Origin of the sequence: Kitasatospora sp. NPDC051170 (assembly GCF_044455705.1) — a bacterium.
In the GTDB taxonomy this organism is placed as follows: Bacteria; Actinomycetota; Actinomycetes; order Streptomycetales; family Streptomycetaceae; genus Kitasatospora.
Map to the genome: position 1 here is coordinate 1 of NZ_JBITFA010000014.1, position 112162 is coordinate 112162.

100 protein-coding genes, 1 rRNA gene and 1 pseudogene (1 of these 102 cut by a window edge) are annotated in these 112162 nt (G+C 74.6%); 57 read left to right on the forward strand and 45 right to left on the reverse strand.

Features of this window, described 5'->3' with window-relative positions:
• The 4 genes and pseudogenes from rrf to ACIBCA_RS26700 all read left to right on the forward strand — a co-directional run.
• Positions 1–92 (forward strand): 5S ribosomal RNA (rrf, locus tag ACIBCA_RS26685); the annotation flags it as partial.
• A gap of 303 nt (positions 93–395) precedes the next feature.
• Positions 396–1535, forward strand: coding sequence for a hypothetical protein (locus ACIBCA_RS26690; protein WP_396285535.1), 1140 nt, complete (start codon positions 396–398; stop codon positions 1533–1535).
• A 231-nt stretch (positions 1536–1766) separates the two neighbouring features.
• Positions 1767–2573 (forward strand): class I SAM-dependent methyltransferase, encoded by an 807-nt coding sequence (locus tag ACIBCA_RS26695; RefSeq protein WP_396285726.1) that lies wholly within the window; start codon positions 1767–1769, stop codon positions 2571–2573.
• 179 nt (positions 2574–2752) lie between these two features.
• Positions 2753–2857: pseudogene (locus ACIBCA_RS26700) on the forward strand (oxidoreductase); the annotation flags it as partial.
• A 114-nt stretch (positions 2858–2971) separates the two neighbouring features.
• Here the strand turns inward: ACIBCA_RS26700 and ACIBCA_RS26705 are convergent.
• On the reverse strand, positions 2972–4099 hold the full coding sequence (locus tag ACIBCA_RS26705) for an NADH:flavin oxidoreductase (RefSeq protein ID WP_396285536.1): 1128 nt from the start codon (positions 4097–4099) through the stop codon (positions 2972–2974).
• 211 nt (positions 4100–4310) lie between these two features.
• Here ACIBCA_RS26705 and ACIBCA_RS26710 point away from each other — a divergent pair, with 211 nt between their 5' ends.
• The gene (locus ACIBCA_RS26710) at positions 4311–5210 is read left to right on the forward strand and encodes an oxygenase MpaB family protein (RefSeq protein WP_396285537.1); all 900 of its coding nucleotides are present in this window, start codon (positions 4311–4313) and stop codon (positions 5208–5210) included.
• A 7-nt stretch (positions 5211–5217) separates the two neighbouring features.
• On the opposite strand, the gene ACIBCA_RS26715 is transcribed toward ACIBCA_RS26710, so the two are convergent.
• Both ACIBCA_RS26715 and ACIBCA_RS26720 read right to left on the reverse strand, forming a co-directional pair.
• On the reverse strand, positions 5218–7521 hold the full coding sequence (locus ACIBCA_RS26715; RefSeq protein ID WP_396285538.1) for an FG-GAP-like repeat-containing protein: 2304 nt from the start codon (positions 7519–7521) through the stop codon (positions 5218–5220).
• A 179-nt stretch (positions 7522–7700) separates the two neighbouring features.
• Complete coding sequence (locus tag ACIBCA_RS26720; protein ID WP_396285539.1) at positions 7701–8522, reverse strand: serine aminopeptidase domain-containing protein; 822 nt, start codon at positions 8520–8522, stop codon at positions 7701–7703.
• A 173-nt stretch (positions 8523–8695) separates the two neighbouring features.
• Between ACIBCA_RS26720 and ACIBCA_RS26725 the strand changes: the two genes are divergently transcribed.
• A complete protein-coding gene (locus ACIBCA_RS26725; RefSeq protein WP_396285540.1) occupies positions 8696–9493 on the forward strand; it encodes a hypothetical protein in 798 nt (265 codons plus the stop codon).
• Between the two features lie 6 nt (positions 9494–9499).
• On the opposite strand, the gene ACIBCA_RS26730 is transcribed toward ACIBCA_RS26725, so the two are convergent.
• The gene (locus ACIBCA_RS26730; RefSeq protein ID WP_396285541.1) at positions 9500–9850 is read right to left on the reverse strand and encodes a DUF6401 family natural product biosynthesis protein; all 351 of its coding nucleotides are present in this window, start codon (positions 9848–9850) and stop codon (positions 9500–9502) included.
• 141 nt (positions 9851–9991) lie between these two features.
• Here ACIBCA_RS26730 and ACIBCA_RS26735 point away from each other — a divergent pair, with 141 nt between their 5' ends.
• The 5 genes from ACIBCA_RS26735 (at position 9992) to ACIBCA_RS26755 (ending at position 14304) form a co-directional block, all read left to right on the forward strand.
• On the forward strand, positions 9992–10918 hold the full coding sequence (locus ACIBCA_RS26735) for an LLM class F420-dependent oxidoreductase (protein WP_396285542.1): 927 nt from the start codon (positions 9992–9994) through the stop codon (positions 10916–10918).
• A gap of 97 nt (positions 10919–11015) precedes the next feature.
• Positions 11016–11693 carry an AAA family ATPase gene (locus tag ACIBCA_RS26740; protein WP_396285543.1) on the forward strand — a complete coding sequence of 226 codons (678 nt, stop codon included), beginning with the start codon at positions 11016–11018 and terminating at the stop codon, positions 11691–11693.
• 155 nt (positions 11694–11848) lie between these two features.
• A complete protein-coding gene (locus tag ACIBCA_RS26745) occupies positions 11849–12835 on the forward strand; it encodes a zinc metalloprotease (RefSeq protein WP_396285544.1) in 987 nt (328 codons plus the stop codon).
• Positions 12836–12951: 116 nt separating this feature from the next.
• Positions 12952–13401: a universal stress protein gene (locus ACIBCA_RS26750; protein ID WP_396285545.1), complete on the forward strand. Its 450-nt coding sequence runs from the start codon at positions 12952–12954 to the stop codon at positions 13399–13401.
• Between the two features lie 54 nt (positions 13402–13455).
• On the forward strand, positions 13456–14304 hold the full coding sequence (locus tag ACIBCA_RS26755) for a DNA-formamidopyrimidine glycosylase family protein (protein WP_396285546.1): 849 nt from the start codon (positions 13456–13458) through the stop codon (positions 14302–14304).
• Here the strand turns inward: ACIBCA_RS26755 and ACIBCA_RS26760 are convergent.
• Together ACIBCA_RS26760 and ACIBCA_RS26765 are read right to left on the reverse strand one after the other, a co-directional pair.
• On the reverse strand, positions 14252–14887 hold the full coding sequence (locus tag ACIBCA_RS26760; RefSeq protein WP_396285547.1) for a uridine kinase: 636 nt from the start codon (positions 14885–14887) through the stop codon (positions 14252–14254). The genes ACIBCA_RS26755 and ACIBCA_RS26760 overlap by 53 nt on opposite strands.
• A 106-nt stretch (positions 14888–14993) precedes the next feature.
• On the reverse strand, positions 14994–16319 hold the full coding sequence (locus ACIBCA_RS26765) for a PQQ-binding-like beta-propeller repeat protein (protein ID WP_396285548.1): 1326 nt from the start codon (positions 16317–16319) through the stop codon (positions 14994–14996).
• Positions 16320–16473: 154 nt separating this feature from the next.
• On the opposite strand from ACIBCA_RS26765, the gene ACIBCA_RS26770 reads away from it, so the two are divergent.
• The 5 genes from ACIBCA_RS26770 (at position 16474) to ACIBCA_RS26790 (ending at position 23626) form a co-directional block, all read left to right on the forward strand.
• Positions 16474–18909 (forward strand): SpoIIE family protein phosphatase, encoded by a 2436-nt coding sequence (locus ACIBCA_RS26770; protein ID WP_396285549.1) that lies wholly within the window; start codon positions 16474–16476, stop codon positions 18907–18909.
• Between the two features lie 102 nt (positions 18910–19011).
• Positions 19012–20667 (forward strand): sensor histidine kinase, encoded by a 1656-nt coding sequence (locus ACIBCA_RS26775; protein ID WP_396285550.1) that lies wholly within the window; start codon positions 19012–19014, stop codon positions 20665–20667.
• Between the two features lie 77 nt (positions 20668–20744).
• The gene (locus tag ACIBCA_RS26780; RefSeq protein ID WP_396285551.1) at positions 20745–21410 is read left to right on the forward strand and encodes a response regulator; all 666 of its coding nucleotides are present in this window, start codon (positions 20745–20747) and stop codon (positions 21408–21410) included.
• 576 nt (positions 21411–21986) lie between these two features.
• Positions 21987–22754: a transglycosylase family protein gene (locus tag ACIBCA_RS26785; protein WP_396285552.1), complete on the forward strand. Its 768-nt coding sequence runs from the start codon at positions 21987–21989 to the stop codon at positions 22752–22754.
• Between the two features lie 299 nt (positions 22755–23053).
• A complete protein-coding gene (locus ACIBCA_RS26790; protein WP_396285553.1) occupies positions 23054–23626 on the forward strand; it encodes a TIGR03086 family metal-binding protein in 573 nt (190 codons plus the stop codon).
• Between the two features lie 117 nt (positions 23627–23743).
• Here ACIBCA_RS26790 and ACIBCA_RS26795 read toward each other — a convergent pair whose 3' ends face one another.
• Both ACIBCA_RS26795 and ACIBCA_RS26800 read right to left on the reverse strand, forming a co-directional pair.
• Positions 23744–24214, reverse strand: a complete 471-nt coding sequence (locus tag ACIBCA_RS26795) for a (2Fe-2S)-binding protein (protein ID WP_396285554.1) — start codon at positions 24212–24214, stop codon at positions 23744–23746.
• Positions 24215–24226: 12 nt separating this feature from the next.
• Positions 24227–26239 carry a molybdopterin cofactor-binding domain-containing protein gene (locus tag ACIBCA_RS26800; RefSeq protein ID WP_396285555.1) on the reverse strand — a complete coding sequence of 671 codons (2013 nt, stop codon included), beginning with the start codon at positions 26237–26239 and terminating at the stop codon, positions 24227–24229.
• Positions 26240–27060: 821 nt separating this feature from the next.
• On the opposite strand from ACIBCA_RS26800, the gene ACIBCA_RS26805 reads away from it, so the two are divergent.
• Positions 27061–28332, forward strand: a complete 1272-nt coding sequence (locus tag ACIBCA_RS26805; RefSeq protein WP_396285556.1) for an MFS transporter — start codon at positions 27061–27063, stop codon at positions 28330–28332.
• A 15-nt stretch (positions 28333–28347) separates the two neighbouring features.
• Here the strand turns inward: ACIBCA_RS26805 and ACIBCA_RS26810 are convergent, their stop codons facing one another.
• From ACIBCA_RS26810 to ACIBCA_RS26820, 3 genes are all read right to left on the reverse strand, one after another.
• Entirely contained in the window at positions 28348–28644 is a 297-nt protein-coding gene (locus ACIBCA_RS26810) for a hypothetical protein (protein WP_396285557.1), read from the reverse strand.
• Between the two features lie 138 nt (positions 28645–28782).
• Complete coding sequence (locus ACIBCA_RS26815) at positions 28783–29034, reverse strand: hypothetical protein (protein WP_396285558.1); 252 nt, start codon at positions 29032–29034, stop codon at positions 28783–28785.
• Between the two features lie 66 nt (positions 29035–29100).
• Positions 29101–29922: an MBL fold metallo-hydrolase gene (locus ACIBCA_RS26820; RefSeq protein ID WP_396285559.1), complete on the reverse strand. Its 822-nt coding sequence runs from the start codon at positions 29920–29922 to the stop codon at positions 29101–29103.
• A gap of 102 nt (positions 29923–30024) precedes the next feature.
• Between ACIBCA_RS26820 and ACIBCA_RS26825 the strand changes: the two genes are divergently transcribed.
• Complete coding sequence (locus ACIBCA_RS26825; RefSeq protein WP_396285560.1) at positions 30025–30621, forward strand: helix-turn-helix domain-containing protein; 597 nt, start codon at positions 30025–30027, stop codon at positions 30619–30621.
• 41 nt (positions 30622–30662) lie between these two features.
• Here ACIBCA_RS26825 and ACIBCA_RS26830 read toward each other — a convergent pair whose 3' ends face one another.
• From ACIBCA_RS26830 to ACIBCA_RS26840, 3 genes are all read right to left on the reverse strand, one after another.
• Entirely contained in the window at positions 30663–31487 is an 825-nt protein-coding gene (locus ACIBCA_RS26830) for an oxidoreductase (protein WP_396285561.1), read from the reverse strand.
• 163 nt (positions 31488–31650) lie between these two features.
• Positions 31651–32346, reverse strand: coding sequence for a response regulator (locus tag ACIBCA_RS26835; RefSeq protein ID WP_396285727.1), 696 nt, complete (start codon positions 32344–32346; stop codon positions 31651–31653).
• A 95-nt stretch (positions 32347–32441) separates the two neighbouring features.
• Positions 32442–33596, reverse strand: a complete 1155-nt coding sequence (locus ACIBCA_RS26840; RefSeq protein ID WP_396285562.1) for a sensor histidine kinase — start codon at positions 33594–33596, stop codon at positions 32442–32444.
• A gap of 293 nt (positions 33597–33889) precedes the next feature.
• Between ACIBCA_RS26840 and ACIBCA_RS26845 the strand changes: the two genes are divergently transcribed.
• Entirely contained in the window at positions 33890–36094 is a 2205-nt protein-coding gene (locus ACIBCA_RS26845; protein ID WP_396285563.1) for an MMPL family transporter, read from the forward strand.
• Between the two features lie 1084 nt (positions 36095–37178).
• On the opposite strand, the gene ACIBCA_RS26850 is transcribed toward ACIBCA_RS26845, so the two are convergent.
• Positions 37179–37985, reverse strand: coding sequence for an NmrA family NAD(P)-binding protein (locus ACIBCA_RS26850; RefSeq protein WP_396285564.1), 807 nt, complete (start codon positions 37983–37985; stop codon positions 37179–37181).
• Positions 37986–38072: 87 nt separating this feature from the next.
• On the opposite strand from ACIBCA_RS26850, the gene ACIBCA_RS26855 reads away from it, so the two are divergent.
• From ACIBCA_RS26855 to ACIBCA_RS26890, 8 genes are all read left to right on the forward strand, one after another.
• Positions 38073–38492: a winged helix-turn-helix transcriptional regulator gene (locus tag ACIBCA_RS26855; protein ID WP_396285565.1), complete on the forward strand. Its 420-nt coding sequence runs from the start codon at positions 38073–38075 to the stop codon at positions 38490–38492.
• A 19-nt stretch (positions 38493–38511) separates the two neighbouring features.
• Positions 38512–39192: a GNAT family N-acetyltransferase gene (locus tag ACIBCA_RS26860; RefSeq protein ID WP_396285566.1), complete on the forward strand. Its 681-nt coding sequence runs from the start codon at positions 38512–38514 to the stop codon at positions 39190–39192.
• Between the two features lie 80 nt (positions 39193–39272).
• The gene (locus ACIBCA_RS26865; protein ID WP_396285567.1) at positions 39273–39917 is read left to right on the forward strand and encodes a TetR family transcriptional regulator; all 645 of its coding nucleotides are present in this window, start codon (positions 39273–39275) and stop codon (positions 39915–39917) included.
• Positions 39918–40080: 163 nt separating this feature from the next.
• Positions 40081–41679, forward strand: coding sequence for an FAD-dependent monooxygenase (locus ACIBCA_RS26870; RefSeq protein WP_396285568.1), 1599 nt, complete (start codon positions 40081–40083; stop codon positions 41677–41679).
• 265 nt (positions 41680–41944) lie between these two features.
• Entirely contained in the window at positions 41945–42703 is a 759-nt protein-coding gene (locus ACIBCA_RS26875; protein ID WP_396285569.1) for a class I SAM-dependent methyltransferase, read from the forward strand.
• A gap of 204 nt (positions 42704–42907) precedes the next feature.
• Positions 42908–44518 carry a Y4yA family PLP-dependent enzyme gene (locus tag ACIBCA_RS26880; protein ID WP_396285570.1) on the forward strand — a complete coding sequence of 537 codons (1611 nt, stop codon included), beginning with the start codon at positions 42908–42910 and terminating at the stop codon, positions 44516–44518.
• Positions 44515–45864 carry a pyridoxal-phosphate dependent enzyme gene (locus tag ACIBCA_RS26885; RefSeq protein WP_396285571.1) on the forward strand — a complete coding sequence of 450 codons (1350 nt, stop codon included), beginning with the start codon at positions 44515–44517 and terminating at the stop codon, positions 45862–45864. The genes ACIBCA_RS26880 and ACIBCA_RS26885 overlap by 4 nt, the downstream gene beginning before the upstream one ends.
• Before the next feature lie 12 nt (positions 45865–45876).
• A complete protein-coding gene (locus tag ACIBCA_RS26890; RefSeq protein ID WP_396285572.1) occupies positions 45877–47103 on the forward strand; it encodes an aminotransferase class V-fold PLP-dependent enzyme in 1227 nt (408 codons plus the stop codon).
• Between the two features lie 48 nt (positions 47104–47151).
• Here ACIBCA_RS26890 and ACIBCA_RS26895 read toward each other — a convergent pair whose 3' ends face one another.
• Entirely contained in the window at positions 47152–47673 is a 522-nt protein-coding gene (locus ACIBCA_RS26895; RefSeq protein ID WP_396285573.1) for an RICIN domain-containing protein, read from the reverse strand.
• Positions 47674–47886: 213 nt separating this feature from the next.
• On the opposite strand from ACIBCA_RS26895, the gene ACIBCA_RS26900 reads away from it, so the two are divergent.
• From ACIBCA_RS26900 to ACIBCA_RS26910, 3 genes are all read left to right on the forward strand, one after another.
• Positions 47887–48624, forward strand: coding sequence for a Mut7-C RNAse domain-containing protein (locus tag ACIBCA_RS26900; RefSeq protein ID WP_396285574.1), 738 nt, complete (start codon positions 47887–47889; stop codon positions 48622–48624).
• Positions 48625–48824: 200 nt separating this feature from the next.
• Positions 48825–50666 (forward strand): CocE/NonD family hydrolase, encoded by a 1842-nt coding sequence (locus tag ACIBCA_RS26905; RefSeq protein ID WP_396285575.1) that lies wholly within the window; start codon positions 48825–48827, stop codon positions 50664–50666.
• 126 nt (positions 50667–50792) lie between these two features.
• A complete protein-coding gene (locus ACIBCA_RS26910; RefSeq protein WP_396285576.1) occupies positions 50793–51293 on the forward strand; it encodes an inorganic diphosphatase in 501 nt (166 codons plus the stop codon).
• On the opposite strand, the gene ACIBCA_RS26915 is transcribed toward ACIBCA_RS26910, so the two are convergent.
• Positions 51290–52573, reverse strand: a complete 1284-nt coding sequence (locus ACIBCA_RS26915; RefSeq protein ID WP_396285577.1) for a pyroglutamyl peptidase — start codon at positions 52571–52573, stop codon at positions 51290–51292. The genes ACIBCA_RS26910 and ACIBCA_RS26915 overlap by 4 nt on opposite strands.
• 170 nt (positions 52574–52743) lie before the next feature.
• Between ACIBCA_RS26915 and ACIBCA_RS26920 the strand changes: the two genes are divergently transcribed.
• Together ACIBCA_RS26920 and ACIBCA_RS26925 are read left to right on the forward strand one after the other, a co-directional pair.
• Entirely contained in the window at positions 52744–53754 is a 1011-nt protein-coding gene (locus tag ACIBCA_RS26920) for a TerD family protein (RefSeq protein WP_396285578.1), read from the forward strand.
• 183 nt (positions 53755–53937) lie between these two features.
• Entirely contained in the window at positions 53938–54507 is a 570-nt protein-coding gene (locus ACIBCA_RS26925) for a Uma2 family endonuclease (RefSeq protein ID WP_396285579.1), read from the forward strand.
• Between the two features lie 73 nt (positions 54508–54580).
• Here ACIBCA_RS26925 and ACIBCA_RS26930 read toward each other — a convergent pair whose 3' ends face one another.
• Entirely contained in the window at positions 54581–56647 is a 2067-nt protein-coding gene (locus tag ACIBCA_RS26930) for an MDR family MFS transporter (protein ID WP_396285580.1), read from the reverse strand.
• On the opposite strand from ACIBCA_RS26930, the gene ACIBCA_RS26935 reads away from it, so the two are divergent.
• Both ACIBCA_RS26935 and ACIBCA_RS26940 read left to right on the forward strand, forming a co-directional pair.
• Positions 56646–56816, forward strand: coding sequence for a hypothetical protein (locus tag ACIBCA_RS26935; RefSeq protein ID WP_396285581.1), 171 nt, complete (start codon positions 56646–56648; stop codon positions 56814–56816). The genes ACIBCA_RS26930 and ACIBCA_RS26935 overlap by 2 nt on opposite strands.
• Positions 56813–58279: a DHA2 family efflux MFS transporter permease subunit gene (locus tag ACIBCA_RS26940; protein WP_396285582.1), complete on the forward strand. Its 1467-nt coding sequence runs from the start codon at positions 56813–56815 to the stop codon at positions 58277–58279. The genes ACIBCA_RS26935 and ACIBCA_RS26940 overlap by 4 nt, the downstream gene beginning before the upstream one ends.
• Here ACIBCA_RS26940 and ACIBCA_RS26945 read toward each other — a convergent pair.
• The 4 genes from ACIBCA_RS26945 to ACIBCA_RS26960 all read right to left on the reverse strand — a co-directional run bounded on the left by ACIBCA_RS26945 (position 58273) and on the right by ACIBCA_RS26960 (position 61777).
• Entirely contained in the window at positions 58273–59049 is a 777-nt protein-coding gene (locus ACIBCA_RS26945) for a hypothetical protein (RefSeq protein ID WP_396285583.1), read from the reverse strand. The genes ACIBCA_RS26940 and ACIBCA_RS26945 overlap by 7 nt on opposite strands.
• Positions 59050–59168: 119 nt before the next feature.
• A complete protein-coding gene (locus ACIBCA_RS26950; protein WP_396285584.1) occupies positions 59169–60164 on the reverse strand; it encodes a DUF1648 domain-containing protein in 996 nt (331 codons plus the stop codon).
• The gene (locus ACIBCA_RS26955) at positions 60161–60508 is read right to left on the reverse strand and encodes a GntR family transcriptional regulator (protein WP_396285585.1); all 348 of its coding nucleotides are present in this window, start codon (positions 60506–60508) and stop codon (positions 60161–60163) included. Before ACIBCA_RS26955 ends, ACIBCA_RS26950 begins: the two co-directional genes overlap by 4 nt.
• A 78-nt stretch (positions 60509–60586) precedes the next feature.
• The gene (locus ACIBCA_RS26960) at positions 60587–61777 is read right to left on the reverse strand and encodes an MFS transporter (RefSeq protein ID WP_396285586.1); all 1191 of its coding nucleotides are present in this window, start codon (positions 61775–61777) and stop codon (positions 60587–60589) included.
• A gap of 155 nt (positions 61778–61932) precedes the next feature.
• Here ACIBCA_RS26960 and ACIBCA_RS26965 point away from each other — a divergent pair, with 155 nt between their 5' ends.
• The 4 genes from ACIBCA_RS26965 (at position 61933) to ACIBCA_RS26980 (ending at position 64325) form a co-directional block, all read left to right on the forward strand.
• The gene (locus ACIBCA_RS26965) at positions 61933–62418 is read left to right on the forward strand and encodes a MarR family winged helix-turn-helix transcriptional regulator (protein ID WP_396285587.1); all 486 of its coding nucleotides are present in this window, start codon (positions 61933–61935) and stop codon (positions 62416–62418) included.
• A gap of 156 nt (positions 62419–62574) precedes the next feature.
• Positions 62575–63132 carry a universal stress protein gene (locus ACIBCA_RS26970; protein WP_396285588.1) on the forward strand — a complete coding sequence of 186 codons (558 nt, stop codon included), beginning with the start codon at positions 62575–62577 and terminating at the stop codon, positions 63130–63132.
• A gap of 131 nt (positions 63133–63263) precedes the next feature.
• Positions 63264–63644: a Clp protease N-terminal domain-containing protein gene (locus tag ACIBCA_RS26975; RefSeq protein WP_396285589.1), complete on the forward strand. Its 381-nt coding sequence runs from the start codon at positions 63264–63266 to the stop codon at positions 63642–63644.
• The gene (locus ACIBCA_RS26980) at positions 63645–64325 is read left to right on the forward strand and encodes a GPP34 family phosphoprotein (protein ID WP_396285590.1); all 681 of its coding nucleotides are present in this window, start codon (positions 63645–63647) and stop codon (positions 64323–64325) included.
• A gap of 3 nt (positions 64326–64328) precedes the next feature.
• Here the strand turns inward: ACIBCA_RS26980 and ACIBCA_RS26985 are convergent, their stop codons facing one another.
• Positions 64329–65087, reverse strand: a complete 759-nt coding sequence (locus tag ACIBCA_RS26985; protein ID WP_396285591.1) for an SDR family oxidoreductase — start codon at positions 65085–65087, stop codon at positions 64329–64331.
• Between the two features lie 161 nt (positions 65088–65248).
• Here ACIBCA_RS26985 and ACIBCA_RS26990 point away from each other — a divergent pair, with 161 nt between their 5' ends.
• Positions 65249–66154, forward strand: a complete 906-nt coding sequence (locus ACIBCA_RS26990) for a helix-turn-helix domain-containing protein (protein WP_396285592.1) — start codon at positions 65249–65251, stop codon at positions 66152–66154.
• Between the two features lie 93 nt (positions 66155–66247).
• Positions 66248–67270: a hypothetical protein gene (locus ACIBCA_RS26995; protein WP_396285593.1), complete on the forward strand. Its 1023-nt coding sequence runs from the start codon at positions 66248–66250 to the stop codon at positions 67268–67270.
• Positions 67271–67344: 74 nt separating this feature from the next.
• On the opposite strand, the gene ACIBCA_RS27000 is transcribed toward ACIBCA_RS26995, so the two are convergent.
• The 4 genes from ACIBCA_RS27000 to ACIBCA_RS27015 all read right to left on the reverse strand — a co-directional run bounded on the left by ACIBCA_RS27000 (position 67345) and on the right by ACIBCA_RS27015 (position 71465).
• Positions 67345–68595, reverse strand: coding sequence for an NAD(P)/FAD-dependent oxidoreductase (locus ACIBCA_RS27000; protein WP_396285594.1), 1251 nt, complete (start codon positions 68593–68595; stop codon positions 67345–67347).
• A 247-nt stretch (positions 68596–68842) separates the two neighbouring features.
• Complete coding sequence (locus tag ACIBCA_RS27005) at positions 68843–69274, reverse strand: nuclear transport factor 2 family protein (RefSeq protein ID WP_396285595.1); 432 nt, start codon at positions 69272–69274, stop codon at positions 68843–68845.
• A gap of 7 nt (positions 69275–69281) precedes the next feature.
• Entirely contained in the window at positions 69282–70085 is an 804-nt protein-coding gene (locus ACIBCA_RS27010) for an MBL fold metallo-hydrolase (protein ID WP_396285596.1), read from the reverse strand.
• Positions 70086–70208: 123 nt separating this feature from the next.
• Positions 70209–71465 (reverse strand): MFS transporter, encoded by a 1257-nt coding sequence (locus ACIBCA_RS27015; RefSeq protein ID WP_396285597.1) that lies wholly within the window; start codon positions 71463–71465, stop codon positions 70209–70211.
• A 101-nt stretch (positions 71466–71566) separates the two neighbouring features.
• On the opposite strand from ACIBCA_RS27015, the gene ACIBCA_RS27020 reads away from it, so the two are divergent.
• The 4 genes from ACIBCA_RS27020 (at position 71567) to ACIBCA_RS27035 (ending at position 75852) form a co-directional block, all read left to right on the forward strand.
• Positions 71567–72664 carry a DUF5937 family protein gene (locus ACIBCA_RS27020; RefSeq protein WP_396285598.1) on the forward strand — a complete coding sequence of 366 codons (1098 nt, stop codon included), beginning with the start codon at positions 71567–71569 and terminating at the stop codon, positions 72662–72664.
• 83 nt (positions 72665–72747) lie between these two features.
• On the forward strand, positions 72748–73608 hold the full coding sequence (locus ACIBCA_RS27025; RefSeq protein WP_396285599.1) for a PhzF family phenazine biosynthesis protein: 861 nt from the start codon (positions 72748–72750) through the stop codon (positions 73606–73608).
• A gap of 87 nt (positions 73609–73695) precedes the next feature.
• On the forward strand, positions 73696–74949 hold the full coding sequence (locus ACIBCA_RS27030; RefSeq protein WP_396285600.1) for a phosphotransferase family protein: 1254 nt from the start codon (positions 73696–73698) through the stop codon (positions 74947–74949).
• A 9-nt stretch (positions 74950–74958) separates the two neighbouring features.
• Complete coding sequence (locus tag ACIBCA_RS27035; protein ID WP_396285601.1) at positions 74959–75852, forward strand: LysR family transcriptional regulator; 894 nt, start codon at positions 74959–74961, stop codon at positions 75850–75852.
• Here the strand turns inward: ACIBCA_RS27035 and ACIBCA_RS27040 are convergent.
• The 3 genes from ACIBCA_RS27040 to ACIBCA_RS27050 form a co-directional block, all read right to left on the reverse strand.
• Positions 75849–77066: an MFS transporter gene (locus ACIBCA_RS27040; RefSeq protein WP_396285602.1), complete on the reverse strand. Its 1218-nt coding sequence runs from the start codon at positions 77064–77066 to the stop codon at positions 75849–75851. The two genes, ACIBCA_RS27035 and ACIBCA_RS27040, sit on opposite strands and share 4 nt — an antisense overlap.
• Before the next feature lie 115 nt (positions 77067–77181).
• Entirely contained in the window at positions 77182–77433 is a 252-nt protein-coding gene (locus ACIBCA_RS27045) for a ferredoxin (RefSeq protein WP_396285603.1), read from the reverse strand.
• A complete protein-coding gene (locus ACIBCA_RS27050; protein ID WP_396285604.1) occupies positions 77430–78647 on the reverse strand; it encodes a cytochrome P450 in 1218 nt (405 codons plus the stop codon). Before ACIBCA_RS27050 ends, ACIBCA_RS27045 begins: the two co-directional genes overlap by 4 nt.
• A 596-nt stretch (positions 78648–79243) precedes the next feature.
• Here ACIBCA_RS27050 and ACIBCA_RS27055 point away from each other — a divergent pair.
• Positions 79244–80329, forward strand: a complete 1086-nt coding sequence (locus ACIBCA_RS27055; RefSeq protein ID WP_396285605.1) for an S-(hydroxymethyl)mycothiol dehydrogenase — start codon at positions 79244–79246, stop codon at positions 80327–80329.
• Positions 80329–80967 (forward strand): MBL fold metallo-hydrolase, encoded by a 639-nt coding sequence (locus tag ACIBCA_RS27060; protein ID WP_396285606.1) that lies wholly within the window; start codon positions 80329–80331, stop codon positions 80965–80967. The genes ACIBCA_RS27055 and ACIBCA_RS27060 overlap by 1 nt, the downstream gene beginning before the upstream one ends.
• 51 nt (positions 80968–81018) lie before the next feature.
• On the opposite strand, the gene ACIBCA_RS27065 is transcribed toward ACIBCA_RS27060, so the two are convergent.
• The gene (locus tag ACIBCA_RS27065) at positions 81019–82092 is read right to left on the reverse strand and encodes a hypothetical protein (RefSeq protein WP_396285607.1); all 1074 of its coding nucleotides are present in this window, start codon (positions 82090–82092) and stop codon (positions 81019–81021) included.
• Positions 82093–82363: 271 nt separating this feature from the next.
• Between ACIBCA_RS27065 and ACIBCA_RS27070 the strand changes: the two genes are divergently transcribed.
• The 7 genes from ACIBCA_RS27070 to ACIBCA_RS27100 all read left to right on the forward strand — a co-directional run bounded on the left by ACIBCA_RS27070 (position 82364) and on the right by ACIBCA_RS27100 (position 92254).
• Complete coding sequence (locus ACIBCA_RS27070; RefSeq protein ID WP_396285608.1) at positions 82364–83932, forward strand: DUF3604 domain-containing protein; 1569 nt, start codon at positions 82364–82366, stop codon at positions 83930–83932.
• A 68-nt stretch (positions 83933–84000) separates the two neighbouring features.
• Complete coding sequence (locus tag ACIBCA_RS27075; RefSeq protein ID WP_396285609.1) at positions 84001–84780, forward strand: polysaccharide lyase; 780 nt, start codon at positions 84001–84003, stop codon at positions 84778–84780.
• Positions 84781–84837: 57 nt separating this feature from the next.
• A complete protein-coding gene (locus ACIBCA_RS27080; protein ID WP_396285610.1) occupies positions 84838–86409 on the forward strand; it encodes an ABC transporter substrate-binding protein in 1572 nt (523 codons plus the stop codon).
• A 126-nt stretch (positions 86410–86535) separates the two neighbouring features.
• Positions 86536–87495: an ABC transporter permease gene (locus ACIBCA_RS27085; RefSeq protein WP_396285611.1), complete on the forward strand. Its 960-nt coding sequence runs from the start codon at positions 86536–86538 to the stop codon at positions 87493–87495.
• Entirely contained in the window at positions 87492–88337 is an 846-nt protein-coding gene (locus ACIBCA_RS27090) for an ABC transporter permease (protein ID WP_396285612.1), read from the forward strand. Before ACIBCA_RS27085 ends, ACIBCA_RS27090 begins: the two co-directional genes overlap by 4 nt.
• Positions 88334–90202 carry a dipeptide ABC transporter ATP-binding protein gene (locus tag ACIBCA_RS27095; protein ID WP_396285613.1) on the forward strand — a complete coding sequence of 623 codons (1869 nt, stop codon included), beginning with the start codon at positions 88334–88336 and terminating at the stop codon, positions 90200–90202. Before ACIBCA_RS27090 ends, ACIBCA_RS27095 begins: the two co-directional genes overlap by 4 nt.
• 39 nt (positions 90203–90241) lie before the next feature.
• The gene (locus tag ACIBCA_RS27100) at positions 90242–92254 is read left to right on the forward strand and encodes a hypothetical protein (protein WP_396285614.1); all 2013 of its coding nucleotides are present in this window, start codon (positions 90242–90244) and stop codon (positions 92252–92254) included.
• Positions 92255–92306: 52 nt separating this feature from the next.
• Here the strand turns inward: ACIBCA_RS27100 and ACIBCA_RS27105 are convergent, their stop codons facing one another.
• The 3 genes from ACIBCA_RS27105 to ACIBCA_RS27115 all read right to left on the reverse strand — a co-directional run bounded on the left by ACIBCA_RS27105 (position 92307) and on the right by ACIBCA_RS27115 (position 95983).
• Positions 92307–93605 (reverse strand): sulfatase, encoded by a 1299-nt coding sequence (locus ACIBCA_RS27105; RefSeq protein ID WP_396285615.1) that lies wholly within the window; start codon positions 93603–93605, stop codon positions 92307–92309.
• 4 nt (positions 93606–93609) lie between these two features.
• Positions 93610–94611 (reverse strand): hydroxyacid dehydrogenase, encoded by a 1002-nt coding sequence (locus tag ACIBCA_RS27110; protein WP_396285616.1) that lies wholly within the window; start codon positions 94609–94611, stop codon positions 93610–93612.
• Between the two features lie 118 nt (positions 94612–94729).
• Positions 94730–95983 carry an ROK family protein gene (locus ACIBCA_RS27115; RefSeq protein WP_396285617.1) on the reverse strand — a complete coding sequence of 418 codons (1254 nt, stop codon included), beginning with the start codon at positions 95981–95983 and terminating at the stop codon, positions 94730–94732.
• 109 nt (positions 95984–96092) lie between these two features.
• Between ACIBCA_RS27115 and ACIBCA_RS27120 the strand changes: the two genes are divergently transcribed.
• The 3 genes from ACIBCA_RS27120 to ACIBCA_RS27130 all read left to right on the forward strand — a co-directional run bounded on the left by ACIBCA_RS27120 (position 96093) and on the right by ACIBCA_RS27130 (position 98825).
• On the forward strand, positions 96093–96866 hold the full coding sequence (locus tag ACIBCA_RS27120; protein WP_396285618.1) for a sugar phosphate isomerase/epimerase family protein: 774 nt from the start codon (positions 96093–96095) through the stop codon (positions 96864–96866).
• Between the two features lie 33 nt (positions 96867–96899).
• Complete coding sequence (locus ACIBCA_RS27125; RefSeq protein ID WP_396285619.1) at positions 96900–97301, forward strand: pyridoxamine 5'-phosphate oxidase family protein; 402 nt, start codon at positions 96900–96902, stop codon at positions 97299–97301.
• Between the two features lie 177 nt (positions 97302–97478).
• Positions 97479–98825, forward strand: a complete 1347-nt coding sequence (locus ACIBCA_RS27130) for a Tim44-like domain-containing protein (protein WP_396285620.1) — start codon at positions 97479–97481, stop codon at positions 98823–98825.
• A gap of 212 nt (positions 98826–99037) precedes the next feature.
• Here the strand turns inward: ACIBCA_RS27130 and ACIBCA_RS27135 are convergent, their stop codons facing one another.
• The gene (locus tag ACIBCA_RS27135) at positions 99038–102013 is read right to left on the reverse strand and encodes an ATP-binding protein (protein ID WP_396285621.1); all 2976 of its coding nucleotides are present in this window, start codon (positions 102011–102013) and stop codon (positions 99038–99040) included.
• Between the two features lie 118 nt (positions 102014–102131).
• A complete protein-coding gene (locus tag ACIBCA_RS27140) occupies positions 102132–102599 on the reverse strand; it encodes a hypothetical protein (protein WP_396285622.1) in 468 nt (155 codons plus the stop codon).
• A gap of 117 nt (positions 102600–102716) precedes the next feature.
• Here ACIBCA_RS27140 and ACIBCA_RS27145 point away from each other — a divergent pair, with 117 nt between their 5' ends.
• Positions 102717–103313: a phosphatase PAP2 family protein gene (locus ACIBCA_RS27145; protein WP_396285623.1), complete on the forward strand. Its 597-nt coding sequence runs from the start codon at positions 102717–102719 to the stop codon at positions 103311–103313.
• On the opposite strand, the gene ACIBCA_RS27150 is transcribed toward ACIBCA_RS27145, so the two are convergent.
• The 9 genes from ACIBCA_RS27150 to ACIBCA_RS27190 all read right to left on the reverse strand — a co-directional run.
• Positions 103285–104610 carry a glutamate-1-semialdehyde 2,1-aminomutase gene (locus tag ACIBCA_RS27150; protein WP_396285624.1) on the reverse strand — a complete coding sequence of 442 codons (1326 nt, stop codon included), beginning with the start codon at positions 104608–104610 and terminating at the stop codon, positions 103285–103287. The two genes, ACIBCA_RS27145 and ACIBCA_RS27150, sit on opposite strands and share 29 nt — an antisense overlap.
• On the reverse strand, positions 104600–105175 hold the full coding sequence (gene rfbC / locus ACIBCA_RS27155) for a dTDP-4-dehydrorhamnose 3,5-epimerase (protein ID WP_396285625.1): 576 nt from the start codon (positions 105173–105175) through the stop codon (positions 104600–104602). Before rfbC ends, ACIBCA_RS27150 begins: the two co-directional genes overlap by 11 nt.
• A complete protein-coding gene (locus tag ACIBCA_RS27160; protein ID WP_396285728.1) occupies positions 105172–106344 on the reverse strand; it encodes a polysaccharide pyruvyl transferase family protein in 1173 nt (390 codons plus the stop codon). The genes rfbC and ACIBCA_RS27160 overlap by 4 nt, the downstream gene beginning before the upstream one ends.
• Positions 106345–106409: 65 nt before the next feature.
• The gene (locus ACIBCA_RS27165) at positions 106410–107357 is read right to left on the reverse strand and encodes a glycosyltransferase family 2 protein (protein WP_396285626.1); all 948 of its coding nucleotides are present in this window, start codon (positions 107355–107357) and stop codon (positions 106410–106412) included.
• Positions 107358–107364: 7 nt separating this feature from the next.
• Complete coding sequence (locus tag ACIBCA_RS27170) at positions 107365–108714, reverse strand: hypothetical protein (RefSeq protein ID WP_396285627.1); 1350 nt, start codon at positions 108712–108714, stop codon at positions 107365–107367.
• 5 nt (positions 108715–108719) lie between these two features.
• Entirely contained in the window at positions 108720–109985 is a 1266-nt protein-coding gene (locus ACIBCA_RS27175) for a DUF4910 domain-containing protein (protein ID WP_396285729.1), read from the reverse strand.
• Positions 109986–110002: 17 nt separating this feature from the next.
• A complete protein-coding gene (locus tag ACIBCA_RS27180) occupies positions 110003–111028 on the reverse strand; it encodes an NAD-dependent epimerase/dehydratase family protein (protein ID WP_396285628.1) in 1026 nt (341 codons plus the stop codon).
• Between the two features lie 3 nt (positions 111029–111031).
• On the reverse strand, positions 111032–111703 hold the full coding sequence (locus ACIBCA_RS27185; protein WP_396285629.1) for a PIG-L deacetylase family protein: 672 nt from the start codon (positions 111701–111703) through the stop codon (positions 111032–111034).
• Positions 111700–112162, reverse strand: partial view of a glucose-1-phosphate cytidylyltransferase gene (locus ACIBCA_RS27190; RefSeq protein WP_396285630.1) — the 3' portion only. Its footprint extends 341 nt past the window's final position; 463 of the gene's 804 nt are visible here — the last part of the coding sequence; its start codon lies beyond the right edge, outside the window — the gene reads right to left on this strand; it ends in the stop codon at positions 111700–111702. Before ACIBCA_RS27190 ends, ACIBCA_RS27185 begins: the two co-directional genes overlap by 4 nt.

Sequence of the window (112162 nt, forward strand, 5' to 3'; positions counted from 1 at the left end):
CGCCCGGTTACATTCCGAACCCGGAAGCTAAGCCTCATAGCGCCGATGGTACTGCAGGGGGGACCCTGTGGGAGAGTAGGACGCCGCCGAACAATCATTGTGAAGAACCCCCACCCGGGATCCCGGATGGGGGTTCTTTGCGTTTCCGGAAAGCCCGGGGCGGATCCGGAGCGGAAAACGGCGAGACGGGCCCCGGGCGCCCGGGCTACAGTCCTCGTGTGGCCGTCGTAGCGATCATTCGCCGATTTACCGGCCCCCTGGCCCCCGAAGGGCGCCGCAGGGGTCGGACTTCGCCACGTCTCGGGAGCTGAGTCGGGCGGGCCCCGTCGAGCGGTCGGACCCAGGGGCTGGGGGGTGTGAATCCCCGTCACCGCTCTTGGCCAGGAGGCCGACCCATGCCTGCTCATCTCTCCGCCGAACACCTCGCCCGTGACCTCTCCGTTCGGGACCTCAGCGACCCCGCCGCCGGGCCGCACGCCCTCCAACTCGTCCTCGCCCGGGCCGTCGACGCGCTGGCGGAGGAGTGGGGCTGCCAGGTCCGCTGGTGGCGCGGCGAGCGCACCGTCACGGTCGAGGACAACTACGACAACCTCGGCTACCGCCGTGACGACATCACCCGAGACACCCGCTACACCCGTTACGTCGACGACCGGCTCATGCTCCGCAGCCACTCCAGCGCGCTCATCCCGGCCGCGCTGCGGGCGCTGGCGGGCGAGCAGGCCCGGCACTCCTCCGACGATGACGTGCTCCTGGTCTGCCCGGGGCTGGTCTACCGCCGCGACAGCATCGACCGGCTGCACACCGGCACACCCCACCAGCTCGACCTGTGGCGGCTCACCCGCCGCCCGTCCGCCCTCACCACCGCGGACCTGGACGGGATGGTGACGACCCTCGTCGAGGCGCTCCTGCCGGGGGCGAAGCACCGGCACGAGGACCGCGTCCACCCGTACACCCTGTCGGGCCGGCAGGTGGACGTGGAGCGCGAGGGGGAGTGGATCGAGGTCGCGGAGTGCGGCCTGGCGCACCCCCGGGTGCTGGAGCGGGCCGGGCTGGGGGCCGAGTGGAGTGGTCTGGCGCTCGGGATGGGGCTGGACCGGATGCTGATGCTGCTCAAGGGTGTCCCGGACATCCGCATCCTGCGGTCGGCGAAGCCGTCCGTCGCCGCCCAGATGACCGATCTGACCCCGTACCGGCCGGTGTCGGCGATGCCGGCGGTCCGCCGGGACCTGTCGGTGGCCGTGGACCGCGACGACCTGGCGGAGGATCTCGGGGACCGGGTCCGCGACGCCCTCGGGCCGGACGCCGACTGCGTGGAGACGGTGGAGATCCTCGCCGAGACGCCGTGCGCCGATCTGCCGCCGCAGGCCCTGGCGCGGCTCGGCGCCCGCCGGGAGCAGAAGAACCTCCTGCTGAAGGTGGTCCTGCGGCACCTCGACCGCACGCTCACCGACCATGACGCCAACCTGCTGCGCGACCGCGTCTATGCGGCCGTCCACCAGGGCGGCGCCCACCAGTGGGCGGCGGGCGAGCGCTGATGGCCCGGGCCGGCGCCGGCCCGGCGTCGGGGTGGCGCCGGTCGCGGTACGCGAAGTAGTCGGCGGGCTCTTCGTCAGCATCGCTGGTCATCGGGCGGGGGGCTTCGGAGGGGCGTGGGCCCGTGTCAACGCGCCTTGACGACGGTCGGTGTCGAGCTGATTCCACAGGGTAGTGTCCGGCGCGGTTCGAATGATCCCCACGTCCGGAACGAGGAGCACCCTTTGCTGACCATGGAAACCACCGCCGGCCCGTCCCCGCTGCCCCTCGACTACCGGGGCGCCCACGGGCTGAGCGAGGAGGGCTGGCTCGCCATGGAGGCCCGCTGCGAGCGGCACGACATCGCCCTGGTCGTCGAGGCCCTCGCGGGCAACCACCGTGTCCTGGAGGTCGGCGGCGGCACGGGGGCGCTCGCGCGGGCCGTCGCCGGCCGTCTCGGTGCGGTCACCGCCGTGGAGCCGCACCCCGCCCGCGCGGCCGCCATGCGGCCGCTGGCCGAGCACGGCGTCACCGTCCTGCCCGGCTGGGCCGAGGAACTGCCGCTGGGCGACGGCGAGTTCGACGCCGCCGTCGGCGCCTGGCTGCTGCACTACACCGACGACCCGGACATGGCGGTGACCGAGATGGCCCGCACGGTCGACGCCTCGCACCCCGAGGCCAAGGTCGTCCTCGTCCAGGGCGCGCCGGACAACGAGCTGATCGCGTTGTGGAACCGCGCCTGCGCCCCTCTGCTCGGCGAGCCCGAGGACCACCAGGGCTACCTGCTCGGCCGCGCGGTGCACCTCCTCGCCGAACACGGCTTCGCGGAGGTCTCGTCGACCCGGGCCCGCGTGGACGTCGTCTTCCCCGAGGAGGGCGCCGAGGCCAAGGCCCGGGCCGCCGCCGAGGCCCTGGCCGGGTACTGGAACCCCGGCCACCCCAGGCTCGCCGCCCTGCGCGAAGCCCTGCTGCCGCCGCTGCGCGAGCACTTCGCCACCGGCACCGACCGGATCGGCGACGACGCCGTCGTGCTGGTGGCCCGCCCGCGCCGCACCGCCTGAGCGCCGTACCACCTGAACCACCTGCGGGAGTGCTCCTACAGTGGCCCTGGGCGCTCTTCGACGAGAGGCGGTTCAGGTGGGGGTCGATCAGGGCACCGCGCGGGCCGAGTTGGGTGTGATCGGCGGGTCGGGGCTGTACGCGCTGCTGGACGAGGTGCGCGAGGTGCGGGTCGACACGCACCGTCACCGACGCGGTCCAGCCCGGGTACTGGGAGCAGGGCGGCTACGACGTCGACGCCTGGGTCGGCCGGTCGAACGGGAGGTCCGATGCGCCGACGAGCTGACCTGGTCCGCCGCTTCACCGGCGCCGAGCGCGAACACCCCGACCGGCAGGCCGAACAGGCGTTGGCCCGTCGTGTCGCGACACGACGGGCCGACGGTCCCTCGGCTGGGAATGCTCAGCTCAGGGTGCGCAGCGCCGCCGCGCTGTACGCCTGCAGGTCGTCGAGGCGCCCCGAGAGGACCTTGGCCGCCCACTGCGGGTCCTGGAGCAGGGCGCGGCCGACGGCGACGAGGTCGAACTCGTCGCGCTCCAGCCGGTCGAGGAGCCTGTCGATGCCCTCGACGCCCGCGCCCTCGCCCGCGAAGGCGCGCACCACGTCGCCGTCGAGGCCGACCGAGCCGACGGTGATGGCCGGGCGGCCGGTGAGCTTCCTGGTCCAGCCGGCCAGGTTGAGGTCCGAGCCCTCGAACTCCGGGATCCAGTAGCGGCGGGTGGAGGCGTGGAAGGCGTCGACCCCGGCCTCGGCCAGCGGCGTGAGGATCGCCTCCAGCTCCTGCGGGTTCTCGGCGAGGCGGGCGTCGTAGCTGCCGGCCTTCCACTGCGAGTAGCGGAAGATCACCGGGAACTCCGGGGAGACGGCCGCGCGCACGGCCGCGATGACCTCGGCCGCGAACTTCGTCCGGGCGACCGGGTCGCCGCCGTAGGCGTCGGTGCGGCGGTTGGTGCGCTCCCACAGGAACTGGTCGATCAGGTACCCGTGGGCGCCGTGCAGCTCGACGCCGTCGAAGCCGATCCGCTCGGCGGATGCGGCGGCCTGGGCGAACGCGCCGATCACGGCGTCCAGGTCGGCGCGGGTCATGGCCCGGCCCTCGCCCTCGGTGCCGTCCAGGGTGATGCCGGACGGGCCGATGGCGGGGGCGTCGTTGAACGGCGGCTTGCCCTGATTGCGGACCATCCCGATGTGCCAGAGCTGCGGCACGATGGTGCCGCCCGCCGCGTGGACCTCCTCGGCGACGCGGGCCCATCCGGCGAGCTGCTCCTCGCCGTCGAAGCGCGGGATCTGGGCGCTCTCCCCGGCGGACTCGTGGCCGACGTACGTCCCCTCGGTGACGATCAGGCCCACGCCCGCGGCGGCGCGGCGGGCGTAGTAGGAGCTCACGTTCTCGCCGGGCACGCCCTTGGGGGAGAAGCTGCGCGTCATCGGCGCCATGACGATGCGGTTGGGGACGGTCAGGCCGTTGATGGTGACGGGCCGGGAGAGGATCTCGGCCGCGCGGGAGGCCGGGTTCGCGGAGACGGTCATGAGGATTCCTCGGAGATGGCGGTGGTGTGCGGCGGGACGCTGGTGACTGCCGTGCCAACCACCGTGGCGGCCGCCGCATTTCACGGGCCGTCCGGATTCCGGTGTGATCCGCGCCACTGCACCCGCCGGGGCCGGGCGCGTCACGGTCGATACGATCGGCAGGAGCGTGGCCGGACCGCGAGCGTGGCCGGACGGGGGAGGGGCGGGCGTGATGGACGGGTGGCGTACGCCGGTGGCGGCGGTGCGGGCGCGGCTGCTGGCCGAGATCAACGCGACCGTGCACGGGGACGACCTGCACCTGGAGCGCTACGACCGCCCGGCCGGCGATCCCGGGCTGTTCGGGCCCTCCAGCATGGTGTGGCGGGTGCACGGGCACCCGGCCGGGATGCTGGTGGGCGGGTTCGCGGCCCTGCTGCTGCAGTCGCTGCACCCGCTGGCGATGGCCGCCGTCGACGCCCACTCGGACTTCCGGCAGGACCCGACAGGCCGGCTGCACCGCACGGCCCGGTTCGTCTCCACCACCACGCTGGGCTCCACGGAGGCGGCCGAGCGGGCGATCGCCGCAGTGCGTCGCATTCACCCCCGGATCAGCGGCACCGCGCCGGACGGCCGCCCCTACCGCGCGGACGATCCGCACCTGCTCACCTGGGTGCACACCGCCGAGGTGGTCTGCTTCCTGGCCGGCTACCAGGCCTTCGCCCGGACCCCCCTGACCGCCGCCGAGTGCGACCGCTACTACGCCGAGGCGGCCCTCGTCGCCGAGCGCCTCGGCGCCCGCGAGGTGCCCCGATCGCGGGCCGAGGTACGGGCCTGTCTGGCGCGCCTGCGCCCGGAGTTGGCGGTCACCCGGCCCGCGCTGGAGGTGCTGCGCCTGCTGCGCGGGTTCGGGCGCAGCAGGCGCGAGCGGGCCGCCGTACGGATCCTGACGAACGCCTCCATCGGCCTCCTGCCGCCCTGGGCGCGGGCCGAACTCGCCGTCCGGCGCCCCCGGTTGGTGCGCGCGGCCTGGGACCGCCCGCTGGCCGGGGCCGGCGGGCGGCTCCTGGTGTGGGCCTGCGGCCCCTCCGAGATCCGCGCCGCCGCCCTCGCCCGCGCCACGGCGGTGGCCTGACGGTCCGTCAGAGACCCACGCACTGCCCGGTGCGCGGACCGCCGACGGCGTTCGGCCGTCCGTCGTCGCCCGGCGGCGGGGTGTTGCCGGAGCAGGCCAGCGAGCCGCCGACGGTGTTCGCCGTGATCAGCGCCCGGTCGTCGCGCGGGAACGGGCCCGCGCCGGTGGTGCCGTCGACGACGGTGCTGCCGCCGATCCGGTCGTCGTCGAGGACCAGCCCGCCGGTGTTGTCCTTGAGGACGACCGAGCCGTCGATCCGGTTGCCGGCGCAGCCCTCGTCCACCGGGTCGCCGATCACCACGAACCCCGTGGAGTCACCGACCTGCACGGATCCGGTGACGGTGCTCGCGCAGACGCCGAGGAAGGAGGCGCCGCGCGAGGTGATGGTGCCGACCGTCGAGCGGGAGACGAACAGCGCCGCCCCCGGCCGCACCACCACCGCGTCGGCGGTGGCGTCCACCAGGCAGGTGCTCGTGCCGGTGGCGAGGACGGACCCGGCCGGGCCGGTGATCGTGCGCTCGCAGCCGACCTGCTGGGTGATGCTCTCCGGTGCGCCCGGGAGGTAGTCGTCATCACCCGGGTACTGGGCCGTGACGGTGTGGGATCCGGGCAGCAGGTGGGACCAACTGATCTTCGTGGTCGCGCAGTTGGGGCCGCCTCCGGGGGCGAGGGTGCCCGTTCCGATGGTCGTGGAGCCGTCGGAGAAGGTGACCGTGCCGGTCGGCGGGGAGGCGGGGCCGGTGCTGGTCGGCGCCGGGCAGACGGTGTCGGTGAAGGTGACCGGGCTGCCGAAGGACGCCGGGTCGGGCGAGGAGGAGAGCGTGGTGACGACGGCCGCCCGGGTGACCTGCTGGGTGAGCACCGCGGAGGTGGCGCCGAGGAAGGTGGCGTCGCCGCCGTACTCGGCGGTGAGGCCGTGCGGCCCGACCCCCAGGGTGGAGGTGGCGAGCGTCGCGGTGCCGCAGCCGCCGCTCGCCCGCACGGGAGCGGTGCCCAGCACCGTCGTCCCGTCGCGGAAGGTCACCGTGCCGGTCGGGGTCCCGGTGGTGGCCGGGGCGGGGCAGACGGTGGCGGTGAGGGTGACCGGTCGGCCGTAGGCGGAGGGATCGGGGTCGGAGGTGAGGGTGGTGGTGACGTGGCGTCTGGCGATGTTCAGCAGGACGTCGACGGAGCTGTCGTCGCCGGCGACGACGTCCGGTCTGCCGTCGCCGTTGAGGTCACCGATGGCCACGCGCGTCCCGAACGCCGAGATCCGGTAGTCCTGCCGCGGCTGGAAGGTGCCGTCGCCGTTGCCGAGCAGCACCGACACGTTGGCGTTGTTGACTCCGCCGACCAGGTCGCGGTGGCCGTCGCCGTCGAGGTCGGCGATCGCCACCTCGGAGGGGAACGCCTGCTTCTCCAGCGGAATCAGGGTCGGCGCGCCGAAGGTGCCGTCCCCGTCGCCCGGCAGGACGGCGAAGGCGTCCGCCCCTGCCACCGCCACGGCCAGGTCGGGGTGCCCGACGCCGCGCAGGTCGCCGACGGCCACGGCCAGGGGGAACCGGCCGACGGGGTAGCTGCGCTGGGGCTGGAAGGTGCCGTCGCCGTTGCCCCGCAGCACCGAGACCGTGCCGTCCTGGGCGTTGGCGGCCACCAGGTCGATGCGGCCGTCGCCGTCGAGGTCGGCGAGGGCCAGGCCCTCCGGGTCGTTGCCCACCGGGTAGCTGTGCTGGGGCTGGAAGGTGCCGTCGCCGTTGCCCAGCAGCACCGACGCCGTGTTGTCGTTCCTGTTGACGGTCACCAGGTCGAGCCGCCCGAGGCCCCGCAGGTCCGCCGAGGCGAGCCCCTTCGGGGACGCCCCCACGGGGTAGCTGCGCACGGGCTGGAACGTCCCGTCGCCGTTGCCCAGGCGCACCTCGACGGAGCCGACGTTGCTCACCGGGTGCGTGCCGACGGCCACCGCGAGGTCCGTCCGCCCGCTGTCGGTGAACCGCCCGGTCAGCAGGTTGCCGGGCATCTCGCCGACCGGGATCGTGGCCGGCGCCGCGAACGTCCCGTCGCCGTTGCCGGGGAAGAGCGAGACGGTGTTGTCGTAGTTGTTGCTCGCCACGATGTCGAGGCGGCCGCTCCCGTGGAAGTCCCCGAGGGCCACCTCGAACGGGTAGTCACCCGCCTTGTACGCCACCTTCGGTGCGAACAGCGGCTCGCTCGCCACCGTCGGCCCCGCGTCGAGGGCGCGCGCCGCACCGGGCCCGGCCACCCCCGCTCCCAGCAGCGACGCCGCCACGAGCACCACCCGCAGCGAACCCCCGACCCACCGCATCCTGCTCATCCACCGCTCCTTCCGGCCCTCGACCCGAGCGGGTCGCCGACGAACCATTCCCGATGGTCGGTCATGCGTCCCGCTCGCCCGCGCGAGCGACACCGGGCGTTCGGGCGATGCCGGGGCCGGCCGTCAGGGGCCGGCCGTCAGAGGTCGGCCGTCAGGAGTTGGGCGTCAGGGGCCGGCCGTCAGGGGTTGGCCGGGGCCCTGCGCGGCTGGCGGGGCAGGGGCAGGGTGAGGGCCTCGCCGGAGGCGGGCGGCAGGGCGAGGGCGGAGGCCGTCTCGGCGGGCAGCGGTCGCAGGCCGAGGAGGGCGCCGGTGAGGCGGACGGTGGCGCGGTGCCAGTCGGGCAGGCGCTGGAGCATGGCGTGCCCGCTGCCGCCGACGGTGTAGCCGCAGACCCGGGCGCCGGCGGCGCGGCTGCGGGCGGCGAAGGCCAGGGTGTCGGCGGGTGGGGTCACCTTGTCCCGGTCGCCGTGCAGCATCAGCACGCGCCGCCCGGCGAGCTGCTCGCACGGGTCCTGCGGCGGGCACCAGGGCGCGAGGGCGACGAGGCCGGTCACCGCCGGGTGTCCGCCGGCCTGGAGCGCGGCCCGCCCGCCCATGGAGTGGCCGATCAGGACGGTCGGTACGGGCCCGAGCTGTTCGGCGAGCTCGTCCAGTGCGGCCAGCGCGTCCCGGGCCGCGTCGGCGCGCGAGCCGTTCCAGCCCCGGTGCCGGTAGCGGACGGTGCCCACCGCGATCCGGGCCTGCGCGGCCTGGCGGGCCAGCGGCCGCAGGAAGCCGTGCATCCGCAGCAGCGGCAGGTTGACGGCGCCCGGCCGGGCGAGGTTGTGCTCCTCACCGCCGTGCAGCACCAGCACCGCGGCCCGGGGCCGCTCGGGCAGGGCCCGCCAGGACAGCGCCGTGTGGCCCGCGACCGCATCGCCCGTCGCCGCGCGGCTCTGCGCCGTACCGCTCTGCGCCGTACCGCTCGCTGCCGTACCGCTCTCCGCCTCGCCGATGCTCACCCTCGGACCCTTTCGCCGCTGCCACTGTACGTGGGCGCCCGCCGGGCGTGTTCACCCGAGGGGACCATCCCGGGCGGTGGGCGCGCGCGGCCCCGGCGGGCGGCTGCTATCCACGAAGGGTGGGGGCCGCCCGGCGCCGTCGGTCGCGCCGTGCTCACCGAGTGGAGGACCCCGTGGCTCAGCAGCTCGCACTCTCCGTCGACTTCGGATCGGGCTTCACCGAAGCCTGGAACAAGATCGCCAAGTTCATCCCGCAGTTCATCGCCTTCCTGGCGATCCTGGTCATCGGCTGGTTCGTCGCGAAGGCGATCGCCAAGGTGCTGGACCGCGTGCTGCGCAGGATCGGCTCCGAGAGGGTCGCCGAGAGGGCCGGGATGGACCGCTACCTGAGCGGGTCCAAGTACGACCTGACCGGCATCGTCTGCAAGATCGTCTACTACGCGGTGCTGCTGATGACGCTGCAGCTGGCGTTCGGCGTCTTCGGGCCGAACCCGATCAGCGTGATGATCCACAGCATCGTCGCCTGGCTGCCCAGGGGCATCGTCGCCGTCGTCATCCTGGTGGTCGCCATGGCCATCGCCAACGGCGTGCGCGACATCGTCCGCAACTCGCTCGCCGCCGCCTCGTACGGCCGCACCGTCTCCACCCTGGTCTGGGGCTTCATCGTGGCGCTCGGCGTGATCGCGGCGCTCGGCCAGGCCGGGATCGCCACCGCGATCACGGGCCCGGTGCTGATCGCGGCGCTCGCCACCATCACCGGCGTGGTGGTGGTCGGTGTCGGCGGCGGCCTGATCATGCCGATGCGCCAGCGCTGGGAGCGCTGGCTGGACGGCGCCGAGCGGGAGACCGCCCGGCTGCGCGGCAGCGCCTACCAGGCCGGCCGCTCCGACGCCCTGGCCAACCAGCCGGTGAACCCGACGGCCCAGACCGGGCCGGGAAGCTCCCCGGCCCCGGGCATCGAAGAGCGGTAGAACGCTTCAGACGAGCAGCCCCTGCTCGCGCACCAGCCAGCAGATCGCGGTCAGCCGGAGCACGGCGTAGTCGTGGCCGACCGGCTCCCGCCAGCCGATCTCGGCGAGCGCGTCCAGGAAACCCAGCGCGTAGTCCGACAGTTCCTCACGGTCCAGGGGCCGGGGCGAAAGCTCCGGCCCCTGCGCGTAGAGCAGTTCGCGCAGCATCGAGGCGTGCTGGTCGACGGCCGCGACGAAGCCGGGCTCGAAGGCGAACTCGGCCAGCCGGGGCGTGAAGGCGGCCACGATGCCGGGCAGCGGGCAGCCGGCCGGCTCGTCGGGGGAGCGCCGGAAGGAGTCGTCGGAGGTCGCGAACATCCGTCCACGGTAGGCGAGCGCCCCGGCCCGACCGGCCGCCCGTGACGGTTCCGTGCTGAGACCTTGGCCACCCCGGCCCTCTTCCGACCTTGGCCGGTTCCGTGCCGCGCCCCGGGGGCGATCCGTACCAGAATGGCCCGTATGGATCTTCGAGTCTTCACCGAACCCCAGCAGGGCGCGAGCTACGACACCCTCCTCGCGGTGGCGCGCGCCGCCGAGGAACTCGGCGTGTTCAGCGCCTTCTTCCGCTCCGACCACTACCTCAAGATGGGCGACGTCGACGGCCTGCCCGGCCCCACCGACGCCTGGATCACCCTGGCCGGCCTCGCCCGCGACACCAGCACCATCCGCCTGGGCACCCTGATGACCGCCGCCACCTTCCGCCTGCCCGGCGTCACCGCCATCCAGGTCGCCCAGGTGGACGCGATGAGCGGCGGCCGCGTCGAGTTCGGCCTCGGCGCCGGCTGGTACGGGGCCGAGCACGCCGCGTACGGCATCCCGTTCCCCAAGGAGAAGTTCGGGCGGCTGGAGGAGCAGCTGGCCGTCATCACCGGTCTGTGGAACACCAAGCTCGGCGACACCTTCGACTTCGCCGGCGAGTACTACACCCTCACCGACTCGCCCGCGCTGCCCAAGCCCGCCCAGGACCGCATCCCGGTGCTGGTCGGCGGCACCGGCGCCAAGCGCACCCCGGCGCTGGCCGCCCGCTTCGCCGACGAGTTCAACCTGCCGTTCGTCTCCGCCGAGGACACCGCCGGCCACTTCGCCCGGGTGCGCGCCGCCGTGGAGCAGGCCGGGCGCTCCGGCGACGACCTGGTGTACTCCAACGCCCTGGTCGCCTGCGTCGGCCGCGACGACGCCGAGGTGGCCCGCCGGGCCGCCGCCATCGGCCGCGACGTGGACGAGCTCAAGGCCAACGGCCTGGCGGGCACCCCGGCCGAGGTCGCGGAGAAGATCGGCCGGTACGCGGAGGCCGGCAGCCGGCGGATCTACCTGCAGATCCTCGACCTTCAGGACCTCGACCACCTGGAGGTCATCGCCTCCGAGGTCGCCCCGCAGCTCTCCTGAAGCACGTCCGGCACCCTCCGGGCTCTGACCACGGGTCTTTACTCTTTCTTGGGAATGCGCGATGCTCCCAGGAGGGTGAACCACCGGGGGAGAGCCGATGGCCGGGACGGGAGCGAGACGGGCGGCGGCGCCCCGCGTGCCGCCGCCCCGCCCGGGCGAGGCAGGCGCCGTCCACGCCGGCCACACCGTCCACGCCGCCCACGCCGTCCACGCCGTCCGGAAGGGGTGGCACGAGCTGCGCGGCCCCGGGCCGGCCGCCCTGCACTACCCCGCCGGTGACCTCCTGGTCGTCTCCGGCCTGCCCGGCAGCGGGAAGAGCACCCTGATGCACCGCTGCGTGCGCGCCCCGCTGGTCGACTCCCAGCCGGTGCGCGCCGAGTACGCGGCCCGCCTGCCCGCCCGCCTCCCGTACGCCCTCTACCGCCCTCTCGTCCGGCTCGACCACTACCGGCGGCTGCGCCGCGCCGTGCTGGCCGGCGGGGCGCTCGCGGTGCACGACTGCGGCACCCTGCCGTGGGTACGGGCGTGGCTGTGCCGCGCCGCCGCCCGGCAGGGGAGGCGGGTGCACCTGCTGGTGCTGGACGCCGACCCGGACGAGGCCCGCGACGGGCAGCTCCGACGCGGGCAGGGCGTCTCGCGCTACGCCTTCACCCGGCACCGGGGCGCCGTCGCCAGGCTGCTCGCGGCGGGAGTGCCGGCCGGCTGCGCGTCGGCGGTGGTACTCGACCGGGCCGCCGCGCGCGCCCTGCGGGAGATCGACTTCACCGCGTCGTAGTCTCGGCGGGTCCGCGGCTCCCGCGCGCCCGTCCCGTACGCGTTCGCACGCCGTTCCGCACGCCGTCGCGCAGGCCGCTCCGCACCTGGTCGCGCGCCGCCGGGCGGGCCCGGGGCGCGGTCGACCCTCCGTCAACTCCCTTGTCAGGAGCGCCGATGCGCCTTTCTCCCCGGGTGCGCCCGCGGACCCTTCGCCTGTTCCCCTGCGCCGCCGCGCTGGTCGCCGCGGCCGGTCTGAGCCAGTTCGCGGCGCCCGTCGCGCACCACGCCGCCGCCGTGGCCGGGCCGGCCCTGCCGGCCCTGCCGGCCGTCTGCGACGGCCGGGACGCCGCCGCCCGCAAGCCGGCCGGCGGCCCGTCCGGCAAGGACCCGAACGCCGTCAGCCCCGCCGAGGCGAAGGCCATGCAGGCCGACCTGGACGACCGGCTGGCCCGGCTCGCCTCCACCCACGTGCCGCTCGCCGCCGTGCCGACCACCGTGCCGGTGTACGTCCACGTGATCCACGACGGCGCCGCGGGCCTGCTCGACCAGAGCGCCGTCGACGCCCAGATCGACCACCTCAACGCCACCTACGGCGGCCAGGGCGCGGGCAACACCGACACCCGGTTCCACTTCGAGCCGGCCGGCACCGACTGGACCGACAACGCCGGCTGGTACAACGGCATGACCCCCGGCTCGGCGGCCGAGAAGGACATGAAGTCGGCCCTGCGCAAGGGCGACCAGGGCACCCTCAACCTCTACACCGCCCACCTCGGCCAGTCCCTGCTCGGCTGGGCGACCTTCCCCAGCGCCTACCGCTCCGACCCGTCCGACGACGGCGTGGTCGTCCTGGACGACTCCCTGCCCGGCGGCCCCGCCACCCACTACAACCAGGGCAACACCGCCACCCACGAGACCGGCCACTGGCTCGGCCTCTTCCACACCTTCCAGGGCGGCTGCCTGCTCCCCGGCGACTACGTGGACGACACCCCGCCCGAGCGCAGCGCCGCCTACGGCTGCCCCGAGGGCCGCGACACCTGCCCCGCGAAAGGGCTCGACCCGATCCACAACTTCATGGACTACAGCTACGACGAGTGCATGACCCAGTTCACCCCCGGCCAGGCGCAGCGGATGGCGAAGTCCTGGGCGGCCTACCGCAGCTGACGCCGGTGTCGTCACTTCGAAGGTGAAACGGCCTCAGTGGCGTGGCAAACGCCGGGAACAGGGCCGATCTGATCTATGTTCGAAGGAATGAGCGGATCGACCGAAGGAGCAACACCATGAGTGCCAACCCCCGGATCGTCGTCGGCGTGGACGGCTCGCCCGCCTCCGAGCAGGCGCTGAAGTGGGCGCTCGACTACGCCCGGGCCGTCGGCGGCACGATCCACGCCGTCGCCGCCTGGGAGTACCCGGCCTTCTACGGCTGGGGCGGCCAGGGCGTCCCCACCGCCGAGACCTTCAACCCCGAGGAGATCGCCGCCGGGACCCTCGCCGAGGCGATCGAGAAGGTCGCCGGCGCGGCGCCGGATGTCACGATCACCCGCGAGGTGGTGCCCGGCGGCGCCCCGCAGGCCCTGCTCGCGGCCGCCAAGGGCGCCGCGCTGCTCGTCGTCGGCAGCCGGGGCCTCGGCGGGTTCTCCGGCGTGCTGCTCGGCTCCGTCAGCCGCCACGTCACCGAGCACGCGCCCTGCCCGGTGACCGTCGTCCGCGAGGGCGCCGTCGCCGAATAGCCCCAGGCGGGGGCCGGTGCGCCGCCGGGCCGCCCCGCGGTGGAGGATGGAGACATGCCCGAAGGTGACTCCGTCTACCGCGAGGCGGCCCGGCTGCACGAGACCCTCGCCGGACAGCCCCTGACCCACGCCGAACTGCGCGTCCCCGCGCACGCCACCGCCGACCTCGCCGGGCGCCGGGTGCTCGAGGTCCGCCCCCGCGGCAAGCACATGCTCACCCGCCTCGAAGGCGGCCTCACCCTCCACACCCACCTGAGGATGGAGGGCCGCTGGGAGGTCTACCGCCCCGGCGAACGCTGGAGCGGCGGGCCCGCCCACCAGATCCGCGCCGTCCTCGGCACCGAACGCGGCACCGCCGTCGGCTACCGGCTGCCCGTCGTCGAACTCCTGCGCACCACCGACGAGTCACGCATCGTCGGCCGCCTCGGCCCCGACCTCCTCGGCCCCGACTGGGACCCGGTCGAGGCCGTGCGCCGCCTCCTCGCCCGCCCCTCCCGCCCGCTCGTCGAAGCCCTCCTCGACCAGCGCAACCTCGCCGGGATCGGCAACGTCTACGCCAACGAACTCTGCTTCGTCGCCGGGCTCACCCCGTGGACGGCCGTCGGCAAACTCCCGCACCCCGACCGGCTGGTGGAGCGCGCCCGGCAGATGCTCGAGGCCAACAAGCTGCGCCCCGGCCACATCACCACCGGCGACACCCGCCCCGGCTACCGGCACTGGGTCTACGGCCGGGCCGGGCGGCCCTGCCCCCGGTGCGTCACACCCGTCCTGACGGACCGTCAGGGAGAACCGCCCTACGACCGCGTGGTGTTCTGGTGCCCCTTCTGCCAGCGCGGCCCCGCGCCGGAGGTCACGGCCGCTCGACCAGCGCGGGGTGGCGCGGGTCGTCCATCCGGACGGTGAGGTCCGCCGCCTCCGCCGGGCCCGTCTCCTCCTCGTAGCGGGCGAAGGCGGGCAGCGTCCACCGCTCCTCCTCCGGGGTGCGGCGGGCCAGCGCGGCGGGGGAGAGCGCCAGGTGGACGGTCAGCTCCAGCGGCAGCCAGCGGCCCAGCAGCATCGGCCCGTCCAGCAACAGCACGCCACCGGGCGGCAGCCGGACGTACGGGGCGCGGGTGGACCGGTCGGTGGCGGGGTCGCGCAGCGAGGGCAGGACGCGGCCGCTGCCGCCGGGCTCCAGCGGGTCCAGCACCTCGCGGGCGAGGGCGCCGTCGTCCAGCCACAGGTCGTGGAAGGCGTCCGCGTCCCGGTGGCCGTACTCCAGCCGGATCGAGGCCGGGCGCAGGAACCCGGCGGCCGGGACGCGCAGCGCGGGCAGGCCCCGCAGCCGCAGCGGCTCCACCAGGGCGTCGGCCAGCTCGCCCGGCCGGGCGGCGTCGGCGCCGTCCACGGCGACCCGCAGGTGGCGCCCGCCCGCGCCGGGCAGGGCGGCGATGCGCTCGGCGAGCAGCTCGGTCAGCTTCTCGGGGGAGATCGGGCGTACCTGCATGCAGTGATCCTGTCCGTTCGGTCAGTGCAGGGCGGTCAGCGCAGGGTGATCGGTGTGGGGCGGTCAGTGCAGGCCGATCGGTGCGGGGCGGTCGGTTGAAGGGTGATCAGTGCAGGGGGAGCGCGTGCAGGACGTCGTCGTGCCCCGCGTAGAGGCGCTCGGCGTCGGCGGCCAGCGCCCAGACGTCCCGGCCGGGGCCCGAGTCACGGAACGTCCACCGGGTGCGCCCGCTCGCGGTGTCCACCGCGCAGACCCCGCCGGCCGCCGTCCCCGGCACGAACAGCGTCGGGCCGACGACCACCGGGCGGCTGCGGCGGTCCAGCAGGAAGGGCATCCGCGCCGTCCAGCGCACCGCGCCGCCGTCCGTGCCGTGCGCGGTGACCAGGCCGTCGTCGCGCGGGACGTACACCTGCGCCCCGTCCACCAGCGGCGGCAGCGCCCGCCAGGACTCGCCCTTGGCGGGGGAGTGCGTCCACTGCGTCTCGCCGGTGGGGCGCAGGGCGCGCACCCCGCCGTCGCCGTCCGGGACGAGCACCTGCCGGGGCCCGGCGGTGCACCAGCGCAGGTCCTCGTCACCGGGGGCCGTCCACAGCTCCCCGCCGGTGGCGGCGTCGCGCACGACGAGCGCGGCCCGGTTGCCGAGGCTGCGCACGCAGACGGTACGGGTGCCTTCGGCGGTGGTGGCGACCGGCTGCTCGCCGTGCGGGCCGTGGACGGTCCACAGGAGGGAGCGGTCGGCCAGGCGCAGCGCGAAGACCAGGTTGTCGGGCCCGATCTCCTCGCCCTGGTAGCGGTCCCAGACGGAGCCGTACAGCACGCCGTTCTCGCAGGCGGACAGGGTCAGCACGTCGGTGGGCGCAGGTCCCGCGTGCTCGGCCGCGCCGACCAGCTCCGGCGGCAGCGGCAGGCTCCAGTCCCGGGCCGGGTCGGTGAAGTGGCGGGCGTCGAGGTGGCCGAAGGACTCGGAGCTGTACAGGTGCTCGTCCCCGAGGACGACCTTGCCGAGCCGCTCGGCGTCGCTCGGCCACCGCGGGTCCGGCCGGTCGAAGGCGAGCAGCCGCGCGGCCTCGCCCGAGGCCGGGTCGATCACCTGCAGGCCCGCCCTGGACAGGTACAGCGGTCGCCCCGGCGGGCGGACCAGCCGCTCCGGGGTCATCGCCTCCGGCCCCCGGTACGTCCACAGCGGTGTCGGCCCCGACAGCGCCGTCGGCCGGGGCCTCGGCTCAGGGCGCGCCCCCTCGCCCTCGCCCGAACGGCCCAGCGCCCACAGGGCCCCGCCCGCCGCCAGCACCCCGGCCCCGACCAGCAGCCCGCGCCGCCCCAGCCCCGGCCCTCCGCCGATCACCTCCCCGGCCGCCTCGCCGCCGCCGGACTCCCCCTCCCACTCCCACGCCGCATCCCCGTCACAACCCCCGGACGCCGGCCCCTGCATACCCGCTCCCACTCCCACCCGCCGGCGGCCCACACCGCCGTCGGCCCAGACCCCGCACACTACCGAACACCCCGGAACCCCCCGAAACCCCCGAGCGCGGGGGCCGGGACGGTGAGCGTTTGACAGGGTCAGGGGCCCGGCGTAGCAAAAGAGCATGCGCCATCCGCATCCGACCGGTGGGGCCCGGGGGCAGGTGCCCGAGCGGGACGAGCTGATGGTGGAGGCCGTCCGGCGGGCGTTGGGGCGGACCGGGGCGTACGGGGCGATGGTGTACCTGCGCTCGCGGGACCGCAGGTCGCTGGTGCTGCGCACGATCGCGGGGGTGCCACTGTCGATCATGAGCCCGTTCCGGCGGATCGCCGCCGCCGGGCCGCTGCCCGTCGCCGTCTGCTTCCGTACGGGCCGGGCCGTCACGGTGACCGACACCGAGGACGCCATGCGGCGCTTCCCGCAGCTGGCGGTGGGCCTGCCCTACGACTACGCGACGGCCTGCGTGCCCGTGGCGGCGCGCGGGGAGCGGTTCGGGGTGCTGAGCGTGCTGTGGCCCGCCTCGGACGAGGGGGTGCCCGCCCGGGCGCGGCGCAGGCTCGCCGCCGTGGCCGGGCGGCTGGCCGCCGGGCTCGCCGAACTGGAGGCCTCGGGCGCGGGCGCGGAGGCGCCGGAGGACGCCGCCGTCGTCGAGCTGCCGCCCGCCACCGCGCCGACCACCCGGGTCGGCCTGTTCGACTGGGACGTGGCCACCGGCGCCCTCGCCGCCGACGCCCGGTTCCGCGACATCTTCGGCTTCGCGCCCGGCGAGTTCGACGGCACCGTCTCCGCCCTCAACGCCCGGATCGCCCCCGGGGACCTGGCCGGCTTCCGGGCCGCCGCCCGCACCGCCCTCGCCGAGGGCGAGGTACTGGCCGCCCGCGTCCGGGTGCTCGGCCACGACGGCCACCCCTACCCCGTGGAGCTGTGGGCCCGGGTGCCCGCCGTGGTCTCCGACGGCCGCACCCACCTCGTCGGCGCCGTCCTGGACGTCCGCACCCTCACCGCCGCCGCGGCCGCCGTCGAACGCCTCAGCGAAGGCGTCTTCTCCCTCGACCCCGACGGCCGGATCAGCTACGCCAACCGCGGCACCGAACCGCTGCTCGGCGTCCGCCGCGAGGACCTCGTCGGCCGCCACCCCTGGGACGCCCTGCCCTGGCTCGCCGACCCCTTCTACGAGAACCGCTACCGCGCCGCCCTGCTCTCCCAGCGCCCCACCGTCTTCCTCGCCGCCCGGCCCCCGCAGGGCTGGCTGGCCTTCTCGCTCTACCCCGACGCGCACGGCGTCACCGGCCGCGTCATCGCCGCCGAGCCCCCGGGCGACCTTCCGGAGGCCGCGCCCGCCCCGCCACCCGCCCGCGCCGCGCTCGGCGGCACCCACCACCTGCTCCAGCTCGCCAGCGCCCTCACCGAGGCCGTCACCGTCCGCGACGTCTGCCGGGCCGTCGCCGACCAGATCCTCCCGGCCTTCGGCGGCCAGGAACTCGCCCTCTACGGCGTCCGCGCCGGCGAACTGCACCTCATCTCCCAGTCCGGCTACCCCGAGGGCTTCCTCGACGGCTTCGAGGGCACCCCCGTCGGCGCCCGCGTCCCCGGCGCCGAGACCCTCAGCACCGGCGCCCCGATCTTCTTCGAGTCCGTACGCGAGCTCGCCGCCGCCTACCCGGGCCTCGCCCTCGACGAGATGGGCGCCTGGGCCTTCCTGCCCCTGATCGCCTCCGGCCACCCCGTCGGCAGCTGCATCCTCGGCTTCGACCGGCCGCGCGCCTTCACCACCGAGGACCGGGGCCTGCTCACGGCCCTCGGCGGCTTCATCGCCCAGGCCCTCGAACGCGCCCGCCTCTACGACGCCGAGTTCGCCCTCGCCCGGGGCCTCCAGCAGGCGCTGCTGCCGCACCGGCTCCCCGAGGTGCCCGGTGTGCGGATCACCGCCCGCTACCTGCCCGGCACCCAGGGCATGGAGATCGGCGGCGACTGGTACGACGCCCTCACCACCAACGGCGACCTCACCCTCGTCATCGGCGACGTCGAGGGCCACAGCGTCGCCGCGGCCGCCGCCATGGGCCAGCTGCGCAGCGCCGTCCGCGCCTTCGCCAGCGGCGGCGAACCCCTCGACGAGGTGCTCGCCCGCACCAACCGGCTCCTCCTCGACCTCGACCCGGGCCTGCTCGCCAGCTGCTGCCTGGCCCGCCTCACCCCCGCCCGCCGCACTCTGCGCCTGGCCCGCGCCGGGCACCTGCCACCGGTGCTGCGCCACGCGGACGGGCACGCCGAGGTGCTGGACGTGCCCGGCGGGCCGCTGCTGGGGGTGGACGAGGGCGCGGCCTACCCCGTCCGCGAGCTGCGGCTGCCGGGCGCGGCGCTACTGGCGCTGTACACCGACGGGCTGGTGGAGGAGCCGGGGGCGGCCATCGACGAGGGGGTGGAGCGGATGCGCGCGGCGGTGGAGGCGGGCGGCGACGCCGGGCCGGAGGCGCTCGCGGAGCGGCTGCTGAGGGAGGTGCGGCCGGCGGACGGGGTGGACGACGTGGCGCTGCTGCTCACGGAGGTGGACGGGGCCTGAGCGGTGCTTCGTGGTGCTGCTCGTGGTGAGGAGACTTTCGTCGTCTCCGGCGTCGACGAAGGGTGACGGCCGTCCGGGTGACGGGATCGGTAGCCTCGACGGGTGGATGCGATCGCGCGGGCCTGGAAGAAGGCGGTACGGACGGCGCTGCCCGGCCCCTGGCCGCGGCGGCGGATCGTCGGCGAGGTGCTGCTCGCCCTGGTGATGGGCGGCGTGGCCACCCTCCTGGAGACCTTCGCCCGCACCGGCCCGGCCCTGCTGATCGGGCTCGCCACCGTGCTGCTGTGCGTGCTGCGCCGGGCCTTCCCCGCCTCCGTGCTGCTGGCCACCGCGGCCATCGGCGGCTACGCGCTGGGGCCCTTCCCGATGATGGTGGGCGCCGCCTGGACGGCGGGCTCGCGGATCCGGCGGGTCTGGGTGCTGGTCGGCACCTTCGTGCCGGCCTGGGTTCTGTTCACGGTGACGGGCACGCTCAAGGACGGCGCCTCCGTCTCGCCCAAGCTGATCATCGGACTGTCGCTGGGCACCTTCCTGCTGATCGCCGTCCTGCCCGCCCTCTGGGGCCGCTACCGGGCGCAGCGCCGGGCGCTGACCGACGCGCTGCGCGAGCGCAACGAGCAGCTGGTGCGCGAACGGGTCATGGTGGTGCACCAGGCACGGCTGCGCGAGCGGCACCGGATCGCCCAGGACATGCACGACAGCCTCGGCCACCAGCTGGCGCTGATCTCGGTGCACTCGGGCGCGCTGGAGGTGGACCGCACCCTCAACGAGCGCCAGCGCGAGGCGGTCGGGGTGCTGCGGCAGGCGGCGGTGGCGGCGATGCGCGAACTGCGCGAGGTCGTCGGGGTGCTGCACGACGAGTCGACGGCCGTGGCCTCCTCCTCCCCGGCCCCGGCGCCCTCCGCCGGCGGGGTGGACGGGATCACCGCCCTGGTCGACGCCTCCCGCTCGGCGGGCGCGGAGGTGGAGCTGACCAGCGAGGGGGAGCGGCGTCCGCTCGCGGCGGTCGTGGACCACGCGGCGTACAGGATCGTGCAGGAGGCGCTCACCAACGCGCACAAGCACGCCCCCGGCGCGCCGATCGCCGTCGCGCTCCGGTACGAGCCGGACGCGCTGGTGGTGGAGGTGGGCAACGCCCGCGCGCCGGAGTCCGGGGGCGCGCGCCCCGGCGCGCACGCGCCCGTGAGCGGCGGTCAGGGGCTGGCCGGGCTGCGGGAGCGGGCGCGGCTGGTCGGCGGGATGGTGCACGCCGGTCCGACGCCCGAGCAGGGTTTCCGGCTCGCCGCCGTCCTCCCGTACGAGGGCGCGGAGTCGGAGGGCGCGGCGGCCGCCTCGGACCTGGACGACTGGGCGCTGGCCGGACTGGAGGCCGTCCCCGCGCCGGAGGGCCGCCGGCGCAGCCCGGCGATCGGCTGCGCGGTCGGCGTGGTGGGCGTCTCGGTGGCGCTGCTGGCACTGCTGGCGTGGGGAGTCTTCGCGTTCGTCCAGGGCACGGGCGAAGCGACCGTGTCGCTGCCGGTGTACGAGAAGCTGATGGTCGGCATGCAGGAGTCCGAGGTGAGGGAGCGGCTGCCCGGCGGCAACGACTTCTTCACGGGCGACTACCACGACAGCGGGCCGCCGAGGCCCGCCGGGGCGCACTGCCTCTGGTTCCTGTCCGGCGAGCAGAACGACAGGTGGGCGGAGCAGAACGTGCTGCGGTTCTGCTTCAGGGACGGCGTGCTGGTGGAGAAGGCGGACTATCCGGTGCGCGACTGACCCGCTGCGGTGCCGCCTTTTCGGGATGTGAGGATGGGTGTTTCAGTCGAAACACCGTTCGAGGGGAATGGCCAGCTGTGATCCGAGTCCTCGTCGCCGACGACGAGCCGCTGATCCGGGCGGGGATCAGGATGATCCTCGGCTCCGCCGACGACATCGAGGTGGTCGCCGAGGCCTCGGACGGCCGGGAGGCGCTGGAACTCGCCCGGGCGCACCGGGTGGACGTGGTGCTGCTGGACATCCAGATGCCGGTGATGGACGGGCTGACGGCGCTCGGGGAGCTCGCGAGGGTCGCGCCCGGGGCGCGTGCCATCGTCCTCACCACCTTCGGGGAGCGTGAGAACGTCCTGCGCGCCGTCACCGAGGGCGGCGCCGGCTTCCTGCTCAAGGACACCGCGCCGGGTGAACTGATCCAGGCCGTCCGGGCGGCGGCCGGCGGCAACGCCTTCCTGTCCCCGGCGGCCACCCGGCACATCGTCGACTCGCTGGCGGCGGGGCGCGGCTCCTCGGCGGCCACCCGGGCGGCGGAGGCCCGGCGGCGGCTGGAGGCGCTCACCGGGCGGGAGCTGGAGGTGCTGGAGCTGCTGGGCGAGGGGCTCTCCAACGCGGACGCGGGGGCGCGCATCCACATGAGCGAGGCGACGGTGAAGACGTACGTCAGCCGCATCCTCGCCAAGCTGGGGTGCGAGAACCGGGTGCAGGCGGCGCTGCTGGCCCGGGACGCGGAGCTGGGCGGGCGGTAGTCCGGGGTAGTCGTGCGACTGCGGAGAGTAGTCGGTGTGGCGCACGCCACTTCACGGCCTCGCGGAGGCGGGAACTCCGGCTTTACCGGTGACGGTGTGTCAGTCCACCGTCGCGGTGCGTGGGGAGTGTGGGCGCACTCGTGGGCGGAGAGGTGTGAGCGAGGGCACGGAAATTGATCGGGTGATCTTTGAAATGCCGTCAAATCCGGTCGAACCGGGCGTCGTTTCTTGATCGATACCGCCGGTAACAGTCAACTGACCTGCGACGACCAAGAATTGCTTGCCGCGCCCCGGGGTGGCCCGTAGCTTCTTGGGCGGCGCAACGAGCGCCACCCGGGTTCACCCCGACGCACGGCCCGCCGACTGACCCCCGGCGCGAGGGCCGTGCCCGCCGACGCGACCGGCCCGCACGGGCAGCAACAGGTCGTCAGTTCGCCGGCGAGTGGTGGTGGCCGGGGCGGCACGGCACGTCCGACACGTGTCCGGCCGCCCGACGAGTGCGGCGAACGGAACCGAGCGGCCCATGTCCCGGGCCTGGTTCCGGCTGCCCGCCCGGGGTTTGCCGAGAGGACCTTCATGACTCACCGTCACGAGAACGCCGCTGTCACCTCCACCACCGTCACCAAGCGCAACCGCGTACGGTTGGCGGTCATCGCGGGAGCCGCCGTCGCGGTCCTGCCGGTGACCGGCCTCGTCACGGCCACCTCGGCCTCCGCGGCCCCCGCCTCCACCTGGGACGCCGTCGCCCAGTGCGAGAGCGGCGGCGACTGGGGCATCAACACCGGAAACGGTTTCCAGGGCGGACTGCAGTTCTCGCCCTCCACCTGGGCCGCGTACGGCGGCACCGCGTACGCCCCGCGGGCCGACCGGGCGAGCAAGGCGCAGCAGATCGCCGTCGCCGAGCGCGTACTCGCCTCGCAGGGGCCGGCGGCCTGGCCCGTGTGCTCGAAGAAGGCGGGCCTGAGCAAGGGCGGGGCCCCGGCCGCCGTCGACACCTCGGAAGCGGCGCCGGAGGCGCCGAAGGCCGCCCCTGCGCCCAAGGCGGCGGCCAAGGCAGCGGCCAAGCCGGCCAAGGCAGCCAAGCCGGCCAAGGCGCCGCAGGCCCCCGGCGCGTCCGAGGCCGCCGGCGAGCCGAAGGCCGAGCCGCAGGCGCCCGCCGCACCCGCCCCGGCTCCCGTCACGACCAACACCGGCGGCGGCAGCTACACCGTCAGGAGCGGTGACACGCTGAGCGACATCGCCGCCAAGTTCGGCACCGACACCGACAGCCTCTACGGCCGGAACACCGGTGTCATCGGCGCCGACCCGGACCTGATCTTCCCGGGCCAGACCCTGACGGTCTGACCGCCTCCCCGGTGTATCGAGCGGCCGCCCCCGAGGGGCGGCCGCGTCGTGCAGCCCGGTGCCGTCGACGTACTGGCCCGGGCCGGCGCACGCGCACAGCGCGGCCGGCAGGACGGTTGCGCCGCCGAGTGCCCATGGTCGTGATGCTCTCCGGCTCATCGCTGGTCCTCCCGATTGCTTGGTGCGCTGATCATGGGAGGAAAATAGAACATGTTCAACTTGCGCTTCGTCGCAGGTGAAGGCGGGTGGACCGCTTACGATCGGCCGGGTTCGAACCCGCCGATCGAGAGGTGCGTGCCATGACCGCAGTGGACGGCCCGACCGGGCTGCTCTCCCGGGCGCTCGCGCAGACCGCCGGGGTGATCGACGGTGCGGGCGTGGAACTGGCGGAGCATCCGACGCCCTGCGCCTCCTGGGACGTCGCGGATCTGATCAGTCATCTGCTGCACGACCTGCGGCAGTTCACCGTCCGGGCCGAGGGTGGGCAGCCGGACTGGTCGCAGCCCTTCGAACGGGTGGAGGAGGAGTGGCTGCACGTCTTCGAAGCGGGGGCGGAGCGCCTGGTCGCGGCCTGGCGCACGGCCGGCGCGGCGTCCGCCGGGGCCGCGCTGGACCAGCAGACGGCCGAGTTCGCCGTCCACGCCTGGGACCTGGCCCGCGCGACCGCCCAGTCCACCGAGGGCCTGGACCACGAGGTCGCCATCGCCGCCCTCGCCTGGGCGCACGGCGCACTGAAGCCCGAGTTCCGCGGCGCCGAGGCGGAGCACCACGCCTTCGGCCCCGAGGTGGAGGCCCCGGAGGACGCCCCGGCGTACGACCGGCTCGCCGCCTTCTTCGGCCGGGATCCCCACTGGCCCGCTCACGACGCCTGAGGGGCGCACGCGCCGCTGCGCGGGACCCCGGCACTACGCGAGTAGTGGCACTACGTCCGCAGTGTCACTACTCGCGTAGTGCCACTGCGGACGTAGTGACGGACGGCCGGGGCGCCGTCAGGGAGTCGTCGGGCGGGTGGCTGCGGCGGCCTGCTTGATGGCCTGGCGGATGCGGGGGTAGGTGCCGCAGCGGCAGATGTTCTGGATCTGGTCGATGTCCGCGTCCGTCGGGTCGGGGGTGCGGCGCAGGAGGGCGGCGGCGGTCATGATCTGGCCCGGCTGGCAGAAGCCGCACTGGGCGACGTCGCAGGCGAGCCAGGCTTCCTGGACGGGGTGGAGGGTGTCGCCGTCGGCGAGGCCCTCGATGGTGGTGACGGTGTGGCCCTCGCAGTCCTTGACGGTGCGGGTGCAGGGCTGGAACTCCTGGCCGTCGAGGTGGCTGGTGCAGGCGCGGCAGACGCCGACGCCGCAGCCGTACTTGGGGCCGGTGACGCCGAGCTTGTCGCGCAGGACCCAGAGCAGCGGCATGTCGTCGGGGGCCTCGACGGTGACGGACCGCCCGTTGAGGACGAAGGTGTGGGTGGGCATCGGGGCGGGTCCTTAGAAGCTGATCGGGAAGGAGCGCGGGCTGGTGCCCGTCGCCCGCGCGTAGGCGTTGGCGACGGCGGCGGAGGCGGCCGGGACGCCCAGCTCGCCCGCGCCGCCGGGCGGTCCGCTCGGCGGCAGAATGTGGATCTCCACCGAGGGCGGGGTGTTCTGCTGCTTGGCGTAGCGGAAGTCGGCGTAACTGCCTTCCCGGACCGCGCCGTTGTCGATGTGGTTGCCCGCCTGGAGGATCACCGAGATGCCGTCGATCAGCGCGCCGGTCAGCTGGGCCTCCAGGCCCCGGGGGTTGATGGGCTGGCCGACGTCGGCCACGGCGACGGCCCTGGTGACGCGGGGGTTGGCCCGGTCGGTGGCGTCCAGTTCGACGAGGTAGGCGGCCCGGCCGCCGTTCTCGTCGTGGTAGCCGATGCCCTGGGCCGTGCCCGGGGCCATCGGGCGGCCCCAACCGCCCTTCTGGGCGAGGGTGCTGAGCACCGTGCGCCCGGCCGCGTCGCGGACCCGGGTGAGGCGGAACGCCAGTTCGTCCTGGCCCATCCGGCGGGCGAGCTCGTCCATCATGATCTCGTCGGCGACCCGGACCATGCCCGAGTAGACCGAGCGCCAGCTGCCGGTGTGCACGTCCAGCGGCACCTCGGCGAGGAGCTGGGTGGGGATGCCGACGTCGTACGGGTTCTTCTCGGTGAGCAGGAAGAACGCCTGGGCGAGGCTGATCCCGGCGAGGGAGAGGCTGAACCCGGCGGCGGTGAGCGCCTCGCCGAGGCCGTGGCGCAGGTCGGTCTGCACGGTGGCGGCGCGGTGCTCCCAGCTGACGACCTGGCCGAGGAGCCCGTAGGTGGCGCGGATGCGGTGGTGGCTGGCGGGGCGCATCCGGCCGTGGCGCATGTCGTCGTTGCGGGTCCACATCAGCTTGACCGGGCGGCCGGCGGCCTTGGAGATCTGAGCGGCCTCGAGCGCGGCGTCGAAGAAGAGGCGGCGGCCGAAGGAGCCGCCGCCGCGCACCACGTGGACGGTCACCGCGTCCTGCGGCAGGCCGAGCTCGGCGGCGATGCTCTGCTGGGCGATGATCGGCGACTGCGAGGCGAACCACAGCTCGGCCCGGCCGGGCCGTACGTCGGCGACGGCGGTGAGGACCTCCATCGGGGCGTGGTTGACGAACGCGAAGTCGAACTCGCCGTCGAGGTACTGGGTGAGCAGCGGCGGGATGAGGAACGGCAGGTGGGCGTCGCGCAGTTTGCGCTGGATGTCGGGGGTGGACAGCTGGGCGACCGGGCCCGGGTTCCAGGCCAGGCGCAGCGCGTCCCTGGCCTTGAGCGCCTGGTAGAAGGTCTCGGCGAGGACGGCGACGCCGGTGGGGATCTGTACGACACCGATCACCCCGGGCATGGCGCGGGCGGCCGTGGCGTCCAGGGACCTGAGGGTGCCGTTGATGGTGGTCGGCCGGGCGACGACGGTGGGCACGGCGCCCGGGATCTGGAGGTCTCCGGCGTACTGGGCGCGGCCGGTGACGATGTCCCGGGCGTCGATGCGGCCGGTGGGCCTGCCGACCAGGCGCCGCTGGTCGGCGGGCTTGGGCGTGGTGGGCACGGCGGGGACGGCCACCGTGGCGGCGTCGGCGGCGAGTTCGCCGAAGCCGGCGGTGCGCCCGTCCGGGGCGATCACGGTGGAGTCGGCGGTGCGCAGCCCGGAGGCGGGGAGGTTCCAGCGGTCGGCGGCGGCGGTGACCAGCCGGGCGCGGGCGGCGGCGGCCGCGGCGCGCACCGGATCGTACAGGGAGCGTACGGAGTTGGAGCCGCCGGTGAGCTGGTTGAAGAGCAGTTCGGGGCGGCCGTCGGAGAGCGGCACGTCCACGTCGGTGAGCCTGGCGTCGAGTTCCTCGGCGACGAGCATGGCCATCGCGGTGGTGAGGCCCTGGCCGACCTCCAGGCGGGGCAGGTGGAGCACGGCCCGTCCGGCGGCGGTGACTTCGAGCACCAGCAGGTGCGAGGTCGGCAGGCCCGCGAGGATCATCGCGTCGCCGAGGTCGAGGATGTCCGGGATGCCGGGCAGGCCGAGCAGCTGCGAGGGCGCCGCGTCCTTGGCGGCGGCCGTTCCCGCGGCGGCACCGGCCGCGTTCCGTACGGCGGCGTGGGCGCGGGCGGGCGCGGCGGCGTCCAGGCCGAGGCGGGCGGCGACGGTGAGGGTGGGCGCGGCCAGCAGGTAGGTGAGGAAGCGTCGGCGGCCGGTGGTGACGGGCTCGCCCGGGGCGTTGGCGGCGGGGGTGTTGCCGCCGGGGGCACTGCCGTTGGGGGCGTCGGCGTCGGGGCGGCCGCTGGAGTCCGAGGGCGCGATGGAGGTGCTGATGGGAGGAAACCCTTCGAGCCGGTGACGGCGCCGGATCGGGCGGGCGTGACGGCCCAGGGCCCGGAGGCGGATCGCGAACGCCGTTGAGCATAGGAGCGCTCCACAGGCCGGTCAACACGGCCAAGTTTGCTCCGAGGAGCGGGAATCCGGCCCCCGCGAGGGCCCGTTCGGAGCGGGTACGGACGGCGCTTCGGCGGTACGGGCGGGGGCGCTTCCGGGGTCGATGGCAGGCAACGCCAGCTGCTCGTACGGGAGTTCAGCGCTCGCCCAGCGGTGCGGCGGAGGCCGGAAATGGCCCAGGGAAATTCAAGATCACTGGATCTGTCGGCCGGTCCACTCTGCGCCTAGTCTTGGCATGACGCCGCCACCGGGTGGTGAGCGTCACCGCGAAGGGTAGCGAAACCGCGGCCCGCGCCCCGCAGTCGGCGCGCACGCCGCGCGGCCGTGGCGCACGCCGCGGCCCGCACCCGGAAGTCGACAGGAGAGACGTGTCCGAGCCCCGCCCCGCCCGCTTCGCCCTGCTGCCACCCGCCGGGCCCCAACGCACCCTCGCCGCCGCGCAACTGGCGAGCGCGGTCGGCGACGGCGCCTACTACACCTGCTCCGCCCTCTACTTCACCCGCGTCGTCGGCATGTCGGCCACCGCCCTCGGCGCCGGACTCGCCGTCGGCTGGGCCATCGGCTCGATCGCCGGAGTCCCCCTCGGCCACCTCGCCGACCGCCGCGGCCCCCGCCGTACGGCCTTCGCCCTCGCGCTCGCCGCGGCCGTCGTCGCCGCCGCCTTCCTGGTGATCCGCTCCTACCTGCCGTTCCTGCTCGCCGTCTCCCTCTACGCCACCGCCCAGTCCGGCCTGACCGCCGCCCGCCAGGCGCTCGTCGCCGGGCTCGTCCCGCGCGCCGAACGCACCGCACTGCTCGCCCACCTCCAGTCCACCCTCAACGGCGGCCTGGCCGTCGGCGCCGCCATCGGCGGCATCGCCCTCACCATCGGCACCCGCGACGCCTACCTCGGCGCGTTCGTCGTCACCGTCCTCGGCCTGCTCGCCGGCGCGCTGCTGCTGCGCCGGCTGCCCGAAGTCCCGCCCGCCGAGGCCGAGTCGGGCACCGGCCCGCGCCCCGGACAGCGCCTGGCCGTCCTGCGCGACCGCCGCTACGCCGCCGTCACCCTCGTCAACACCGTGCTGCTGCTGCGGATGCCGCTGCTCAGCCTGATCTTCCCCCTCTGGATCGCCCAGCGGGCACCGGGCCTCGGCTGGCTCGGATCGGCCCTGTTCGTGCTCAACACCGGTGCGGTGCTGCTCTTCCAGGTCCGCGCGGCGCGCGACGTGGACGGCCTCGACTCGGCCGTGCGGGCCGTCCGCTCGGCCGGGGTGCTGCTCCTGCTGTCCTGCGCGGTCTGCGGCCTCTCCGCGCTGGACGTCCCGGTGTGGGCCATCGGCGCGCTCCTGGTCGCCGGGGCGACGCTCCAGGTCGTGGGCGAGATGCGCCAGTCCGCCGGCTCCTGGCAGCTGAGCTTCGACCTCGCCCCGCCGGAGCGCATCGGGCAGTACCAGGGCTTCTTCAACACCGGCGTCGCCGTCGCCCGCACCGTCGGCCCGCTCCTGCTCACCTCCCTCCTGCTCGACGGGGGCCTGGCGGGCTGGCTGGTCTTCGGCGCCGTCTTCCTCGCCGCCGGCTACGCCATGGGCCCGGTCGCCCGCTGGGCCGCCCGCGACCGCGACACCGTCACGGGCCCCGCGGCGGCGGTGGCCTCCGCCTGACGGGCGTCGGTGGGTTCAGGATCTCCGGTGCTCGCCGGCGGCCCAGGCGCGCAGCCGGGTGGAGGCCTCCTCCGGGGACAGTGGGCCGTGTTCGAGCCGCAGATCCTGGAGGTGGCGCATGGCCGCGCCGACCAGGGGGCCCGGCGGCAGGCCCAGCAGGGCCATGATCGCCCTGCCGTCCAGCGCCACCGGGACGTCGCGGAGCCGCTCGCGCCGCTCGAACTCCGCGGCGGCCAGCGCGGCCCGCTCCTGTTCCGCGTGCCACTGCTCGTAGCTCCCCGCCCACCGGGCGGCCTCCCGCCAGCCCTCCATGTCCTGCTCCCGGCCCAGACCGGCCTCCAGGAAGAAGTCCCGGCCGCAGGCGCCCGGGGCGACACCGAGCAGGGCCAGCGCCGTATTGATCGGCCAGCTCTCCCGGGGCCCGCCGAAGTCCCGGGTGCGGACCGGCCCTCACACCTGCTCCCCGGAGCGCCACACCGAGGCGCCCTGGTGGCCGAGGCCGCCGTGGAACCGCGCCTCCACGTGCGCGACCGTCCCACCCTGCGACCAGTGATCCAAGGGCCGCTCCTCGAGCAGCCGTTGCGTGACGGGCACCAGCCCCAGGCCCTGCGGCAGCGGGGCGACGCCTGCGCCCGGCACCCCGGCGGCCCGGCTCCTCAACAGGTCGAACCGCCCGATGACGGCGTCGAGCTCGTACGGCATCCGGGAAGCGTAGCGGCCCGGTCCGCGGACCAACCTGGCGACGCGGCCCCGGACCTCGGGGTGCGGTCAGCCGATCGTGGGTGCCAGGTACTCCAGCGCGTAGCCGTCGCCGGACGGGCTCACGCGGGCGATGCCGGGGGAGTCGAGGTGAGCGCCCGCGACGAAGTGGTCCGGCAGGGTCAGCTGTTCGAGGAGGGCCGCTCGCGCGGATCGGGCCCCGGACTGGTCGCCGTCGAACTCCCAGGCCACCCGCGGCCGTTCGAACTGGAGCGTGGGGACGTGGACGGTGTCGCCCCAGACGAGGAGGCGGCCGGCGTCGCCGGTGATCTCGTACACGGTATGGCCGGGGGTGTGGCCCGGCGTGGGGACGGCGGTGGCCCAGTCGTTGATCGCGACCCGCTCGGTCACGGGGACGACCCGGTCGCGCAGCGGTGCCAGTCGCGGTTCGGTGAACACCGGGGCGTCGCCCGCGCCGATCCAGACGCGCTCCAGCCCGGCGAACGCCTCCGAACCGCCGGGCATGACCAGGCCGCTGACGTGGTCCTCGTGGTCGTGGGTGATGGCGACGTCGGTGATGAGCGCGCGGTCGATCCCCGCCTCGTCGAGCGCCCGGTAGATCAGCCCCATGCTCGGGACGTGCCAGTTGTCGGAGGCGCCGGTGTCGATGAGCAGGGAGCGCGTGCCGTCGGTGACGAAGAAGGCGTTGACCGCCAGTCGCAGGTTGCCGCCGACCAGGGGGACGGCGGGCGGCAGCGCGTCGAGCGCGCATCCGTCCTCGCCGCGCAGCCGGGTCGGCGGCATGTCGATGTACCCGTCCCGCAGCGAGACGACCCGCAGGTCGCCGAAGGCGAACACGGCATGGTGCCGGCCACTCGAGATCACACGCATGGAACCCCCTCCGTAGCGTCTTCGATGGAAGACTCTGTCTCCTATGGGAGAAACACTACACTGGGCGATCAGCAGCGGGGCATTCGAGGATCGAGGAACACGGTGACCGGACCGCATCACGGCGACGGCGACGACCAACTGGCCGGCGCGTTCGGCGGCAACGTGCGGCGGCTGCGTGAGGAGGCCGGCCTGACGCTGGAGCAGCTCTCCGTACGGTCGGCCGTCAGCCGCGCGATGCTGTCCAAGGTCGAACGCGGCGAGAAGAGCCCCACGATCGGCGTCGCGTCGCGGATCGCCCAGGCCCTCGACGCCTCCCTCTCGGACCTGATCGGCGCACCGGCCGCCGCCGCGTCCGGCGTCGCCGTCGTCCTGCGCAAGCGCGAACGCCCCGTCTTCCGAGACCCGGAGACCGGCTTCGAACGGCACATGCTCTCCGCCGCCCCGGGCGCGGGCGGCCCCGAGCTGATCGTCCACCACCTCCCCGCCCGCGTCTCCCTGGGCCTGCTCCCCGCCTCCCCGCCGGGCACCGAGAAGCAGCTCGTGGTCCTCTCCGGCACCCTCACCGTCGCCGTCGGCGGAATCGTCGAGACCCTCGGGACCGGCGACTCCCTCTTCCTCCAGGCCGACGCCGACCACGGCTTCGCCAACCCGACGGACGCCCCCTGCGACTACCTCATGGTCATCTCCCGCCGGACCTGACCGGCGTCCCGCGGGGCCGGCGGCCGATCGTCGGAACTCGCTCAGAAGGAGGTGGAGAGCGCCACGTGCCGCCACCGGTCGAGCTCCTCGCGGACGCGGTTCAGCTTCGCCTCGATCCGCTCGACCGCGTCCGTGCCCAACTGCAGCCGCAGGGGCGGCTCCTGGGCCTCGGTGACGTCGAGGACGGCCTTGGCGACCTTCACCGGGTCGCCCGGCTGGCGGCCGTCGTAGTCGGCCATCGCCTTGCGCACCGGGCCCGTCCCCTCGACGTAGTCGGCGATGTCGGCCGGCTCGACGCGCAGACTGGAGGGGCTCAGGAAGTCCGTACGGAAGCCGCCCGGTTCGACGATCGTGACGCGGACTCCGAGCGGGGCGAGTTCGCCGTGCAGCGCCTCCGAGATGCCCTCGACGGCGAACTTCGAGGCGCCGTACAGCCCCGCCCCCGGGGCAGTGGCGAAACCGGCCACGGAGCCGATGTTGAGGACGTGCCCGGAGCGCTGGGCGCGCAGGGTGGGCAGGGTCGCCCGCAGGGTGTTGAGGACGCCGAACACGTTGACGTCGAACAGGGCGCGCACCGCCTCGTCCGAGCTCTCCTCCACCGCGCCGAGCAGGCCGTAGCCGGCGTTGTTGACGACGACGTCGATCCGGCCGAACCGGGCCAGCCCCGCCTCCACGGCGGCGGCCAGCTGCTCCGGGTCGGTCACGTCCGCCTCCGCCGCCAGCAGGGCGTCCGGCCGCGGGTGCGCGGCGAGTACGGCGGAGGCGTCCCGCGCCGTGGCGATCACGCTGTGGCCGCGCTCCAGCGCCTGGCGGGTGATCTCCGCGCCGAGGCCCCGCGAGGCCCCGGTGACGAACCAAACGCTCATGATGTCTCCCCGTTGTTGCGATCCGTTACGACAGCCCGTCGGGATCGGGCCGTTCGGGCCGTCCCGATGCGCGGACGGACCGAGGCTAGGTGTTGGAGTGCGCTCTAGATCAACACCGGGGGGACGGGTTTCCTGGATTCGGGGCGGAGACGGGAGGCGCGCCTCACGACGAACGCGCGGTGACCAGGCCCGTCTCGTAGGCGGCGATGACGGCCTGGGCGCGGTCGCGGACGTCGAGCTTGCCGAACAGGCTGGTGATGTGGTTCTTCACCGTCGACTGGCTGATCTCCATGGCCAGCGCGATCGCCGCGTTGTCCAGCCCGGTGGCCATCAGCCGCCACACCTCCGCCTCGCGGGGCGTCAGCTCGGCCCGGCAGACGACCGCCGGCGGCTCCGGCGCCGGGGCGGGCGCCCGGACGTAGGCGGAGATCAGCCGGGTGAGCAGACGCGGGGCGACGGCCGCCTCCCCGGCGTGGACGGTGCGGATCGCCGTGGCCAGCTCCTCCGGGGAGACGTCCTTGGGCAGGAACCCGTGGGCGCCGGCGCGCAGCGCGGCCACCACGTACTCGTCCATGTCGAAGGTGCTGAGCGCCAGCACCCGGCAGTCGGGCAGGGCCCGGGCCAGCTCGGCCGTCGCGCCGACGCCGTCCAGGACGGGCATCCGGATGTCCATCACCACGACGTCGGGGCGCAGCCGCAGGGCGGCGGCGACGGCCCGCTCGCCGTCCTCGGCCTCGCCGACCACCTCGAAGGCCGGGTCGGGGGAGAGGATCAGCGACAGGCCGCGCCGCACGAGCGGCTGGTCGTCCGCGATGAGCACCCTGATCGGCGCGTCGGGGGCCGTGGGGTACGGGCTCATGTCGTCGGGGGTCCTGGGGTCGGGGGTCCTCGGGTCGGGCGTCGGGTCGGGGGTCCTGGGGTCGGGCGTCGGGTCGGGGGTCGTGGCGTCGGCGCTCACCGGGCCGCCAGCCCGGTCTGGACGGCCGCCTCGGCGGACTCGGCGGCAGTCAGCGGCAGTTCGGCCAGTACGGTGAAGCCGCCGCCCGGCCGGGGGCCCGCCTCCAGGGTGCCGCCGTGCAGGGCGACGCGCTCGCGCATGCCGACCAGGCCGTAGCCGGCCCGGCCGGTGGGCTCGGGCGCGGGCGAGCCCCCGCCGTCGTCGCGCACCTCCACCGTGACCCGGTCCGGGTGGTAGGCCAGGCGGACGTCGGCCCGCGCGGAGCCCGCGTACTTACGGGCGTTGGTGAGGCCCTCCTGGACGATCCGGAACACCGTCAGGCCGACGGTCGGCGGCAGCGGCTGCCGGGGCCCGTCCACGGTCAGCTCGGTGGGCAGCCCGGCCAGGCAGGACTCGTCCACCAGCCGCTGGACGTCCTCCGCCCCGGGCTGCGGCGCGGGCGGGGCGTGCTCCGGCTCGTCGTCGTCGGCCCGCAGGACGGTCAGCAGCTGGCGCATCTCGCGCAGCGCGAGGCGGCCCGACGACTCCAGGGTCACCAGCGAGTCCCGGACCACCTCCGGCCTGCCCAGGTTCGCCCGGGCGCCGCCCGCCATCAGCTGCATGGTGGTGATGTGGTGGGCCACGATGTCGTGCAACTCCCGTGCGATGCGCCGTCGTTCGTCCGCCACCGCGCGGTCCGCCAGCAGCTGGCGGTTGGCCGCCAGCTCGCGCTGCCACCGCGCGACGCCGAGCCCCGCGCCGGCGACCATCACGGCGGCGGCGACCGTGGAGAACACCGCCGCCCAGGACGGCAGGTGGAAGTGGCTCTGGCTGAGCGACACGACCACCGTCGTCACGGCCGAGGCCGCCGCCGTGTCCCGCAGCGGCCGGTACCGGCCGACCGAGTACAGGGCGACGGTGAGCACCGCGCCGAAGTGGCTGGTCGTGGGGACGAACTGGTCGATCGCCGCCTGGATCACCAGCACGACGGCGAGCATCTCCAGCGGGCGCCGTTGCCGGGCCAGCAGCGGCAGAGCGGACAGGGCGACGAGGAGGAAGCCCGGAACGGTCACGTGGTGGCCGTCGGCCACCTGGCCGATGAGCAGGTGCCCGAGCAGGTCGATCATCGTGACGATGACCACCAGCAAGGCGTCCGCCTGGCTCCAGGGCATCGGCCCCCACACACGGCGCGCACGCGCGTCCATCTCATCCCTCCCGGCCGACCGGCTCTGACCAGCCCATTCTCTCACCGGCCCGCCGGCCCCCAGCTCGTCCCCACGGCCGAAGCCGCACGGGCGGACCCAGGACCACGGTCCCGGTCGCGGCCCCGGCGGGGGAGCCCGGCCCCCGGTGCGGATCGTCCCCGGCTCGGACGTCCGGCCCCGTTTCGACTGATGGTCTGGAGAAGGCCCGGGAAACCCCGGCGCCGAAGCCGACGTACGCGTCGACGAGCCGGAGGAACACGTTGATCCGCGCACTGACCGGATTCGCCACGAGACACGCGTGGAAGGTCATCGCCCTGTGGGGCGTCCTCGCCATGGGGCTGGGCCTCCTGGGCCCGATGCTGATGCCCCGGGTGACCCAGTCCCAGACCGGGGACTTCCTGCCGAAGAGCTACGACTCGGCCGCCGCGCTGCGCATCGCCGAGGACAACTTCGGGGTGCGCCCGGACGCCGTGACCATCACCGTGCTGGTCGCCCGGGCCGACGGCGCGAAGCTGGGCGCCGCCGACCAGAAGAAGATCGAGGACGGCGCGGCCAAGCTCGCCAAGCGCCGCGTCCAGATGCCCCGGAAGGCGGACGAGCCCGACTTCCTCGTCAAGGACCACTCCCAGACGCCCCGGATCGCGCCGGCGGCCACCGCGCCCGACCGCAGCTTCGAACTGCTCACCGTCGAACTGACCGGCAACCCCTCCGAGGAGGGCGTCCAGGGCGTCTACAAGAACTTCCGCGAGGGCGCCCGCACCGAGTTCGGCGAGATGGGCATGCGCACCGGCTTCACCGGCTCCATGGCCCAGATGTCCGACACCGTCGAAGCCAACAAGACCGCCACGACCGTCGGCGGCGCCCTCGTCATGGGCCTGATCGTGCTGCTCAACGTGCTGGTGTTCCGCAGCGCGCTCGCGGCCGTGCTGCCGCTGCTGGCGGTCGGCCTGATCGGGGCGGCGGCCAGCGGGGTGGTGGCCGGCGCGGCCGAGCTCACCGGCCTCAAGCTGGACGCCAACACCCCGAGCCTGATCTCCGTCGTCCTGCTCGGCATCGGCATCGACTACCTGCTGTTCCTGCTCTTCCGCTTCCGCGAACACCTGCGCTCCCGGCCCGACCAGCCCGCCCGGGAGGCGGCCGCCGAGGTCTCCGGCCGCGTCGGCACCGCGATCACCTCGGCCGCGCTGACCATCGTCGCCGCCTTCGCCACCCTGGGCGTGGCCTCCTTCGGCCAGTTCCGCGCGCTCGGCCCGGCCATCGCCCTCGCCGTGCTCGTCATGCTGCTCGGCAGCCTCACCCTGATGCCCGCCCTGCTCGCCGCCTGCGGCCGCGCGATGTTCTGGCCCTCCCGCAGCCTGCGCCGCGCACCCCGCGAGGGCTTCGCCGCCCGGTACGGCCGCTTCCTCGCCCGCCGCCCGCTGGCGGTCCTGGCCGCCTCCGTCGCGCTGCTCGGCACGCTGGCCGCCGGGGTGGTCGGCGTCCGGATGGACTACAGCCTCGGCGAGGACTCCTCCACGCCCGCCGCCGCCACCGCCGCCGAGATCGCCCGCGCCCTGCCGGCCGGCGTCTCCGACCCGACGACCGTCTACCTCGTCGCCAAGGACGGCTCCACCCTCGACGCCGGACGCTTCGACGGCCTCGCCAAGGCGCTGAGCGGCGTCGAGGGCGTCGGGCGGGTCGCTCCGGCCGTCCTCAGCGACGACCACCGGGCCGCGCGGATCGACGTCTCCCTGAACGTCGACTCGCAGAGCGACCGCGCCCGCGCCCTCGCCTCCGGACCGGTCCGCGCCGCGGTCGCCGCCCACGCTCCGGCGGGGACGGTCGGTCACGTGGGCGGCACGGCGGCGATCTTCGCCGACGTCGCCGACGCCGTGGACCACGACCTCGCCGTGGTCTTCCCCGTCGCGGCCGGGCTGATCGCGCTGATCCTGCTCCTCCTCCTGCGCAGCCTGCTCGCGCCGGTGGTGCTGATGCTCGCGGTCGGCCTCGGCTTCGCCGCCACCCTCGGCGCCGCCACCCTGCTCTTCCAGCACGGACTGAACCGGCCGGGCGTCAGCTTCACGCTGCCGCTGGTGCTGTTCCTGTTCGTGGTCGCCCTCGGCACCGACTACAACATCCTCATCACCGACCGCATCCGCGAGGAGATGGCCCACCCCGGCCCCGCCCGGGCCGCCGTGGCCCGCGCCGTCCGGCACACCGCCCCCGCGGTCGCCGCGGCGGGCGTGGTCCTGGCGGGCTCCTTCGCGACCCTGGTCGCCACCCCGGGCAGCGAGCAGATGGCCTTCTCCCTGACGGTCGGCATCCTGCTCTCCGCCCTCGTCCTCTCCCTCGCCGTCGTCCCCGCCCTCGCCGCCCTCCTCGGCCGCACCCTCTGGTGGCCCCTCCGCCCCACCCCACCCCAGCCCCCCACCCCCCGCCACGTCCCCCCGCCGACCTCCGCCCCGCACCACCTCTCCACGCACTGACGGCATCCACCCGCTTTGCCTCGCTGCGCAGGAAGTCGGCCCGCCCGACTTCCTGCGCAGTGCTTCTGTGGTCTGGCCTCGACCCCGCCGACGCCGGCCCCGCATCGCCTCAGCACGTGCTGGCGGCGCCCGTTCCCCCGCTGCGCAGGAAGTCGGCTGGCTCGACTTCCTGCGCAGTGCTTCTGTGGTCTGGCCTCGACCCTCGCCGCGTCTCCCCGCCGACGTCGGCCGCGCATCGCCTTAGCACGTGCTGGCGGCGCCCGTTCCCCGCTGCACTGGAAGTCGGCTGGCTCGACTTCCTGCGCAGCTTCATTCGGCCTTGGCCACACCGCCCTGGTCTTCGACCGGGCAGCCCGGCACTACGCAAGTAGTGGCACTACTTGCGTAGTAGCTCCGGCCGCGCTGGCCGCCTCGAAGGTCCGGTCGGGGGCGCCGGGGCCCTGCCCGCTCTGAGGGGTTGGCTTCGGCCCGCACGGCGCAGCCTCTGCCCCGACCGGGGCAGAGGCTGCGCCGTGCGGGCGTTGGTGAGGCGCTGCTGGGCGATCCGATGGCAGGGGCTGGCGGGTCCTGGGCCGGACGGGAGGCGGTTGTGGCGGCGGCCACGGATGGGGGTGGGCACTGGTGGTTGCTCGGTTGGGGTTGGTCTGTGTGGTGGAGCTGTTGCCTTGGTTGGGGTGGGGTTCGGGTGCTTGGGGGGTGGGGTCCTGGGGGGTCTGGTGGTGCGGGGTGTTGGCGGGTCCTGGGCTGGGGTGGGAGGTGGCTTCGGGTTGGGGTTGGGGTTGGTCTGTGTGGTGGAGCTGTTGCCTTGGCCGGGGTGGGGTTCGGGTGCTTGGGGGGTGGGGCCCTGGGGGGTCTGGTGGTGTGGGAGGTGGCTTCGGGTGGGGGTTGGGGTTGGTCTGTGTGGTGGAGCTGTTGCCTTGGTTGGGGTGGGGTTCGGGTGCTTGGGGGTGGTGGGCGGATCCGGTGGTAGGGGCCGGCGGGGTTCTACGGCAGGCGGGGGTCTGCCCGATCTGGGTGCGGTCCCGGGCTGCTGTTGCTCGTTGCACAGGAAGTCGGCCCGCCCGACTTCCTGTGCAACGGGGGTCTAGGACGGGCGGGAGACGGCTGCGGCCGCCAGGGGGAGGGGGTTGCGGGGCGGGTGGGGGAGGAGGGTGGTCAGGTCGGGGGAGGGGGTGGCGAGGAAGTGGTGGCGGATGGCGGTGGCGATGGAGGCGGCCATGGGGGGCTGGAAGGGGAGGAGGGCGGGGGACTGGGTGAGGAGGCGGCGGCGGAATTCGCCGAGGGGGATGGTGTGGTGGGGCGCGCCGAGGTGGGTGGCCACCTGGGGGGCGGTGATGGGGGCGCCGACCAGGTCGTAGGTGCGGCCGGTGTGGGGGGTCGGGGTGGCGGCGACGGTGGCCGCGGCTTCGGCGAGGTCCTGGCGGGCGACGGCGGCCAGGGCGCCGTCGGCGAACGGGGATTCCAGGCCGCGGTCCGTCCAGGTCAGCAGGGAGCCGAAGAGTTCGGCGTAGAGGCCGTTGCGCAGGATCGTCCACGGCAGGCCGCTCGTTCGGACGAGGTGTTCGGTGGCGCGGTGGGCCAGGGCGAAGCCGAGGTGGTCGCCGGCCGTGGTGAGGCTGGTGTAGACGACGTGGCCGACGCCGTCGCGTACGGCGGCGTCCAGGACGGCCGCGTGCCGGGCGAGGACCACGTCGTCCTCGGCGTAGCCAGCGGAGACCAGCAGCAGGGTCGACACCCCGGTGAGGTCGAGGGTCGCGGGGTGGTCGAAGTCGAGGTGCCGCATCCCCTCGCCGGGGGTGCGGCTGCCGCCCGTCGCGGTGGCGCCGGCGGCCCGTAGTGCCGCGAGGGCGGCCGAGCCGAGGTTTCCGTGGGCGCCTGTCACCAGGATCATGTGCGTGGGAGCCTTCCATCGTGGTTCTCTTCGGTAACTACGCTCGATCCTCGACCGCCCGCCCGCCGGCCACAAGGAGGCAGTTCGATGTCACCCACGCACACCGGGGTAACCACCCCCGCCGCCCTCGACCCCTGCGGCCGCGAGGAGCACCCCGACTGCGGCATCCGTGACGTCCTGGACCGCATCGGCGACAAGTGGTCGGTGCTCGTCATCGTCGAACTCGCCGGTGGGCCACGGCGGTTCCGCGAGCTGCAGCGCGCCGTCGAGGGGATCTCCCAGCGGATGCTCACCCTCACCGTCCGCCGGCTGGAGCGCGACGGCCTGGTGCTGCGCACCGTGTACGCGACCGTCCCGGCCCAGGTCGACTACCGGCTGACGGAGACCGGCGCGGGCCTGACACACCTGGTGAAGGCCCTCGCCGACTGGTCGCTCGCCCACCGCGGCGTCATCGCCGAGGCCCGGCACGCCTACGACCGGGACCACCCCGACCACGACATCCGCTGACGGGGGATCGGAAAAGGGTGTGCGCGACGGATACGGCCCCGGCACACTGGCGCGGGTGCTCATCAACCACTGGCCGATCAGGGGCCTCAGCGTCAGGACGGACCGTCTGGAGCTGCGGCTCCCCACCGAGGAGGAGCTGGCGGAGATCGCCGACGTCGCCGCGCGCGGCGTCCACGGCCCGGGCGAGCGCCCCTTCCTGTCGTCCTGGACGGACCGGCCGCCGGCCGAGCGCGCCCGGCACGTGGTGCAGGCCCACTGGAGAAGTCTGGGCCGGTGGACTCCCCAGGAGTGGACGCTGGACCTGGTCGCCTTCCACGAGGGGCGCCCGGTCGGCATGCAGGACCTGCGGGCCGTGGACTTCGGTGTCCGCCGCGAGATCGTCTCGGGCTCGTGGCTGGGGCTGGAGCACCACGGGCGCGGGCTCGGCACGGAGATGCGCCTGGCCGTGCTGCACCTCGCCTTCGCGGAGCTGGGGGCGGTCTCGGCGACCTCGGATTCCTTCGCCGACAATCACGCCGCGCTGACCGTGTCGCGCAAGCTCGGCTACCGCCCGGACGGCATCACGCGGGACGTCCTGCACGGCGAGGTCGTCGAGTCGCAGCGCTTCCGCCTCTCCCGCGAGGACTGGTACGGGCGGGAGCGCCCGCCGGTGGGGGTGAGCGGGTTCGCGGGCTGCGAGGCGCTCTTCGGCATCGGCTGAGACGGCCGCCCGACCATCCCAAAAAACTTGCCGCCACGGAAACATTGCCGTGGCGGCAAGTTTCGTCCTACGCTGTTCGCATGGCACCAGCAGAGAAGACCGCAGGGCAGCCCGGACAACCCGGGCAGCCGGGGCTCCGCGAGCGCAAGAAGCGCGAGACCCGGGTGGCACTGAGCCGGGCGGCCATCAAACTCTGCGTCCTGCACGGCTGGGACGCCGTGACGGTCGACCAGATCGCCGCCGAGGCGGACGTCTCGGTCCGCACCTTCCGCAACTACTTCGCCGGCAAGGCCGAGGCGATCGCCGCCAGCCACCTGGAGCGGATGCACCAGGTGGCCGACGACCTGCTGGAACGCCCGGCCGGTGAGCCGCTGTGGGACTCGCTGCTCCACGCCGTGCTCGGGCGGTTCGCGCCGCAGGACGACTCCGCGCCGCAGAACGAGCGCTGGCGCGAGGGGGTGCGGCTGATGCTGGCCGAGCCCGCGCTGGCCGGGGAGATCGTCAAGGCCAACGCCGCCGCCCAGCAGGAGCTGGCCAGGGCCGTCGCGCTGCGCACCGGGACGGACCTCGAGCACGACGTCTACCCGCACCTGGTGGCGGCCGTGGTCGCGGCGGGCAGCGGGGTCGCGGTCGAGCGCAGCCTGCGCGCGGAGGCGTCCGTACCGCTGGGTGCAGCCCTGGCCGAGGTGTTCGAGCAGCTCGCGGCGGGGCTGCCCGTTCCGTAGCGCCGAGAGTCCCGTAGCGCTGAGAGTTCCGCAGTGCCGAGAGTTCCGTAACGCCGAGAGCTCCCTGCCGCCGCGGGTTCCGTACCGCCGCAAGCGCGACGTCCCGCTCGTTTCAGCGTTTCCGATGCCACCGACGTGGCATCCGCATCAGAGGAGATCTGGCATGACCATGACCTTAGACGTGATCATCGTGGGCGGCGGCCCGAACGGGCTGATGCTGGCCTGCGAACTGAGCCTGGCGGGCATCCGCCCCGTCGTGCTGGAGCAGCTGCCGCAGCCCTCCACCGAACCCAAGGCCAACGGCCTCCTCGGCCAGGTCGTGCGCCTGGCCGACCACCGGGGCCTGTACGAGCCGCTCAGCGGCAGCGCGGAGCCCCCGCAGCCGAACTCCGCCTACTTCATGTTCGCCGCGATGGGCCTCGACCTCGGCCTGCTGGACGCCAGTCCGGTGTACGGCCTGGCGGCCCCGCAGCACCGCATCGTCCAGCTCCTGGAGGAACGGGCCCTCGCCCTCGGCGTCGACCTGCGGCGCGGGTACCGGGTCGACGACCTCGCCCAGGACGGGGAGGCCGTCACCCTCGACGTCACCGGCCCCGAGGGCGGGCGGCGGCTGCGCGCCCGCTACGTGGTCGGCGCGGACGGCGCGCGCAGCGTGATCCGCAAGCGCGGCGGCATCGGGTTCCCCGGCGTCAGCTACGACCGGCGCACCAACCGCACCGCCCACGCCACCGTGCCCGCCGACTGGGTCGACCCCGCGAGCGGCGCCCTGACCGTCCCCGGCCACGGGCCCGTGCTGCCGTTCCTGCCCCACCGCACCGACGGGGGCGGCTTCTCCTACGCGCCCTTCCCCGGCCGGCCGCCGCTGGTCAGCACCACCGAGTGGGACCAGCCCGCCACGGACGAGCCGATGACCCTCACCGAGATGGAGGAGAGCATCCGCCGGGTGCTCGGCGTCGACCTGCCGCTCGGCCCGCCGCAGGGGGAGGGCCCGCACGTGCTGCGGCGGGTCGACGGCGGCAACACCCGCGTGGCCGACCGGTTCCGTGAGGGCCGGCTCTTCCTGATCGGCGACGCCGCCCACGTCTACACCTCCGGCGGCGGGCCCGGGCTCAACCTCGGCCTCCAGGACGCCGCCAACCTCGGCTGGAAGCTCGCCGCCGCCCTGCGCGACACCGCCCCGCCCGGCCTGCTCGACACCTACGACGCCGAGCGCCGGCAGGCCGCCCGCCGCATGGTGCTGAACGCCGAGGCGCAGTCCGCCCTCACCGCGCCGGGCAGCGAAACCACCGCCCTGCGCGAGCTCTTCGCCGAACTGCTCACCCACAAGGAGGTCGTCCAGCACCTCGCCGACCTCACCGCCGGCACCGACGTGCGCTACGAGATGGGTCTCGCCGACCCCCACCCCGCCGTCGGCCGCTTCGCGCCGGAGCTGGAGCTGAGCACCCCGACGGGCCGGGTCCGGCTCGCCGAGCTCGCCCGCGGCGCCCGGCCGCTGCTGATCGACCTCACCGAGGACCGGTCGCCGGCCTCGGTGCTGACGGAGGGCCAGGAGGCGGTCGACCTCGTTCTCGCAAAGCCGGAACCGGAACCGGATCCGGGCCTGGGCCTGGAGGGCGCGCCCGGCGCTACCGGTCTTATCGGCCTCACTGGTCTGCTGATACGCCCGGACGGCTACGTCGCCTGGGCCTGCGGCTCGCCCCGCCCGGCGCCCGCCGAACTGGACGCGCTGCGTTCGGCGCTCGCCCGCTGGTTCGTGGCCTGACCGACCGCCGGTAGCCCCCGGCGGCGCCGCACTACGCCAGTAGTGGCACTACTGCAGTAGTGCCACTACTGGCGTAGTTCCCGCCCGGCCCCGACCTGACGAGCCGCCGCCCGCCGCGCCCGCCGTGCATCCATAAATGAAAACGGATATCGTTTCGCAGTGATGGCTCTCACTCCGCGGCCCCATTGCCTGCTGGGGTGGGCATGACAAACACTGGCGGCGAGCGGAGCTCTCGAGAATGCGCGCGAACACGGCGGGAGTGGACATGCCGGTCGATGCGGCCCTGGCCGAGACCTGGATCGAGCGCTGGGAACGCCAGCAGGAGCGGTATGCGGTGGAGCGCGAGGAGCGGTTCACCGTGGTCGCCGACGTGGTCGAGCAGATCGCCGGGCACCGCGAGCGCCCGCTCGTGGCGGATCTCGGCAGCGGGCCCGGTTCGCTGTCCGCGCGGGTGGCGGCGCGGCTGCCGCACGCCGAGGTGCTCGCCGTCGACATCGACCCATTGCTGCTCTCCCTCGGGCGGGCGCGGCGGCCCCAGATCGCCCGCTGGGTCGAGACGCTGATCGGCCGCCCGGGGTGGGTCGACGCGCTCGGGCTCGATCGTCCGCTGGACGCCGTGGTGTCCTCGACCGCGCTGCACTACCCGCCGCCGGAGACGCTCCTCGGCATCTACCGCGACCTCGCGGGCGTGATGAGCCCCGGTGCCGTCCTGGTCAACGCCGACCATCTGGTCCCCGAGGAGCCCTCGCTCGCCGAGCTCGCCCTCGCCGTCGAGCGGCGCCGCTGCCAGCGCCGGGGTGGGGGCGCCGCCGAGGACTGGTCGCAGTGGTGGGCGGCCGCCGCCCGCATCCCCGAGTTCGCGGACCTGCTGGAGGCCCGGGCGCGGCAGCTGCCGCCGAGCGAGGGCGACGGGAACGGTCTCTCGGCCGCCCGGCACGCGGACCTGCTGCTGCGGGCGGGCTTCCGTCAGGCGGGTCCGGTCTGGCAGTACGGGACCAGTGCGGTGCTGGTGGCCCTGCGCTGAAAAAGTCCTAACTGGACGTCAACTCTCCACATTGGCACAGTCTTTGCGATGGCGTGACAGAAAGTCCTGTTGCGTGAAACTGAAAACAGTTACCGTTTCCCTCGGCCGGGGACGACGGCCGACAAGGGGCAGCCTGTCGGTGGCTGCCGTGCCTCCTCCATGCCGATTTCATCCGATTTCCGATGACGGGGAGCTGTTTTCGCGATGCGGTCATCACCGCTCCATCCTGAGCCGCCCCACTCCGAGCCGCCCCACTCCGAGCCGCACCATCCCGAGCCGCCCCACACCGAGCCGCACCATCCCGAACCGCTGCGGCTCGAACCACGGCTGGAGCCCCGGCTCCGCACCCTCCTGGAAGCGGGCGACTTCCTGCACCCGCTGGTCGACGCGCTCGGGTCACCCCTGAACGTGCTCCTGCCCGAACAACTCGCGGACAACCTCGCCCGCTTCCGCGCCGTCTACCGCGAGCACCACCTCGCCGGCCCCATCCACTTCGCCCACAAGGCGAACCGCTCCCGCGCGCTCGTGCGCCGCCTCGCCGCCACCGAGGCCGGGCTGGACGTCGCCTCCCTGGCCGAACTCCAGCACGTCCTCGGGGACGGGATCACGCCCGAGCGGGTCATCGCCACCGGCCCCAAGAACCGCGCGTTCCTCTGGCTCGCGGCCCGTACGGGCGTCGCCGTCAGCCTCGACTCCACGGCCGAACTCGACGAACTGGCCGACCTGGTGCGCAAGAACGCCTTGCCCCGGGTGCGCGTCCTGCCGCGGCTGTCGGGGTTCCGGGCGCAGGGCGTCACGGTGCTCAGCCGTCCGAGCCGTTTCGGCACGGACGTCGGCGCGCTCGACGGCCTGCTCGACGCGCTGGAACGCCACCGGGACGCCGTCGAACTCACGGGCCTGGCCTACCACCTGGACACCGTCGACCTGAACGAGAAGGCCGTGGCGCTCGAAGCCTGCATCCAGGCGATGAACGAGTGCCACCGCCGGGGCTTCCACCCGCGCACGATCGACATCGGCGGCGGGTTCGGCGTCGACTACCTCGCCGACGGCGCCCAGTGGCAGCGGTACACCACCGAACTGACCAAATCCGTCCTCGGCCACCGGGACCCGCTCACCTGGCAGGGCCACGGCTACGGGCTGCGCAACGAGGCCGGCACCCTGCGCGGCACCCTCGGCCTCTATCCGGCGCACCGCCCGCTCGCCGCCGCCGCGTACCTGGACGCCCTGCTCCGCCACCCGGCCCCCACGCTCGGACGGCCGCTGGCCACCCTGCTGCTGGAGAACCTGTACGACCTGGCAGTGGAACCCGGCCGGGCGCTGGTCGACCAGTGCGGGGCCGCGCTCGCCCGCGTCCTGGAGGTCCGCCGCACCCCGGACGGCGACACCCTGGTGCGGCTGGAGATGAACGCCCGGGACGTCAGCCTGGAGGAGCACGGCGTCCTGATGGACCCGGTCCTCGTCCCCCGGCCCGGACCGCCCTCGGCCCGGGAAGCGCCGGCCGCACCGGACGGGGTCCACCTGATCGGCAACCTCTGCCTGGAGGCCGACCTGATCACCCGCCGCAAGGTGTTCCTGCCCCGCCTCCCGGCCCCCGGCGACCTGCTGGCCTTCGCCAACACCGCCGGCTACTTCATGGACTTCAGCGCCGACCGGGCCCTCCAGCAGCCCGTCGCGCGCAAGGTCGCCGTCCACCGGCAGGACGGCGCCTGGCACTGGCGCCTGGACGAGCAGTACTGGCCCATCGACGCGACGGCGCCCGACGGGAACGCCACAGCCATCGCCACCGCCGAGGAACAGGGGGAGAGACAGGCATGAGGTACGACAGCATCACGGACGCGATCGGCGACACCCCGCTGGTCCGGATCGACCCGGCGGTGACCGGTCTTCGACACATCGACCTGTACGCCAAGCTGGAGATGCTCAACCCCTTCGGCTCCGTCAAGGACCGCGCCGCCTGGACCATGACCCGCGACGCGCTCCCGGCCGCCGTCGAACGCGGCGACACGATCGTCGAACTGTCCAGCGGCAACACCGCCAAGGCACTCGCCCTGATCGCCGGCATGCACGGACTGCCCTTCAAGAGCGTCACCAACCGGATGAAGGTCCCCGAGGTCAAGGACCTGCTGCTGCTCCTCGGCGCCGAGATCGAGGAACTGCCCGGCCGCACCGAGTGCCTGGACCCGACCGACGTCGACGACCCGCTCACCCGCATCCACCGGATGCTCTCCGAGGCGGACTCCGGATACCTGCACACCGACCAGTACTACAGCCCGCTCAACCTGGAGGCGCACCTCACCGGCACCGGCCCGGAGATCCTCCGCGACCTCGGCGGCCGCGCGCCCGACCACTTCATCGCCTGCGTCGGCACCGCCGGATCGTCCACCGGCGTGGCGAGCGTCCTGCGCGCCCACAACCCCGAGGTGGAGGTGGTCGGGCTGGTCGCGCACAAGTCCGACTTCATCCCCGGCATCCGCACCATCGACGAGGTGCACGAGGTGGGTCTGTTCGACCCCGCCACCTACGACACCATCGCCTCGGTGACCGCCGACGAGGCCATCGACGGCATGCTCACCCTTATCCGCCGCTGCGGCATCCTGGCCGGCCCCACCGGCGGCGGCGCCCTCCACGGCGCGCTGCGCCATCTGCGGGTGGTGGACGAGGAGTCGGGCCCGGAGGGCGAGCAGGGCGAGCAGGGCGAAGAACGTAGGACGGCCGTCTTCATCGTCTGCGACCGGGCCGAGAGCTACCTGAGCTACGTCCGCCAGCGCAGGCCCGAGCTGCTCAACCGGCCCGCGCGGCCCAACTCCCTCGCCACGCTGGCCCCTTCGGAGGTCGAGGCCGCCCGCTCCCTCGACGTGGACGCCGCCCGCCGGTGGATCGCCGAGGAGAGCCCGCTGGTCGTCGACCTGCGCGGGCCCTTCGCGTACGCGGCCCTGCACATCGAGGGATCGATCAACATCGTCGACGAGCTCTTCGACGAACTCCTGCACGGTGGACTGCCGTTCGGCGCGAGCCGCCCCGTGCTGCTGGCCTGCCCGGTCGGCGAGAAGTCCGTCCGGTACGCGGCGCTGCTCACCCGGATGGGACACCGGGACGTGCGCAGCCTCGCCGGCGGCGTCATCGGCTGGCGCGACGCCGGCGCCCCCCTGGTCCGGGACTGAACGGAGGCGGCCATGACCACCCACGACGAACGATGTACCCCGGCCGGCACCACCGGCGATCTGGACGAACTCGGCGACTGGCAGCGGGAATTGCGCGCCCAGTTCCCCATCGTCACCGGCAGCCCCGGCCTGGCGTACCTGGACAGCGCGGCCACCTCCCAGAAGCCGCAGGCCGTGCTCGACACCGTCCAGCACTACCTCACCACCGCCAACGCCAACGCCGGGCGCGGCACCTACACCTGGGCCAACGCCACCACCGCCCTCGTCGAGCGCACCCGGGCCCGCGTCGCCCGCTTCCTCGGCGACCCGGCGCCACTGGAACGCTCCGGCGTCCACTTCACCAGCGGCGCCACCGAGGGCCTGCGCACGGTCGCCCGGGACTGGCTGCCCCGCCACCTGCGCGACGGGGACGAGATCATCGTCCCCTTCGCCGATCACCAGGCCAACGCCCTGCCCTGGCTGGAGGCCCGCGACCTGCTCGCCGAGCGGGGCGTGCGCGTCACGGTGCGTGAGCTGCCCTACGAGGAAGCCTCGCACGACTACGACCCGGCCGCGCTGGCCGGGCTCGTCACCGAGCGCACCGCCTTCCTCGCCGCCACCCACGTGCACCACGTCTACGGCGGCGACATGAACGTCCACCGCCTCCGGGCCGCCGTCGGCCCCCGGGTGCCGATCTGCCTGGACGCGGCGCAGAGCGTCGGCCACCTGCCCGTGGACGTCGGCGCCCTCGACGTCGACTTCCTGGTCTTCTCCGGGCACAAGGCGATGGCCCTGCCCGGCACCGGCGCCGTCTGGGCCCGCAACCTCCGGGGCCCCGGGTTCCGCCCCGGCGGCTGGTCCGGCACCCCCAACACCTGCGGGATCGCCAGCCTGGAGGCCGCCCTGGACTGGCTGGAGGCCGCCGGCACCGACCGCATCCGCCGCTGGATCGTCGCCCTCGCCGCCCGCCTCACCGAGGGGCTGCGCGGGGCGCAGGCGTACGAGGTCCTCGGCTGCCAGCAGAGCCTCGCGGGCGACACCGAGGTGCAGCGGCGCGAGGGCATCGTCACCTTCCGTCACCGGGCGATCGGCTCCAACGACCTCGGCTTCGTCCTCGCCAGCCACGGGCTGATGGTGCGGGCGGACGGGCACTGCCAGGGCCGGGCGGGAGAGAGCGAGAGCTCGGTGCGGGTGAGCCTGCACGTCTACAACACCCCGGAGGAGGTCGACCGCCTCCTCGCCGTCCTGCTCGCCCTGTAGCGCCTCTGCGGCCGGCGCCCCCCGGCGAGGGGCACCGGCCGCAGGCCGCTAGAACGGGGCGGACGTGATGTTCTCGTTGGAGTAGTTGCCGCAGGGGAACAGGCGCGCCTCGGCACCCTGGAACAGGCCGCCCCAGGCGTTCAGACAGTTCGTGGACGCCACCTTCGGCTGCAGCTGGATGTTGCCGCCGTAGTAGGTCTTGTTCCACAGCACGTCACCGGGGTTGGACGAGTCGCAGTAGTAGAGCTTGAGGTGGTTGCCCGTGGTGTCGCCGCCCTCCCAGTTGTTCACGCACAGCGGCCGCTTGTCGGGCGACTCGTGGGAGAAGACGATGCGGAAGTGGGTGGCGTCCACCGTCTCGATCGACCACTGCTGGGCCCAGGTGTTGTTGCAGCCCCAGATCTGCACGGGGTTGCCGGGAGTCCAGTTCCCGCCCTGGGAGTCCAGGCAGAAGCCGCCGGCGAACCGGATCTCGTTCTGTCCGTCGGCGTGCGCCGGGGTGGCCACCACGAGGCCGAGCAGGGGGACGGAGGCGGCGGCGAGGGCGGCTATGCGCTTGCGGATGGCCATGTCTGAACGTGTTCCTTCGATCTGATGAACGGACGGATCACCAACGTACGCAGAAGGCGGGGCGCCGACGGCGTCCCATCCGCGTCCCACGCCGCCGTGACGGTGTCTCAGCGCGATGACCTGCGCATTGGGACGGCGCCCGAGGTGAAACTGGAGACGTCCCGGCCCGCAAACCTGTGGCCCCCGCCCGCCGGACGCTGGCATGCTGGCGGTGTGGACCGACCCCAGATCTGGCTCGACTTCGCCCCTGAGCTGCACCTCTTCGTCTCCGCCCCCCGGCGCGCAGGGCGCTCCGCGCTGCGCACCGACGGCGCCTCCACCCTCGGCCACGTCGTCGAGTCGCTGGGCGTTCCGCTCACCGAGGTCGGCGCGCTGCTGGTGGACGGGCGCCCGGTGCCCGACTCCCACGTCCCCGCCGACGCCGAGGAGATCACCGTCCGGGCCGTGGCCAGGCCCCTGCCTTCGGGGGACGCCCCGCCGCGCTTCCTCCTCGACGTGCACCTGGGCACCCTCGCCCGCCGGATGCGGCTGCTCGGCATCGACGCCGCCTACGAGAACCCCGACATCGGCGACGCCGCGCTCGCCGCCCGCTCCGCCGCCGAGCAGCGCGTCATGCTCTCCCGCGACCGGGGCCTGCTGCGCCGGCGCGAACTGTGGGCCGGCGCGTACGTCTACAGTCACCGCCCCGCCGAGCAGCTGCGCGACGTGCTCTCCCGCTTCGCGCCGCCGCTCGCGCCCTGGAGCCGCTGCACCGCCTGCAACGGCGCGCTGCGCCCGGCGACCAAGACCGCCGTGCGCGAGCAGCTGCACGACGGGACGGAGCGCTCGTACGACGCCTTCGCCCAGTGCGTCGAGTGCGGACAGGCGTACTGGCGCGGCGCCCACCACGCCCGGCTGGAGGCCATCGTCGACGACGCCGTGCGCGAGTTCGGCGGCGCGGCGGCGGTGTAGCTCACTCGGGGCGCCTCGTGCCAGGGCACGAGGCGCCCTGGCACGAGGCCCGGCGGTCGTGGTCCCCTCGGCGGCGGGGGACGAGCCCGAAACTCCGTGCACGTTACGAGATGAGGCCGGGTCGTCGCATGAAATCTCAGTCTCCGTCGCAGCCGTCGCAGCCGTCGCAGCCGTCGCAGCCGTCGCCACCGAGGCGGCCGTTGCGCCGCCCGCTGGCCGCGCTGCTCGCCGCCACCGCCGTCCTCGGGCTCGCCGCCGCGCCCGCCGGCGCGCAGTCCGGCCCCACGGAACCGCCGTTCCAGTCACGCTACGTGGCCATGCCCGACGGCGTACGCCTCGCCGTCGACGTCTACCTTCCCGAGGGCACGCGCCCCGGCGCCCAGCTGCCCACCGTTCTGGTCACCCAGCGCTACTGGCGCGCCCGCGTCTCGCCCGCAACCCCGGACGGCGGCCGCAGCGGCCCCGCCGGGGCGTGGAACGCCCGCGGCTACGCCTACGTCGTCGCCGACCTGCGCGGCACCGGCGCCTCCTTCGGCACCCTCACCGCCGAACTCGGCGAGCAGGTCACCGCGGACAGCGGCCCGCTCGGCGACTGGATCGCCGCCCAGCCCTGGTCCAACGGCCGGGTCGGCACCACCGGCGTCTCCTACGGCGGCGACACCGCCGTGCTCGCCGCCTCCCTCGGCAACCACCACATCGCCGCCGTCGCGCCGGTCTCCTACGACTTCGACCCGTACGAGGACCTGGTGCGCCCCGGCGGCATCGAGATCCAGCCCCGCATCGCGCCGTACGCCCTGCTGCTGAGCATCCTCGACGCCCGCGCCGGCACCACCTGCGAGACCAGCGACGAGACCCGGGCGCTGTGCGCACAGGTCGGCCTCACCGGAGCCTCACCCCGCCCGGTGGACGGACCGGACGGCCCGGCCCTGCTCGCCGCCGCCCGCGCCGAGCACGCCGGCAACGCCAACCTCGTCGAGATGGCGCACGCCGGCGTGTACCGCGACTACCGGGACGGGCCCAAGAACTGGACGGACGGCAGCGTCGGCGAGCGCACCGAGGCGATCGAGGAGGGCGGTGTGCCCGTGCTCACCGTCGCCGGCTGGCTGGACGCGGGCACCGCCAACGGTGTGCTCTCCCAGTTCACGAGCCTCGACAACACCCAGGAGGCCTGGCTCGGCCCCTGGAACCACGGCGCCTCCCACCTCGCCGACCCGTTCCTGCCCGAGCGCCGCCTCACCGACCAGGAGCGCGCCGAACTCGACCAGCGGGTCCAGGCGTTCTTCGACCGGTACGTCCGCGACGGCCGACAGCCGCACGGGCAGCGGAAGTTGCACTACTACACCTTCAACGAAGGCGTCTGGCGGTCCACTTCGCGCTGGCCCCTGACCGGCACCGGCACCCAGCGGTTCTACCTCGGCGAGGGCGGCGCCCTCACCCGCCAGAGGCACCCGGGAGACCAGGGCGGCGACCTGCTGCGGCTCGACCGCACCGCCGGCACCGGGGAGCTCGACCGCTGGAACACCAACCTCTCGGGGCAGGCGGTCCGTTACCCCGACCGCGCCGCCGTCGACGCCAGGCTCCTCAGCTACACCACCGCACCGCTGGCCGCCGACACCCGGGTCACCGGCAACGGCCGCGTCACCCTCGACGTGACGGGCCTCGCCGGCTCGGCGCACGGCGCCCTGCACGTCTACCTGGAGCACGTCGCGCCCGACGGGAAGGTCACCTACCTGACGGAGGGTCAACTCGCCCTGGATAACCGTGCCGTGGCCGACGGCAACCCGGACTGGCGGCGGCTGCGCACCCCGCGCACCTACGACGCGGGGGACGCCCGGCCCTTCCCGCAGGGCCGCGCCGAGTCCGTCACCCTGGACCTGCTGCCCGTCGCGGCGCTGTTCCGGGCCGGCGACCGGATCCGGCTCACCGTCGCCGCCGCCAACCCCGACTCCTTCGAGCTGCTCCCGCCGAACGGCGACGCGAGCTACCTGATCGGGCACGGCGGCGCGCGCCCGTCCGCCCTGGACCTGCCGGTGGTGCGCTGATCCGAGCTGCCCGGGCCGCCCGCCGCCGGGCCGCCCCTGCCGCCCCTCGGCCGTACGGCGGCGGAGGGGTGCCGGGCGGCCCGGCGCGGCGGAGAATCTCCCCAGGGAACGCCGGAGGAGGCCGCGGTGGAGTTCGAGGTGATGATCGAGATCCCGCAGGGGTCGCGCAACAAGTACGTGATGGACTTCGCCGCGGGCCGCATCCGCCTGGACCGCACGCTGTTCACGGCCACCGCCTATCCGACCGACTACGGCTACGTCGAGGGCACCCTCGGCGGGGACGGCGAGCCGCTGGACGCCCTGGTGCTCGGCGGCGACCCGGCCGTCCCCGGGTGCGTGCGCACCTGCCGGGCCGTGGGCATGTGGGTGATGCGCGACGAGCGCGGCCCCGACCAGAAGGTGCTCTGCGTCCCCGCGCACGACCCGCGCTACCGGGACCTGCGGGGCATCGGGGACGTGCGGGAGTTCGACCTGCTGGAGATCACCCACTTCTTCCAGGTGTACAAGGACCTCGAGCGCGGCAAGTCCGTCGAGGGCTCCCACTGGGCGGACCGGGACGCGGCGTACGCCGAGATCGCCGCGTCCCGGGCCCGGGCGGTCGGGACCCGCTTCGCGCGGACGCCTTAGAGGCGGGCGCTGCCGAGGATCGCCCGCACCTCGGCCGCGATGGCCGCCTCGTTGCGCTCGAACTCGGGCGCGGTCAGACGGTCCTGTTCGGTGGGCAGGCCCGTGAGCACAGGGGTGTGGAGGTGCCCGCCGGGCAGGTCGGGGGCGAGTTCCAGGCGCAGCCGGTTGGAGCGGTAGGCGACCTCGTTGGAGAGGTAGCCGCCCCCGCCGCCGTTGACGGCGCGCGAGCCCTCGGTGGGGCCGTCCTCCCGGTCGACGGGGTACTCGCCGCCCGCGGGGATCTCGGTGACGGCGGTGTTGAGGTACACCGGGAACGGCTGCTGGACGGCCGTCATGGCGTCGGTGGGCAGGCTGGTGCGGATGAACTCGGGCCCCTCGCCCAGCCCGGGGGCGTCCACCGGGTGCGTCCGGGTGCCGCCGGAGCGGGCGGCCAGGTTGTCGGTGGCGGGGTCGGCGCTGCGGGCGCGTCCGGCCCAGGCTTCGAGGGTGAAGACGCCGGGGTAGCCCTGGCTGATGCTGGTGATCAGGTCGGCGGCCTGCGGCCCGGGCTCCAGGTGCTTGCCGTACGCGCGTTCCACGATGCCGCGGTCGAAGTCGCCGTAGCGCACGGGCAGGACGACGGCCCGCACCTCGGCGGTGCTGCCGTCGGCCAGGGTGATGCGGCCGCCGTGGAGCTGGAGGACGGCCGCGCCGGCGGGGTTGGCGCGGCGGGGCTCGGTGTCCAGGCCGTACGGGTCGAAGCCGCTGATGAAGACGTGGCGTACGTCGGGGGAGCCGCCCGACCCGTCGCCGAAGCCGTCGTCCAGTCCGCGCGAGGCGTCCTCGAAGCGGCTGCGCAGCGCGGCCCCGTCGACGGCGAAGGCGGGCTGCCAGCGGGCGAGTTGGACGGTCATGGCGAGCCTGGTCCAGTACAGCGGGCGGTCGTCGAGGGCGGGCAGCTCGCCGGACGGGCGGCGGCCCTGGGCGCGGTCCACGCCGGCCTGCCACAGCGCCCGGCCCCAGCCGGTGACGATCCGTTCGGCCTGGCGGGCGCTGCGGGCGGAGCAGAGCGCGGCGGGGAAGGCGCGCGGCAGGCCGTCCAGGCCGGAGCGCTCGGTGAACGCGGCCGTGCGGGCGTCCTGGAGGCGGGCCTGTTCGGCGTCGGGGTGCTCGGCGGTGGCGCGCAGGCAGTCAGCGGGGTCGGCGGCGGGGGCGGCCTGGGCGACGGCCGGGGCGAGGAGGGCGGCGAGCGTTCCGGTGAGGGCGGCGGCCAGCCCGGCGGCGCGGCGAAGGCGTGTCATGTCCACCGACAATAGGGGTCGGGCTGACGCCCCGCCAGGGTGCCGACGCAGGGCCCGGCCCGCACTCCTGCGAGGATGATCGATCGCCCGGGAACCGCCATGACCTCTACAGCGTTGTCGTCGTCGAACGGGGATACGACGGTAATCGGCACGGCTGTGGAGGAAGTCCCATGAGTGTGGCCCTGACCAGGGGCGCCAACGTCTCGTTGAGCAGGCTGGCCCCCGGGCTGCGCACGGTGCGCGTCGGCCTCGGCTGGCAGGCCGGCGGCGGCCTCGACCTGGACGCCAGCGCGCTGCTGTGCGGGCCCGGCGGCAAGGTGCTCTCGGACCAGCACTTCGTCTTCTTCAACAACCTGCGCAGCCCGGACGGCGCCGTCCGCCACGCGGGCGCCTCCGGCGCGGTCGGCGGGGACCAGGAGCGGATCGAGGTCGGCCTCGCGGAGGTCTCCGCGGGGGTGGAGAAGATCGTGTTCGCGGTGGCGATCTACGACGCGGTGCCCCGCCGGCAGACCTTCGGGCAGGTCCGGGGCGCCTTCATCCGCGTCGCCGACGAGGACAGCGGCACCGAGCTCGCCCGCTACGACGTGGCGGCCGAGGCGGGCAGCGAGACGGCGATGGTCTTCGGCGAGCTGTACCGCAACGGCGCGGAGTGGAAGTTCCGCGCGATCGGGCAGGGCTACGCCTCGGGGCTCGCCGGGATCGCCACCGACTTCGGGGTGGACGTCCTCCAGCCCGCCGCGCCCGCGCCCGCTTCCGCCGCCGCCGTCTCCGCGGCGCCCGCCGTCATCCCCAAGAACCAGCCAGTGACAGGGAGTTCTCCCGTGACCTGCTTCTTCGACCCCTCGCACGGCCAAGGCTCGACGGCGGTGCTGTGGCAGCCGCAGTGGGGCGTGCCGCGCCAGATCGAGGCGTGCGCGGCCTGCGCCCAGCGGGTGCAGACCACCGTCCCCCCGTTCTACACCCCGCCCCAGGCCGGCTACCCGCAGCAGGCCCAGCCCCAGGTGCCCGGCCAGGCCCAGCCCGCCGAGGGCGGCGGCCGCCGCTTCGGCACCGGCGCCATGATCGGCGCGGGCGCGGCGGGCCTGGTCGGCGGCATGCTGATCAACGAGGCCCTCAGCGACGACGCGCCCGAGGTGGTCGTCAACAACTACTACGAGAGCGACGACGACGGCTTCTTCTAGACCGCGGCTCTCCCGTCGAACGGCCGTACGGCGCACAGGCGCGCCGTGCGGCCGTTCGACAGCCCACCCGTGGTCGCCCGAGTCGGCCGATCGCAGATGATCAAGAATCGCCAACCTCGCGCGGTGGGCCGATGGGTGGCGCGGAGCAGGGCAGAATCAGGGGTGGACGGAAGGAGATTCGTCGTGAGTACGGCACCCCGTGTCGCCGGTGATTACAGCACCGTCAGCGACCCCGAGCGGGCGTTGAAATATGCGATCCGACACTTCGCCGGCGACCGCACCGAGATCATCGAGGGAGTCATCACCCCCATGTCGCCGTCCTGGGCGCACGAGTCCGCCGCCGAGGTCGTGCGCCGGCAGATCACTCCCCGCATGGACGAGCTCGACCTGGTGTCGGGCTCCGGCAACCTCGACCTGCCCGGCAGTGAGAACTGGTACATCCCGGACCTCGCCGTCGTGCCCGCCGAGCTCGCGGCGAAGGCCGAGGGCGCGCTGCTGCCCGACCAGACCCTGCTGGTCGTCGAGGTCACCTCCCCGTCCAACGCGGAGACCGACGGGGTCGTCAAGCGCCGCCGCCACGGCCAGTACGGCGCCCCGCTCTACCTCCTCATCGACCGGCAGAACCGCACGTGCACGCTCTTCAGTGAACCGAGTCGCCTCGGCTACGCGAGCGAGAGCGGTCCGCACCCCTTCGGCGCGTCCGTCCACCTCCCGGCGCCCTTCGACGTCGACCTCGACACGAGCCGCCTGTAGCCGGCACGCCGGAGCCCGCCTTTGCCGTGGGGGCCGTGGGGGCCGTGGGGCTGGCTGTGGGGGCCGTGCGGGGTCAGCGGCGGGCGGTCTCCTGGGGGCGGGCGTGGGTGGGGAGGCCGTTGGCGAGGTCTTCGGTGAGGAGGCGCCAGGCGATGGCGGTGGCGGCGGTGCGCAGTTGGGGGCTGCGGGGGCGGCCGGCGTCGGCGTCGAGGCGGGCGTTGAGCCAGTCGGACCAGGCGGCGGCGAGGGTGCGGACCTCGCGGGTGCCGGCCTCGGTGAGGGCGAGGCGGTCGCCGTCGCGGGTGAGGTGGCCCTCGGCGGCCATCCGGTCGAAGACCGGTTCCAGGACCTCGGGCGGGATGCGCTTGCGGGCGGCGACGAGCTCGAGGGAGGCGTGCCCGACGGCCTTGGTGTGGCCGGCGACCTCCATCAGCGCCCAGGCGCCGGCGAGGTCCACGCCCGCTCCGGCGGAGCCGACGATCGAACGGACGGTGGTGAGGTCCACGTTCCGCACGATCTTGCCGACCGCGTACTCCAGGTGCGGGTCGGAGTCGCTGGTCGTGGGCTGGGCGAAGCCCTCGCCCATGTCGGTGGAGCCGGCCCGGGCGGTGTCGCGCAGCTGCACCTGCTTGAGGAACAGCGCGACCAGGAACCCGACCGCCGCCACCGGGATCGTCCACAGGTAGACGGTGTGCAGCGCGTCCGAGTACGCCTGGACGATCGGCGCGGCCTGGTCGGCGGGCAGGCGGTGCAGTCCCTGGGGGCTCTCGGCGGCCCGGGCCAGGACGGCCGGGTCCGCGCCGGTGAGGCGGGCGGCGGCGCCGACGCCCTGGGTGAGCTCGGTCTTGAGGCTGTTGGCGTAGATGGTGCCGAAGACGGCGGTGCCGAAGGAGCTGCCGATGGTGCGGAAGAACGTCACCCCGGAGGTGGCGGTGCCCAGGTCCGCGTAGTCGACGGTGTTCTGCACGGCGATGGTGAGCACCTGCATGCTCAGCCCGATGCCGACGCCCAGGACGAACATGTACAGCGAGGCCAGCGCGGTGCCGGTGCCGGGCTCCAGCCGGGACAGCAGGTAGAGGCCCAGGGCCATCACGGCGGTGCCGGCGATCGGGAAGACGCGGTAGTGGCCGGTCTTGCTGACGATGTTGCCGCTGGCGATGGAGGCGATCAGCAGGCCGATGACCATCGGCAGCATCCGCACCCCGGAGACGGTCGCCGAGTCCCCGTCCACGTACTGCAGGAAGGTCGGCAGGAAGGTGAGCGCGCCCAGCATCGCGAAGCCGACGATGAAGCTGAGCACCGAGCAGACCGCGAACACCGGGTTGCGGAACAGCCGCATCGGCAGCATCGGCTGGGCGGCCCTGGTCTCCGCCCAGCAGAACAGGGCGAGGGCGACGGCGCCGCCCACGAACAGGGCGATGATCACCCCGGAGCCCCAGGCGTACTGGTTGCCGCCCCAACTGGTCGCCAGGATCAGGGCGCTGGCGCCGATCGAGACCAGCGCAATGCCCAGGTAGTCGATCACCGGGCGCACGGCCGCCCGTACGGCGGGGATCGTCCGGGCGGCGGCGATGACGACCACGATCGCGATCGGCACGTTGACGTAGAACGCCCAGCGCCAGGACAGGTGGTCGGTGAACAGCCCGCCCAGCAGCGGCCCGATGACCGTCGCCAGGCCGAACACGGCGCCGATCGCGCCCTGGTACTTGCCCCGCTCGCGCAGCGGGATGACGTCGGCGATCAGGGCCATGGCGGTGACCATCAGGCCGCCCGCGCCGATCCCCTGCACGGCCCGCCAGGCGATCAGCAGGGTCATGTTGGTGGAGAGGCCGCACAGGAACGAGCCGGTGATGAAGACGATCGCCGACACCTGGAAGATCAGCTTGCGCCCGTACAGGTCGCCGAACTTGCCCGCGAGGACGGTGGCGACGGTCTCGGCGAGCAGGTACGCGGTGACCACCCAGGACATGTGGGCGGCCCCGCCGAGGTCCGAGACGATGGTGGGCAGCGCGGTGCCGACGATCGTCTGGTCCAGGGCGGCCAGCAGCATGCCGAGGACGATGGTGGCGAAGACGACGTTGCGCTGCCGTACGTCCAGGACCGGTGGGGCGGACGGCTGGGGTTCGGTGGCGACTGTCATGGGCTCAGCCTCCGGGGCGGGCGCGCCGGTCGCGATCCGGTTCGGCCGTACGGGTGAGGGCGGGCGCCCGGTGGCGCTGGTCCACGGGCCGGGTGAGGATGACCGCACCGCAGCGCACCGCAGCGACCGCAGCGCCCAGGACCAGGCCGAGGCGACGAGGCACGGATGACCACTCGCGACACCGAAGAGCCGCCGCCCGGCGCCACGGCCGTGGGCGGACGGGCCGGGGCGCGGCGCTGGCGGGCCCTCGCCGTCTGCCTGGTCGCCGGCTTCATGACCCTGCTGGACGTCAGCATCGTCAACGTCGCCCTGCCGACCGTCCGCTCCGGGCTGCACATGTCCGACAGCGGCTTGCAGTGGGTGCTCAGCGGCTACGCCCTCGCCTTCGGCCTGGTGCTCGTCCCCGCCGGGCGCCTCGGCGACGCGCGCAGCCGCCGGGCCGTCTTCCTGACCGGGCTCGCCCTGTTCACCGCCGCGAGCGCCCTGGCCGGGGCGGCGCAGAACCAGGAGTGGCTGGTGCTGGCCCGGCTGTTCCAGGGCGCGGCCGGCGGCGTGCTGGTGCCGCAGGTCTCGGGGTTCATCCAGATCCTCTTCCAGGGGCCCGAACGCGGCCGGGCCTTCGGCGCCCTGGGCGCCGTCATCGGGCTGTCCACGGCCGTCGGCCCGCTGCTCGGCGGTCTGCTGATCCACCTGGCCGGGGCGCAGGACGGCTGGCGCTGGGTCTTCCTGGTCAACCTGCCGATCGGCCTCGCCGCCCTGCCCGTCGCGTACCGGCTGCTGCCCGCGCCCCCGCCCGCCCGCGAGCGGGCCGGGCACCGCGACTTCGACCCCGTGGGCGTGCTGCTGCTCGGCGCGGGGACGGTGGCGCTGCTGCTGCCCTTCGTGCAGGAGCAGCAGTGGCACAGTGCCCGGCGCTGGCTGCTGCTGCCGCTGGCGGCGGCTCTGCTGGCGGCCTTCGTCGTCTGGGAGCGGGTGTACGGGCGGCGGCGCGAGCCCCTGGTCAGCATGGCGCTGTTCGGGGTGCGCTCCTACGCGGCCGGGGTGCTGCTGTCCCTGGTGTACTTCGCCGGGTTCACGGCGATCTTCTTCATCTTCACGCTCTACCTCCAGGCCGGCCTGCACTACGCCGCGCTGACGGCGGGCCTGGCGATCACCCCGTTCGCGGTCGGCTCGGGCGTGGCCGCCGCCGTGGGCGGGCGGCTGGTGAGCCGGATGGGGCGCGGGCTCGTGGTGTTCGGGCTGGTCCTGGTGCTGCTGGGCCTGCTGGCCTCGGCGCTCGCCGTGCACCTGTGGTCCGGGCCCCGGGTGGGCTGGGCCACGGCCCTGCCGCTGCTGGTCGCGGGCGCCGGCAGCGGGCTGGTCATCTCGCCGAACCAGACCCTGACGCTCCAGCAGGTGCCGCTGGCCCGGGCGGGCAGCGCGGGCGGGGTGCTGCAGACGGCGCAGCGCGTCGGCTCCGCGGTGGGCATCGCCGTGGTCGGCTCGGTCTTCTTCGCCCACGCCGCCGGGCCCCGCCCGGACTGGGCCCACGCCTTCCAGCTGGGCGTCACCGTCGCGGCGGGCCTGGTCCTGGTGGCGCTGCTGGTCGCCCTGGCCGACGTACGGGCAGGGCGACCGGGCGCCGGTCAGTGAGAGGCGGCCGCCTGGCGGGGGAGCAGGAGGCGGCGGGTCGAACGGCCGTCGGCGGAGGCGAGTTGGACGGCGGCGCCCATCCAGGCGGCACCGAAGGCCCAGGTGCAGAACCACTCGCACAGGTAGAGGGGGCGGACGGGCCAGGTCTTGCCGATGCCGGTCAGTCCGGCGATGACGGCGAGGGCGAGGAGGGCGAGGATCAGCACGCCGGCGGTGAGGTAGGCGCGGTCGACCCACGGGGGCTGGGCGGGGTTCTGGCTGCGGAAGGAGTGCAGGCAGAACATCGCCAGCAGGAGCAGCAGGAGTGCGGCGAAGACCAGGTGCAGCACGCCGATGGTGGCCTGGAAGGTGGTGGCGTCGTTCGGGGCGGTGGGGCAGAGGGCGACGCCCACGGCGAAGAACCCGGCGGCGCTGCTCCAGCGGTCGTCGCGGCGGTCGAAGCGGTAGCAGATCAGGAAGACCCCGAGTGCGCACAGGCCGCCGACGAAGAGGTTGCGGGTGCTGGTGTAGTACGAGCCGCTCATCGACGGGGGCCACCAGCCGGCCGTGCTCTGCCCGCGTAGCTCGGCGAACAGCCAGTTGCCCAGGGGCAGGGCGATCGGCAGCAGGATGCCGATCAGCCCGACGCCGAGGCGGAGGAAGGTGACGGTGCGTTGGTCCTGGGGGCTGCCGGTGGTGGCGGGTGTGTCTGAGGTGGCGGGTGTGTCTGTGGCGGCGGTTTCGGTGAGGGAGTCGTGTTCGGAGTCGGAGGATTCCTGGGGACGGGTCATGGGGGCCTCCTTGCGCGGACTGCTGTCACCTGGTGTACCCGCTCAGTACCGAACGGTCACCACCGGATCGAGCGGTTTCGCCGTCAACTCCCGTCGGTCAACTCCCGTCGTTCGTACGGTCAGAGGTTCACTCCGGCCGCCGTCGCGATCAACGAGTTGAGCAGGCCCGCGCCCCGTTCGGCATCGTCCACGCTGACCGCGAAGTCGGTGCCGCGCCGCGTGCGCACCACCAGGCACTCGCCCCGCCGCAGCATCACCGTCGTGCCCCGGTCGTTGATCCGGTACCCCCAGCCGCCGGCCTCACCGGCGCCGCGCTCCTCGACCCTGGCCGACTCGAGCTCGGCGAGGGCCCAGTGCCGGGCGGGCAGGCCGAACGGGCCGAAGCCGACGTGCAGGCCCTGCGACGTCACCCGGACGTGGGCGGAGGAGGCGAGCAGCAGGGCCACCGCGGCCAGCGCCAGGCAGACGGCGGCGGGCCAGTGCCCGTCCGTCAGGCCGGTCGACGAGGTCAGCAGGACGGTGATCGCGCCGAGCCCCAGGATGGTGGCCGCCACCTGTATCGGGACGTTGGCCGCGTGCGAGAGCCACACCGCCCGTTCACCCGCGGGGAGTTGAAGCACCGGGGCGCCCGGCGGGAGGGCGGCGGGTGCGGCGGCGGGCCGGCGGGCGGCCAGCCAGGCCAGCGCGCCGGCCGTGCCGGAGGCGAGGAGGGTCAGGGCCACCTGGAGGCCCAAGGGTGCGGCGTCCTGCCAGCGGGTGTGGTCCAGGTTGGCGTGCACGACGCTCGCCTGGGCGCCCGTCAGCAGGACGCCCGTGCCGGCCAGTGTCGCCGCGAACACCGGGCGGGCCCGGCCAGGCCGGAAGCGGAAGGCGGCCGCGACGACGAGCGTCATTACCAGCCAGACGCCTGCCGGGAACAGGGCCGCCGCCGTTACGGACATCGAGCTGTCGGGGGCGCTCCCGTTCCAGTGGGTGGCGACCTGCTCCGGCAGCCGGTCTCGGGCGGCCAGCGGCATCGTGACCAGCAGTGCCGTGACGCCCAGCGTCCAGGCGACCGCGCCCCAGAGCGCTCCCCGGCTCGCCGGCCGGTGTGCGCCGGGTTCCTCGTCCTTCACGACATCCCCCTGATCAGATCGACGAGATCGTTCCTGCTGTAGCCGGCCCTGGCCGCGTCGGCGATCAACTGCCGTACGCGCTCGGCTAGTTCCGACCTGGCCCCGGCGTCCGCCGCGACCGTGATGCCACGGCCCCGGCGGAACTCCAGCACCCCTTCGTCCCGCAGGGCGCGCAGCCCGCGCAGGACGGTGTTGGTGTTGACCCCCAGGGCCTGCGACAGCTCGCGGGCGGGCGGCAGCTTGTCCCCGGGGGCGCACTCGCCCTCGGCGACGGCGCGTCTGATGGCGCCCGCGACCTGTTCGTGCAGCGGCCGGGCGTCTCCGATGTCCAGCTTCAGCAACATGATGCTAGCGACAGTAGCACCATCTGCCGATGGTGCCACCGTCGCTCGCGCACCTCTCGTGAACGGGGGAGGGGTCGGTCAGTGGTGGGCCGGCACGGGCGCGGCCGGGGCGCTCGTCCGTACGGCGGTGCGGCGCTCCAACTGGGCGGAGCGGAGGGCCAGCAGGAGGGCCGCTCCGGCGAGCAGGGCGCCGACCCAGTTCGGGGCCGTGTAGCCGAACCCGGCGGCGATGACCTGGCCGCCGAGCCAGGCGGCGAGGGCGTTGCCGAGGTTGAAGGCGCCGATGTTGACGGCGGAGGCCAGGGTGGGCGCGCCGTGCGCCTGGTCCAGGACGCGCTTCTGCAGCGGCGGGACGGTGGCGAAGCCGAGCGCGCCGACGAGCAGGATGGTGACGGCGGCCAGGACCTTGTCGTGGGCGGTGAGGGTGAACAGGGCCAGGACGACGGCCAGTCCGCCGAGGGAGGCGTAGAGCATCGGCATCAGCCTGCGGTCGGCGAACCGGCCGCCGAGGAGGTTGCCGAGGAACATGCCGACGCCGAACAGGACCAGCAGCCAGGTGACGGCGCCGTCGGAGTAGCCGGCGACGCGGGTCATCATCGGGGCGATGTAGGTGATCGCGGCGAAGACCCCGCCGAAGCCGAGGACGGTCATCGCCATGGCGAGCAGGACCTGCGGGTTGCGGAACGCCTTCAGCTCTCCGCGCAGGTTGGCGCTCTCGGGGCTCGGCAGGGTGGGGACGAGCCTGGCGATGCCGAGCAGTCCGACCACGCCGAGCGCGGCGACGACGGTGAAGGTGGTGCGCCAGCCGACGGCCTGGCCGATGAAGGTGCCCAGCGGGACGCCGACGATGTTGGCGACGGTCAGCCCGGTGAACATGGTGGCGATGGCGCCGGCCTTCCTGTCCGGGGCGACGAGGTCGGCGGCGACCACCGAGCCGATGCCGAAGAACGCGCCGTGCGCCAGGGAGGCCACGATGCGGCCGGCGAGCATGACGCCCATGGTGGGTGCGGCGGCGGAGAGCAGGTTGCCCGCCGTGAACAGGCCCATGAGGATCATGAGCATCCTCTTGCGGCTGATCCGGGTGCCGAGCGCCGTCATCAGCGGGGCGCCGACGACGACGCCGATCGCGTACCCGGTGACCAGGAGCCCGGCGGAGGGGATGGAGACCCCGTAGTCGCCGGCGATCTCGGGCAGCAGGCCCATGACCACGAATTCGGTCGTGCCGATCCCGAAGGCTCCGATGGCCAGGGCGAGGAGCGCGAGAGGCATGGTGTGCCGCCCTCCATGTGATTGCTGATGCGCCTTACAGGCTTAGACAATAGTTGCAGACGCGCGCTATGTGCAAGAGCGGGCATTTGCCGTGCGGCGTACCCTGGAGCTCGCCGCACGCCGCACGCCACCGCACCGGAAGGAGACCCGCGCCCATGCCCGCCACGGACCCCGCGCTGACCGCCCTCGCCAATGGCTGGGCCGCCCTCTACCTCCTGGCCGGCCGGATCGAGGCGCACCTCGAGCGCACCCTCCAGACCCGGCACGACCTGAGCGTGCGCGAGTACTCGCTCCTCGACGTGCTCAGCCGCCAGCACGACGGCCAGGGCGGCCACCTGCAGATGAAGCAGGTCGCCGACGCGGTCGTGCTCAGCCAGAGCGCCACCACCCGCCTGGTCACCCGCCTGGAGGACCGGGGCCTGCTCTCGCGCTACCTCTGCGTCACCGACCGCCGCGGCATCTACACCGACGTCACCCCCGACGGCCTCACCCTCCTGGCGGCGGCCCGCCCGACCAACGAGGCGGCCCTGCGGGAGGCCCTGGACGAGGCCGCAAAGAACCCCGAACTGGCCCCACTGGTCGCGACGGTCGAGGAGATGAACCTCTCGCGCCGCCTCCCGGAGTCGGCTGCGAAGCACTGAGCACGCACTGAGCACACCGAAGCCCCGGGACGGCCGTCCCGGGGCTTCGGCGTGCACGGGTGAGGCGTATGGGTCGCGTACGGAAGGTGGCGCGGGGCGTCAAGGGGGCGTCAGGGGTGGACGGAGGGTGGTCGGCGGGGAGGTTGGGTGGGGGGTGTGAGTACGGAGGAAGTGTGGGAGGGCGGGTCGATGGGCGGCAGGGTGATCGTGGGGGTCAGTGGCTCGCTCGGCAGTCTGGCGGCGCTCCATCAGGGCGTCGGGGAGGCGCGGGAACGGCGTGCTGAGGTGTGGCCCGTCCTCGCCTGGGAACCGCCCGGCGGGGAGCACGGCTACCGGCGCTCGCCCTGCCCGCCGCTGCTCGCCGCCGTCCGGGAGGACGCCGAGCGGCGGCTGCGCGAGGCGCTGGACGCGGCCTTCGGCGGGGCTGAACCGGGGGCGCCGATGCGGCCCGTCGTCATCCGGGGCGAGAGCGGGCCGGCGCTGGTCCACCTCGCCGACCGGCCCGGGGACCTGCTCGTCCTCGGGCGCAGCGGCGGCGTGCTGCGCCGCGGGTTCCGGCGCTCCGTCACGGCGTACTGCGTGCGAAGGGCCGCCTGCCCTGTGCTGGCCGTGCCCGGGCCCGCGCTGCTCCAGGACCTGGAGGCGCTGCACCGGCGCACCCGCTGGCACCTGCCGCTCGGCGCCGAACGCGAACTCGCCCCCGTCGAGCGGTAGTCCGCCCCGCAAGCAGGGGCGTGCGGGCTCGCCGGCGTCCATGCGCGATCTTGACGTACGGAAAACGGCAAAGAACAGGCAAAGAAAGGATATGGTTCGAGGAAATCCGCGGGGTGGTGGGAGGGGACGGGATGGACACCAAGCGCTGGAAACGCCTGCTGCGCCCGGGCGGACGGCTGCGCCGGGAGGTCGACCGGGAGGCCGAGCGCCTCGGCCGCAGCACCCCCGGGACGGAACACGTGCTGCTGGCGCTGCTCGCGGCGCGCGAGGGCGACGGCGTCGAGGGCGTCCTCGACGAGCGGGGCGGCGCGCGGCTGACGGCCCTCGGGCTCGACTACGCGCGGGCCCGCGCGGCGCTCGCCACCGAAACCGTGGCCCTGCCCTCCGACCCGCAGTCCGTCGAGGCGTATCTTGCGATCACCGACACCGGGGCGTTGGTGCACTCGCTGCTGGAGGACGACACCCGGGCCAGGCGGCTCGCCGAGGCGCTGAACCGAGAAGGGGACGAATAGATGAACGGGCAGGTCACGCTCGCCGAGGAGGTCCTGCTGCTCACGCTGGACGACGAGTCCGGGGTGGCGAAGGAGCGTTTCGGAGCGGCCTGGGCGATCCCGGGCGCGCTGCTGGCCGAGCTGGCGCTGGCGGGGCGGGTGACCGTCGAGGACGGGAAGGTCGCCGTCCTCGACGGCGAGCCGGTCGGCGAGCCGCTGCTCGACGGGTGCCTCGACCGGCTCGCGGGATGGGCCGAGGGGCGGCGCACCGCCAAGGCCTCCGACTGGCTCCTCAAGGACCGGGCCACCGCGCCCACCGACACCCTCGCGCGGCTGGTCGAGCGCGGCCTGGTGACCGAGGAGCGGCACAAGGCGCTGGGCATCTTCCCCGTCCGCCGCTACCCGGAGGCGGACGGCAGCGTGGAGCGCGCCCTGCGCGAGCGACTGGCCGCCGCCGTGCTGCACGGCGCCGAGCCGGACGCGCGCACCGCCGCCCTGATCGCGCTGCTGCACGCCGCCAAGCTGTACCGGTCGGCCTTCCCGGACGTGCCGCGCAAGGAGGTCGAGCCGCGCTTCGCCGAGATCACCGAGGGCGAGTGGGCGGGCGAGTCCGTGCGGGAGGCGATCAGGAACGCCCAGGCGGTGCTCGCCGCCGTCATCGCCGCCACGGCGGCGACGGCCGCGACCACCGCCGCGATCTGACCGCTACCGGGTGGTGAAACCGCCGTTGGCGAAGATGGTCTGGCCGTTGATCCAGCCGCCCTCGGTGGCGAGGAAGGTGACGATCGGGGCGATGTCCTCGATCCGGGTCAGCCGGCCGCCCATCGCCTGCGACTTGAGGTAGGCGACGCGCTCCGGGGTCTCCTGGCCGTAGAAGAACGGGGTGTCCATCGGGCCCGGCGCCACGGTGTTCACGGAGATCCCACGCGCGGCGAACTCCTTGGCCGCCGCGCGGGTGTAGTGCTCCACCGGGGCCTTCGCCCCGGCGTACGTGGCGTAGCCGTCGGTGAACGCGGCCAGCAGGGAGGTCACGACCGTGATCACCCGGCCGCCGTCGTTGAGCCGGCGGCCCGCCTCGCGGATGAAGAAGTACGCGGCCTTGGCGTTCACCGCGTGCATGACGTCGTACTCCTCCCCCGTGGTCTCCACGATCGGCTTGCGCAGCACCATGCCCGCCGTGTTCACCGCGACGTCGACGCCGCCGAAGGTCTCCGTGGCCACGGCGAAGACGCGCTCCACCTGGGCCGGCTTCGTCAGGTCGCCCTGGACGGCCACGGCCTCGCCGCCGGACTCCTTGACGGCCGCGACCGTCGCCTCGGCGTCGGGCGCGGTGGCGTCCGAGTGGTAGTGCACGACGACCTTCGCGCCGTCCGCGCCCGCATTGCGGCTGATCAGCCCGCCGAGGTTCTTCGCGCCCGCGCCGACCAGGACGACCTTGCCCGCCAGGGAGTGGTTGTTGCTCATGATCTTCGGCTCCTCGCCAGATCGAAGGGGATGTTCGCCCGATCACCTTCCTTCGTGGGGGTGCCCCCGGGCTTGAACAATCGGCCGGGCCTGGAACGAACCGACCACGACCGCTCCCGCCGGTTCGCGGTCCGGGGCCCGGACGGAGAAGAATCGACACCATGGCGACCCCCACCGTTTCCAGCCCCACCGTTTCCAGCCCCACTGCTTCCACCTCCGCGATCAAGCCGCGCCTCGTCCGCCTCTCCGGCAGCGGCGCCGACCTCGACGAGGGCGTGGTCGAGAGAGGCATGGAGCGTGCGGGCGGCGGGGCGGTGGACGGGCCCTCGCGGCACGTCGTCGTGGTGCACACCGGCCGCTCCGCCGACCTGCACTGGTCCGAGGACGGGCGGGCCCGCCGGGAGCGGTTCCACCCCGGGCAGGCGCTGATCAACCCGGCGGGCACGGCCGCGCGACCGAGCTGGTCGCAGGACACCGAACTGCTGCTCGTCGCCCTCGAACCGGCCTGGCTGGAGAAGCTCGCCACCGAGAGCGACCTGCCCGGGCCGCTCGAACTCGCCCCGCGCTACCACCTCACCGACCCGTTCCTCGGCATGCTCGTCGAACGCCTGGTCGCCGAGTACGAGGGCCCGCAGCCCGCCGACCCGCTCTACGCCCAGTCGATGCTCCAGGCGCTCGCCGCCCACCTCATCCGCACCGCCGCCACCCGCCGCCCCACCGGGCCCGAGGTGGAGGGCGGGCTGACGCCGAAGCGGCTCAACCGGGTCATCGACCACATGAACGGCTACCTCGACGGCCGGCTGAGCCTGCCCGACCTCGCCGCCGTCGCGGGCGTCAGCCCGTCCCACTTCACGCGGGCCTTCCGCGCCTCCACCGGGCAGTCCCCGCACCGGTACCTGGTGCGGCTGCGCCTGGAACGGGCGCGGCGGGCGCTGCTCACCACCGACACCCCGATCGCCGCCGTCGCCCAGCTCAGCGGCTTCGCCGACCAGAGCCACCTCACCCGCACCATGCGCCTGCACACCGGCGTGACCCCGGCGGGTCTGCGCGCGAGCCGGGAGGGATAGCCGGGCCGGGGCCCTGAACCCACCCGAACGAGAAGGGCCACGCGGAGGATTGTTGACGAACGATCGGTGCCCGTGCTGGCTACGCTGACGCCCATGCGATCGACCTTCAGCGCCACCGGGCCCACCGGCCTGGGCACTTCGGCCGCCCGGCTCCGCCCCACGGCCCGCGACGCCGACCTCTCCGACTTCCTTCGCGAGGTCGTCCGGGCCGGCTACCCGCGGCGGCTGGAGGCACTGGCGGACGGCTACGTCCCCGGCGCCGACCCCGAGCGGGTGCGGGCCGAGGCCGCGTTCCTCACCGCGGAACTCGCGTCCTTCGGGATCGAGCACGACCGGGCGTACGTCGAGATCATGGCCCACTACCGCCAGTTGATGATCCCGGTCGAGAGCCCGGAGCTGGGCCTGGCCCTCACCCGCGACTGCCTGGTCCCGCTGATCGTCGACGACGCCTGCGGCCGCAGCGGGGCCGACGCGCACCGGGCACTGGGCGCCGCGATGCTGCGCGGCGTGATCCAGCTCCGGCACGGCCGGGCCGTCCTCGACAGCGTCCTGCACCCGCCGTCGGTCTACACCGAGCACTCCTTCAACGAGCTGGCCCGGTTCTGCTCACCCGAACTCCTCAGTCTGCACAAGGAGTTCTACTACCAGTCCTTCATCGGGGTGATCCTGGAGTCAGGCTTCACCCCCGACGTCCGCGACGGCATCGACACCGAATACGTGCGCGGGCGCTCGGGCTTCTGCGAGTTCTACGCCACCGTGGCGGCCGTGGCGTACGACTGCCTCGACTTCGAGCGCAACCTCCCGCTCTGGGGTGCCACGCTGAGCGCCTGGGTGGACTACCTCAACCTCGTCAACGACCTGATGTCCTGTTACAAGGAGGTGCTGCGCGGCGAGTTCACCTCCAACAGCATCTACCGCCGGGCCGTCCAGCAGGGCACGACCCTGCTGGACGCCTACGCGGCGACCTTCGACCGGGCCGAGACCGCCTACCACCGAATCCTGGAACACGCCGCCCCGCACCAGCGCCCGCACCTGCTGCAGTACCTCCAGGGGTACGTCCACTGGCACGCCACCTCCGACCGCTACCGCTGGGCCGAGTTCACCACGCTGCGGTAGCCGGGCCCGGGGCTGTGGGTCGTCAGAGGTCTCCGGCCTTGCCGCGCCTCCCTGCCTCGGCTTCCAGTATTGCTCTACAGGTCGGTGAGGGGGACGGAGGGGTCGGCGAGGCGGGCCGGGTCCACCGCCCGCTGGGAGGTGATGAGTTGGCGGATGGGGTCGACGACGTCCCAGACGTTGACGTTCATGCCGGCGAGGACGCGGCCGCCGGAGAGCCAGAAGGCGATGAACTCGCGGGTGGCGGGATCACCTCGGAAGACGACCTGGTCGTAGCCGCCGGGGGCGACGTAGCCGACGTACTCCAGGCCCAAGTCGTACTGGTCGCTGAAGAAGTACGGGACGCGGTCGTAGACGGCATCCGGCTGGCCGAGGAGTGCGCGGGCGGCGGTCTGGGGCTGGTTGAGGGCGTTGGCCCAGTGTTCGACGCGGATGTGGGTGGCGAAGAGGGGGTGGTAGGCGTTGGCGACGTCTCCGGCGGCGTAGACGTCGGGGTCGGAGGTGCGCAGGTGTTCGTCGGTCCTGATGCCGTTGTCCACCTCCAGGCCGGCGGCCTCGGCGAGGGCGGTGGCGGGGGAGATGCCGATGCCCACCACCACCGCGTCGGCGTCGACGACCGTGCCGTCGGCGAGGCGCACGCCGCTCACCGTGCGTCCGTCGCCGGTGAGTTCGGCGACCTGGACGCCGAAGCGCAGGTCCACGCCGTGGTCGCGGTGGAGGTCGGCGAAGACCTGGGAGACCTCGCGGCCGAGCACCCGCAGCAGGGGGAGTTCGGCGGCCTCCAGGACGGTCACCTCCACCCCGGCGGTGCGGGCGGCGGCGGCCACCTCCAGGCCGATCCAGCCCGCGCCGATCACCGCGAGGCGGGAAGCGCTCTTCAGTGCCTCCTTGATGCGGTCGCTGTCCTCGACGCGGCGCAGGTAGAGCACGCCGTCCTGGTCGGCGCCGGGGACGGGCAGGCGGCGGGGGACGGAACCGGTGGTGAGCAGGAGTTTGGCGTACTCGATCCGGCCGTCGTCGGTGAGGGTGACGGTGCGGGCGGCCGGGTCGATCGCGGAGACGGCGGTGCCCAGGCGCAGGGTGACGTTCTGCTCGGCGTACCACTGCGGCGGGTGGACGTAGATCTTCTCCCGGGGCTCCGTGCCGAGCAGGTAGCCCTTGGACAGCGGCGGCCGCTCGTACGGGCGTTCGTGCTCCTCGCCGATCAGCACGATGCCGCCCTCGTACCCGGCCGCGCGCAGCGCCTCGGCGGCCTTGGCGCCGCCCAGGGACGCGCCGACGATGACGATGGGACGCTCCCGGCCCTCGGTGCCTGACAAGCCCGACATGTTCGACTCCACTCTGTCCACGGGGAATTCGGGGCCAGCCTGCCGCCGGGCCGGTGCCCTGTCGAGACCGCGCCGGGCGCGGCGCGCGTGGCCCGCCCGTTCGAGTGACGGGACCCGCGTCCGGCCACTGAGCTCGGGCTCACGGCGTACAACGGCGACCCAGTCGGTGACCTCGGACAACGGCCGTTGACCGACCAGCGGGAAACAGGGCGGTCCGGTCCCCGGCGGGGGCCGGACCGCTGCGTGTCTACGGGGTCATCGCCTCGCGGACCAGCGCCGTGTCGGTGAACTGCTCGAAGCGGACGATCCGGCCGCCGCGCACCGTGAAGTGGTGGGCGACGCGGACGGCGAGGGCCTTGCCGGTGGCCCGGTTGACGGCGGTGTAGCGGGCGAGGACCACCACGTCCTCGCCGTCGACCACGTAGGTGTCGTCGTGGGCCGTCCAGTCGGTCCACTCGGCGGCGAGGCGTTCCATCACGCCCGAGGTGACGCCCTTGGGGGTGCGGTAGGTGCCGGCGAGGGGGAAGCCGGCCATCTCCGTCCACTCGACGTCCTCGGCGAGGGTGGCGCGCAGGGCGGCGAGGTCGCCCCGGGCGGAGGCGAGGTACTGGCGGCGGACGACGTCGGCGGGGGCGGAGGACTCGGCGAAGCCGGCGACGTCCCGGGGGATCTCGATCACGGCGCGCTCAGCCCCAACTCATCTCGCCCATGGCGACCTTGGTGCCGATGTCGACGGCGATCCCCAGCCCGTAGCCGGGGAAGCGGCCCTCCAGGGCGGCCTTCGCGGTGGCGGCGTCGGGGGCGCGGCCGATCTCGGTCTCGAAGGCGCGCAGGTAGTCGCGGGTCTGGTGGAGGGAGGTGAGGTCGGTGGGAGCGTCCGCCCGGCGGTGGCCGGCGGCGACCCACTGGGGTTCCAGGGCCTCGATGCCGTCCAACAGGTCGATCCAGGCGGTGCGTTGGGCGGGATCGGGGGTGTCGGCCGTCCACACGTGCAGGTCCTCGAAGAGCAGCACCCCGCCGAGGACCGTGCGGTGGTGGTGCTGCCACAGGTAGTGCCGGTCGGGGAGGTGGAAGTCGGCGCCGCGCAGCTCGAACCGGTGGCCCTCGAAGACGAGTTCGTCGCCGGGCAGCACCTCGGGGCGCACCAGGCGGGTGGGCAGCTCGGGCCCGAGGTGCTCCCAGGCGCGGAGCTTGGCCTCGTACGTCTCCTGGATGTGCTCGACGGTGGAGGCGGTGGCCAGGAACCGGGCCTGGGGGAAGGCGTCCTGGATCTCCTGGGCGCCGAAGTAGAAGTCCGGGTCGCCGTGGCTGACGAACACGGTGGTCAGCCGCTTGCCGCCGGCGCGGATCCGCTCCACGAGGCGTCGCCCGTCGGAGCGGGTGAACCCGGCGTCGACCAGCAGGGCGTCCTGCGGGCCGGTGACCAGGACGGAGGTCTTGTTGAGCGAGCTGTCGGGGCTGTCGACGATCTCGAAGTCGAGCGCACTCATGTAGGGGCATCCTTCCTCGGGCCGGGCACGTGCGGGGCCGGGCACGCCTCGTCGTCAGGATCGGCGCTGCGGGCCCTGCCCGCATCCCGAGTTTCCCGAAGGACAAGGCCTAGGCACGCGGCACTAGGCACGCGGCGCCAGGCGGCGGACGGCCAGGGCGGCGACGGCGGTGGTGAGGGCGAGGGCGGGCCACAGGTAGGCCGGGTCGGCGCTGAGGAGGGCGGTCAGGGCGGCCGGGGCGGCGGCGCGGCCGACGCCGGAGGAGAACTCCCAGCGGGCGAGGGCGCGGCCGAGCAGGTGCGGCGGGGCGGTGGCGGTGACCAGGGCGATGCCGGAGCCGGTGTAGAGGATCTCGCCGAGGGTGTAGAGGACGGAGACGAGGGCGATCCCGACGGCGCCCGTCGTGCCGCCCAGGGCTCCGGCCGCCCAGAAGCCCAGGTAGGACGCCGCGAGGACGGCGCCGGCGGCGGACAGGACGCTGCGGCGCGGGTGCTTCGCGAGGCGCAGGACCAGGGCCAGTTGCAGGGCGATCACCAGCACGGTGTTGCCGACGAAGATGCCCGAGGACCAGGCGGGCGAGACGTGCAGCTGGAGGACGAGGAGCGCGGGGAGCGCCACCTCCAGCACGTCGAAGCAGAACGCGTACGGCAGGTTGGCGAGGCTGAGCAGGGTGAGGCGGCGCAGCGGCTCGTCCTGCTCGGCCTCGGCCTCGGGGCCGGGGCCGGGGCGGGCGGCGGCCGGGCGCTGCGGCGCGGGGAGGTGGACGCGCAGGGAGGCGACCAGTGCGGCGGCGGTCAGGCAGGCCCCGCCCGTCACCCCGGCGAGCAGGCGCAGCGTGCCCGTGCCGCCGGCGACGGCCGCGGTGGCCAGCAGCGCGCCCGCGCCGAGGCCCGCGTTGCGCAGGGAGCGCCCGGCGGCGAGGGCGGCGTCGCGCAGCCGGCCCTCGGTGAGGGTGCTGACCACCGCGGCGTGCGTGGTCGGCCAGGACTGGCTGCCCACGCCGAACAGCACGGCGGCCACGGCGAACAGCGGCAGCGACCCGGCGGCGAGCAGGGTCAGGGCGCCCGCCCCGCGCAGGACGAGGGTGACGGCGGCGGGCAGGGTGCGGGCGCCGCGGTCGATCCAGCGGCCGGTGAGCGGGACGACCAGCAGGCCCGCCACCATCCCGGCGGACAGGGCCAGCCCTACCGCGCCGGCGCCCAGGTGCAGCACGCCGACGCCGTACAGCAGCAGGAACGGGCGCAGCAGGCCGCCGCCGACGGCGTCCACGGCGAGGGCGGTCGCGTAGCGGGGCCCGCCGGCGGCGGCCAGCAGGCGCAGCGGGCCGGGGCGCGGGTGGTCGTCGGCGGCGGGGGCGGACTTCTGCTGCATCAGGGTCATGGCCGGTACCGTCCGCCCCGGCCGTGGCCCCTGGCACGCGGATTGACGGTGACCGTCAATCCGCGGCGGCGCCCTCACCCCCGGGTGGGAGGATCGGCCCCGTGAGCCTGACCATCGACATCACCGGCCTGCCCGGGGAGCGGCTGCTCTTCACCCCGTCCCCCCTCGCCGAGCTGACCTCCATGCTGCACGTGCTCGCCGAGCCCGCGCACCACCCGGGGCTGCACGGCTGGGCGGCGAGCACCACCGCCGCGATCCCGCCCGGGCTGTCCGAACGGCTGCTGGAGGCCGACTTCCTCTGGCGCTCCTCCCGGGCCGACTTCCTCGTGCCCGGGCTGCCCGGGGCGAGCCTCGGCGAGGAACTCGACGCCGTCGACCGGATCGACGACGAGCTGTACGTGGCCGCGGCGCTGATCACCACCTGCGGGTCCTCCCGGCTCACCCACCGGCTCGGGTCCCCGCTCACCGACCCCGTCGCCGGCGAGCGGGCCCGGGACCTCGCCCTCGCCCGGGGCCCCCGGCAGGCGGCCTTCGCCGACCGGCTGCTCGCCGACCCGCCCGCCGTACGGGCCCTGGTGCGGCGGATGCTCGAGGACTGCGGCCGGGCGTTCTTCGCGGACGCCTGGCGCAGCGTGCTGCCCGACCTCGCGGCCGACGCCCGGCGCAAGGCCGACCTGCTCGCCCGGCACGGGCTCGCCGAGACGCTGGCCGCCGTGTCGGGGTCCGTGGGCCTGGAGGACGGGGAGGACGGGCGTCGGCGGATCGTCATCGACAAGCTCCAGGACAACGCCACCGCCGCCACCGAGAGCGGGGGCGTCACGTTCATCCCCACCGCCTTCGGCCGCCCGCACCTGCTCGTCGTCCACACCCGCGGCTGGCGCCCCGTCGTCCAGTACCCGGTCGGGGAGGCGGGCGTGCCCGAGCCCGTCTCGCTCGCGCTCGTCCAGCAGCGGCTGGAGGCGCTCGCCCACCCCGTGCGGCTGCGCCTGGCCCGGACGATGGCGCGCGGCCCGCACACCACTGGCGAGCTGGCCGCGGCCTGGCAGCTCACCGCACCCGAGGTGTCCCGGCACCTCGCGGTGCTGCGCCGGGCCGGGCTGCTGACGACCCGCCGACGCGGGCGGTACGTGCTCTACCAGCTGGACCTCGCCGTCGGTACCCGGCTGGGATCGGACCTGCTGGAGGCGATGCTGCGGTGAAGGGCACTGCGGTGAACGGTCCTGCGGTGAACGGCGCTGCGGTGAACGGGAACACCCGTCGATCGGAGCGCGTTCGTCCGGGCATGACAGCCGACGCCAGCACGCCCGAGATCCTCCGCTACGCCGCCTTCGCCAGCCGCCCCGAGGGCGGGAACCCGGCCGGGGTCGTGCTGGACGCCACCGGGCTGACGGACGAGCGCCAGCTCGCCATCGCCGCCGAGCTCGGGTACTCGGAGACGGCCTTCCTCACCCCCGGGGACGGCGAACGGACCTACCGCGTCCGGTACTTCAGCCCGCTCGCCGAGGTGCCGTTCTGCGGCCACGCCACCGTCGCCTCCGCCGTCGCGCTCGCCGACCGGCGCGGGCCCGGCGCTTACCTCTTCGAGACGGCGGCCGGCCCGGTGCCCGTCGAGATCGAACGCGGCGCGGACGGCGTGCTGCGCGCCACCCTCACCAGCGTGGAGCCGCACACCGAGGAGGTGCCGGCTGAGGACGTGGCGCAGGCGCTCGTCCTGCTGGACTGGTCGGCCGGGGACCTCGACGGGGAGCTGCCGCCGAGGATCGCCTACGCGGGCGCCCGGCACCTGGTGCTGGCCGTGACCACCCGGGAGCGGCTGGCGCGGCTCGACTACGACTTCGAGGGCCTCGCCGCCTACATGCGGGCACGGGACCTGACGACCCTCCAACTCGCCTGGCGCGAAAGCCCCGAGGTGTTCCACGTCCGCGACCCGTTCCCCGTGGGCGGCGTGGTCGAGGACCCGGCGACGGGCGCCGCCGCGGCCGCCTTCGGCGCGTACCTGCGGGAGCTGGGCGTGGTGAGGGCGCCGACGGTGCTGACCCTGCACCAGGGCGACGACCTGGGCCGCCCCGGGCTGCTGCGCGTCGAGCTGCGGGAGGGGGACGCCCGGGTGCGGGTGTCGGGCGCGGCGGTGGCGATCCCGTAGCGGCATTTCCGAGCGGGGCGGCGCGCGTCGCGGCCCCGGTCGGAAATGCGGTCGCGGCGAGGGGCGCTCGTGGGGGAGGGTGCGGGGATGAGACGTATGGTGACCGTCGAACTGACGCATCGGGGCGAGTACTTCGGCAGGCTCGGCCCCTTCGGTGCGGCCGGGCCGTACTGGCAGTCCACGGAAGGTGTGCTCGCGGGGGTCGACGTGCCCGCCGTGGTGCTGCGCCTGGTCGACGGCCGCGGGGCGGACGGCGGTCCGTGCGGAGGCGAGGTGCGCTACCACGTCGAGGCGCTGGAGCGGCCGGATGGGCGCGAGGCCCGGCCGATGGACGCCGGGACGGCGGCCGTGCTCGGCCCCGCCGAGGGGCGGTCCTCCTGGGCCCGCCCGGACGGGCTTCGCGAGGCGCTGGCCTGGGCGGAGGCGCGGGTGGACGGCGCCGGGCCGGTGCGGCAGGTGCGGACGTGGAACCTCTCCGGGCTGTTCCGTCTCCCCGCAGGCACTTCCGGCGGCTCTGCCAGCGGCTCTCCCGACGGCTTTCCCGGCGGCGCCTGGCTGAAGACCACCACGCCCGCGTTCAACGCCGCCGAGGGGGAGGTCATCGCGCTGCTCGGCAGTGTCGACGCCACGCTCGTCCCGACGGTGATCGCCGCCGACGCGGCCGCCGGCCGGCTGCTGCTGGAGGCCGTCCCCGGGGAGGACTGCTGGGGCCCGTCCGCCGACACCGTCGCGGAGGTCGTGCCCCGCCTGGTCGCCGCGCAGGCGGCGCTGGCGGCCGACGGGCGCGCGGCCTCGGCGGGCTTGCGCGACCGGACGCCGCTGGCGCTGCTCGGGCAGCTGGAGGTGCTGCTCGACCGGCTCCCGCAGGAGACGGACCTGAGCGCGCAGGAGCGGGTGGAGGTGGCCCGGCTGGTCGCCGAACTCCCGGATCTCATCGAGGAGTTGGAGGAGTGCGGACTCCCGGTGACGCTCATCCACGGCGACTTCCACCCCGGCAACTGGCGCGCCGAGGCCGGTGGCCCGGCCGTGGTGCTCGACTACGCCGACGCCTGCCTCGGCCACCCCGCCCTGGACGGCCTGCGGGCACGCGAGTTCCTCACCCCGGACGCCTGGAGCCACCACGCCCGGGTGTGGTCGGAGGCCTGGCGGGCCCACGCCCCGGGCTCCCGGCCCGGGCGGGCGCTGGAACTGGCCGAGCCGCTGCACCACCTGGCGTACGCGCTGCGGTACCAGGAGTTCCTGGACCACATCGAGACCAGCGAGCGCCCCTACCACGAGGGTGACCCGGCCGCCGAGCTGCGCGCCGCGCTGGCCTGCGGCCCCGCCCGGCGCGCCTCGTAGACTGCCGGGGTGGAACAGAACCCCCTCCCCGAGCTGCCCCTTCAGGAACTGGAGTGCTTCTCGGTGCTCGTCCACGAGCTGCACTTCGGGAGGACGGCGGAGGTGCTGGGCCTCTCCCAGGGCAGGGTCTCGCAACTGGTCAAGCGGCTGGAGCGGCGGATCGGCGCGCCGGTGTTCGCGCGGACGAGCCGGCGGGTGGAGCTGACGGAGGTGGGGCGGCGGCTCGCCGGGGAGGTGGTGCCGGCGTTCGGGCGGCTGCGGGAGGGGTACGACGCCGCGCGGGCGTGGGCGGCGGCCTCGGACCGGCCGCTGCGGGTGGGGTTCCAGTGCGCGGTGTACGAGCCGGTGGCGCGGGCGATCGCCGCGCTGCCCGGGGGCGTCGTGGAGCTGGTGGAGCTGCCCTGGGGGGACCCGTTCTCGCACCTCGCCCGGGGGGAGATCGATCTGGGGATCGTGCTCGGGCCGTGCCGGGAACCGGAGTTGGAGGTGCTGCTGGAGTTCTCCCGGCAGCCGGTGCGGGTCGCGGTGGCGGCCACGCGGTGGGCGCGGGAGAGCGTGATTCCCGGGGAGCGGCTGGCCGAGCTGGAGCTGATCGAGCCGCGGGGGCCCGCCCCGGAGTACTGGCGGGTGGCGAACGCCCCCCGGGAGGTGGACGGCGGGCGGGCGCTGACGTACACGGCGGGCGCGGCCACCGTGCAGGAGGGGCTGACGATGGTGGCGGTCACCGGCCGGGGCATGATGCTGTGCGAGGGGAGCACCCGGTACGTGCAGCGGCCGGACATCCGGTACCTGCCGGTCGAGGGCCTGGAACTGCCCTCCACGCTCGTGCTGGTGCAGAACGAGCGCCGGCCGCACCGGCTGTCCCCGCTGCTCGTCGAGCAGGTGCGCCGGCGTGATCGCTAGCAGGCCGGCTGCGGCCGGGAGAGGGCGGCGAGGAGCAGCCCGGCGCCGGTGAACAGGGCGGCCGTGGCGAGGACGGCGTGGTTGCCGGCCTGGTCGATGACGAGGCCGCCGGTCAGGGAGCCGAGGGCGATGCTCGCGTTGAAGACGCCGGACCAGAGGGCGACCGTGGTCTCGAAGCGGTCCGGGGCGGCGGCGCTCACCCAGGTCTGGGTGGAGACGGACACGCCGCCGTAGGAGACGCCCCACAGCACCAGGACGGCCAGGACGGTGACCAGGCTCCCGGTGCCGTGCGGCAGGAGCGCGGCGGCCAGGGTGACGCCGGCGAGGGCGGTGGCCACGGCGGCCTTGGGGCGGCGGCCGGCGAGCGGTCCGAGGGTGAAGTTCCCGGCGACGCCCGCCAGCCCGTACACCAGCAGGCAGCTCGCGATGACGCCGCCGGCCAGGCCCGCGTCGCTCTCCAGCACCGGGCGGACGTAGGTGTAGCCGGTGAAGTGGCCCAGGACGACCAGGGCGGTGACGACGAGTCCGGTGGCGACGCCGCGGTGGCGCAGGGCGGCGGCGAGACCCCCGATCCGGCCGCGTTCGCGCACCGGCAGCGCGGGCACCACGGCGGCGAGGACGGCGGCGCAGAGCACGCCGAGCAGGGCGAGCGCCCAGAACGCGCCGCGCCAGCCGATCGCCGCGGCGAGGTAGGTGCCGAGGGGGACGCCGAGGACGGAGGCGATGGAGACGCCGGAGAAGATCAGCGTGGTGGCGAGGGCCACGCGCGGCCCCTGGACGAGCCGTGAGCCGAGAGCGGCGGCGACGACCCAGACGACGCCCATCGCCACGCCGAGCAGGACGCGGGAGGCGGCGAGCACGGCGAAGTTCGGGGCGAGCGCGCTGAAGGCGTCGGCGGCGGAGAGCAGTAGCAGGAACGCGACGAGGACGCGGCGGCGGTCGTGCCGGCCGATCAGGGCCGGGGCGAAGGGGGAGACGGCGGCGGCGACCAGGCCCGTGATGGTGAGGGAGAGGCCCGTGACGCCGTCGGTGACGCCGAGGGTGTGGGCCATCGGGGTGAGCAGGCCGACGGGCATCATCTCGGAGGAGACGACGGTGAAGGTGGCGAGGGCGAGGGCGAGGACGGGGGACCAGCGGGTCGGGGGTGGGAGCGGTTCCGCCCTCGGGGTCTGGGTGTCAGGGGGCTGGGTGTCAGGGGTTTGGGTGCTGGACATGTCGCCCAGCTCATCAGCGGGCGGGAGGGCGAACAAGATCGATCGGCTCATCGATCGATTAGCCGGGCTCATGGATGGAGGGGCCCTGGAGACCAGGGCCCCTCCTCCACGGGTCTCACTCCGCCGGGGCGATCCGGTACCCGCCGCGCGCCGACAGCAGGGTCAGCGCCTCGACCGGGCAGTAGTCCACCGCGTCGGCCAGCTCCGGCGTCAGGTCCGCGCCGCCGTCCGCGTACGGGGCGAGCGGCTCGGCCACGCCGTCCGGCCCGAGGGCGAGCGCGGCGGGCGCGCCGAGGGCGCACATCCCCGAGCCGATGCAGCGTACGCGGTCCACCCGGACGACCACGGCCTCCGGCGAGGCCGTCACCAGGTGACCCGGAGCGCGTTCGGGCTGCGGGTCAGCAGGCCCCGGCGCCAGTCGATGTCCTTCATCGGTTCGTCCAGGCGCAGCGAGGGCAGCCGCCGGGCCAGGCGGTGCAGGGCCAGCTCCAGCTCCATCCGGGCCAGCCAGGCGCCCAGGCAGTGGTGCGGCCCGGCGCCGAAGGTGAGGCTGGGGGCGGCGAGGGGGGAGAACAGCTCGGTGAGCAGGTCCGAGGTGAAGACGTCCGGGTCGTGGTTGGCGGCAGCGGTGTCGGCGGCGACCACGCTGCCGGCCGGGATGAGCACCCCGCCGATCTCCACCTCCTCGACGGCGCGGCGCAGCAGCCCGGGCATGTGCTCGGTGTTGTCGCCCAGCGGCACGCGGCGCAGCAGCTGTTCGGTGGCGGCGCTCGCGCTGGCCTCGTCGGCGGCGAGCCGGCTCCAGGCGTCGCGGCCGTCCTCCAGCAGGTAGACCAGGGCGTTGCCGAGGCTGGTCATCGTGGTCTCGTGGCCCGCGATCACCAGGCCGATGACGAGGGTGACCAGCTGCTCCTCCGTCATGCTGCCGTCCGCGGCGGCCGTGATGAGGCTGCTGACCAGGTCGTCGCCGGGGTCGGTGCGGCGCTCGGCGATCACCTGGGTGCCGAAGGCGTAGAACTCGCCCATGGCGGTGGCGATCTCCTCGGCGCTGTACGCGGTGGCGGAGAGCGCGTGGTCGCTCCAGTGCCCGATGCGCTTGGAGTCGAGGTTGTCCACGCCCATCAGACGGCTGATCACGGCGACGGGCAGCGGGCGGGTGTAGGCGTCGACGATGTCGGCGGGGGAGCCGGCGTCGATCAGCTCGTCGATCAGGGACTCGACCACCGAGGCCACCCAGGGCCGCCAGCGGGCGATGGCCCGGGGGGTGAAGGCCCGCTGCACGGTGCGGCGCAGCCGCTGGTGGTCGGTGCCGTCGATGTTCAGCATGCTCTGCGGGTCGTCGAGGATGTTGGGGGCGAGGGTGACCGGCGGGGCGTCCGTCGCGTAGAGGGCGCTGCGGTTCAGCCGGGGGTCGGTGAGGACCTGACGCACGTCGGCGTGCCGGCTGACCAGCCACACGGGGGTGCCGGTGCGCAGGGCGGCGAGCCGGGGCGGGCCGGGCTCCGCGTGGCGCAGGCAGTGCATCGGGGGGAGCGGCGCGGTGCCGGTCGCGGCACCGGGCGCACTGTTCTGGGCGGGCATCCGAACTCCAGACTCCAGGGCGGTGAGCCGCGGGGTGCGGCTCGACGGGGGGAACCGGGATGGTGCGTGCGGCTGGCGGTGGTGCGGGCCGGGTGGAGCACGCGGCTGGGTGGGATGGGGTGCGCGGTGGGAACGGTGGCGTGAAGCTGTGGCGCGAGACGTACGGGCGCGTACGGTCGGTACGCCCCTGGTACGGGCGGTGCGCGGTGGCGCGCCGTCGCGTGGGGCGGGTGCGCCGAGCGTGGTCGGCCCGTCCGCCTCCGCTACGACCGTACGTGGACGGTGAGGTGTCCGTCTGCGGCACTTCCAGCCAACGGCGGTGGAATCCGGGCGCTTCGGGGCACTGCGGCGGGCGCCCGGTGCCTGCCGTGCGCCCCCCATGGCATGCCCGCGCCGACGCACCCCGCTCTCGCGCCCGGCGAGGGGCCGGTGAGGGCCCGGTGAGGGGCCGGCACCCGCCTTCAGCCCCGGCTCCACGGGTGGGCGCTAGGCTGCGGGGGCGGCGGTGACGGCGGGTCGGACCGGCGGGCCGCCGCAGGAAAGACGGCAGGTCGAGCCGGGTGCGACGGCGCCCCGGTGGACGGAGGTGGGAACGGATGGCCCAGCAGGTCAAGGCAGTCATCGCGCGCGCGAAGGGCGCGCCCGTGGAGGTCACCACGATCGTGGTGCCCGACCCAGGCCCGGGCGAGGCGGTGGTCCGGATCCAAGCCTGCGGGGTGTGCCACACCGACCTCCACTACCGTGAGGGCGGCATCAACGACGAGTTCCCGTTCCTGCTCGGCCACGAGGCCGCGGGCATCGTCGAGACGGTCGGCGAGGGCGTCACCGAGGTCGCGCCCGGCGACTTCGTGATCCTCAACTGGCGTGCGGTCTGCGGCCAGTGCCGCGCCTGCAAGCGCGGGCGGGCGCAGTACTGCTTCAACACCCACAACGCGAAGCAGCGGATGACGCTGCTGGACGGCACCGAGCTGTCCCCGGCGCTGGGGATCGGCGCGTTCGCCGAGAAGACCCTCGTCGCCGCCGGGCAGTGCACCAAGGTCGACCCGCAGGCCGAGCCGGCCGTCGCGGGCCTGCTGGGCTGCGGCGTGATGGCGGGCCTCGGCGCCGCGATCAACACCGGCGGCGTGGGCCGGGGCGACTCGGTGGCCGTCATCGGCTGCGGCGGCGTCGGCGGCGCGGCCGTGATGGGCTCCCGGCTGGCGGGTGCGGCGAGGATCATCGCCGTCGACATCGACGACCGCAAGCTGGAGAAGGCCCTCGCCCTGGGCGCCACCCACACCGTCAACTCCCGCACCACCGACCCGGTCGAGGCGATCCGCGAACTGACCGGCGGCAACGGCGCGGACGTCGTCGTCGAGGCGGTCGGCCGCCCGGAGACGTACAAGCAGGCGTTCTACGCCCGCGACCTCGCCGGCACCGTCGTCCTGGTCGGCGTGCCGACCCCGGAGATGACGCTGGAACTGCCGCTGCTCGACGTGTTCGGCCGCGGCGGCGCGCTCAAGTCCTCCTGGTACGGGGACTGCCTGCCCTCCCGCGACTTCCCGATGCTGATCGACCTCTACCTCCAGGGCCGCCTGGACCTGGGCGCGTTCGTCACCGAGACCATCGAACTCGACGGCGTGGAACAGGCGTTCGCGCGGATGCACGAGGGCGACGTGCTGCGCTCGGTGGTGGTGTTCTGATGGGCGCGGGCACCGTCCGGATCGACCGGCTCGTCACCGCCGGGACCTTCGAGCTCGACGGCGGCAGCTGGGAGGTGGAGAACAACGTCTGGATCGTCGGCGACGACGAGGAGGCGGTGGTGATCGACGCCGCCCACGACGCCGGGGCCATCGAGGCGGCGCTCGGCGGCCGGCGGCTGCTGGCGATCGTCTCCACCCACGCCCACAACGACCACATCGACGCCGCCCCGGCCCTCGCCGGGCGCACCGGCGCGCCGATCCTGCTGCACCCCGACGACCTGCCGCTGTGGAAGCTCACCCACCCCGAGCGGCTGCCGGACGGCGAACTCGCCGACGGACAGGTCATCGAGGTCGCGGGGACGGAACTGACCGTGCTGCACACCCCCGGCCACGCCCCCGGCGCGGTCTGCCTCTACGCCCCGGGCCTGGGCACCGTCTTCACCGGCGACACCCTCTTCCAGGGCGGCCCGGGCGCCACCGGCCGGTCGTTCTCGCACTTCCCGACCATCGTCGAGTCCATCCGCGAGCGGCTGCTGTCGCTCCCGGCGGAGACGGTGGTGCGCACCGGCCACGGCGACCCGACCACCATCGGCGCCGAGGCCCCGGCCCTGCCGGAGTGGATCGCGCGCGGGCACTGATTCTGCTGTGCGGGGCCCCGGGCGGTCAGGTGATCCGCCCGGGGCTTCGTGCTACGCCCTGTCCGGGCCGCCGGCCGGACGCAGGCCCGCGAACTCGTCGAGGACGGCGACGCGCAGTTCGTGGGCGCCGTCCGGGCGGGTCCACTCGTAGTACAGGTACCAGCGGCCCCGGGCGGCGACGAGGTCGGCGTAGCGGACGTCCAGCCAGGGCCCGTCCGGGGTGAGGCGGTGCCAGGTGCGCAGGTCGGGGGAGGCGGCGAGGCCGCAGCGCTCCTCGTAGTTGCCGTCGGCGTCCGCCGAGCCGTCGTAGAGCGCCAGCCAGCCGCCGCGCCCGTCGGGGAGGACGGCGGTGATCCGGGACTCGTAGGCGTCCCAGGCGCCGGCGGGGCCGACGTCCAGGGCTTCGGCGGCCCGGCCGGGGGCCGCGGTGAAGCGCAGCCCGTCCGGGGAGAGGGCGTGCGCGGTGGGCTGGACGGTGAGGCCCGTGGTGTGGATGTCGGCGGTGGCGTGGGCGCGCTCGCGCTCCTCGGGGGTGAACGGGCGGGCGCGCGAGACGGTGCTGAAGAGGTGGACGCCCTCGTCGGTGTCGAGCAGGTACGGGTCCTTGACACCCTCGGTGCCGGTGCCCGCGGCGGTGAGCACGGGGGTGCGGGCGGCGAGGTCGAAGGACTCGGCGGCTTCGGCGCTCGGGGTGTCCGTGCCGAGGGCCCGCGTGCTCAGTGTCTCCGCGCTCAGGGCGTCGATGCGCCAGCGGTTGTCGGCCGGGTCGACGTAGCTGAGGTGCAGCAGGTAGCGGCCGTCGCGGCGCAGCAAGGCGAGGCGTTCCATCGAGGGGGAGCCGAGTTCCTCGCTGCGGACGGACCAGAGGTCGCGGAACTCGAGCCCGTCGCGGCTCTCGGCGACGGCGCAGCGCCAGCCCCGGTCCGGGCCCGAAGCCGTGCTGTCGCGCGGGCGGCGCTCGCGGTAGGTGAGGAGGAACCGGTCGAGCTCGGGCTCGTAGCGGACGCTCGGGCAGCCCGCCCAGTAGCCGGGCTCGGGGCGTTCGGGGGCGCGGACGAGGTGGGAGCCGCTCAGGTCGGGGGCGGCGGGCAGGGCGGGGTCGGCGGGCAGGGCGGGGTCGGACATGGGGCCGTCCTTCGGCGAGAGGAGACGTGGATCGAGAGTTTTCTATCAGATCGATCAAAAGTCGAGGGGGTTCGCCGAAGTGTGGCCCACCTGCGCTTTCCCCAGTCCACCTGCTGATCTTCTGTGAAGCGGATGTTTCATCCGATGGCGATCGCGCGACGCCTGCCGAGGTGACCTTGACCGTTGCCCAGGCTTCCGGGCTAACTTCTTCTCAGAGTCGATCAAACATCCGCGACGACCGACCGACCGCGACCCGAGGAAGCCAGCCCCGATGACCGCCCCCACCACCGACGCACCCGGCTACGCGGGCCTGGGCCTGTACGTCGGCGACCTCCACAACCACTGCGGCATCAGCTACGGCCACGGCGGCATCGAGGACGCCTACGCCAACGCCCGGCTCCAGCTCGACTTCGCCAGCGTCACCGGCCACGGCTGGTGGCACGACCTGCCCGAGCGCACGCCCGAACTGGCGAGCCTGGTCGACTACCACACCGAGGGCTTCGCCCGCCTGGCCCGGCTCTGGGACCACGTCCAGGACGTCACCGCCGCCGCCCACCGCGACGGCGAGTTCGTCACCTTCCAGTCCTTCGAGTGGCACAGCCTCGCTCATGGCGACCACTGCGTGTACTTCGACGGCCCGCGCGGCGAGATCATCCGGGCCGGCTCCCTGGAGCAGCTGCGCACCCGGCTTCGCGAGCTCGCCGCCCAGGGCGTACGCACCTGGGCGCTGCCCCACCACATCGGCTACGGACCCGCCCGGCGCGGCATCGACTGGGCCTCCTACACCGAGGAGTTCGCCCCGGTGGTGGAGATGATGTCCATGCACGGCTGCGCCGAGTCCGACGAGGCGCCGCGCGACTACCTGCACACCATGGGCCCCCGCGCCGCCGCCGGCACCGCCGTCCACGGCCTGCGGCTGGGCCACCGCTTCGGCCTGATCGGCTCCACCGACCACCACAGCGCCTTCCCCGGCAGCCACGGCCACGGCCGACTGGCCGTCTGGGCGCCGGAGTTGACCCGCGACGGCATCTGGACAGCCGTCCAGCAGCGCCGCACCTACGCCATCACCGGCGACCGCATCCTGCTCGCCACCTCCGTCAACGGCGCGCCGATGGGCGCCGAGACCGCCTCCGCCGACCGGCGCCGCATCCGCGTCACCGTCCGGGGCCGCGACGCCCTCGACCACGTGGAGCTGCTGCGCAACGGCGTGCCGATCCACCGGGTCAGCCGTCCCGAACTCCTCGTCGGCGCCGGCGCGTCGGACGCGTTCACGGGCACCCTGGGCCTCGCCGTCGGCTGGGGCAAGCGCGGCGAGACGGTCCACTGGGACGTCACCCTGCGCGTCGAGGGCGGACGGCTGCTGGACGTCCAGCCCCGGCTGCGCGGCTCCGAGACCGTGGCCCCCGCCGAGGCCGAACCGGTGACGTACCGGCCCTCCACCTGGGAGCGCACCTCGCCGGCAGAGGTCCGGCTGCGCACCGTCACCGAGGGCAACCCCAACACCGCCACCGACAGCACCCAGGGGCTCTCCCTGCGGATCGAGGGCGACGCGCGCACCCGGCTGGTCGCCGTCGTCAACGGCGTCGGGAGCGCGCACACCGTCGGCGAGCTGCTGGAGGGCGCCCGCACCGGCTTCACCGGCGGATTCGTCTCCGGCGCCTACCGGTTCGACCGCGCGGTGCCCGACCGGGAGGCGAGCGCCGAGATCGACCTCACCGACGAACGGCCGGGCCACGACGGGGACTTCTACCACGTCCGGGTACGCCAGCTGAACGACCAGTGGGCCTGGTCCAGCCCGACGTGGGTGGGAGGGGCCGACTCCTGTCGCCGGGCCGGCTGACCCCGCGCCCGCGCCAGCCGGCCCACCGCCCTCCACGCCCAGACCCGAACCCGAGAAGGAGAACCACCATGTCCCGCCTGTCCGGACGCCTCGCCGGCGCCGTCCTCACCGCCGCCCTGGCCGTGACCGTCGCCGCCCCCGCCCACGCCGCCCCCGCGCCGGCGGCAACCGTGGACGGAACCTCCGTCTTCGCCGACGACTTCGAGTCCGGCACCGTCTCCGCCTGGACCCGCCAGCGCATCGACGGCAACGGCAGCATCACCGTCGCCCCCGCCCCCGCCGGGGGCAGCGGCCTGGCCGCCCGCTTCGCCGTGCCGAACGACGGCGCCTCCTACCGCTCCGAGGTCGCCGTCAACTCCCTCGGCTGGGGCAGCTACCGCTTCGCGCTCGCCGACTACCTGCCCGCCGACTGGGCGCTCACCTCCACCGAGACGATCCTCGCCCAGTGGCACGGCTACCCGCTCGCCGACGGCAGCGACACCAAGCCGCCCATCGCCCTGACCGTCAAGGACGGCAGCTGGCGGCTCAAGGTGCACTGGCTCACCGACCCCACCACCGTCCAGGAAGCGGTGATCCCGCTCGGCGCCGTCCAGTTCGGCCACTGGAACCAGTGGGCCTTCGACATCACCTGGTCCACCGACACCACCCCCGGCAGCATCACCGTCCTGCGCGACGGCGTGCAGGTCGGCGCGTACACGGGCCTCAACAACTACCACCAGAACCAGTCCCCGTACTTCAAGACCGGGATCTACCGGGCCAACTGGAACCCGGCCAAGGACATCCCCTACCCGACCGGCGGGCCCGACGTGGTGGCCTGGAGCGACAGCGTCGTCGTCACCGAGTACTGAGCGTGAGAGTGCCGAGCAGCCGATCCACCGACCGAGAACCGAAGAGGTAGCACCACCATGAGCGAAGCAGCCCGCCGACCCGGCCTGCCCCGACGAGGCTTCCTGGGCATGGGAGCCGCAGCGGCCGCCCTGCTGGCGGCGGGCTGCCGCTCCGCCACCGACGACGCCGCCGGGGCCGGACCCGCCGGAGCCTCCACGAGCGCGAGCGCCCCCGACCTGCAGATCGTCTACGGCGCCGCCCCCGACCCGACCCAGCTCCTCCACCGCGGCCCGGACACCCCGGTGTTCGTCAACCTGGTGCTGGACCGGCTCGTCGACCTCGACCCGCAGACCCTCCAGCCGGTGCCCTGGCTCGCCACCTCCTGGGAGTGGAACGCCGACCGCACCAAGCTCGTGCTCAAGCTCCGCGAGGACGTCGCCTTCCACGACGGCCGCCCGCTCAGCCCCGACGACGTCGTCTTCTCCCTCACCGGCGCCACCAAGACCTCCCAGGTCAAGCCCCTGCTGGAACGCCTCGCCGACATCAAGGCCAGCGCGGCGCACGAAGTCACCCTCACCCTCGCCAAGCCCACCAGCAACCTCTTCGACGCCCTCGCCTTCAACCCCGTCGTGGACGCCCGCAGCTACGTCGACGGCAAGGCCGCCGACAAGGTCAACGGCACCGGGCCCTTCACCTGGCAGGCGTTCAAGGGCGGCAACCAGCTCGACCTGGCCCGCCACCCCCACTACTGGCAGAGCGGGCAGCCCCGATTCGAACGGATCACCGTCCGCTCGGTGACCAGCAGCCAGGCCGCGCTCTCCGCCCTCCAGTCCGGTCAGTCCCACCTGATCGGCGCCGTGCCCGGGCGCGACCTCAAGGTCCTCGCCGGGAACGCCGCGTACACCGTGCAGTCCGCCAAGTCCTCGTACCAGCAGGCGTTCCTCGGCGCGAACACCGCCACCAAGCCGCTCGACGACCGGCGGGTGCGCCAGGCCCTCCAGTACGCCGTCGACCGCGAACGCATCGTCGCCCAGGTGTACGGCGGCCACGCCGAGGCCAGCAGCCTGCCCTGGCCCTCCCACACCCTCGGCGTCACCCCCGACCAGGTCAACCGCTACTCGCACGACCCGGACAAGGCCCGCGGACTGCTCCGCGAGGCCGGCGCCGAAGGCACCCGGCTGCCGCTCACCGCCGCCAACTCGCCGGTGTTCGCCTCCCTCGTCGAACTCGTCAAGTACGACCTGGAGCAGGCCGGGTTCGGCGTCGACGTCCAGCTGCTCGACAACGCCGCCCTCCAGCCCAAGATCCAACAGGGCACCCTGGAAGGGCTGTTCATCGCCAACCACGGCATGGTCAGCGTCTCCCCGCTCAGCGGCATCACCGTCTCCGGCCCGCTCCAGGTCGGCCGCAACACCTCCCACGTCACCGACCCCGCCTACGCCGACCTCCAGGCCCGCGCCTTCGCCGCCGCCGACGACACGGCCAAGGCCGACGTCAACCACGCGCTGTCCGAGTACCTGCTCACCGAGTCCTTCCACATCACCCTCGCGCACGCCTGGGAGACCTACGCCTTCGCCTCCTCGGTGCACGGCGTGGCCACCAGCGCGCTCGGCTACCTGCGGCTCGGCGACACCGGGCGCACCGCCTGACCGCGCCTGACCGCGCCTGACACTGTCTGACCCCGTCTGGCCCCAGCGATCCCCGCCGATCCACGCAGTGACGTCCCAGGGCGACCCCCACCGCCCTGGGGCCCTCCCCACCCTGGAGTCCCCTCCGTGCCCTACTGGACCAGAAAGGCCGCCGGCGCCCTCGCCACGCTCTGGCTCGCCTCGGTCGCCGTCTTCCTGCTGCTGCGCCTGGCCCCCGGCGACCCGGTCTCCGCCGCGCTCGGCGCCGAGGCCGACCAGGAGCAGCGCGACCGGCTCGCCGCGGGCCTCGGCGTCGACCGGCCGATGGCCGCCCAGTACCTGGGCTGGCTGAAGGGCCTGCTCACCGGGGACGCGGGCGACTCCTTCCACTACCGCGAACCCGTCAGCCGCCTGATCGGCCAGAGCGTCGCCAGCACCCTCCAACTCGCCCTCGTCGCCGGGCTGTCCATGCTGCTGCTCGGCCTGCTCCTCGGCGTCGCCCTGGCCTCCGAACGGCGCCACCGCCTGGCCCGCACGCTCGACCCGCTGGTCACCGCCCTGCTGGCGCTGCCCGTGTACGTCACCGCCGTGCTCTTCGTCTTCGTCTTCGCCGTCCTGCTGCGCGTCCTGCCCGCCGGAGGCGAACGCGACCTGCTCACCGCGCCCGACCTCTCCCTCCAGTACCTCGCCCTGCCCGCCGCCGCCCTCGCCCTGCCCGGAGCCGCCGTCCTCGCCCGGCTGCTGGCCACCGAGCTGCGCCGCACCCGCCAGGAGGAGTTCGTGCTCACCGCCGTCGCCAAGGGCGCCTCGCCCCGGCGCGTCCTGGCCCGGCACGTGCTGCCCAACAGCCTGGCCCCGTTCTGCGTGGAGTTCGGCCTCCACCTCGGCGAACTGCTCGGCGGCGCCGTCGTCGCCGAACAGCTCTTCGCCCGGCACGGCCTGGGCCAGCTGCTGCTGGACGCCATCAACCAGCGCGACTACCCCGTCGCCCAGACCCTGATCATGCTCGCGATCGCCGTCGCCGTCCTCGTCCAGCTCGGCACCGAACTGCTCGTCGGGCGGCTCGACCCGAGGATCGCCCGCGCCGGAACGGGGGAGGCCCGGTGACCGTCCACGGTCTCGCCGCCGGGCGCCGCCCGCGCCTCGCCCTGCCGCCCGCGCTGCGCACCCCGCGCGGGCGCACCGGCGCCGCCCTGGTGCTCCTCGTTGTCCTGCTGGGGCTCCTCGGCCCGCTGCTGCTCGACGCCGACCCCTACCAGCAGGGCCGCGACGCCCTGGCCGGCCCCACCTGGGACCACCCGCTCGGCACCGACGAGGTCGGGCGCGACCTGCTGGCCCGCGCGCTCGCCGGAGTCCGCACCGAACTGCTGGTCTGCCTGCTCGCCGTCCCCGCCGCCGCCTTCCTCGGCACCCTGCTGGGCCTGCTCGGCGGACTCAACCGGCTGCTCGGCGAACTCGTCCAGCGCCTGTTCGACCTGCTGCTCGGCCTCCACGGCCTCCTCCTCGGGCTCGCCCTCGCCCTGCTGGTGCGCCCGGGCCTGGGCACCGTGGTGGCCACCATCGTGCTCAGCGCGCTGCCCTCCTTCGGCCGCCAGGCCCGCGCGGCCCTGCTCGGGCAGCTCGCCCGCGACCACGTGGTGGCCGCCCGGGTGCTCGGCGTCCCGCGCGGCCGGGTGCTGCGCCGCCACGTCCTGCCGAACGTCGTCGACGCGACCACCGCGCTGCTGGCCGTCGCGATGGCCCACGCCGTCAAGATCGAGGGCGGCCTGAGCGTGCTGGGCCTCGGCGTCCAGCCGCCCGCCCCCGCACTCGGCTCGATGATCAACGCAGGCTCCAAGTACCTGTTCCTGCAACCGGGTTACGCCCTGGCGCCGGTGGCCCTGCTGGGCCTGCTGGTGTTCGGCCTGACCCTGCTCGCCGACTCGTTCAACCGGGAGAGACTGCGTTGACCGCGACCGAGACCGAAGCCGTCGACGGGATCACGAGCCCGGCGCCCCTGCTGGAGGTGCGGGGTCTGCGGGTCGAGGCGGGTGGGGCCGAGGCGGTGCGCGGGGTGGACTTCGCCGTGCGGCCCGGGGAGATCCTCGGCCTGGTCGGCGAGTCCGGCTCCGGGAAGACGCTCACCGCCCTGGCCGTCAACCGGATGCTCCCGCCGGGCTGCCGCACCACCGCCGGCACCGTCCGCTTCGACGGCACCGACCTGCTCGCCCTGCCCGAACCCGCCGTACGGGCCGTGCGCGGGCGCCGCATCGGCATGGTCTTCCAGGATCCGCTGGCCCACCTCAACCCCCGTACGCCCGTGGGCGGTCAGCTCGCCGAGGCTTCCCTCGTCCACGGCGCGGGTCGCCGCCAGGCGCGCGAGCGGGCGCTCGAACTGCTCGACCTGGTCGGCATCGCCGAGCCCGCGCGCCGCTACCGCGACCGGCCGCACGAGTTCTCCGGCGGCATGCGCCAGCGCGTCCTGATCGCCATGGCGATGGCCAACCGCCCCGACCTGCTGATCGCCGACGAGCCGACCACCGCGCTCGACCCCAGCACCCGGGTGGAGATCCTGGACCTGCTCGTGCGCCTGCGGGACGAGACCGGCACCGCCGTCCTGGTGATCACCCACGACCTCGGCGTGGTGGCCCGCAGCTGCGACACCGTCCAGGTCATGTACGCCGGACGGATCGTCGAACGGGCCCCCGCCGCCCGACTGTTGGCCCGCCCCCGGCACCGGTACACCGCCGGGCTGCTGGCCGGGGTGCCCCGGCTGGACGGGCCGCGCGGTGCGGCGCTGACCGTCATCGGCGGGCGCCCGCCCGCGGCCGGACAGGCGCCGCCCGGGTGCGCCTTCGCGCCGCGCTGCGCGGCCGCCGTGGAGCGGTGCGCGAGCGAGGAGCCGCCGTGGTCGGGGGCCTCGGGGGCGTCGGGGGCGTCGGGGGCGTCGGGGTGGTCGGGGTCGTCGGAGGAGGCGGAGGGGGAGGGGGAGGCGGGCTTCGCCTGCCATCTGCCGGTGCCCGTAGGTGAGATGACGATACGTCAGGTGGTGCGGGACCGGGCGGTGGAGCGCGAGGCCGAGCCCGTCCTGGTCGCCGAGGACCTGACCGTCCGCTACGGCCGCCGCCGGCCCCCGGCCCTGGACGGCGTGAGCCTGAGCGCGGCCCCCGGGCGGGCGGTCGGGGTGATCGGCGAGTCGGGCTCCGGCAAGTCCACCCTGGCCCGCGCGCTGCTCGGGCTGGTCTCCCCGCACACGGGGACGGTGCGGGTGGCGGGCCGCTCCTGGGCCGAGGCCGGGCGGGCGGAGGAGCGCGGGCTGCGGCGCCGCGTCCAGATGGTCTTCCAGGACCCGTACGCCTCGCTCAGCCCCCGGATGACGGTGCGCGAGGCGCTCGCCGAGCCGCTGGCCGTCCACGGCCCGGGCGAGCGCGACCCGCGCGGGCTGTGCGAGCTGGTCGGCCTGCCCGAGGCGGTGCTCGACGCCCGGCCGCACCGGCTCTCCGGCGGGCAGCGCCAGCGGGTCGCGATCGCCCGGGCCCTCGCCGTCGGCCCGCAGGTGCTGGTCGCCGACGAGCCGACGTCCGCGCTGGACGTCTCCGTGCAGGCGCAGATCCTCAACCTCTTCGCCGACCTGCGTGAACGCACCGGCGTCGGGCTGGTGTTCATCTCGCACGACCTCGCGCTGGTGCGGCACCTGTGCGACGAGGTGCTCGTGCTGCGGCACGGCCGGGTGGTCGAACGGGCCCCCGCAGAGCGGCTGTTCGCCGAGCCCGCGCACCCGTACACCCGGGAGCTGCTGGCGGCCGCCGGCGCTCCCGTACCGACCCGGCTGTGACGGACCCCGCCGTGACCGGACCCTGGACCCTGGAGAACCATGTCTTCCGTGAACCCCTCGCGCCGCCGACTGCTGCTCGGCACGGGCGCGGTGGCCGCGCTCTCGGCCCTCGGCCTGCCGTCCGCCGTCGCGGCCCCCGCCGTCTCCGCCGTCTCCGCTCCGGAGGACCCGGACGTGACCGGACTCGGGCCCGGGAACGCCGACTTCCCGCTGATGAGCGCCACCCTGATCGGCGAGACCGTCTGGATCGGCTCGCGCAACCTCGCCCCCGCCCGGGTGATCGGCTACCACCTGCCGACCGGCCGGGTGACCGCCACCGTCGACCTGCCCACCGGCAACTTCGTCCAGGGCTCGGCCGCCTTCGCCGGCGCCCTGTACCTCGGCGTCACCGACGCCCCCGGCGCCACCAACCTCTACCGCTACGACGGCACGCTCACCGCGCTCGGCACCGTCCCCGGCGCGGACGTACGGGACGTCGCCGTCGCGCCGGACGGCACCGTCTACGCGACCGGCCGCCAGAAGGGCCGCGCCGCCGGGCCCGGGCTGTACGCCTGGGACCCGGCCACCGGCGCCGTCACCGAGGTCGCCTCCCCGGCGCCGACCGCCACCCAGGGCCGGGCCGTCGCCGCCACCGCGACCCGCGCCTACCTCGGCGTCGGCAGCAACCTCGCGGGCGGCTCCGGGGCCGGCCCCGCCAGGCTGTACGCCGTCGAGCGGGCCACCGGCGCCGTCACCGACATCACCCCGCCCGAACTGCGCGGCGACACGGTCGTCCGACGGATCACCGTCCTCGGCGACGACCTGCTGGCCGTCTCCACCGAGGGCGCGCCCGCCCACGTGGCGCTGCTCGACCCGGCCGACCACCGGGTGCTGCGCGCCTTCGCCGTGCCCGGCACCAAGAGCGTGACGAACTTCCAGCGCCGGGGCGACACCCTCTGGTTCACCTCCACCGAGCACGGCGTGCTGTGGCGCCACGACCTCGCCACCGGCGCCCTCGAGCAGCTCGCGGTGCCCGTGCCGGACGGCAACTCCTGGGGCCTCGGCCGGTACGGCGACACCCTCGTCGGGGTCACCGAGGGCGGCACGGTGTGGACCCTGGACCTCGTCGGCGGCGCCGTCGCCATCCGGGACCTGGTCGAGGCGGGCGCACCCGCCTCCGCGCAGCTCGGCATGTCGGTGGCCGCCCGGGGCGGGCGGGTGTACGTCGGCGGCAACGGCTCGATCGCCCTGCACGACCTCGCCGCGGGCACCGTCCACAAGCTCCCGGTGCCGGGTGAGGCCAAGGACACCGTCGTCCTCGAGGACGGCACCCTCTACCTCGGCGTCTACTCCTCGCAGGGCATCTGGCGCTACCGCCCCGGGCTGGACGCGGTGCCCGTGCAGGAGGCCGCCCTGCCGCAGGCGCAGAACCGGCCGCAGGTGATCCGGCGGGACCCGTCCAGCGGCCTGCTGCTGCTCGGCGTCCAGGCCGACACCACCGGCGGCGGCTCCTTCGTCACCCACCGCCCGGGCACCGACCGGCCCACCGTCCACCTGGACCCGCTCGGCCCCGGCCAGCTCGTACGGGCCGTCGCGGCCGGGCGCGGGCAGGCGTTCCTCGGCGGCGACAACGCCCGGCCGACCGGCCCGCGCGGCGACCTGGCGGCCTGGGACCCGGTGGCGGGCCGCGAGTTGTGGCGCACCGCCACCGACCTGGGCGCGGGCGTCAGCAGCCTCGAGGTGCACGGGCACACCCTGTACGGGCTGACGGTCGACGGGACCGCCTTCACCGTCGACCTGCGCCACTCGGGGCAGGCCGGGTACGTCCCCGTGATCGGTCGGCGCGCGGCCCTCGGCGCGGCGGCCGGGACCAACCCGCGCCTGCTGGCCGTCGGCGGGGCGCTGTACGGGATCAGCGAGCGGGCCCTGTTCCGGCTGGACCGGGACACCCTCGCCGCCACGGTGCTGGTCGAGGTGGACGCCGAGTGGTACAGCGGCGCCCGGCTGGCCGCCGACGAGGACGGCGTGCTCTACACCCTGCGGGGGCGGGAGCTGATCGCGGTGCGGCCGTAGACAGGGGCTTCGGAGGGGCTGGCCCGGGGTCTCCGGGCCAGCCCCTCTTCGTTCACTGCGTGGCTCGGGGCACGAAGCGGGCGAACGGGTCGGCGACCGCCGCGCAGTGCTCGGCGAGCAGGCCCCGGAAGCGGTCGAGCAGCGGCGCGTGCCGGGCGTCTACGGCGAGGTTGACCAGCTCGCCCGGGTCGGCGGTGAGGTCGAAGAGCTGCTCGCGGTGGTCGCCCCAGGCGTAGCAGACGTACTTGTGCCGCCCTGAGCGGACCATCCGGCCCAGCGCGTTGTTGAAGCCGGGGATCTCCCAGCGGGTCTCGACCACCACGCTGGCGTGCTCCTCGGGGGAGCGGAGGCTGCGGCCCGGCAGGCCCGGCAGGCCCGGCAGGCCCGGCGACAGGCCCTGGGGCGCGGTCAGCCCGGCCAGGTCGCAGAGGGTGGGGATGAGGTCGAGCCCGGCCGCCACCAGCCGCTCGTCGACGGCTCCGGCGGCCACGCCGGGCCCCGTCACCACGAGCGGGACCCTGACGCACTCCTCGTACAGGGCCCACTTCTGGTTCCAGCGGTGCGCGCCCGCGCCGTCGCCGTGGTCGGAGCTGAAGACCACCACGGTCTCCCGGTCGCGGCCCTCGAGCGCCTTCAGCAGCTGCCCGATGTGCCGGTCCACGCGCTCGACCAGCGCGTAGTAGGCGTGCCGGTAGCGCCGCCAGTCGTCCTCCCGCCAGGCGGCGGTCGGGTGGGTGTGCGGCTGGGCCCGCTCCGCGAGGCGGGGCAGCGCCGCTTCGTACGGGGCGACCGGGAAGTTGGCGGGCAGCGGCGGGAGTTCGGCGGTGGGCGGCGGCGCGGGGAGCGGGCCGGTGCGCGGGTCCTGGCCGCGGGCCCACTCGCAGATGCCGTGCGGCTCCAGGAAGGAGGCGACGAGCAGGAACGGGCGCTCGCGCGGGGCGCGGACGAACTCGGCGGCGGCGCGGGCCAGTCCGGCGTCGTCCCCGCCGGCGGGGTGGATGCGGCGAAAGCCCCGGCCCTCGGGCAGGTCGAGCTCGGGCAGGTGCCACTTGCCGCCGTAGCCGCAGTCGTACCCGGCCTCGGTGAACAGCCGCCCCAGCAGCGGGTCCTCGGGGCCGCCGGTGTTGCCGGTGACGCCGACGGTGCTGGGCAGGCGGCCGGTCATCAGGCTCGCCCGGGACGGGGTGCACAGGGGCTGGGCGCAGTAGGCGTTGGGGTAGCGGGTTCCGGCGGCGGCCAGCGCGTCCATCGCGGGGGTGCGCAGGTACGGGTTGCCGGTGGCGCTCATGGCGTCGGCGGTCTGCTGGTCGGTCAGGATCAGGACGACGTCGGGCTGTCGGGGTCGTCGCACGGTGTCAGGCCATCCGTTCGTAGGCGCGGCGGTCGAGCGCCCGCAGCAGCGGTTCGCCGCGCAGCCAGCGCTCGAACTCGCCGACCACCAGGTCGCCGAGGCGGCGCCGTTCCAGCGCGCGGCTGCCCGCCAGGTGCGGGGTGACGACGACGTTGGGCAGGGTGAACAGCGGGGAGTCCGGCACCGGCGGCTCGGGGTCGGTGACGTCCAGCACGGCGAACAGGTCCGGCCGTTCGGCGAGGACCTCCAGCAGCGCGGGCTCGTCCAGGACGGCGCCGCGCGAGGTGTTGACGAGGGTGGCGCCGGGCCTCATCGAGGTCAGCAGCCGGCGGCCGATCAGCCGGTGGGTCTCGGGGAGCAGCGGGGTGTGCACGCTCACCACGTCGGCGGTGGCGAAGAGTTCCTCGAGACCGACGGCCCGCACGCCGGGCGGCGGCGGGGCGTACGGGTCGTGGGCGAGGACGGTGACGTCGTAGCCGCGCAGCATCTCGCAGACCAGGCGCCCGGCCGCGCCGAGCGACAGGACGCCGACGGTGGAGCCGTACGCGCCCGGGGTGCGGCCGGCCGGGACGGCGGCGCGGGCGGCCCGGGCGGCGAGGACGTGGCGCCAGCCGCCCTTGAGGGCGTACACGATCTGGGCGACGGTGAACTCCGCGACGGGGACGGCGTTGGCGTGCAGGGCGGTGACGATCGGGACGTCCGCCGCCCAGAACGCCTCGCCCGCGATCCGGCGCACCGATCCGGCGGCGTAGAGCACCAGTCGCAGGCGCGGGAGGCGGGCGAGGGCCGGGGCGTCCAGGACGGGGCCGCCCCAGCCGGTGAACAGCACCTCGACCGCGCGCAGCGCCTCCGGCGGGGCGGCGGCCAGGCGCTCGGCGGTCCAGACGCCGTCGGGGGAGGCGGGGTCCCGCAGCAGCTCGGCGTGGGCGGCGACCCGGGCGCGGGCCTCGGGGCCGTAGACGTCGGGGAAGCGCGCTGGGTCCATCGCGAAGGCGGCGGTGGGCATCCGGGTCTCCTCACTGGCGGCGTCCTCACGGGGGCGTCGGCGCTCAAGGAGTTTCTATCATAGTGAGAAATAGTGGGTTGGGCCGATGGGCCCAGCGGGCCCAGCGGGCCCAGCGGGCTCAGCGCGTGATGAAGGTCGCCCCGTCCGCGAGCCGCACGGCCGCCGTGGCCGCACCCACCAGCTCGGTGGTCGTGCTGTGCACCACCACCAGGCGCGGCACGACCGGCACCCGCCCCTGGAGCCGGGGCTCGATCGCGGCGGGCAGCTCACCCCCGCTCTCCCAGAACAGCCGACCGCCGAGGGCGATCAGCTCGGGCGCGAGCACCGTGCTCAGGTTGGCCACCAGCAGCGCCAGGTCGTCCGTGAGTTCACCGATCAGCCGGGAGGCCGCCGGGTGGCCCTCCCGCCCCAGCCGGAACAGCTCGGCCACCCGCTCGGCCGGGCTGCCGGACACCGTCAGCCCGGCCTCGGTGATCCGCCGGTCTACCGCGTGGTCGCCGATCCGGGCCTGGGTGTCGCCGGTGCGCCCGAGCGGCCGGTCCAGCGCGGCGCGCCCGGACATGAGGTGGCCCAGCGCGCCCGCCGCGCCCAGGCGGCCCCGGTGCAGCCGGCCGTCCAGCACGATCCCGGCGCCGACCTCGATGCCCACCACGACGGCCGCCAGGTCCCGCACGCCGCTCGGCGCCTCCGCCTGCTGCACTGCCAGGGCGACCAGGTTGACGTTGCTCTCCACCGCGACCGGCACGCCGTACCGCTCCTGGAGCAGCACCCCCAGCCGCAGCCCCGGCCACTGCAGCGCGGGCGCGAACTCCACCAGCCCCGTGCGGTCCCGCACGACCCCCGGCACCCCCACCACCAGGGCGCGCGGCGCCCCGGCGTTGCGGCCCGCCCAGGCCCGCAGGCCGTCCACCAGCGCGAGCAGCGGCTCCGTCAGCTCCTCGGCCGCGACCTCCCGGGGCCCGTCGGCGCCCAGGGGGCCCCGGTCGGCGAACTCCCAGTGGTGCTCGGCCTCGTGCAGCACCACACCCTCGAGGTCGGTCACCACGCCGAGGATCCGGCGCGGACGCACGGCCACCGCCAGCACGGTCTGCGCGCGGGCGTTGTAGCGGATCAGCTGCGGCGGCCGGCCCCCGCTGGACGGCGCCCGCACGCTCTCCACCTCCACCAGGCCCTCGGTCCGCAGCACCTCCACCAGCCGGTGCACGGTCGCGGTGCTCAGCCCGCTCTCGGCGGCCAACTGCTGCCGCGACAGCGTGCCGTGCCGCCGCAGCACCTCCAGCAGGACGGTCTGGTTGACCTGCGCGACGGTCTGCGTCGTGGCGGTGGCCGGGGTGCGGGCCGGGGTGCGGGCCGGGGTGCGGGCCGGGGGCATGCGGCGCTCCCTCGTCGTGAGGCTGGTCAGGACTTCATCTCAGTCCGAATATTATCCTGGGGCCGTACCCGTCCTGCCGCTCGCCGACCTTTCGCCGAGGAGCCGTGCCGTGCCGATCGCCTACTCCACCCTCGGCGTCCCCCGCCTGCCCCTGGCGGAGGCGTCCCGGCTCGCCGCCGAACACGGCTGGGACGGGCTCGAACTGCGCTGTGCCGAGGGCGAGAGCGTCCACCCGGCGATGACGGCCGCGGAGCGCCGCGCCGCCGCCCGCACCCTGAGTGCCCACGGCCTCGTCCCGCTCGCACTGGCCTCCTACACCGGCGTCGCCGCGCCCGGGCCGGACGAACCGGTGGTACGGGCGCTGCGTGCCGGGCTGCGCCTCGCCGCCGACCTCGGCGCCGCCGGACTGCGGGTCTTCCCGCGCGGCGGGGACGGGCCGATCGCCGAGGCCACCGAGCGCGCCGCCCGCCGGCTCGCCGCCGTCGCGCCGGAGGCCGAGCGCCTCGGCGTGCGGGCCCTGGTCGAGACCCACGACTCGCACCGCGGCGGCCGGGCGGTCGCCCGGATCCTGGACCGGGTCGCCCACCCCGCCGTCGGTGCCCTCTGGGACCTGCTGCACACCCACCTCGCCGGTGAGACCCCGGCCGAGTCGTGGGCGGCGCTCGGCCCGCACCTCGGGCACGTCCAGGTCAAGGACGTCGCCGGCCCCGAGGACCTCACCCCGCTGCCGCTCGGCACCGGCATCCTCCCGATCGCCGACTGCCTGCGCCTCCTGCCGGCCGGCGCCTGGGTGTGCTGGGAGTACGAGGCCCCCTGGCACCCGGGCGCCGCGCCGCTGCCCCCGTTGCTGGCGGCCGGTGCGCGGTTCCTCGGGGCGGCCTGAGCCGCGGGAGTGCGGGGCCGTACGATCGCGATCATGGCTCACGATCCGCGCGACCTCGACGACGCCCTGCTCGCCTTCTGGACCGAGCGGCACATCGCCACCCTGACCACCGCCCGCCCGGACGGCTCCCCGCACGTGGTGCCGGTCGGGGTCACCTTCGACCCGGCGACCGCGACCGCCCGGGTGATCACCAGCCGTGAGAGCCGCAAGGCGCGCAACGTCGTGGCGGCGGGGGAGAAGGGGCAGCGCGTCGCGCTCTGCCAGGTGGACCGGGCGCGCTGGTCCACCCTCGAGGGCGTGGCCGTCGTCCGCGACGAGCCCGAGCAGGTCGCCGACGCCGAACGCCGCTACGCGGAGCGCTACCGCACGCCCCGGGAGAACCCGGACCGGGTGGTCATCGAGATCGCCGTCGAACGGGTCCTCGGCCGGGGCTGACGGCGGCGCGGCACTACGCCGGTAGTGGCACTACGGATGTAGTGCCACTACCGGCGTAGTGGCATTTCTGGCCGCTGTCACCGGCCTGGGGCTGTTCGGGGCCCGAATTGTAGGCTCGTAGGGAACAGCTCTGTTTCGTGAAGGGGGAATCCCGTGCACGCCCGTCGGTGGACAACGGTGGTCGCTGGAGTCGTCGCGCTGAGCAGCCCGGCGGTCGCGTACGCCCGCGGTGGCGGCGGCAGCCACGGGTTCAGCGGCGGTGGGGGCAGTCACGGCAGCGGCGGCGGTGGGGGCAGCCACGGTGGCGGCCTTCACGGGTCGACCGGCGGATTCGGCTTCGGGTTCGGGGCCGGCAGCGGTGGCGGCGGGTTCGTCGTCCTGCTGGTGGTCGTGGTCCTGCTCCTCCTGTTCGTGTGGTTCATGCACCGGCGCCGGAAGACGGCGCAGGCGGTCGGCCTGAACACGGTGTCGGACCGTACGGCGCATCTCGCGGACGCGCAGGCGCGGGAGCGGGCCGTCCAGGTCGGGGCCCGGGTCGATGCCGTCGCCGACACGGACGCGACCTTCGACCGCGCCGCGCTCGAGCAGCGGGCGGTGTGGCTGTACACGACCGCCCAGGAGGCCTGGACCCGGCACGACCACGCCACGTTGCGGCAGATCCTCTCCCCGGTGCTCTACGGCAAGTGGGCCGACGAGCTCCGCGACTACGAGTCCCGCGGCGAGGTCAACGTCGTGGAGATCGTCTCCGGCCCGGCGGTCGAGCTCGTCGGTGTCGCGAACCGCGCGGGCGAGGTGAACGACACCGTGACCTTCCGGGTCTCCGCGACGCTCAGGGACTACGTGCGCCGCGCCAACCGCCCGGACGCCGTGCGCAAGGACGACTCGACGCGCCCGGTCGAGTACTGGACGCTGCGCAAGAGCCCGGCCGGGGAGTGGATCGTCTCGTCGGTGGAGCAGGCGGCCGAGGGCGCGCACCACCTGACCGACGCCGTCGAGACGGACGGCTGGGACCAGAAGGAGGTCGCCCGGGAGGCGGTGCTCGAGGTGGCCGGGAGGACGGCGGTCAAGGGCGCGGGCGACATCCTGTCGCTCACCAACATCTCCTGGAGCACGGACGCCGACGCCGCCGTCGGGGACCTGAGCGTGCTCGACGGCCGGTTCGACCGGGCGGTTCTCGAGGTGGCCGTCGAGCGGTTCCTCGAGGAGTGGGTCATGAACGACGGCAGCCTGGACTTCACGTCCGTGCGCACGGTGAACCGGACGGTCATGCGCGACGCCGTCGTCCGGTCGGTCACGGTGCGCTCGCTGGTCTCGCGCGATCCGGTCGTCTTCCGCGTCGCGGTCGACGCGGAGGGCGTCTACTACGAGGTCGACCGGCGCAGCGAGGAGGTGCTGCGCGGCGACGCGCACAAGCGCGGCCCGGTGGCCTTCGCCTTCGACCTGCGGCTGGACGACTCCTCGACCGACTCCTCGACCGACTCCTCGCCCGCTGCCTGGACCGTGATCGCCACCCACGTGGAGTGAACGGGGCGCAGTGAACCGGGGCGCAGTGAACGGGTCCGGCCGGGTCCGTCCCCTGTGCGGACCCGACCGGGTGCCTCGGGGGCGGCGGTGAGCGGTCTGGTCCACGGGCGCGCCCCGACGGCCGGCGCGTCGTGGAGGCGCCTGTGCCGTGCGGCTTTTCGACCGTAGGACGGGAAGTCTTACCGATCGCTTACCGATCGCCCGCCGACTCCTTACCGATCGGTGGCCGGGAGGGTGTCGGCGAGTTCGCGGGCCTCGGCGAGGGCGCGGGTGGCGGAGTCGGGCAGGCCGGCGCGGTCGTAGGCGCGGGCGAGGGTGTGCAGGGCGGCGGCGAGGAAGGAGCGCCAGCCGCGGGCGCGCCAGATCAGGACGGACTCCTCGAGGCGGGCGATGGCGGAGGTGTGGTCGCCGGCGGCGAGGTCCAGCTCGCCGAGGACGCCGAGGGCGTGGGCGAGGTGGTGGCCCATGGCGAAGCGGCGGGCGATGGCCAGGGCCGCCTCGGCGTTCTCCCGGGCGCGGGGGTCGCCGGTGGCCGCCTGGAAGGTGGCCAGGTAGAGGAGGGAGAACGCCTCCGCGTAGCGGTCCTGGAGGGAGCGGGCCATGGCCAGGGAGCGGGCGAGCAGCTCGCAGCCGTGCTCGACCCGGCCGTTGCGGCCGTGGGCGGCGCCGAGGAACTGGATGGCGGTGGCCTCGAAGCGGGTGTTGCCGATCATGCGGGCCAGGCGCAGGGTTTCGGTGAGGTGCTCGATGGTGCGGTCGAGGTCGCTCTCGCCGTAGGCGACGGCGATGATCTGGTGGGCCTTGGCCTGGCCGCCCGGGTGGTCGTGGAGGGCACCCAGCTCCAGGGCGCGGTGGGCGGCGTCCAGGGCCTCCTGCTCGCGCCCCTGGGCCACCAGGCTCCAGGCGGACAGGACCAGGGCGTCGGCGCTTCCGCGGGGCTCGCCCACCCGCTCGAACAGGGTCAGCAGCTCCTCGGCGCGGCCGTGCAGGGCCACCATCGTCTGGGAGCCGTCGCCCGGGGTCGTCCAGGTGGTCACCTCGAGCAGGCCCCGGGTGAGCACGGCCTCGCCCAGGACGTCCCCGGCCGCGCGGCAGGCGTTGAGGGCGGCGAGGTGCGTGCTGTGCCAGTCGTCGTAGAGGCCCCGTACGTCGCAGTACTTCTCCTGGCAGGCGGCCAGGTCCCAGGCCACCGAGGCCAGGCGCAGCCCGGCCGCCTGGCGGGCGCTCGCGTTCAGGGCGGGCTGTTCGGCGTCGAACCAGGCCGTCGGGTCGTCCAGCAGGGCGGCGGTGAGGGCGGAGGGCAGCCGGTGGCGGGGCGCGTCGCCGTGGAGCGGGGCGAAGCAGGGCCCGGGCACCTGGTCGGACGCCTGCTCGGCCAGCCAGAGCCAGGCGCCGAAGGCCCGCTGGAGCGCGGCGCCGCGCGCGCCCGGCTCGTCCGTGGCCTGGGCGTGTTCGCGGGCGTAGAGGCGCACGAGGTCGTGGAAGCGGTAGCGCAGGTGGGGCTCGGTGCCGGTCTCCTGGAGGAGCTGGGCGTCGATCAGTTCCTCCAGGCGCTGCTGCGCCTCCTCCAGGGGCGTGTCGGTGACGGCCGCCGCCACCCAGGGTGCGAAGTCGGGGGCGTCCAGCAGGCCGAGCAGCCGGAACGTGCGGCGGGTGGGCTCGCTCAGGCGGGCGTAGCCGACGGCGAAGCCGGCCCGGACGGCGAGGTCTCCGGCGGCCAGTTCGTCGAGGCGGCGGCGTTCGTCGGCCAGCAGGTCCGCGAGGCGGGCCAGGGTCCAGCGGGGGCGGGCGGCCAGGCGGGCCCCGGCGATGCGGACGGCCAGGGGCATGCCGCCGCACAGCTCGGCGATCCGGGCGGCGGCGAGCGGCTCGGCGGCCACGCGGGCGTCGCCGAGGATGCGGCGCAGCAGCGACTGGGCCTGGGCGGAGTCGAGTTCGCCGAGGTCGACGAGCCGGGTGCCGGGCAGGGTGGTGAGCGCGGAGCGGCTGGTGACGAGGACGGCGGGGCCGTCCTCGCCCTGCGCGGGCGTGGTGGGGAGCAGCGGTCTGAGCTGCTGCTCGTCGGCGGCGTTGTCGAGGAGGACGAGCACGCGGCGGCCGGCGAGCAGGGTGCGGTAGAGCGCGGAGCGTTCGTCGAGGGACTCGGGGATCTCCCGGGCGTCGGCGCCGAGGGCGCGCAGGAAGGCGGCGAGGACGCGGGCGGGGTCGGCGGGGCGCTCGTCGGCGCCGCGCAGGTCCGCGTAGAGGCGACCGTCGGGGTGGCGGGCGGCGGCGCGGTGGGCGGTGTGGACGGCGAGCGCGGTCTTGCCGATGCCGCCCATGCCGGAGACGACGGGGACGAGACCGGCGGCCAGGGTGTCCAGGACGAGCCGCACCTGCTCCTCGCGTCCGGTGAAGTCGGGGACGTCGCCGGGGAGTTGGGAGGGGGTGCGGGGTGCTCCTGGGGTGGCGTGGCGGCCGGCGCGGTCCTGGGCGAGGAGGGCGAGGAAGACGGACTGCACCTGCTCGCCGGGCTCGATGCCCAGCTCCTCGGAGAGCCGCCGGCGCAGCGACTGGAAGCGGCGCAGGGCCTCGGCGGCGCGCCCGTCGGCGGCGAGCAGGCGCAGCAGGGCGGCGTGGACGGGCTCGTCGAAGGGGTGCTCGTCGGCGAAGGCCGTCAGGGCCGTCAGGGCGGGGACGGCGGGGACGGCGGTGCGAGGCGCGCCGGTGGCCAGCGAGGTTTCGGCCAGGGACAGGACGGCGGCGCGGACGGCCGCTTCGACGGCCGTGGCCAGCGGGTCCTCGCGGTGGACGCGCTCCAGGCCTGCGAGCACCCGGCCTCGGCGCAGGGCGAGGGCCTCGGCGAGGCGGCCGTCGGCGGCGAGGGCGCGGAAGCGGGCGAGGTCCACGGCGTCGGGCGCGGTCAGCAGCCGGTACCCCTGGGCGTCGGACTCGAGCGCCACCGTCTCGTCCCCGAACCGGCCCAGCCAGGTGCGCAGCCGGGACATCCCCGTGTGCACCGCCCCCCGGCCCACCCGGTCCTGCCCCGCCCACACCAGCTCCAGCAGTCGCCCCACCGGCAGCCGCTCCCCCTCGGCGAGCAGCAGCGCCCCCAGCAGCCCCCGCAGGACGGTGGCGCGCGGCAGCGGCTGCGGCACGGAGTCCGCGGCGACCGTCAAGGGGCCCAGCAGCCCGAACGTCATCCTCATCCGCTTCAGCCCCCAGTAGACGAACACCCGCCGCGCCGGGCCCGGCCACGGTGGGCGGACTCGGCGCGCTCACGACACTAGTACGGATGCTGACCGGTGGCGGCCGTGGGCGGGTGGTTCAACCGAGCAGGCGGCGCCACCAGGGGCGGGGTGGGGTGGGGGCGTCGAAGGTGGGTGCGGGTGGGGGAAGGGTGAGTTCGGGGTGGGGGGAGGTGAGTTCGCCGTGGAAGCGGATGGCCCAGTGGGGGTGGAGGGCGTGGAGGAGGGAGAGCTTGCGGGTGGTGTGGTCGCCGGGTTCCTCGGGGTGGGCCTCGGCCCAGAAGTGGGCGACGTGGGCGGTGGCGGCTTCGAAGGCCCAGTAGAGGAGTTCGTCGGGGTCGCGGGTGGAGCGCTCGGTGACCAGTTCGCCGCGTTCGAAGTAGCGCTGGTGGAGGGTGCCGTCGGGGTCGACGAACATGGCGGGGGTGGCGCCCTCCAGATAGGTGAAGTCGGGGGTCTGGTAGGGGGTGAGCCCGATGAGGGCGCTCAGGCGGGCGATCTCGGCTTCCAGGGATGCCTGTTGTGGGCTGCGCTCGTCCGTGCTCATGGCGGTCATTATCGTCAATGTGACATGAAATGGGAATCCTGGCCCGCCATGCGTTTGAATGGGGCCCAACGGCGAGGAACGGGGCGGGCGTTGGAGCGGTGGCGGGGATGGCTCGGGGTGGCCGCGGGGGCGGTGGTGGTGCTGCTGGGCCTGTGGTTCGCGGGCAAGGGGCAGCCGGGGCCGGTGGACGGCAGGCTCGGGCAGGAGCTGTACGGGCTGCGCTCGCCGTGGCGAGGCTTCGCGCACGCGATGGACTGGCTGGGGGAGCCCGTCGGCTCGACGCTGCTGGTCGCGGCCGTGGTGGTGTGCTTCCTGGCGCTGCGGCGGCCCCGGGCGGCGGCGGTGGTCGTGGGAAGCGTCGCCCTGGCCGTGGGGACGGCGACGGTGCTCAAGCACGTGGTGGGGCGCACCATCCACGGACCGCAGAACCTGTCCTACCCGAGCGGCCACACGGCGTTCTTCACCGCGCTCGCCCTGGCCGTGGCGATGGCCGTGACGAGCCACCGAGAAGGCCGGGCGGGGCTCGGCACGGGCATCGCGCTGGCGGCCGGCGCGGTGATGGGCTGGGCGCAGGTGGTGCTGGGCGCGCACTACCCGACCGACGCGCTCGGCGGCTGGTGCACCGCGCTGGCGGCGGTGCCGGCGACCGCCTGGCTGGTCGGCCGGGTAGCTGACGGGACCCGCGTCAGGCGCGGCGGCGGAACACCGGCTTGACCGGGCGGCCGCCCATCCAGGGGGTGGGGTCCCCGGCGTCCAGGGCCTTGCGGTAGACGGCGCAGGCGGCGGCCACCGCCTCCACGGTCTGCGCGATGTCGGCGTCCGTCAGGGCGCTGCTCACCACGAAGGAGGGGGCGAGCACCCCGCCCGCCAGCAGCTGGCGCAGGAAGAGGGTGCGGTACTCCTGCGAGGGCCGCCCGTGCTCGTCCAGGGTCGCGAAGACCAGGTTGCTGGCCCGGCCCCGGACGACGACGTGCTCGCCGGTGCCCATCCCGGCCGAAGCCTCCCGCACGCCCGCCGCGAGCTGCTCGCCGAGGGCGTGCAGCCGGGCGCTGATGCCCTCCTCGACGTAGGTGGTCTGCACGGCCATGGCGGCGGCCAGGGCGTGGGTCTCGGCGCCGTGGGTGGTGGAGAGCAGGAAGACCCGGTCCCCGGCGTGGCGCAGCCCGCCGCGTTCCATCAGGTCGCGGCGCCCGGCGAGGGCGGAGACGGCGAAGCCGTTGCCGAGGGCCTTGCCGAAGGTGGAGAGGTCGGGGACGACGCCGTACAGGCCCTGGGCGCCGGCCTCGGACCAGCGCAGGCCCGTGATCATCTCGTCGAAGACGAGCACGCAGCCGTGCCGGTCGGCGAGTTCGCGCAGGCCCGCGAGGTAGCCGGGGGCGGGTTCGGCGTGGCCGGCGGGTTCGAGGATCAGGCAGGCGATCTCGCCGCGGTGCCGGGTGAGCAGTTCCTCGGTGGCGGCGAGGTCCCCGTAGGGGAAGGAGACGGTGAGGTCGGTGATGGCGGCGGGGATGCCGGCGTCCATCGGGGTGGTGCCGATGAACCAGTCGTCGGTGGAGAAGAACGGGTGGTCGGCGCAGATCGCCACCCGGGAGCGGCCGGTGGCGGCGCGGGCGAGGCGGACGGCGGCGGTGGTGACGTCGGAGCCGTTCTTGGCGAACTTCACCATCTCGGCGGTGGGCACGGTGGCCAGGAACCGTTCCGCGGCCTCGAGTTCGAGGATGGACGGGCGGGCGAAGTTGCTGCCCCGGTCGAGTTCGTGCCGGACGGCCTCGGTGACCCGCGGGTGGGCGTGGCCGAGGCTGACGGCGCGCAGGCCGGAGCCGTACTCGACGTAGCGGTTGCCGTCGACGTCCCACACGTGGGCGCCGTGGCCGTGGCTGATGACCGGGGCGAGGTGCTCCGGGTACTGGTCGTCGCCCTTGGCGTAGGTGTGCGCGCCGCCGGGGACGAGCGCGTGCAGCCGCTCGTTGGCCGCCCGGGACCTGGGCAGCTCGAAGTCGTCAGCGGTCATGGGTTCGGTTCTCCTCGGGCGACGGGGCCGGCGCCAGGGCCTCGGCGAGGCTCGGCGCCTCCTGGTCCCGCTTGGACATCGATACGGGCGGCAGCGGCCAGGGGACGGCGAGCTCCGGGTCGTCGAAGGCGATCGTCACGTCCTCGGCCGGGTCGTGCGGGCGGTCGATCCGGTAGGAGACGTCGGCGTCGGTCAGCGCCTGGAAGCCGTGCGCGCAGCCGGCCGGGATGTAGACGCTGGCCTGGGTCTCGCCGGAGAGCGCGAAGGTGGCGACGTTGCGGTACGTCGGCGAGCCGGGCCGCAGGTCCACGACCACGTCGAAGACCTCCCCGTGGGAGCAGCGCACCAGCTTGGCCTCGCCGGCGCCGGAGCGCAGGTGCAGGCCCCGCAGCACGCCCTTCACCGAGCGGGAGACGCTGTGCTGGACGAAGGCGTTCGGGTCGATGCCGACGGAGCGCAGCACCTCGGCGTCGAAGGTGCGGCAGAAGAAGCCGCGCTCGTCGGCGTAGGGCGTCGGTTCGAACAGGTAGGCGCCGGCGATCGCCGGGACTTCGGTCACCTTCAAGAGGGTTCCTTCGGGAAGAGGGCCGCGGTCAGGGCGGTGAACTGCTGGTCGAGGCGCCGGACGGCGGCCTCGTTGTGCTCGGCGAGGGTCTGCCGCAGCTCGGCCGCGTTCTTCTCCAGCTCGCGGAACTGTTCGGTCAGCCGCTCGGCGTCGACCTCGCGGGCCGGGTGCCGGTGGGCGCCCAGGCCCATCCCGGTCATCAGGGCGTCGCTCTTGGCCGCGTAGCTGAGGGAGAGCGTCGGGACGCCGGCCTTCAGGGCGCAGACCAGGTTGTGGTACCTGGTCGCCACGACGGCGTCGGCGGCGGCCGCCTCCGCCATCAGCTCGGCCAGCGAGGCCGCGGGGGAGGCGGTGACCAGCGGGGAGCCGACGGCCTCGAGGATCGCGGTGACCACCGCGGTGTCCGCCCCGTCGCCGGTGAGCAGCCGCACCGGCCGCCCGTCCTCGACGAGGGTGCGCACGAAGCGGGTGGTCCCCTCGACGTAGCGGCGGTGGATCTCCTCGGCCTCGGCGCGGTCGTCGTTGGCGCCGTGGAAGTCCATGACGCCCACGCAGACCCGCCCGTCCCGGTCCTCGACGGCGGGCGGCGCGGGCAGCGAGAAGGCGAGGTCGGGGTGGACGGCGTCCCGGGAGACGTCCACGCCCATCTCCCGCATCGCCTCGCGGGACAGCTCGTCCCGGTAGGAGCGGTACGCGGCCAGCCGCGCCGAGCGGCGCACCAGGGCCCGGACGGCGCCGTCGCGGATCGGGGCGGCGCCGACGCCGACCAGCGCCACCCTGGTGCCGAGGAGCCGGCCGGAGGCGCAGAGCAGGAACAGCGCGTACGGGAAGCCCCAGGGGCGCAGCGGCAGGGTGGCCTCCAGGACGCCCATGCCGGGGACGATCACCACGTCGTGCCGGCGCACCCAGGCGGCGGTGCGCACCACGTCGACGAGCTTGCCCGCGCCCTTGCCGAGGACGGAGCCCAGGCGCGAGGCGGTGCGGTACTCCCCGCGGTACCAGTGCAGGCGGGTGGCGGGGATGCGGTAGCGGGCGGTGACGACCTCGGGGCCTCCGCACAGCGCGTCCACCACGGCGTCCGGGTGCCGGTCGCGCAGGTAGCCGAGGACGGCCTCCAGCGAGCCGTCGTTGCCGAGGTTGCCGGAGCCGAGCAGGCCGAACACCCCCACGCGCACCTTCCCCGCGCGCACCTTCCCCGCGCGCACCTTCCCCGCGAGCACCGGGCGTGCGGAGGTCACGGGCGCCGCCCCTCGCGCCCGGCCACCAGGTCGTCCACGGAGACGGCGACCTCGGGGGGCACGACGGGGGCACGGTCCTCGACCCGCTCGCCGGCGCCCGGGCGACGGCGGCTGGTCAGCCAGGAGCCCAGCGCCCGGTAGCACTCGCGCCGGTCCCGCGGGGACAGCGGCGCCCGCCGGATCGCCTCGACGAAGCCCCAGACGTACTCGACGAGCAGCCGCGGCGTCGGGTGCAGCAGGCCCGCCCGGCGCGGGTCCAGGTTGACGCAGCGGGAGCGCTTGGAGGGGTTGGCTCGCTCGGCGCGGGTGGGGTGGTCGCGGCGGAAGTACAGCAGCTCGGGCACCTGGTGGAAGGGGCCGTGCAGGGTGAGCTCGGCGACGAAGGTGCGGTCGGCGTGGTGGTAGCTGTCGTGCGGCTTGACGCGGCGCAGCACGTCGGCGCGCATCACGCCGTAGAAGTCGTCGCCGCCGGGCTCGAAGAGCAGGCTGCGGAAGCGCACGGGGGCGGACGGCGAGTCGGTGGCCAGCCCGTACGCGTAGGGCACCTTGACCTTGCCGGTCTCGTCGATGACGGCCTGGTCGGAGTGGGCGAGGATGACGTCCGGGCGCTCGTCGAGGGCCTCCACGCAGCGCAGCAGCAGGTCCCGGGCGTAGAGGTCGTCGTGGGAGGCCCACTTGAAGAGCTCGCCGCGGCACTGGGTGAAGACGTGGTTGTGGTTCGGCGCGGCGCCGATGTTGCGCGGCAGCCGCAGGTAGCGGATGCGCGAGTCCTTCGCGGCGTAGTCGCGGCAGATGTCCTCGGTGGTGTCGGTTGAGGCGTTGTCGGAGATGACCAGCTCGAAGTCCGCGTAGGTCTGGCCGAGCAGGGCGTCGAGGGACTCGGCGAGGTACTCCTCGCCGTTGTAGACGGGCAGCCCGATGCTCAACCGGGGAACGGCGGTCATTGCGTCCTCACTTCGGGGGTGTGTTCAGATTGCTGAGGTGCTCGCGCAGGGCGGCCCGCAGTTGCAGCCACCACAGGGCCGCGCCGCAGGCCGTGGCGGTGGCGACGCCCCAGGCGGAGCCGACCGTGCCGGCCAGGGCGGCGCCGCCGAGGCCCCCGCCCAGGTAGCAGGCGGAGGCGAAGAGCTGGCAGCGCAGGCTGCGCCGGGCGGCGGCGAGGGCGCGCAGGCCGGCCGCGGCGCCGCTGCCCAGGCCCGCGCCCGCGACGCCGAGGGTGGCGGGCAGGATGAGCGGGGAGGCGTCGTGCCAGACGTCGCCGAGGACCATCTCGCCGAGCCGGTCGGGCATCAGCAGCAGCGCCGATCCCCAGAGCAGGGCGGCGCCGGCCTGCCCGCCGCCCAGCAGGAAGCAGAACCGGCCGAGCCGCTCGGGCGACTGCCGCAGGACCCGGGCCGCTTCCGCGACGGTGACCAGGGACAGGCCCATCAGCAGGGCGAGGAAGGGCCCCTGCAGGAGTTCGGCGCCCCGGACGGCGCCCACCGCGGCGACCCCGACGATGGCGCCGAGGCCGTACGCCCGCAGCTGGCCGGCGCCGCTGAGGCTGACGTTCTCCACCAGGTACCGGCTGCCGAGGTCGCGCTGCTCGCGCAGCCAGCCGCGGGCCTCGGTGAGCCGGGGCCGGATGCCGGACTGCAGGAAGCCGTACCCGGCGGCGGCCAGGGCGGCGGCACCCCAGGCCAGGATGAACGCGGCCACGGTGCCGAAGCGCGCCGCGACGAGCATGGCGGGGACGAGCGAGACGCCCTGCACCAGGTCGTTGAAGAACGCCTTCCGGCCGCTCCCGGCGGCGAAGAAGGCGAACCGCCGGGAGTCCTGGAGCAGCAGGCAGGGCAGGGCGACGCCGAGGCAGGAGAACGCCGTCCCCACCTCACCGCCCAGGCCCAGCCCGACCAGCACGCACACGGCCCCCAGGGTGGTGCCGACGGCGAGCGCGGCCCCGGAGGACCGGCCCGCCGCCGCACGCCATGCGGCCTCCGGCACGCCGCTGAAGCGCACCATCAGCGGGTCGGTGGCCAGCCCCCGGGAGACGTTGAGCACGACGCCGTAGGTGAGCCAGGCGAGGCTGAACACGCCGAAGGCGTCCACGCCCAGCTCGCGGGCGACGTAGATGCCCACCGCGAAGTTGATCATGCTGGAGACCGCCTGGTCGGCCAGCCCCCAGGACAGCCGGCCGAGGACGCCGCCCCGCTTGGCGGGCGCGGGTGCCTGGGCCGCCGAATCCGCCGGTGTGGCCGAGTCCGCCGGTGTCACTGAGCCCGCCGGTGCGGCTGTGGCTGTCTTCTCCTCCTCGGTGGTCACCGGCCTCACGCCTTGATCAGATCGGCGCCCACGAGGGCGTCGGCGGCGGCGGCCACGGCGTCGAAGGGCAGCCCGGAGCGCTCGGCCACGTCCAGCAGGCTCCTCGTGCCGTCGGACATGCTGAGCACCCAGAGCATGGCCAGCTGCGCCTGCTTGGAGTCGCTGCGCCCGCCCAGCGAGTCGTACAGCCCGCGCCGGCCCAACTGCGGCTCCCCGTACGGGCTGAGGTTGACGTAGCTGCGGTTGCGGTCGAGCACGGCGAACGCCTCCCGGCAGAGCGCGAGGGTGTCCTCCAGGGCCTCGGGCTTCACGAAGGCCGGGTCGTCCCCCGAGGTGTGGTACTCGGGGTACTCGGCGTACGGGGTCCGGCAGAGCGAGCCGACGCCCAGGTCGAACCCGGGCGAGCAGTACTGCCGCTCGTCGTAGCCGTACGGGGTGAACTCCCGGATTTCGTGCGGGCGTTCGGAGGCGGCGAGGACGTGGGCCACGGCCCGGTCGATCTCCGCGTCCCCGCGCCGGCTCCGCTTGTACGTCAGCTGCCCGGAGTCCCCGGCGCAGGCCAGCACCAGGCCGTGCCTCACCCGCTCCACCCGCTCCCGGTTGCGGGCCAGCCAGGTGATCGCCCCGATGGTGCCGGGGGCGAAGACGAACCGGTAGGTGTACCAGGGGTCGCGCTGCGCCAACTCCCGTGCCAGGAACACCGCCACCGCCACGCCCGCCATGTTGTCGTTGGCGAGCGCCGGGTGGCAGACGTGGCAGGAGACGAGGACCTCCTCGGCGACCCTGCCGGGCACGACGTGCTCGGCGTAGGTGAGGTGGCCGTCGGCGAGGGTGGAGTCGATCCGCACCTCGTAGTCGCCCTCGGGCAGGGCGTCCAGGGTCTCCTGCGCCAGGCAGAAGCCCCACTCCGGCTTGTAGTAACTGGTGCGGTACGGCACCAGGGTGGGCTGCTCGGGCAGGGTGTACAGGTGCGGGCGCAGCTCGGCGAGCGGCATGGTCGCCGCCACCGGCACGCTGTAGCCGAGCACGTGCAGGGCGGAGTCGGCGAGGTCGACGACCCGCCGGCCGGAGGCGTCGGCGACGTACGCGTCGCGGATGTTCCACTCCTGCGGCACCGTCCAGTCCAGCACCTGGGTGCCGGTGGGGACTTCGTGCACCTGGAGCGGCAGGTACTCGCCGACGATGTCCAGGGTGGCGCGCACGCCGTCGCCGGTGATGCTCCGGCAGAGCGGGTACAGCCGCTCCACCAGGGCGTGCATCTCCACCCCCATCTCCTCCCCGGGGGTCGTCACCCGCGCCACCGCAGGGTGTCGTCCACGGTGCCGGCCTCGGTGGCGGCGCGCAGCACGGCCAGCCGGGTGAAGCTCCGCTCGAAGCTCTCCTTGGTCAGGCCGAACTTCCGGTAGGCGTCGGCGAGTTCGAGGGCGCCACGCTTGACCGTCCACTCGCAGTCGAAGCCGGGGATCGCGGCCCGGAAGCGGGCGAAGTCCACCCGGTAGGAGCGCGGGTCGGCGCCGGCCTCGCCGGTGATGCGCACCGTCGAGCCCTCCACCGCCTCGGCGACCTGACCGGCGATCTCCGCCACCGTGACGTTGTTGACCTCGCTGCCGATGTTGAACGCCCGGTCGTGCACGGCCTCCTTGGGCGCGACCAGCGCGGCCGCGAAGGCCCGGGCGATGTCGGCCGCGTGCACCAGCGGGCGCCACGGCGTGCCGTCGGAGAGGACCAGCACCTCGCCGGAGAGCAGGGCGTGGCCGACCAGGTTGTTCAGCACGATGTCGGCACGCAGCCGGGGCGAGTAGCCGAAGGCGGTGGCGTTGCGCATGTACACCGGGGTGAAGTCGGCGTCGGCCAGCTCGTGCAGGTCGTCCTCGACGCGCACCTTGGACTCCGCGTACGGCGTCACCGGCCGCAGCGGGGCGTCCTCGCCGACCAGCTCGTCGCCGCCGGCGGCGCCGTAGACGGAGCAGGTGGAGGCGTACAGGAAGCGCTCCACCCCGGCCTCGCGGGCGAGCCTGGCCAGCTTCACCGAGGCGTGGTGGTTGATGTCGTAGGTGAGGTCGGGGGCCAGCGAGCCCAGCGGGTCGTTGGACAGGGCGGCCAGGTGGATGACGGCGTCCACCCCGGCCACGTCCTCGGCGGTGACGTCGCGCAGGTCGACCCGGCGCCCGGGCGGGTCGGCGGGGGCGGGGCCGAGGACGCGGTCCGCGAACAGGCCGGAGTCCAGCCCGACGACCTCGTGTCCGGCCTCGGCGAGGACGGGGGCCATCACGGTGCCCAGGTAGCCCTGGTGTCCGGTCAGCAGTACGCGCAAGGGTCAGCCCTCCAGGGCGGCAGTCGCGGGGGTCGCGAGGTCGAGCGTGAGTTTGGTCGTGGCGAACGCCTCGGCGTAGCGCTCGTGGCACTCGATGCCGCGGATGCGCGCCAGCCCGAGGAACGCCTCCCGGTCGTACCAGGGGCGGTGGCGCTGGGAGGCGTAGTGCTCCTGGAGCAGCCGCACCTTCCGTTCGGCGATCTCGGTGGTCAGCGGCTGGTACGCGGTGGGGCGGCCGAGGTCGGCGTCCCACTTGACGATCTCGTAGCCGAGGACCAGGTGGTCGCGGAAGGCGGTGGTCATCAGCTTCGCCAGGCCGCGGTGGTCCTGGTGCGCGTCCTCGGTGCGCGGGGCGAGGACGAGGCCGGGGTCGGTCTGCGCGCGCAGCTCCTCCACCGCGGCCTTGGCCTCGTCCCAGTGCGCCGGCATCCGCCCGTCGGGCAGCTTGAGGACGGTCAGGCGCAGGTCGGCGCCGGGGCAGAAGGCGGCGAGCGCGGCCCGCTCCTCCTGCTCCCGTTCGCCGCCCCCGCCGGAGAGCACCAGCGCGTCGACCCGCAGCCCGGGACGCGCCAGACACATCGTCAGCAGGGTGCCGCCGGCGCCGATGGCGATGTCGTCGCAGTGGGCGCCCACCGCCACGACGCCGCCGAGCCCGGGAGCCGCGAGGCGGATCACGGTGTCCTCAGGCCGGAGCCGGCGCCGTCCTTCTCCCACACGGCCCACGGGCGCTCGCCCCGGGCGTAGGCGTCGTCCAGGGCGGCGCGCTCCTTGACGGTGTCGGTCGGCTTCCAGAAGCCGCGGTGCTGGTGCGCCACCAGCCGGCCCTGCTTGGCCAGGCCCGCGCAGCCGTCGGCGACGAGGTCCCCGTTCTCCGGGATGTGGTCGAAGACCTCCTGGCGCAGCACGAAGTAGCCGCCGTTCTCCCACAGCGGCATGTCGCTCACCGCCGTGATCCCGCCCACCAGGTTGTCCTCGCCCAGCTCCACGCAGTGGAAGGAGGACTGCGGCGGCACCACCATCATCGAGGCCCCGGCGTCGCGCCGGGAGAACTTCTCGATCATCTCCGGCAGCGGGGCGTCGGTGAGCACGTCCGCGTAGTTGGCGAGGAACATCTCGTCCCCGTCCAGGTGGTGG

What these genes read in the sequence shown, in the direction of transcription:
- ACIBCA_RS26690 (WP_396285535.1), top strand. Translation starts at nt 396, where the DNA reads ATGCCTGCTCATCTCTCCGCCGAACACCTCGCCCGTGACCTCTCCGTT.
- ACIBCA_RS26695 (WP_396285726.1), top strand. Translation starts at nt 1,767, where the DNA reads ATGGAAACCACCGCCGGCCCGTCCCCGCTGCCCCTCGACTACCGGGGC.
- ACIBCA_RS26705 (WP_396285536.1), bottom strand. Translation starts at nt 4,099, where the DNA reads ATGACCGTCTCCGCGAACCCGGCCTCCCGCGCGGCCGAGATCCTCTCC.
- ACIBCA_RS26710 (WP_396285537.1), top strand. Translation starts at nt 4,311, where the DNA reads ATGGACGGGTGGCGTACGCCGGTGGCGGCGGTGCGGGCGCGGCTGCTG.
- ACIBCA_RS26715 (WP_396285538.1), bottom strand. Translation starts at nt 7,521, where the DNA reads ATGAGCAGGATGCGGTGGGTCGGGGGTTCGCTGCGGGTGGTGCTCGTG.
- ACIBCA_RS26730 (WP_396285541.1), bottom strand. Translation starts at nt 9,850, where the DNA reads ATGTTCGCGACCTCCGACGACTCCTTCCGGCGCTCCCCCGACGAGCCG.
- ACIBCA_RS26735 (WP_396285542.1), top strand. Translation starts at nt 9,992, where the DNA reads ATGGATCTTCGAGTCTTCACCGAACCCCAGCAGGGCGCGAGCTACGAC.
- ACIBCA_RS26740 (WP_396285543.1), top strand. Translation starts at nt 11,016, where the DNA reads ATGGCCGGGACGGGAGCGAGACGGGCGGCGGCGCCCCGCGTGCCGCCG.
- ACIBCA_RS26745 (WP_396285544.1), top strand. Translation starts at nt 11,849, where the DNA reads ATGCGCCTTTCTCCCCGGGTGCGCCCGCGGACCCTTCGCCTGTTCCCC.
- ACIBCA_RS26750 (WP_396285545.1), top strand. Translation starts at nt 12,952, where the DNA reads ATGAGTGCCAACCCCCGGATCGTCGTCGGCGTGGACGGCTCGCCCGCC.
- ACIBCA_RS26755 (WP_396285546.1), top strand. Translation starts at nt 13,456, where the DNA reads ATGCCCGAAGGTGACTCCGTCTACCGCGAGGCGGCCCGGCTGCACGAG.
- ACIBCA_RS26760 (WP_396285547.1), bottom strand. Translation starts at nt 14,887, where the DNA reads ATGCAGGTACGCCCGATCTCCCCCGAGAAGCTGACCGAGCTGCTCGCC.
- ACIBCA_RS26765 (WP_396285548.1), bottom strand. Translation starts at nt 16,319, where the DNA reads ATGCAGGGGCCGGCGTCCGGGGGTTGTGACGGGGATGCGGCGTGGGAG.
- ACIBCA_RS26770 (WP_396285549.1), top strand. Translation starts at nt 16,474, where the DNA reads ATGCGCCATCCGCATCCGACCGGTGGGGCCCGGGGGCAGGTGCCCGAG.
- ACIBCA_RS26785 (WP_396285552.1), top strand. Translation starts at nt 21,987, where the DNA reads ATGACTCACCGTCACGAGAACGCCGCTGTCACCTCCACCACCGTCACC.
- ACIBCA_RS26790 (WP_396285553.1), top strand. Translation starts at nt 23,054, where the DNA reads ATGACCGCAGTGGACGGCCCGACCGGGCTGCTCTCCCGGGCGCTCGCG.
- ACIBCA_RS26795 (WP_396285554.1), bottom strand. Translation starts at nt 24,214, where the DNA reads ATGCCCACCCACACCTTCGTCCTCAACGGGCGGTCCGTCACCGTCGAG.
- ACIBCA_RS26800 (WP_396285555.1), bottom strand. Translation starts at nt 26,239, where the DNA reads ATGATCCTCGCGGGCCTGCCGACCTCGCACCTGCTGGTGCTCGAAGTC.
- ACIBCA_RS26810 (WP_396285557.1), bottom strand. Translation starts at nt 28,644, where the DNA reads ATGGAGGGCTGGCGGGAGGCCGCCCGGTGGGCGGGGAGCTACGAGCAG.
- ACIBCA_RS26815 (WP_396285558.1), bottom strand. Translation starts at nt 29,034, where the DNA reads ATGCCGTACGAGCTCGACGCCGTCATCGGGCGGTTCGACCTGTTGAGG.
- ACIBCA_RS26820 (WP_396285559.1), bottom strand. Translation starts at nt 29,922, where the DNA reads ATGCGTGTGATCTCGAGTGGCCGGCACCATGCCGTGTTCGCCTTCGGC.
- ACIBCA_RS26830 (WP_396285561.1), bottom strand. Translation starts at nt 31,487, where the DNA reads ATGAGCGTTTGGTTCGTCACCGGGGCCTCGCGGGGCCTCGGCGCGGAG.
- ACIBCA_RS26835 (WP_396285727.1), bottom strand. Translation starts at nt 32,346, where the DNA reads ATGAGCCCGTACCCCACGGCCCCCGACGCGCCGATCAGGGTGCTCATC.
- ACIBCA_RS26840 (WP_396285562.1), bottom strand. Translation starts at nt 33,596, where the DNA reads ATGCCCTGGAGCCAGGCGGACGCCTTGCTGGTGGTCATCGTCACGATG.
- ACIBCA_RS26850 (WP_396285564.1), bottom strand. Translation starts at nt 37,985, where the DNA reads ATGATCCTGGTGACAGGCGCCCACGGAAACCTCGGCTCGGCCGCCCTC.
- ACIBCA_RS26855 (WP_396285565.1), top strand. Translation starts at nt 38,073, where the DNA reads ATGTCACCCACGCACACCGGGGTAACCACCCCCGCCGCCCTCGACCCC.
- ACIBCA_RS26865 (WP_396285567.1), top strand. Translation starts at nt 39,273, where the DNA reads ATGGCACCAGCAGAGAAGACCGCAGGGCAGCCCGGACAACCCGGGCAG.
- ACIBCA_RS26870 (WP_396285568.1), top strand. Translation starts at nt 40,081, where the DNA reads ATGACCATGACCTTAGACGTGATCATCGTGGGCGGCGGCCCGAACGGG.
- ACIBCA_RS26875 (WP_396285569.1), top strand. Translation starts at nt 41,945, where the DNA reads ATGCCGGTCGATGCGGCCCTGGCCGAGACCTGGATCGAGCGCTGGGAA.
- ACIBCA_RS26880 (WP_396285570.1), top strand. Translation starts at nt 42,908, where the DNA reads ATGCGGTCATCACCGCTCCATCCTGAGCCGCCCCACTCCGAGCCGCCC.
- ACIBCA_RS26885 (WP_396285571.1), top strand. Translation starts at nt 44,515, where the DNA reads ATGAGGTACGACAGCATCACGGACGCGATCGGCGACACCCCGCTGGTC.
- ACIBCA_RS26890 (WP_396285572.1), top strand. Translation starts at nt 45,877, where the DNA reads ATGACCACCCACGACGAACGATGTACCCCGGCCGGCACCACCGGCGAT.
- ACIBCA_RS26895 (WP_396285573.1), bottom strand. Translation starts at nt 47,673, where the DNA reads ATGGCCATCCGCAAGCGCATAGCCGCCCTCGCCGCCGCCTCCGTCCCC.
- ACIBCA_RS26915 (WP_396285577.1), bottom strand. Translation starts at nt 52,573, where the DNA reads ATGACACGCCTTCGCCGCGCCGCCGGGCTGGCCGCCGCCCTCACCGGA.
- ACIBCA_RS26920 (WP_396285578.1), top strand. Translation starts at nt 52,744, where the DNA reads ATGAGTGTGGCCCTGACCAGGGGCGCCAACGTCTCGTTGAGCAGGCTG.
- ACIBCA_RS26935 (WP_396285581.1), top strand. Translation starts at nt 56,646, where the DNA reads ATGGGCTCAGCCTCCGGGGCGGGCGCGCCGGTCGCGATCCGGTTCGGC.
- ACIBCA_RS26930 (WP_396285580.1), bottom strand. Translation starts at nt 56,647, where the DNA reads ATGACAGTCGCCACCGAACCCCAGCCGTCCGCCCCACCGGTCCTGGAC.
- ACIBCA_RS26940 (WP_396285582.1), top strand. Translation starts at nt 56,813, where the DNA reads ATGACCACTCGCGACACCGAAGAGCCGCCGCCCGGCGCCACGGCCGTG.
- ACIBCA_RS26945 (WP_396285583.1), bottom strand. Translation starts at nt 59,049, where the DNA reads ATGACCCGTCCCCAGGAATCCTCCGACTCCGAACACGACTCCCTCACC.
- ACIBCA_RS26955 (WP_396285585.1), bottom strand. Translation starts at nt 60,508, where the DNA reads ATGTTGCTGAAGCTGGACATCGGAGACGCCCGGCCGCTGCACGAACAG.
- ACIBCA_RS26960 (WP_396285586.1), bottom strand. Translation starts at nt 61,777, where the DNA reads ATGCCTCTCGCGCTCCTCGCCCTGGCCATCGGAGCCTTCGGGATCGGC.
- ACIBCA_RS26965 (WP_396285587.1), top strand. Translation starts at nt 61,933, where the DNA reads ATGCCCGCCACGGACCCCGCGCTGACCGCCCTCGCCAATGGCTGGGCC.
- ACIBCA_RS26975 (WP_396285589.1), top strand. Translation starts at nt 63,264, where the DNA reads ATGGACACCAAGCGCTGGAAACGCCTGCTGCGCCCGGGCGGACGGCTG.
- ACIBCA_RS26980 (WP_396285590.1), top strand. Translation starts at nt 63,645, where the DNA reads ATGAACGGGCAGGTCACGCTCGCCGAGGAGGTCCTGCTGCTCACGCTG.
- ACIBCA_RS26985 (WP_396285591.1), bottom strand. Translation starts at nt 65,087, where the DNA reads ATGAGCAACAACCACTCCCTGGCGGGCAAGGTCGTCCTGGTCGGCGCG.
- ACIBCA_RS26990 (WP_396285592.1), top strand. Translation starts at nt 65,249, where the DNA reads ATGGCGACCCCCACCGTTTCCAGCCCCACCGTTTCCAGCCCCACTGCT.
- ACIBCA_RS26995 (WP_396285593.1), top strand. Translation starts at nt 66,248, where the DNA reads ATGCGATCGACCTTCAGCGCCACCGGGCCCACCGGCCTGGGCACTTCG.
- ACIBCA_RS27000 (WP_396285594.1), bottom strand. Translation starts at nt 68,595, where the DNA reads ATGTCGGGCTTGTCAGGCACCGAGGGCCGGGAGCGTCCCATCGTCATC.
- ACIBCA_RS27010 (WP_396285596.1), bottom strand. Translation starts at nt 70,085, where the DNA reads ATGAGTGCGCTCGACTTCGAGATCGTCGACAGCCCCGACAGCTCGCTC.
- ACIBCA_RS27015 (WP_396285597.1), bottom strand. Translation starts at nt 71,465, where the DNA reads ATGACCCTGATGCAGCAGAAGTCCGCCCCCGCCGCCGACGACCACCCG.
- ACIBCA_RS27025 (WP_396285599.1), top strand. Translation starts at nt 72,748, where the DNA reads ATGACAGCCGACGCCAGCACGCCCGAGATCCTCCGCTACGCCGCCTTC.
- ACIBCA_RS27030 (WP_396285600.1), top strand. Translation starts at nt 73,696, where the DNA reads ATGAGACGTATGGTGACCGTCGAACTGACGCATCGGGGCGAGTACTTC.
- ACIBCA_RS27040 (WP_396285602.1), bottom strand. Translation starts at nt 77,066, where the DNA reads ATGTCCAGCACCCAAACCCCTGACACCCAGCCCCCTGACACCCAGACC.
- ACIBCA_RS27050 (WP_396285604.1), bottom strand. Translation starts at nt 78,647, where the DNA reads ATGCCCGCCCAGAACAGTGCGCCCGGTGCCGCGACCGGCACCGCGCCG.
- ACIBCA_RS27055 (WP_396285605.1), top strand. Translation starts at nt 79,244, where the DNA reads ATGGCCCAGCAGGTCAAGGCAGTCATCGCGCGCGCGAAGGGCGCGCCC.
- ACIBCA_RS27060 (WP_396285606.1), top strand. Translation starts at nt 80,329, where the DNA reads ATGGGCGCGGGCACCGTCCGGATCGACCGGCTCGTCACCGCCGGGACC.
- ACIBCA_RS27065 (WP_396285607.1), bottom strand. Translation starts at nt 82,092, where the DNA reads ATGTCCGACCCCGCCCTGCCCGCCGACCCCGCCCTGCCCGCCGCCCCC.
- ACIBCA_RS27070 (WP_396285608.1), top strand. Translation starts at nt 82,364, where the DNA reads ATGACCGCCCCCACCACCGACGCACCCGGCTACGCGGGCCTGGGCCTG.
- ACIBCA_RS27075 (WP_396285609.1), top strand. Translation starts at nt 84,001, where the DNA reads ATGTCCCGCCTGTCCGGACGCCTCGCCGGCGCCGTCCTCACCGCCGCC.
- ACIBCA_RS27080 (WP_396285610.1), top strand. Translation starts at nt 84,838, where the DNA reads ATGAGCGAAGCAGCCCGCCGACCCGGCCTGCCCCGACGAGGCTTCCTG.
- ACIBCA_RS27100 (WP_396285614.1), top strand. Translation starts at nt 90,242, where the DNA reads ATGTCTTCCGTGAACCCCTCGCGCCGCCGACTGCTGCTCGGCACGGGC.
- ACIBCA_RS27110 (WP_396285616.1), bottom strand. Translation starts at nt 94,611, where the DNA reads ATGCCCACCGCCGCCTTCGCGATGGACCCAGCGCGCTTCCCCGACGTC.
- ACIBCA_RS27115 (WP_396285617.1), bottom strand. Translation starts at nt 95,983, where the DNA reads ATGCCCCCGGCCCGCACCCCGGCCCGCACCCCGGCCCGCACCCCGGCC.
- ACIBCA_RS27125 (WP_396285619.1), top strand. Translation starts at nt 96,900, where the DNA reads ATGGCTCACGATCCGCGCGACCTCGACGACGCCCTGCTCGCCTTCTGG.
- ACIBCA_RS27135 (WP_396285621.1), bottom strand. Translation starts at nt 102,013, where the DNA reads ATGAGGATGACGTTCGGGCTGCTGGGCCCCTTGACGGTCGCCGCGGAC.
- ACIBCA_RS27140 (WP_396285622.1), bottom strand. Translation starts at nt 102,599, where the DNA reads ATGAGCACGGACGAGCGCAGCCCACAACAGGCATCCCTGGAAGCCGAG.
- ACIBCA_RS27150 (WP_396285624.1), bottom strand. Translation starts at nt 104,610, where the DNA reads ATGACCGCTGACGACTTCGAGCTGCCCAGGTCCCGGGCGGCCAACGAG.
- ACIBCA_RS27165 (WP_396285626.1), bottom strand. Translation starts at nt 107,357, where the DNA reads ATGACCGCCGTTCCCCGGTTGAGCATCGGGCTGCCCGTCTACAACGGC.
- ACIBCA_RS27175 (WP_396285729.1), bottom strand. Translation starts at nt 109,985, where the DNA reads ATGGGGGTGGAGATGCACGCCCTGGTGGAGCGGCTGTACCCGCTCTGC.